This is a genomic window from Yoonia rosea (assembly GCF_900156505.1).
GTDB classification, from domain to species: domain Bacteria; phylum Pseudomonadota; class Alphaproteobacteria; order Rhodobacterales; family Rhodobacteraceae; genus Yoonia; species Yoonia rosea.
Genome location: NZ_FTPR01000001.1, coordinates 1024826 through 1137350 on the forward strand (window position 1 = coordinate 1024826; position 112525 = coordinate 1137350).

Sequence of the window (112525 nt, forward strand, 5' to 3'; positions counted from 1 at the left end):
AACCACGGGAACGCCATATCAATGGCACCGATTGGCAGCAGCGTCTCAAGATGCGAGCCCCAGTCGTTCACGAACACAATATCATATTCCTGATCCGGATTGCCCAGTTGCATTGACCGGTCCACCATTCGCGTGATCATCCCGCCGCCCGGCATGTCCTCATCGCTAAAGGGCGCGTAATCGGAGCCTGTCGCGATGCGCAGGGGCCGTGCGGGCGCAGAAGTGACCGGTGCAGGCGCCGTGGACGCCGCGACAACGGCTGCAGCACCTGTCGGCAAAGACCCGTCAGCACAGGGGATCGCCAGCACTTGCCCGACCTCAAGCTGGTTCGGGCTTTCCAGAACGGTGGTGTTCGCGTCAAACAGAACGCGGAACCCGCCGGGGACCTCTGCTGCGGTTGCAATCCGGCTTAACACGTCGCCACGCACAACTGTGTAGAAGGAACACTGCTCTTGTGCCTGCGCCTGTCCGGCGGCCAGTGTTGTGAACCCTGCCGCAGCCGCAACAGCCACCGCCAAATTTGTGGAGGTTTTATACATTCTATTTCCTTTCCCTGTAGCCGCGCCGCAGCGCAAAAATGCAAAACTGAGCAAACCGTTTCAATGCAGTTCGGTGTTCTTGAGACCCACTATCCCGCCAATCAAGGCAAAATCTTGACAGAAACGGGACCAATACAAAGTTTCTTTCTATTCACTTTCGTATAGACATTCCGGCGACTTTGGCCAGCATTTGTAATTCAACGGTTGCAAAATTGCTTTATTGTAGCACAGAAAGAAACGCTGGCGCGCCCTGCCCTTTTTCCGATGCGGCGGAAATATGGCTTATCTTCAAGCATTCAGCGTATTGATGACTGGCGGCTTGATCTGGGCGCGCATGAACGCCAGTTTCGCATCCGCAGCATGCAAAACCTTGCAGCGGCAGCAATAGGCCCCACATTGCAAAGAACTGCACATACTATGAACGGAGAAGACATGTCAGAGACCACCGCCTACACCCCGCCAAAAGTCTGGACTTGGGACGCCGAAAGCGGCGGTCAGTTTGCCAATATTAACCGCCCCATAGCCGGGCCCACGCATGACAAAGACCTGCCCGTCGGCAAGCACCCGCTACAGCTGCACTCGCTTGCCACGCCCAACGGCGTCAAGGTGACCGTTATGCTCGAAGAACTGCTGGCCGCGGGCCATGCCGCCGAATACGACGCATGGCTGATCAACATTCAGGAAGGTGACCAGTTCAGCAGCGGCTTTGTGGATGTGAACCCCAACTCCAAGATCCCTGCCCTGTTTGATAAGGAAACCGGCGTGCGTGTTTTCGAAAGTGGCGCGATCCTGCTCTATCTGGCCGAAAAATACGGGGCTTTCTTGCCCAAAGACGTGGCGGAACGCACAGAAACGCTCAACTGGCTGTTCTGGCTGCAAGGGTCAGCACCCTATCTTGGCGGCGGCTTTGGCCATTTCTACGCCTATGCACCGGAAAAATTCGAATACCCCATCAACCGCTTCGCAATGGAGGCCAAGCGTCAGCTGGATGTGCTGAACAGACGGCTTGAAGACTGCGAATATCTCGGGGGTGACGCGTACTCGATCGCCGACATGGCAACTGCGCCCTGGTATGGCGCGCTGGTCAAGGGCCTCGTCTATGATGCCGCCGAATTCCTAGACGTGGCCTCTTATGAACACGTCAACCGCTGGGCAGATGCAGTGATGAACCGTCCCGCCTATCTGCGCGGCAAGATGGTGAACCGCGCATGGGGTGATCCCGCCGAGCAGTTGCGCGAACGCCATGATGCAGGCGATTTCGACACCCAGACATGGGACAAGATCGGCACCGAAGAAAGCTGATTGCCAATCTGCTTTCACACTTACCCGAAGCGAGACCCGCGCAGGGCCTTTGTTTCGGGTAAGTGACCGCCTGACGGCGGCGAAGGCTGCGTGAAGATTATTTTTAGCCTCCACTTGTAAACGCCCGCGCGGCGACTTCTCTACACACATGCAGGGGGCGCATGATGCTGACATATCTTATTCTGGTTTTCGGGCTGACAGCCCTCTTTCTTGGTGGCGATATGCTGGTCAAAGGGGCCAGTGGGCTTGCGCTGCGGTTCGGGCTTTCGCCCATGGTGATCGGGCTGACGGTGGTGGGGTTCGGCACCTCTGCGCCGGAGCTGCTTGTGTCGCTGGAGGCAGCCCTTGGCGGGCAATCCGGTATCGCGATCGGAAACGTCCTGGGCTCGAATATCGCCAACACCCTGCTGATCCTCGGGCTGGCTGCCGTATTGGCCCCGATCGTTGTCAACTTCAGAACCGTCCGGCGCGATCTGGGCTGGATGGTCGCGGCAACACTTGTCCTGCCGCTTGTCCTTTGGTCGGGCGACATGGGGCGGATCGAAGGGCTGGTGCTCGTGGCGGGCCTGGTGGTGTTTTTGGTCGCGAGCCTGCAAAACGGCGGGCATATCCCTGATGACATCACCCCTACGGGTTCTTTGTGGCGCAGTCTGGTGCTGACACTGGGCGGGCTTGTCGCACTTATGGTCGGCGCGCATTACCTTGTGCAAAGTGCGACCATCATCGCGCGCGATTTCGGCGTGTCCGAGGCGATGATCGGGCTGAGCATCGTGGCCATCGGGACCTCTTTGCCCGAACTGGCAACCACCATCACAGCCGTGATCCGTGGACAACGCGATATCGCGATAGGAAACGTGATCGGGTCTAATATTTTCAATATCTTGGGCATCCTCGGCCTCACGGCATTGGTCACGCCGATCCCTGTTGCTGCACGCTTTATGGCGATTGATATCCCGTTCCTGTTTGGCCTGACAGCCGTCACCGTCGGGCTCTTGTGGCTGACGGGTCGGCTCGGGCGGATCACCGGTATCATCATGCTTCTCGCTTACGCCGCCTACCTGTTCCTGACAGCAAATCTTTGAAACGCAAAAAACGGCCTTTGAAAGAAAGTTGCAAAAAACCGCTCTCAAACGACACTTTCTCCATTCCGGCGGTTGACCCCCCTTTCCCTGCGCACTAATGTCCGGCCAAGCAAAGGAACCCCGATGACACACGTCGTACTAATTGTGAGAAACACGCGCATGGGCCGGTAACGGTAAATCCATAACGATCCCATGCGCCCCCGACACACTCGGGGGTTTTTTTGTGACTAAAGAAACCAGATACGCGAAGGACGCGAGACAGATGACAAAGACCATGACGGGCGCAAAAATGGTTGTTCAAGCACTGATTGATCAGGGCGTGGACACAGTCTTTGGATACCCCGGTGGTGCGGTCCTACCGATCTATGACGAGATTTTTCAGCAAAACAGCATCAAACACGTGCTGGTGCGCCATGAACAAGGTGCGGTTCACGCCGCCGAAGGCTATGCCCGTTCAACCGGTAAACCCGGTGTGGCGCTGGTGACCTCCGGCCCGGGTGCGACCAATGCTGTGACAGGTCTGACCGATGCATTGATGGATAGCATTCCGATTATCGTGCTGACCGGACAGGTACCGACCTTCATGATCGGCTCTGACGCGTTTCAGGAATGTGATACCGTGGGCATCACGCGGCCTTGTACGAAACATAACTGGCTGGTGAAAGAGACCGACAAACTGTCGTCGGTCCTGCATGAGGCGTTCCATATTGCCACGTCCGGCCGCCCCGGACCTGTCGTGATCGACATTCCCAAGGACGTGCAGTTCGCCACCGGCAAATACACCGAGGCGCGGCAGGTCGAGACCCATTACAACCCGCAGGTCAAGGGTGACATGGAGATGATCACCGAACTGGCCGAGGCGATGGAAAAGGCCAAACGCCCTGTGTTCTATACTGGCGGTGGTGTCATCAACTCGGGTCCTGCGGCCAGCCAACTGCTCCGCGAACTGGTGGCCGAAACCGGTTTCCCGATCACATCCACGCTGATGGGTCTGGGCTGTTATCCCGCATCCGGTGACAACTGGCTGGGCATGCTGGGCATGCACGGGCTTTATGAGGCCAATATGGCGATGCACGACTGCGATCTGATGATCAACATCGGCGCGCGTTTTGACGACCGCATCACAGGGCGGCTTGATGCCTTCAGCCCCGGTTCGACCAAGGCGCATATCGATATCGACGCATCCTCCATCAACAAGGTGATCAAGGTCGATATCCCGATTTTGGGTGACGTGGCCCATGTGCTGGAAGACCTGCTGAACGTCTGGAAGGCGCGCGGTCGCAAGACCAACAAAGAGGCGGTCCAGAAATGGTGGGGCCAGATCAATGAGTGGCGCAAGGTCGATTGTCTGAAGTTCAAGCAAGAGGGCAAGGTGATTAAACCGCAATACGCCCTGTCGCGCCTGCAAGAGCTGACCAAGAACCACGACCGTTACATTTGCACCGAGGTGGGCCAGCACCAGATGTGGGCCGCGCAATACCTTGATTTCGAGGATCCGAACCGCTGGATGACGTCCGGTGGTCTGGGCACCATGGGATATGGGTTCCCTGCCTCGATCGGTGTGCAGATGGGCCATCCCGATGCGCTCGTCATCAACGTGGCGGGCGAAGCGTCATGGCTGATGAACATGCAGGAACTGGGTACGGCGATGCAGTACAAATTGCCCGTCAAACAGTTCATCCTGAACAATGAACGTCTGGGCATGGTGCGCCAGTGGCAAGAGTTGCTGCATGGTGAGCGTTATTCCTCCAGTTGGTCGGAATCGCTGCCGGATTTCGTGAAACTGGCCGAGGCGTTTGGGGCCAAAGGTATCATCTGTTCTGATCCCGATGATCTGGATGATGCGATCATGGAGATGCTGAACCACGATGGCCCTGTCTTGTTCGACTGTCTGGTGGAAAAGCACGAGAACTGCTTCCCGATGATCCCATCGGGCAAGCCGCATAACGAGATGCTGCTGGGCGAAGGCGCGGATACGGCGAATGCAATCAAGTCTGATGGCGCGGTGATGGTGTAACGACCGCACTACGACCATTTCAAAGAACAACGAAAAAAGGGACATCGCATGTCACCGCTCAAAATCAAAAAAGGCTCGACCAGCCATTCCGCCTATGACCTACGGCCCACCTTTTCCGACAAGGAAGAGCGGCACACGCTGGCGGTTCTTGTCGAAAACGAACCGGGGGTTCTGTCCCGTGTCATCGGGCTTTTCGCAGGCCGGGGCTATAACATCGACAGCCTGACCGTGGCGGAGGTGGACCATTTGGGCCACCGGTCGCGCATCACGATTGTCACCACCGGAACGCCGCAGACCATCGTTCAGATCAAGGCACAGCTGGGGCGGTTTGTGGATGTGCACAAGGTCAATGACCTGACCGTTGAAGGCCCGTCTGTTGAGCGTGAACTGGCGCTTTTCAAGGTTCAGGGGACCGGCGAACACCGGATCGAGGCCATTCGTCTGGCCGATATTTTCCGCGCAAATGTGGTCGATAGCACCTTGGAATCATTCGTTTTCGAGATCACAGGCACATCTGAAAAAATCGACGCTTTCGCCGAATTGATGCAGCCTTTGGGGCTGACTGAAATCGCGCGGACCGGTGTTGCGGCCCTGTCGCGCGGATCGGTCGCCTAAGCGCAATCCCTCGCGCCCGATTGGGGCCTGACGCGAGGGACGCGTCATTGCGCCGTATCAGAGGCTGACACGGCGCAACGTGACCTTATGCTGGCAGCAGGCCAGCGTCTGTCGCCGCGGCAATCTCGTCCGCGTCCAGCAGGCCGTCACCCGATGTATCGAGCGCCGAGAAATCATCTTCGGACATTTCAGGCATCACAGCCTGAACTTCCGGATAGCTGTACATACCGTCGCCGTTGATATCGATATCGGCGCTTTGGGCAAAGCCGGGAACAGCCAGCGCGGTGAGGACAGCAATTGGTGCAATCAGCTTAAGTGTACGTGTCATTTTTTCGTTCTCCTATAAGGACATGAAGAAGGCTTTGCTGCCTTCACCGTCACATTTGGTCGTCTTTGCCCCACCATTCCATAGGCACCTTGCAAAAGACAGGTTTGCAGCGCCGTTGCGCCAAATTCTGTGTCAGTGATGCGCAAAAGCACGCTGACAATCCGGCCCCGCAAAGCCACCGGCAATACATCACCTAAGCACGCTGCGCGAAATGGCAATCTTTGGCGCAAGGCGGGCCCGCAATGTCGCTGCGAGAAAATCCGCCGTCGCGGTCAGGCAGAATCTTTTCCGCGTCCCCGTGCTAGGCTTTGGGCAGCATGAGGATGTGACAGATGGCCCAAGACCTTTCCCTGCAGACACTGGACGCGGTGCAACGCCCGATCGAAACCGCGCATGGGCTGCCAAATGCGCATTACATCGACCCTGCAGTGTTCGAGATCGAAAAGCAGGCTGTGCTTTGTGCCAATTGGGCCGGCCTTGCCGTTGCTGCAGAGGTGCCCGAAGCGGGCGATGCGAAACCGATGGAATTTCTGGGCATGCCGCTTTTGCTGGTGCGCGACCGCGCGGGTCAGGTCCGCGTCTTCCAGAATATCTGCCGCCATCGTGGCATGATCCTTGTCGCAGAGCCCCGCAAGATCGAAGGCGCGATCCGCTGCCCCTATCATTCGTGGTGCTATTCGACCGAAGGCAAACTTGTTTCGACCCCGCATGTAGGCGGCCCGGGTCACAACACCCATGAGGCGATCGACAAATCCCTGCTCGGGCTGATCGAGGTCCGCAGCCATATCTGGTTTGACACCGTCTTTATCAACATCAGCGGCGATGCCGCCCCCTTTGAAGAGGTTCACGCCGATCTGATCGCCCGCTGGTCTGCCTTTCACCAACCGATGTATCACGGTGGGGCGGACAGCACCTTTACCCTTGATGTCAAAACCAACTGGAAACTGGCGGTCGAGAATTACTGCGAGAGCTATCACCTGCCGTGGGTCCATCCGGGCCTGAACAGCTATTCGCGGTTGGAGGATCACTACAACATCAACGAAAAAGGCAAATTCTCCGGGCAAGGCACGCTGGTTTACCGGCAACTGACGGGTGACGATGGCACAGTGTTTCCCGATTTTGCGGGGCTTGACGCGCAATGGACCGAAGGCGGCGAATATCTGACGGTCTTTCCCAACGTCCTGCTGGGTGTGCAGCGTGACCATACCTTCGTGATCGTGCTGGAGCCCATCAGCCACGCGCAGACGCGCGAGCATATCCACCTTTACTATGCCGCACCGCAGACCGATGACGCCTTGCGCGCAAAGAACGCAGCGCAATGGAAGGTGGTCTTCGAGGAAGATATTTTCGTGGTCGAAGGCATGCAAAAGGGGCGATACGCGCCCGGTTTTGACGGTGGCCGGTTTAGCCCTGCGATGGATGGCCCCACCCATTGCTTCCACGATTGGGTGGCGGGCAGGATCGCGGCACATCTTTCCGCGCCATGACGCCACTCCAAGATCGCCTGCTTGCCGCACACGCCCGCGACGACCGCGCGGCGCTGGTTGGACTTTATACCGAAGCGGCGGATGCGGCCCCTGATCTGAATGCGGCCTGTTTCTACCTGACACACGCCTACATCTACGCGCTTGAAAAAGGTGATCCCGCCGCAGAGCAACTTTATCACCGCCTGAAGGCGCAAGGGCGCGTCTAGCCCCTTGCCCCTGCCCGCCCTTCACCCCAGTTTAGGGGCAGGCAAGACAGGACAAACACATGGCACCCCGCAAGATCATCATCGACACCGACCCCGGACAGGACGACGCCGTCGCCATCCTGCTCGCCCTCGCATCGCCCGAGGATATCGAGGTGCTGGGGATCACGGCAGTGGCGGGCAACGTGCCCCTGCCCCTGACCGAAAAGAACGCGCGGATTGTCTGTGAACTGGCAGGCAAGCCCGAGACCAAGGTCTTTGCGGGCTGCGATGCACCCATGAAACGCAAGCTGGTCACGGCCGAGCATGTCCACGGCAAGACCGGACTTGATGGCCCGCAGATGGACGACCCCACGATGCCCTTGCGAGAGCAGCACGCGGTGGATTTCATTATTGAGACTTTGCGCAACGAACCCAGCGGCACTGTCACCCTCTGCCCCATCGGCCCGCTGACCAATATTGCAACCGCCTTTGAACGTGCCCCCGATATTATTAAACGCGTGCAGGAAATTGTCCTGATGGGCGGTGCCTATTTCGAGGTGGGCAACATCACCCCCACCGCCGAATTCAACATCTATGTCGATCCCGAGGCCGCCAAAATCGTCTTTGGCGCGGGCGCGCCGCTGGTCGTGATGCCGCTGGATGTGACGCATAAGGCGCTGACCACGCACAACCGCATTGATGCCTTCCGTTCCATGCACACCAAAGTCGGCGATATGGTCGCCGCATGGACCGATTTCTTCGAACGCTTCGATATGGAGAAATACGGGTCCGAAGGCGCCCCGCTGCACGACCCCTGCACCATCGCCTATCTGATCGAACCGCAGTTGTTTGCAGGGCGTCACATCAACGTCGAGATTGAGACCGAAAGCCCGCTTACCCTTGGTATGACCGTGGCCGACTGGTGGCGCGTGACAGACCGCCCCGCCAATGCACTGTTCATGAAGGATGTCGACACCTCTGGGTTTTTTGCGCTGCTGGCGGCGCGTCTGGCGCGGCTGTAATGCGTATTCCTTTTGACAATTCCTATGCGCAATTGCCGCCACAGATGTACACGGCGCAACTGCCGACACCGGTGAAAGCCCCACAGGTGATTGCAACAAATGCGGCGCTCGCCACGATCCTCGGGATTGATCCTGCTGATCTGGCCGCACCGGATGCCGCACAGGTCTTTGCAGGCAACCATATCCCCGACGGGGCCGCCCCGCTTGCGCAGGTCTATGCCGGTCACCAATTCGGCAACTGGAACCCGCAGCTGGGCGACGGGCGCGCGGTGCTTTTGGGTGAAGTTGTGGGCACAGACGGTATCCGCCGCGATATCCAGCTCAAGGGCGCTGGCCCCACACCCTATTCACGCAGCGGCGACGGGCGCGCGTGGCTGGGGCCTGTGATGCGTGAATACCTTGTCTCCGAGGCCATGCATGCAATGGGCGTGCCCACAACCCGCGCGCTGGCCGCTGTGACCACCGGCGAAGACGTCTACCGCGAAGAACGCCTGCCCGGTGCTGTGATCGCCCGCGTTGCCCAAAGCCATATCCGTGTCGGCACATTTCAGTTCTTCGCCAGCCGTGGCGATATGCAGGCGCTGCAAGCGCTGACCGACCACGTCATTGCGCGGCATTATCCCGACGCCAGCGGCCCTGCTGAACTCCTCGATCTGGTGATCGCGCGCTATGCGAAGCTGATCGCGCAATGGATGGGGTTGGGGTTCATCCACGGGGTGATGAACACTGATAACGTTTCGATCGCGGGCGAGACCATTGATTACGGGCCTTGCGCCTTCATGGACGGGTTCCACCCCGACAGCGTGTTCAGCGCAATCGACCAATACGGGCGCTACGCCTATTCCAACCAGCCCGGAATTGGCGCGTGGAACATGGCGCAGTTTGCAACAGCGCTGATCCCCCTGATGCCGGACCGTGATGCGGCGATTGAGGATTTCACGTCCGCCGTGCACCGGATGCCCGCGCTCTATGAAGAGGCATGGCTGTCGGTCTTTGGTGCCAAACTGGGGATTGCTGATCCTCAGGGAGATGACCGCGCGCTGATCACTGACCTGCTGGATCTGATGGCCAAAGATGGCGCGGATTTTACCAATACATTCGCCAATCTGGACGCAGCCCATGCGCGCGATCAATTCATCGACCGTGATGCCTTTGATGCGTGGGCCGCGCGGTGGCAAACCCGCAAATCAGCCGGTGCCGCGCAAATCATGGCGCAGGCCAACCCGCAGATCATCCCGCGCAACCACCGCGTGGAAGAGGTCATTCAGGCAGGCCGCACAGGCGACTATGCGCCGTTCCACGCGCTACTGGCGGCAGTGACAGCACCCTACGCGCCGCTGACCGACACCACCGCAAAATTCGCGCGCGCGCCCAGCAAGGACGAAATGGTTACACGGACGTTCTGCGGGACCTAGGCCGGTTCACCATCAAGATCCCGATGGCGACAAGGATCAGGGCCATGATCAGATTGGGCCCCACCTCTTCGCCCAGCAACAACCAGCCAAGCGCCACCGTCAGCACCGGTGACAGAAAGCTGAACGAGGCGACACCGGAGGCCGGGTAGATCGACAAGAGCCAGAGCCAGAAAATAAAGCCCGCACTCACCACCACAACGATCTGGAAGGCAAGCCCTGCGATGTGGATGGGTGCAATGTCACGGATCAAAGGGCCGAAAAACAGTGCGGCAAAAAGCAACAGCGGCGCTGACACGCCAACCTGCCACATCAACTGGATTTCGGGGCGCACCCGCGATAGCGACGAGGCTTTGGCGATCATCGCTGTGACGGCCCAACCGATTGCAGCCCCCAAAGCCGCCAGATCGCCCCAGAAACTGCCCACGCCATCATCGCGCGTCAGGATCGCCACCGCCACCCCCGCAAGAGCGAGCCCGAGGCCAACCGCTTTGAGTGGCGTGATCTTGTCATCGGGCATGATGAAATGCGCCATGATCGCAAGCCAGACTGGCATCGAATAAAAGATCACAGACGCGCGGCTGACGGCCGTCAGATCAAGGGCCACAAAGAGACACAGAAACTCAAAGGCAAAGACGCAACCAACAGCAAAACCCGCCATCCGCGTGCCTTTTTCAAAGCGCAAGGGAATGCCGCGCCAGCGCAGCCAGAGCCAGATACAGACAACTGCCCCTGCCGAACGAAGCCCTGCAAAGAACACAGGCTGCAACCCGCCGTTGGTGACTTTGATGACCACCTGATTAAAGGCCAGCAACAACGCAAAACTTGTGAGTGCCACCGCACCGAACAGATCAATCTGGGATTTCTTTTCCATCCGCGCAGATCATGCGCGCATCGCCCCCATGTCAAGCGAAACCCGTGGACTTTCCATGTCCCTTCAAACTTCCGCCGGAGGCAGCAATCGCAAAGACCGGTGCAAGGCTAGTTGCCGATCATCCACATCCCCTCGGGCCAGAAGGCGTGGAACGCAAAAGCAAACAGCACATCATGCGGCAGATCATTGCCCGCGTCGTCGCGCACCCGCACATTACCCACATCCCGACCTGCGCTGATGTCGGCACTGTCCAGCGCCGAGGCCTGCCCTGTGGTCCATGACAGGGTCACCCCCGCTTCGCTCAGGGTACCGGCCTCTGCCAGTCGGGTCAGTGGCCACGCCTGATCACCGACGCGCACGACACGCGCCAAGGCGGGGATGTCATGGGGGGGCATTTCACCGGAATAGAGGAACGGGCGATACGCGCTGTCGTAGCGCACATAGGGGTTGGCCCCGTAGTTGCGGTTGAACGCAGGCTCTTCCATCACCAAGCCTGCGGGATTGCGGCTTGCAAAGCTCTCCCAGCTTTCCATCCAGCTGGGCAGACTGATCAGGTCTGCCCCTGTCAGTTCACCTACAATCGCCTCGCCTGTGGCCTGTTGCCACCAGCTTTCTGTTTCGCGGTCATACATGATCATATCGGAATTGCGCAGCTTGCCCGACACCCCGAAACTGAGCGTTCGGTCTGCGGCGCGCCGGTCAAAGGTGATGCCGGAATTACACAAGGGACAAAAGGTGACAGCGACAGGCATGTCGCCGACCACGTCGTTGACGATCTCGTGCCATGTCAGATAGCGGATCGGATAGGCGCGCGGCGTCTCGCCTTCAATCTCAAGGGTGATGACCGGTTCGCGTGGTGTCAAACCCGCTTTGCCGGCGACAGTGACGAACGAAGGATTGTCGAGTGCCGGAATACCGTCTTTCGGCGGACCGCCTGAAATAACCTCGACCCAGCTTTCAACGCTTGTCGTTTCAAAATCGGTGTTCGGCCATTCAAAGGCCCAGAATTCCGGGCTTGCCGCAGACATGGTCGCGGCGGTGCAGAATGCTAGGAACGTGGGGAAAATGCGCATCGGTCTCTCCTGGCAGTTGCCCGCAGGGTGTCCGATTGTGTTGTGTGCGCCTAGCCCCCTCGCGGAGTTGTGAGGGGGCTAGGCCTATTTCGTTACTCGGTCACGCGCACGGCGGCCATCATATCGGGCTGGCCGATCACGGCACCATTGGCACCGGTGCCGCGCTTGATCTGGTCAACAAGCTCCATGCCTTCGGTGACTTCGCCCACAACGGTATATTGCCCGTTCAGGAAATAGCCCGGCTCGAACATGATGAAGAACTGGCTGTTGGCCGAGTTGGGGCTTTGCGCGCGGGCCATGCCCACGACCCCGCGTTCAAAGGGAATGTCCGAGAATTCGGCAGGAATATCCGCAAACTCAGAACCGCCAGTCCCCGCACGCGACAGGTCCATGCCCATCACGCCGTTTTCCACGTCACCCGTTTGCGCCATGAACCCGTCGATCACGCGGTGAAAGACCACGCCATCATAGCTGCCCGCTTCGGCAATGGCGGTGATTTGGGCGACATGCAGCGGCGCTGTGTCCTCGAAAAGGTCGATGACAATCGTGCCGTTGGCTTCGCCCGCAATGTCGATTTCCAAGCCTGCGCTGAGCGCAGGGGTGGCCAGCACAGCAAATGCAGCAGCGTATTTAAACATCGGCAGCGACCTTGACGCTGATCATGCGGTCGGGGTTCATCGGCGGCTCGCCGCGCACGATGGCATCGACGTGCTCCATGCCGGAAATGACCTGTCCGTAAACGGTATACTGGCCGTTCAGGAAGTCGTTGTCCTTGAAGTTGATGAAGAACTGGCTGTTGGCCGAGTTCGGGTTCGCCGAACGCGCCGCACCCAGCGATCCGCGCGCATGCGGGATCTTGGAAAATTCGGCAGGCAGATCAGGCAGGTCGGAGCCGCCGGTGCCTGCGCGACCGATGTTGAAGTTGTCTTCCATGTTGCCGTTGGCCACGTCGCCCGTCTGCGCCATGAAACCGTCGATGACCCGGTGAAAACAAACGTTGTCATATTTGCCAGCCCGCGCCAGCTCTTTCATGCGGGCGGTGTGGGCGGGGGCCACATCCGGCAGCAGCTGGATAATCACATCGCCGCCTTTGAGTGTCATAATGATCGTGTTTTCGGGGTCTTTGATCTCGGCCATGGGGCGCTCCTTAAACTTTTGTTCGGACCTGACATATGATCCCTTGAGACGATTGCCAAGCGGGTCTGGTTGACGCGGGCGCGAGATTGCCGCAACACCACTGCGAAACCTCTGACGCACAGGAGCATGAAGATGGCTTGGAAGACACTTGACGACATGGATTTTGCGGGCAAACGCGCCTTGGTGCGTGTGGATATCAACGTGCCGGTCGAGAATGGCGTCGTGACCGACACGACCCGCATTGAGCGGATCATTCCCACGGTCGATGATATTCAGGAAAAAGGCGGCAAGGTGATCCTGATGGCGCATTTCGGCCGCCCGAAAGGTCAGGTCGTGCCCGAGATGTCATTGGAACACATCGCCCCTGCGGTCGCTGATGTTCTGGGCCTGCCGGTGACATGGGTCAATTCGGACTATGCAGATGCCGTGGCCGAGATGGAGGATGATGAGGTTCTGCTTTTGGAAAACCTGCGCTTTAACCCCGGTGAGGAAAAGAACGACGCAGGCTTTGCCAAACGTCTGGCAAGCCTTGGTGATATCTACGTCAACGATGCCTTCTCTGCCGCCCACCGCGCCCATGCCAGCACCGAGGCAATTGCGCGGCTTTTGCCGTCTTGCGCGGGCCGTTTGATGGCCGAGGAGCTGGGCGCTTTGGAAAAGGCGCTTGGCACACCTGAACGCCCTGTGGTGGCTGTGGTTGGCGGCGCGAAAGTATCGACGAAACTTGACCTGCTGGGCAATCTGGTGGGCAAGGTCGATCATCTGGTGATCGGCGGCGGGATGGCGAATACGTTTTTGGCCGCGCAAGGGATCAATGTGGGCAAGTCGCTTTGCGAACATGATCTGGCCGACACCGCGCGCGATATTCTGGCCAAGGCAGATGCGGCGGGCTGCGAGATTATCCTGCCGCGTGACATTGTGGTGGCACGCGAATTCAAAGCGGGTGCGGCCAATGAAACGCTGGCCCCTGATGCCTGTCCGGCAGACGCGATGATCCTTGATGCGGGGCCTGCGACCGTCGCATATATTTCCGAGGTGCTGGAAAAGGCGAAAACACTCGTCTGGAACGGCCCATTGGGCGCGTTTGAAATTGCGCCCTTCGATGCGGCAACCAATGCAGCGGCGGCGAAGGCGGCGGAACTCTCCAAGGCGGGCAAGCTGATTTCGGTGGCCGGTGGCGGTGATACCGTGGCGGCGCTGAATCAGGCGGGGGCTGCGGATGATTTTACCTATATTTCCACTGCCGGTGGTGCCTTTCTGGAATGGATGGAAGGCAAGGAATTGCCCGGCGTGGCCGCACTTGGCTAACTGTTTGCGATAACATCGTGCCCGGTTGCGCTAACACATTTGCAACCGGGCACGCAGCCCCCTATCGGTCAGGTAACGCTGTTCAGCCACAAGGGGCCCATCATGAAAACCACCCGCACCGTTCAGAAAATCCTTGCCAACTACGAGGGCGAAACGCCCGGTGTGAAGGCCAATCTGGCGCGCATTCTGATGAACGGCAAACTGGGTGGGACGGGCAAGATGATTATCCTGCCCGTCGATCAGGGGTTCGAACACGGCCCTGCCCGCTCATTCGCGCCGAACCCTGCCGCCTATGATCCGCATTACCACTATCAACTCGCGATTGACGCGGGCCTGAACGCCTATGCAGCACCTCTGGGCATGATCGAGGCCGGTGCCGATACCTTTGCGGGCCAGATCCCGACGATCCTGAAGGTCAACTCGGCCAATTCGTTGATCCCTGACGCCGCGCCAAAAACCCAAGCCATTACGGCGTCGGTCGATGATGCGCTGCGGCTTGGCTGTTCTGCCATCGGCTTTACGGTCTACCCCGGCTCATCTGCCGCGCTGGATATGTTCGGCGACATCGCAGAAATGCGCCGTGAAGCGGCGGCCAAGGGCATTGCCACCGTCATCTGGTCGTACCCACGCGGTGAGGCGCTGGACAAGGACGGCGAAACCGCCATTGATATCGGCGCCTATGCGGCACAGATCGCGGCCCTTCTTGGCGCGCATATCATCAAGATCAAACTCTCGACCGATCATCTGAGCCTTGGCGAGGCCAAGAAGGTCTATGAGGCACAGGGCATTGATGTTGCAACCCAAGCGGCCCGCGTGCGCCATTGTGTGCAAAGTGCCTTTGACGGGCGTCGCTTGATGGTCTTTTCGGGCGGTGCGGCCAAAGGTGCCGATGCGGTTTATGATGATGCGCGTGCGATCCGTGATGGCGGTGGCAACGGGTCAATCATCGGACGCAATTCGTTCCAGCGTGACCGCGCCGATGCGCTGGCGATGCTGAACAAACTGGTCGAGATTTATCGCGGCAAGGACTGATCCCCTATCCGCCGCAACGCGCCCGTTTCACTATAGGATTGAATCTCGTATGACATGCGCAGGGTAAACCTGCGGCTAACATAAGGACGGGCTGATATCATGCATTCTATTGCACTGGCGCTGGGGGCGGGCGGCGCGCGCGGACTGGCGCATATTCACGCGGTCCGTGCGTTTGATGAATTGGGCGTCAAGCCAAAGGCAATCGCGGGTACCTCGATGGGGTCGATCATCGGGGCCGCAGCCTGTGCGGGAATGCGTGCTGACGCGATCACGGACCATGTCTTGAGCAAGATCAGCAATCCTCTTTCGCTGATCAATGATGCCTTCAGAACCCGCGCAACCAGCATCAAGCGGTTTTTCGAGGAAGGCGGGCCGCGTATCGGCGAGCTGAACCTTGAACGCATTCTTGACGTTGTGTTGCCGGATGCGATTCCCGAAAGCTTTGAAGAGCTCGCAATCCCTTTGAAGATTGCGGCGACGGATTTCTATGGCGCGCGGACAGCGGTGTTCGCTGACGGGCCACTGCGCTCTGCGATGGCTGCCTCGGCTGCTATGCCTGCGGTGTTCCTGCCTGTCACGCGCAACGGCCGGTACCACATTGATGGCAGCGCAACAAACCCCTGCCCGCTGGATCTTGTGCAGGATGACGCGGATCATGTGATCGCCATTGACGTATCCGGCGGCACAAGCGGCGATCCCAAAGAGCGCCCGAGCAAGATCGACGCGGTCTATGGGTCCAACCAGATGATGCAAATGTCGATCGTTCAGAACGCAGCGAAGCAGTATCCTGAGACGGTCTTGCTGCGCCCACCCGTCGATAGCTATCGCGCGCTGGATTTGTTGAAGGCCAAAGAAATCCTCAACCAGACGGCCGCGCTCTGTGAGCAGGTCAAGCACGAGATTGACCGCCTGAGCGCATAACGGCCACCAACGCCCCGAAAACGCAATAAAATAACACGTTTATTGCATTTAGGGGATTCCCTTTGCGAATCAGATATGCGATTCTGCTTTTAGTCACCCGCCAGAGGCGACGTTTGAGGCAGACCTATGATCCGACGCGGCCGCACACAACTTGGTGCTTTGTTTTACTTCCTTGGCATGATCATGCTGGGGCTGTATTTTACGTTTGCCGCCGTGCAGGGCGACTACGGTCTTTTCAAGCGCATCGAAGTGCGTGCCGAGGGTGATGCCTTGGCGGTTGAGCTGGCGGCACTTGAAGACGAGGTTGCACGGATGGAAAACCTGACCATGCGCCTGTCTGACAATTTCCTTGATCTGGACCTTCTCGATCAACAGGCGCGCGATGTCTTGGGCATGATCCGCGCCGATGAAATCGTCATTCGCTAGACTTTCCTGACATTCGGCTGGCGCAACACAGCTATTCTACGCACGCTTGACGATGGGTCACTTTGACTCTCGCATTTGTTCAGGGCATGCTTTAGTAGATAGTTTAATACTAAACTAAATACGAAACCGCTGGAGGATAGCACATGCCGCCCAAGAAGGCCGCCGCGAAACCCAACGTCTCAGCCGAGGAACTGCTGGGACATTACCGTGAAATGCTGTTGATCCGGCGATTTGAGGAAAAGGCGGGCCAGTTGTACGGCATGGGCCTGATTGGCGGTTTCTGCCACCTCTACATTGGACAGGAAGCGGTTGTTGTGGGCCTTGAGGCTGCAGCCGAAGAAGGCGACAAGCGCGTCACATCCTATCGCGACCACGGCCATATGCTGGCCTGTGGCATGGACCCCAAGGGGATTATGGCCGAACTGACGGGCCGCGAGGGTGGTTTCTCCAAAGGCAAAGGCGGCTCCATGCATATGTTCTCGAAAGAGAAGCATTTCTATGGCGGCCACGGGATTGTCGCGGCACAGGTGCCACTGGGCGCGGGTCTGGCCTTTGCGGATAAATACAAGGGCAACGGACGCGTCACATTCACCTATTTCGGTGATGGAGCGGCCAACCAGGGCCAGGTTTATGAAACATACAACATGGCCGAGCTTTGGGACCTGCCGGTCGTTTTCGTGATCGAGAACAACCAGTATGCCATGGGGACATCAGTCCAGCGTTCGACCAAGTCTCCGTCGCTTTGGGAACGCGGTGCAGCTTACGGCATCCCCGGCGAGGAAGTGGACGGCATGAACGTTCTGGCCGTGAAAGAAGCTGGCGAACGCGCTGTCGCCCACTGTCGTGCAGGCAAAGGCCCCTATATTCTGGAAGTCAAAACATACCGTTATCGCGGCCACTCCATGTCGGACCCTGCAAAGTACCGAACCCGCGAGGAAGTGCAGAAGATGCGCGACGAGCGTGACCCGATCGAGCAGATCCGCGATATGCTGCTGACCGGCAAACACGCCACTGATGATGACCTCAAGGCCATCGACAAAGAGATCAAAGCCATCGTGAACGAGGCCGCAGAGTTTTCGAAAGAGAGCCCCGAGCCTGCGCTGGACGAGCTTTGGACAGATATCTACGCAACCGAAATTCCGCAGGAGGCTTAAGGAATGGCAACCGAAATTCTTATGCCCGCCCTCTCGCCCACGATGGAAGAAGGCACATTGGCCAAATGGCTTGTCAAAGAGGGCGACACTGTTTCCTCGGGTGACATCATGGCCGAGATCGAAACCGACAAAGCCACGATGGAATTCGAGGCCGTTGACGAAGGTGTCGTTGGCAAGATCCTGATCGCCGAAGGCACCGAAGGTGTGAAAGTGAACACACCCATCGCGATCCTTGTGGAAGAAGGCGAGGACGTGCCCGCCGCTGGTGCGGCCCCTGCTGCCGAGGCCAAAGAAGAAGCGGCACCTGTGCCGACGAAAGCCCCTGCTGTTGCTGCACCTGCCGCACCTGTTGCGGATGCGACGCCTGACTGGGATGCAGATGTCGAGGTCAAGCAAACCACAGTGCGTGAAGCGCTGCGCGATGCGATGGCCGAAGAAATGCGCCGTGATCCCGACGTGTTCCTGATGGGTGAGGAAGTCGCCGAGTATCAGGGTGCCTATAAGATCTCACAAGGTCTGCTGGATGAATTCGGCGCCAAGCGCGTCATCGACACCCCCATCACCGAGCACGGTTTTGCCGGGATCGGTGTGGGTGCGGCCTTTGGTGCTTTGAAGCCGATTGTGGAATTCATGACGTTCAACTTCGCCATGCAAGCCATTGACCATATTATCAACTCTGCCGCTAAGACGCTTTACATGTCGGGTGGTCAGATGGGTGCCCCCATGGTGTTCCGTGGTCCGAACGGTGCTGCCGCCCGCGTGGGTGCGCAACACTCTCAGGACTATGCCGCATGGTATATGCAGATCCCCGGTCTGAAGGTTGTGATGCCCTACTCGGCGTCCGATGCCAAAGGCCTGATGAAGACCGCGATCCGCGACCCCAACCCTGTGATCTTTCTTGAGAATGAAATCCTTTACGGCAAATCATTCGATGTGCCTGTCATGGATGACTTCACCATTCCGTTCGGCAAGGCCAAGATTGAGCGCAGCGGTGACGATGTGACCATCGTCAGCTTTGGCATCGGCATGACCTATGCGCTGGCGGCGGCCGAAAAGCTGGCAGAGGATGGGATCAATGCCGAGGTCATCAACCTGCGGACCCTGCGTCCGATGGACACGGCCACAATCCTGAATTCCGTGCGCAAGACCAACCGCTGCGTCACCGTCGAGGAAGGCTGGCCGCAAGGCAGTGTCGGCGGCTATATCAGCAGTGTGATCATGCAAGAGGCGTTCGATTACCTCGATGCGCCCGTCATCACCTGCACCGGTAAAGACGTCCCGATGCCCTATGCTGCCAACCTCGAAAAACACGCTTTGGTGACCGCTGATGAGGTCGTGGAAGCCTGTAAAAAAGTAACCTACCGTTAAGGAGACCGCGCAATGCCAACAGAAATCCTGATGCCTGCCCTGTCCCCCACGATGGAGGAAGGCACGCTGGCCAAATGGCACGTCAAAGAGGGGGACAAAGTGTCCTCTGGTGACATCATGGCCGAAATCGAGACCGACAAAGCCACGATGGAATTCGAGGCGGTGGATGAAGGTGTGATGGGCAAGATCCTGATCGCCGAAGGCACCGAAGGCGTGAAGGTCAACGATGTGATCGCCATTCTGCTGGAAGATGGTGAAAGCGCGGATGATATCGGTGACGTCTCGTCCGGTTCATCCGCCGCTGAAGCGCCGTCTTCACCTGAACCCGCGCCGAGTGCCGCACCAGCGGCCGAGAAGCCTGCGGCAGCGCCTGCCGCGCCTAAAAAGGACGGCGAGCGGATCTTTGCAACACCGCTGGCGCGTCGGATTGCGGCCGATAAGGGCCTTGATCTGACACAGATCAGCGGCTCTGGCCCGCATGGCCGGATCGTGAAGGCCGATGTGGAGAACGCGACTGCGACACCAAAAGCTGCCGCACCTGCGGCGAAGTCCGATGCGCCCGCGGCTGCGGCCGGTGCAGCAATGGCGGCTGGTCCTTCCACCGATGCTGTGCTGAAAACCTATGCGGATCGTCCGTTCGAAGAGGTCAAGCTGGACGGGATGCGCAAGACGATTGCCGCCCGCCTGACCGAGGCCAAGCAGTCTGTGCCGCATTTCTATCTGCGCCGCGATATCCAGCTTGATGTGCTGATGAAATTCCGCGCCCAATTGAACAAACAGCTTGAGCCGCGTGGCGTGAAGCTGTCGGTCAACGATTTCATCATCAAGGCCTGCGCACTGGCCTTGCAGCAGGTGCCCGATGCGAATGCGGTTTGGGCCGGTGACCGGACGCTGAAGTTCGAAAAGTCGGACGTGGCGGTGGCTGTGGCCATCGAAGGCGGGTTGTTCACGCCGGTACTGAAAGACGCCGAAATGAAGTCGCTCTCTGCCCTTTCAGCCGAGATGAAAGACCTTGCAGCACGCGCCCGTGACCGCAAACTGGCCCCACATGAATACGCGGGCGGCAGTTTCGCGATTTCCAACCTTGGCATGTTTGGCATCGACAACTTTGACGCCATCATCAACCCGCCCCATTCCGCAATCCTCGCGGTGGGTGCCGGTGTCAAAAAGCCGATTGTCAGTGACGATGGCGAATTGACGGTCGGTACGGTCATGTCAACGACACTGTCGGTTGATCACCGTGTGATTGACGGAGCCTTGGGTGCAAACCTGCTCAATGCGATCAAGGACAACCTTGAGAACCCGATGACGATGCTGGCGTAAGCTGCTGATATAAAGATAAAAAAGGGCGGCCCATTCATCGGGCCGCCCTTTTTATTTTACCGTTTTCAAAATCTGATCCATGCTGAGGGCCGGCTGGGAACACCCTGCCTCGCCCACGATCCTGGCGGGTACGCCGGCGACGGTTTTCATCGGTGGCACCTCTTCGAGCACCACAGACCCTGCGGCGATCCGGCTGCAATGGCCGACCTTGATGTTGCCAAGCACTTTCGCCCCGGCCCCGATCAGCACGCCGTCGCCGATCTTGGGGTGGCGGTCGTCGTCCTCTTTACCGGTGCCGCCCAAAGTGACGGAATGCAGCATCGACACGTTATCGCCCACAACAGCGGTTTCGCCGACAACGATGGAATGCGCGTGGTCAATCATGATCCCCTGCCCGATCCGCGCGGCGGGGTGGATATCGACGCCGAACATCTCGCTTGTGCGCATCTGGATGAAATAGGCCAGATCCTTGCGGTTATGCTGATAGAGCCAATGGGCCAGACGATAGCACTGCACCGCTTGATACCCTTTGAAAAACAGCAAAGGTTTCATAAAGCGGTGGCAGGCCGGATCACGATCATAGGTCGCCACAAGATCGGCGCGCGCCGCGGCGACCAGTTCAGGCGTGGCAACATAAGCCTGGTCTGCGATCTCACGCAGAATCTGCTCGGACATTTCGCGTGACGCGAGCTTCATCGAAATGCGATAGGCCAGTGCGCCTTCAAAAGATTTATGGTGCAGGATGCCCGCATAGATCAGCCCGCCCATCAGCGGCTCTGCGTCAATGGCCGCCTCTGCCTCTTCGCAGATGCGTTGCCAGACCGGATCAAACTCGGTGACACTGGGGTTTGGACGCGCCATGGCACTTTCCTCGCTGCTTGTTGGTCTTCTGTCTAAAGCAGATAGGGCCTTCAAGCCAAGAACAAAGCTGTGATGCTGTCTGTCACTGAAATTGATGCATGTAAAAACCGCGCAGTTCCTGCGCCGCGATAGCGAGCGCGTGCAAGGCATCCGGCCCCAGTGCCGCAGGGCGCGAGGCAACCGCCCCACGCAGGGCACAGGACATCAACGTGCCGGTCCCGAAAAGCGGATGCGGGCGGCCATGCGCAAGACGGTAGCGGTCGGCAAGCGTGGCCTTGGCGATCATGTCCCGCATCGCCGCCGCGCGTTTGTCGGGCGCAATCAGCGCCAAGGCGCGCGCGGCGGTTTCAATGTCGGCCAGATGAAGCGGCCTCACAGGTAGCGCTCGATCTGTGCCGTCAGCCCAGCGCCAAAGCGCTCTGATATCTGTGCAACCTCGATGGTGTAAAAGCCCGCGCCGATATCGTTGCTCAGCGCAGCTGCGGTATAGGTCCACTGCGGTGTTGCAACGATCTGCTCGCGGCGCAACTGGCCCGACTTGTAGATGCGCAGGCGGTAGGCCTCGCTATCCTCGCCCAGCGGGATATCGCCATCGGCCCAAATATCCCCGTCAATGCGGCTGCATCTGATCCATGAGATCACCACATCCGCACCGTTCTTGGCCGCGCGCAGATGTGCCACCGGATAGGGCCGCAGGCCATTGCCCGCAAAGGCGTGGGTCTCATAGCGATAGCTGGGGTCGGACATGGGTTGCACTGCGGGACCAAAGCGATAGTGCCGCGCGGTGCCGCGTGCCGCCGTCGGCAGTGCAATCTGCCCCGGCACCCCGTTCATCAGTACGACCCGTGAACCCGGATGCCATGTTTGCGGCATCAGACCGCGACTGCCCGCCTGCCCGCGCAACAGACCCGACAGGCGGTAAACGCCGGCAGCGAGCGGTGTCGCCTCTTGGAACTGCAAAATCTCCCAATTGTCTTTTGTTCCGTCACCGATGGCGATGGTATTCGCCCCTGCCAGTACCGCCTCTAGAAGGGCCGAACTGAGCGTTCCGTTGATCAGCGAGACTTCGACTCCTGCCTGACGGTCCCAGATGCCCACAGGTCCGCGTGACAGGGCGGTTTGTGTGAGACCGACAGTCGCAGCTTCGTTCAGGGTGCTTTGCAAGGCATAGTCGCTGTCCTGCGGTGCCCCGTAAAGTGCGATGCTTCCCGGCCATGGATTGCCAGCCGCCGCAACATAGGGCGCATGGGGTATCTCGTCTCCGGTCAGCATGCCGATATCGAGAAACAACAGTTCCGCAGGGATCGGGCCGATATAGGGCTGCAACTGCACGCTGTCCTCGGGGCGTGCGCCCCGCGCGTAGACAGAGGGTTCGATCCGCGTGGCCTCGATCAGGCGCGCGCCCGCCTCTTCGATCCGGTCGATCCGGTACGTTCCTGCATGGCCACCCGCGCGCAGATCAATTGTATCACCCGCGCCAACGTTTTGCTGCGAGGGCGGAAGCGCAAAGCGCACGGTCTCGCGCCCGATACGTGCCTCTTGCAGCCAGCGGGCGACGATATCCTGCCCCTCGCCACGGGTCAGGACCAAAGGCGCTTCGCTGCGTGTTGTGGTCAAGGTGTCATCATCCGGCAGGGTCACCTCTGCAGCGACAGCCTCATAATTGCCGTCAGCGGTGATATGGGCGAATTGCACGCGCCCTGCGATATCTGCCTCGGCCGTGCGCGTATGCGACAGACCGCTATCACTGTCAGGATCCAGTGCGATATGGGCATCGGTCAGGTGATAATCGACCTGCCCATGGCGGCTCCGGAAGACCAGTACGCCATCCCGTTCGACCTCATCAAACCCGTAGGCCAGCATCAGCGGCTGGAGTGCTGCACGCCCTGTACTGACATCCGACACGTTATAGCCGCGCACGACACCGAAAACCCCGCGCACATCATAGTCGTGCACGCCCGATCGCGCGCAGATCTCTGCCACCACCGAGGCCAGCGACCGATCCGAGGCGCGCCCGTTCAGCCAGGTGCCGGTGGCATAGCGGTCACCGTCGGACCAGACCGCACGGTTGCCCGGCCAATAGGGATATGGGCGCGGGTCCCAGCCTGTGACATGCAGATGCGCCAGATCCACCATGCGCCCGCCATAGATGTCAGACAGCGGGTTCATTGCAGGGTCAGAGAAATGGCGCGTCACCGCCTGCAGGTATTGCATCTGCATCAGGTCGTCACGGTTCCCGTTCGAGGCCAGCGGCAGCGCTGCCTGCGCAAGGAAATGGCCCGGCGCATTGGCGCCCTTATCGACCGCAGGACATCCGACAGCAGTGAACCAGAAAGGTTTACTCTGCGGCTCCCAATCGGTTGCACCGCTCTGTCTGATACCGCCGATCCGGTCGTGGTGCTGGTGCGACCACCAGCCGACAAAGTCTTTCGCCCGCCACACCCACGGCTCTGCGTCCGCATCGCGAATGGGTACCCGGCGTTGTGCTGCGCGGGCCTCTGGCGTGGGGTAGGACCAATCATAGTGTTCACCGCCTGCAACATTGCCTTGCAGATAATCCAGATCATAGATGGTCCCGACATCTGCATCGCGGTGATCGCTGCCTTCACGCCAGTCTGCCAGGGGTAGCGCCGCCGACACACCGATGAAATCGATATTGGGATCGGCCCAGAGAGGATCGAGGTGGAAAATCTTGTCATCGGTCCCCGCAGGCTGCATCCCGTGATATTCGGACCAGTCGGCGGCGTAGCTGATCTTGCATGCCCCCCCAAGGATCTGGCGGACATCGGCGGCAAGGGCGCGCAAGGCCACGACCATGGGAAAGCCGCTGGCCCCCCGCACCGTGGTCAGGCCCGCAAGCTCGTTGCCGATACAAAAGGCAGACACACCACCGGCAGCCGCACAAAGATGCGCATAGTGCAGCACGAAGCGCCGGTAGCTGTTCTCGGCGGCACCCGTATACGTCACTTGTGTGCCCGAGATGTTGAAATCGAAAGGCGCCGCCTGCCCCATAAAGCCTGCGACCTGCGCGTCGGCGGCAGCGGTGCCATCAGGTGAGCCCGCACGCCCAGGTGCCACCGTCAGGGTCATCTCGCCGACCCATGGCAACGCAGCCTGCTCGGCCGCGCCATAAGGGTCAGGCAGGCCATTCCCCGCGATCACATCCATCATCACAACAGGGCTGAAGACCACGTCAAGCCCGCGCGCCTTGAGGTCTGTGATCGCTTCAACCACAGCCGCATCCGCAGGCGTGCCCCCTGCAACCGGGATGCCATCGCCCTCGGCGACTGTCGCCGCCGCACTGCGGGTCTTGCCAGAAACACGCCACGGCATCGCGCCTGCGTCTGTCTGCCCCTGCACGACTTTCGGCTGGATGGCACAGGACCCGCAGCGCAGATCATCGCCAAACCACGTGACCGGCAAGAGGACCGCACGGCATTGCGGCAAGGCAGCCTGCATCGCGTTCATCGAGACGGTGAAATCGCTGCCCCCCATGGGCGAGTTGGTATTGACTGCCTGTTGCGCCCCGTAGCTTGCAGAGGCCGTGAGTTGCGACGTGGCCAGCGCGTATTCCCCTGCTCCGGGCATCAGTGTGACGGCCTGCGCGGTTTGCAACGCGTCATCCCGCACCCCCTGGCCCGCCCGCATCACCTCAAACGTCAGTTGCGGGATCCGGTTCCCGAATTGGCCCAGCGCGAGGTCTTCGAGCACAACGTAGGCGGTACCGCGATAGGCAGGCGTGTTCTGCGCCCCCTCGATGGCGGAAATCTTGGGATCGGGCAGTTGGTCCTCCGTGCCCACATAGACCCGCATGTTCAGGGTATCCGGCGAAAGCTCGGCCCCGTCGGCCCAGATACGGCCCAGGCTACTGATCTGCCCTTCGCACAAGGCGACGGCGAGGCTGACAGAATAGGAATAGGTTGTCGTCTTGGGCGCGGATGGCGCCCCTTTGCCCCCGCCGGATGTCGAAGAGCTTTCCTGAAACTGCGAGGCCCAGATGACCTGCCCCGCAACACGCATCCGGCCATAGATTTGCTGGATATCCGCGCCTTCGGCCGCACCTGTGACACGGAAACGGTCAATGCGGCCGGTCTCGACACTGCCACTGCCAGAGCCCAAAATCTGCTGGTCGATACGCTGGCCAATCACAGCACCGGCCGCCCGCCCGATCGTCGCCATCGACAGACCCATAACGGACCCGCCAATTGAGCCGCCCAGCGCCATGCCCACAGCAGAAAGTGCAATCGTTGCCATCAGGTGTCCCTCTCGATGAATTCAAAGCGTGCGGCGATCCGTTTTTGCCACGGCGCAGATAGTGGGCTCTCGACGACGCCGTGGCCCTGATAGGCGTGAATGAACTGCGGCAAGGCCCCAGTCTGTGACACCAGCCCAAGGTGTTTGGCCACGGCACCCTGACGCATGCGGAACAGCACCACCTGGCCGGCGGCCAAAGGGGTGTCGCTGACATCATGGAAATGGCGCTTGGCGGCACAGAGCAAGCGTTCTACCCCCTGCGGCTCGGACCAGTCGCGCGTATAGGCGGGAATCGCTTCGGGCTCTTGGCCGTAGACCTCGCGCCAGATACCGCGCAACAGGCCCAGACAATCGCAGCTGACCCCCTGCACCGAGGCCTGATGACCATAGGGCGTGCCCAACCATGTGCGGGCAATCGTGACCACGCGATCGTTCATCGAATCAGGCTCCCGCCCTTGTTGGGACGATCCGCACGCGGCACGCTGACAAGCCAGTCATCGCCGGGAATATCGGGGAACCCCTGAAAGTTCAGAAAATTGTTGAATTTCTCACGGCATGTCACAGGGCGTTTGTCACAGCCTGCAGTGATGCGGATCAGATCCCCCGAGCGGATCACCGCCTGCAACGGGGACCAGAGCGTGAGCACGCGTGTCTCGGTTCCGCTGTCACGCTTGATCACGCCTTGTAGTCCTGCGCCCGCGCCGCTCAGCACCCGCAAAGTGCCATTCTCGAACCAGCCCGCATTGAAGGACCCGCCGCCAGCCACATCAAACACTTGGCCGTCACTGGGCACAGACAACCTAGATTCAAGCCGGTATGAACTGTGATCTGTCACGAACTTACAGTGCCCGTCCCCCAGTACAGCACTACAGGTTTTGAGATAGGATCGCCCCTGCATCTGGTTCAATGCCGCAGTCAGCCCGTGCAATTCCGCCGCAAACCCGCCCGCACCGCGTGTGATCTCACCCAATGTGCCGCGAAAGAGCATCTTGCGCAGCGCCACATCATCCCAGCACACCAGCCAGACTTGCACTGCCGCGCCGTCAAACCGGCCCGCCAGAATATCGGCCTCGGCGATGGCGTCATCACTGAGCATACCGATGGCTTCGGTATTATTGACCGACAGGCCCGTCGTGCTGGCAATCGCCCGCGCACTCAGACCGTTTTGCGGCGCATAGGACACCCCGTCGAACTGCAAGGTCCGGTCATGGTCGGTAAAGCCGAACATCCGGCCATCCCGCCGCACAATCAGCCAGCAATGGCAGGTATGGGTGGTGCCCGATTGCAGATGGGTGGTGAGTGCATCATTGCTCATAGGCGCACCTCGATCACGGGAACATTGGGCACTTGGCCCGCCTGAAAGCTGGACATCGAGGTCATGATCGCATCGGTGTCAAACCGCACCGGAACATCAAATTCAAAGCCTGCACGAATTTCGGCCGTGTGGTCAGGCGCATCCGTAAAGGTGAGCATGCCGGTGTTATGGTCGAGCACATAATCCACACCCTCGGTGACCGGATCGCCGCCGACCTGCACGCGCACGGACCCCGCCACAGGTTTGGTAATGGGCCGGCGGTAAACGGTGTCGCCGGACCGGTAGGCCTTTTGCAGCTGAAAGACGCGCGTGACCTCATCACCGACGCCAATGAGTTGATCCGATGACGTGACCGCTGCGGACGGACGGCACGACAGATAATCGCTCCAGTCCTTCCAGCGAAAGCCGATCAACTGCCCCTGTCGCGCCTCGAAAAACGCAATCAGCGTTTCGACATCGTCCAGAGACCGCAGGCCCAGACCTGCGTCATACCGCCTGCGCGCATGCGCCCAGGGCGTATTGCGTTCCTCATAGCCATTGGCCAGCGTCACGATCTCGGTGCGCCGCTCGGGCCCGCCCAAAGCGCCAAAGCTTAACGAGGCGGGAAATCTCACATCATGGAAAGTCATATCGGCTCCTAACGGTGACGGTCACTGCGGCCCAAAGCGCGGCTCATCTGCGCTGCGATCTGGCCTCGGCTGCGCTGAAACCCCTGCACATCAGGGGTTGTGATGTTCATATTGACCGTGACCGCGCTGCCCCCGCCGCCACGCACCCCCAAGGTGCCGTCAGGGCCACGGGCCAGCGGCATGATCGCCTCGGGCCCCGCCTCACCCATCAGGCCCATGCCACCGCGCATCGGGAAACTCGTCGCCTGCGCGACAACCCCGCCTTTGGCAAAGGGCATCACGCGGCCTTGCGAAAACGAACCACCTTGAGCAAACGGCATCAGGCCTGACACCACAGCATTCACCCCATCGGCCATCAATCCGCCAAAGTGGTCGGTGACAGGGTTCACCGCCGCCGCGTAGACTGTCTTGGACATCTTGTCGGCCAATCCACTCAGCACATCCGACAGGGTTCGCCCATCCAGCACCAGCCCGTCAAAGGCCTGCCGCAGGCCGGTGGAAAAGCCGCGCTCCAGATTGCCCAGATCACGGCTGGTCTGTACCAACGCGCCTTGCATCTGGCGCAGCTGGTCGTCAAAAGCCGCTGTCATCACCGCTGCATCACCCAGACTTTCTTGCAGGGTCCCGACGCCGCCCTCTAGCGCGTCAATCTTGTCGAACTCATCCATGTCTTTCGTCCTTCACGTCGTCAGGGAAATCACGCAGCAGCGCATCAAGCTGCAATCGGCCCAAAGGGGCCTTCGCCGCATCCGCCCCCAGCATGATTTGCAATTCCGCAGGGGTAAGCGCCCAGAATTGGGCAGGATGCAGGCGCAAATGATGCAATCCCGCCCGCATCAGACCCGGCCAGTCCATGCCCTACTCCGGCACAGCAAAAGCGCGCGCCAAGAGCGTGGCGGCCAGTTTGGCAGCACCGACAGGCCCCCCTGCAATATCGGCGGTCAGCAGATCGGCCATCGTGCCGGTCCATCCGCCGCCACGCAGCCCTGCAACAACCACCGCCATCACATCGGCACCGGAAAAGGCCGCCCCCTCGAACCGGCGGATCAGATCGACCAAAGTGCCTGTTCCCAGCGTCGCCTCCAGCTCGGCCAAGGCGCCCAGCGTCAGCTTGCAGGTGTGCGGCACACCGTCGATCATAATGGTTACTTCGCCGGCCCAGGGGTTTGCCATCAGATCAGCGCCACAAAATTCAGCGCACCCGCAGAGGCCAGGGACAGCTCATAGGTGGCCTCACCGTTGTAAGACCCCGCATATTCGATCGCGGTGATCTGGAACGGGCCTTCCAATGTGCCGAAACCCGGCACGATGACCTGAAAATCAGGCGTTTCGCCATCAAAGAAGATCTGGCGCGCACGTTCGTCTGTGGCATCGTCCTTGAACACGCCCGAGCCTGAAATCGCGGCGGTTTTCACGCCTGCCCCGCCCAGCAGTTCACGCCAGCCGCCTTCGCTTTCAAGACTGGTGACATCAACTGTTTCGGCATTCAGGCTGATGCGGGTTGCCCGCAGCCCTGCGGCCGTTTCGAACATCCCCCCACCGGTCATATCAATCTTGACCAGCAGGTCCTTACCATTTTGTGCAGCCATCAGGCGTACTCCTTTCGAAATTCGGTTGGGTTACGTGTCATCCGCCACGCGGGCACGAAAATTCAGGTTGATCTGGCGCACTGCACCGGTGCCGACACGGGCCGCTTTGGCTTTGTGGAAATTCAGCGCAACAAGGCTGCCGCGTTCCAGAGTGAGCGGGGCATCAACCAAGGCATCGCAGACAGCCGCAGCTGCCGCCTTGGCACTGGCAAAGCCCGCACTTTGCGTCACGACCGAAATCACCAGATCATGCCACGCCCCGTTGCCTGTCTTGTCGGAGGCATCGCGCACGTCCTCGGCCCCCAACACCACATAAAGCGGCGGCAACGGGCCCGCAGGCAGCGCGTCATAGATATCCGCACCCACCAGAACCGCCAGCGCGGTATCCGTGCTCAACCGCTGAAATATCGCCGTCTGAAGGGCACCCGAAACGCTATAGGTCATGGCGATACCTCTTCTTCGGCGTGGCAGGTCAGATAGGCCCCGCCTGTGTCACGCTCGGCGACCGCGTGAATATTGAATATCCGCGCGCCATCACGCAGACGCTGGCCCGCCACGGGCCGCGAGGGCGCGCCAAATGGCGCCGCGCGGACAGTAATCCGGTAGGGCACGCGCGACAGGGTTGCGGCTGTCTCGGCCTTTTCACGCCCGGCACCTGCCTTCAGTTCGGCCCAAAGCACCCCCAACGGCTCCCACTGGCGCGCATACCCCCCCGCGCCATCCGCAATCTTCATGGGCGCCTCAAGGACCAGCGCACGGTTCAATTGCGGCGCGTTCATTGGCTGCCCCCCATGAACAGACGCACGGTCCGGTAGCGTTCGATCAGCGCCTGCACGCCCATCGGCATGGTCGGGGCATTGCGTGACACATCATGGCGATATTCGTAAAAATGCGCGGCCAGCAGCATCACAGCCTGCGCAAGATCGGCGGGCAGATCGCGCCATTCGGGGCCAAAGCCCGCCAGCATCCCGATCCGCACAGACCCGCCATGCGGAAGGTTTGGCAAGAACGTACCCACAGGCCGCAAACCGGGGCGCTGCATGTCGGGATCCAGAGACCAAAGGGCACTGTCAACGTCGGTTTCGTCTCCGCGCGCATTCACCAGCGTCACCGCACTGATCGCGCTGACAGGCGCAACAGGGAGCGGCTGGCGGCGCGCATCGCGCCAGGCGGTCAGGCGCCAGCTGAATTCGCGCTCAATCAGGATCTTACCGGTGCGCGCCTCAATCGCGGCCAGCGCCGCACGCAGATAGCTTTCCAGCACCGCGTCTTGAACTCCATCATCGGAAAACCCCGATCCCAGGCGCAAATGGTCTTTGAATTCAGCGACCGGAAGCGCCGAAAGCGGCACGGTGGTCTCTTCGACTAACATCATGGAATTACTCCGCAAATTCTGGCCACGTTTCGGCCCTTAGGGCCCCGGACGCACCCGCCCCCCGCATTGCTCGGACGGAAGGGAACTGCTAGACAATGCGAGGATTGTCTTGATGTGCGCCCGGGGGTTGGGTGCCGCGTACAAAGGCGGCACCCGTTTCACAGCTCAGCCCTAGCTGACTGCGAACTTCAGCAGCTTGATCGCCGCAAAATCGCTGACTGCACCGCCCACGCGCTTGGTGGCATAGAAAAGCACATGCGGCTTGGCCGAGAACGGATCGCGCAACACGCGCAGATCAGGGCGTTCAGCCACGGTATAGCCGGCACGGAAGTCACCAAAGGCCACGGCCATTGCGTTATCGGCAATATCGGGCATGTCCTCGGCGATCAGCACGCGGTAGCCCAACAGACGCGCAGGCTCGCCCATCGCCAGACCATCGACCCATACGAAACGGCCGTCGTTATCCTTGAGCTTGCGGATATGACCTGCGGTCTTGGAGTTCATCACAAAGGTCGCATTTGCGCGGTATTCGGCCCCCAGCGCATAGACCAGATCAATGATCGGATCCGCACGTGTAATGCCGCCCGCCGTCTCGGAGGGCACATAGCCAAGATTACCCCAAGTCCAACTGTCGTTCTCCACCGTGCCATACGTCAGCATGCCGGTTGGCTTGTCCACGCCATCACCGTCAATAAAGGCGCTTGCTTCGGCACGGGCGAATTTGTCTGCGATCCGGCCTGCCAACCAGCCCTCGATGTCGAACGCACTGTCATCCAGCAAACGCTGCGATGCCTTGGGAAGCGCGGACAGTTCATGCAGCGGAATGGAAATCCGCTCAATCCGCGGTGTGTCGGTTTCCGTGACCGCACTGCTCTCTGTGGCCCAACCCGCACCCATTTCCGAGTGATCAACCAGCACGTCATAAGACGTCGCATCAACATTCACGACACTGGCAATCGACCGGATCGACGCGGTCGAAGACAGCGTGTTCTGGATCGTTTCGGCAGTTTGCGGATCGACCAGGTAGCCCCCGTCAGCGGCAATCGTCGTTCCCAGCGCCTTGCCTTCCAGCTCAAGGCCACGCAAGCCATCATCATCGCCAGAGCGCAGATAAGCGGCAAAGGCCTTCTGGTGCGGCGCATCCTGTGATGCCGCATGGGCCAGTGCCGTGCGGGTCGTCATCATTGTCTTTCGGTCCAGCTTGTTCATCCGGTCATCCTGTTTTTGAAGTTTGGCATTCACGCCGTGGGAAAAGTCTTTGAAGTCGCTCATAAATCCGGCAATCGCCGTGTTCAGAGCCTGGGCAGGAGACACATCTTCCCCGCCCCGAGAATTGCTCTCAGTTGCTGTCATAATCAGTCCTTTGATCTGTCCTTCGGGCGGGGTTAGTCCCGCGCCATCATGCGGCGCGCACCCTCGAATGCCGCAGCCATCTCACGCAGTGCGGTCTCCGCGGGGTCCTCCCCCTTGGCACCCACACGCGCATCAGGAAGCATCGGAAAGGTGACCAAAGACACCTCCCAAAGTTCCAACTCAGACAACAGGCGTCCGCCTTTGTCGTCTTTGCGGGCCTTCACGGTGCGATACCCGATGGACAAGCCATCAATCGCGCCCGCCGCAATCAGCGACGCAGCCTCGCGGCCCTTGGCCACATCTGTCAGCAAACGCCCCTTGACCCAAAGCCCCTTGGCATCCTCACGCACCTCGTCCCACACCCCAATCGGCTGGGCGGGGTCGTGTTGCCACAACATCTTGACGCCACGCCCTTTCGCGAGCGAGGCCCCGTAAGCGCCCTTTTCAACGGTGTCGCCACCTTGATCCGACAGCCCAAAGACCGAGGCATAGCCACTGATCGTGGTCCCGTCGGTGACGGTCACTTCCGTTCCCAAGGCGCTAAACTTATGTTCCAAATTCATGTCCGAACCCCGCTCAGTGCTTTGACAATTTCAAAAATCAATAATCCCGCGCAGCCGCAAACAATCAGCCAGATTTGCCATTCCAGCCGTGCAACGATGAATTCAATCTGGCTCAGGCGCACATCAACCTGCGCAAACCAGTAATCTGTCACGGGCGGCGGTGCGTCGCGGCGCGGCGTGCCGTCCAGTTCAACAACCTTACGATCCATCACCCACCTCCAAGGCCGGCAAGCCCAACAGATTGCGCTTTTCTGCCGCTGTCAGGAAATCCGCCTCACTGACGCGCCGCCACTGGGCATCGCGCTCGGCAGAAAGCGCCGAAATCTGGTCCAGATCAGGGCGCAACGCCACCTCTTCGCCGCCATGATCCGACAGCCAGACCGCAATCGCGCTCAGCACGCGGGTGGCCAGTGGCAGCACTGTCAGGCGGTAAAAGGCGCGGTTGGCCTCTTGGTAATTGGCATAGGTCGCATCACCCGGAATCCCCAAGAGCATCGGCGGCACGCCATAGGCAATCGCGATCTCGCGCGCAGCGGCCTCTTTGGTTTTCTGGAATTCCATATCCGAGGGTGAGAACCCCATCGGTTTCCAATCCAGGCCCCCTTCCAGCAACATCGGCCTGCCCGCATTGCGCGCGCCCTGATGCTGGGTCTCCATTTCGCCCAGCAGCCGGTCATATTGATCCGCCGTCAGCGATGATTGCCCATCCGCCCCGCGATAGACCAGCGCACCCGATGGGCGCGCGGCATTGTCCAGCAAGGCCTTTGACCACCGCGACGCTGCATTATGTACATCAATCGCCGAGGCCGCCGCCTGTAGCGGTGAAAACCCGTAATGATCATCCTGCGGATGGAAACTCTTGATATGACAGATCGGGCTTAGCCCCTCGGCCACGGCAAAACGGTGTTTGCGCCCATTGACCAGATATTCATAGCCCACAGGCCAGCCATCCACACCCGGTACCACAGACATACGGTCGGAGCGCAGCACATGCATCTCGACAGGCAGCCCCTCATCGGCCACAGCCTCCAGATAGCCATTGCCTGTCAGCAAAACCTGCCCGAAGAGCGCTTCCAGCAACTCCGCCCGCCCCTGCCCTGCATTGGGCCGCGCCAAAAGCGACTGGACAGGGTGGGTATCATAGCGCCGCGCCGCGTCCTGCACGACCACAGGCAGCGCGGCTGCAGCCTCTGCAATCATCTTCACTGCCCGAAAGCCGATGGGATTGCCGGTGAAACCCGCCCGCGTCAGCGACACCACATCACGCGGCGACCAAGCAACGCGACCGGCACCGGACATCGCCATCACACGCCCTGTGGCCGAGGCTTTCACCTCGACAGGGGCCGCTTCTGGCTTGGTACGGTTTAAAAAATCAAACATTCAAAACTCCTGATGCCGGTCGGTGGTGACCATCTGCAGTTCACGAAAAACAATTTGCCTCAGCGGGATTAGTAAATTGAGACAGCAGCGCACGGACCGGCGCGCAACGCCCTTAAAGCGTACGAATGCTGGGGTTGCGCCACTTTGCGGCGGGTTCGATCATCAGATCATAAAGCGCCCAGACAAGCGCATCGACACGGTCCGGTGATCCTTTGCCCTCATAGCCTGCGCTGGTCATCTGCCCCATCTGGTCTTCCAGCGCAGAGAGGCCCAGCACATGCGCCACACGGCCCTGCTCATAAAGGGCGGCAACAGGTTCCGCGCGCGCAACTTTGCCTTTGCTGGCATGCACCGAGCGGTAGGGCACCATGCCGTCCACACCGCGCAAGACGGCCTCAACCATATCACCGCCCTGATTGACCTCTGCCACCAGACGGTCGGCCCCGTGCCTGCGCATCGCCGCAATTGCGGCTTCGGCCCAGACGGTCGGACGTGCCGCTTTCACGCTGGCATCCTCTAACACCACGGCGGTCCATTGATGCGGCGGCCCTTTCATATAGACCCCCGCCACAACAATCCCGCAGGCGTCCGATCCCGCATGCGATGTGCCCGGCGGGTCGATTGCCACGACAATGCGGTCAGGCCTTTGCACCTCGGCCACCTGACAACGCGCCAGATCACCCGACGACCACAACGCCCCCTCGACCTCCGTCAGCATCACGCCTTCCATCTCCTGCCGGCCCAGCGACGTACCACCATAGCGGCCTTCGATCTCGCGCAGGAAACTTGCCGCCAGATTTGCGCGGTTCGCCTGCGTCGGCGCATGGGTCACCACGGTCGTGTCCATCTCCAACAAATCACGCAGCATCTGCGATTTGCGCGGTGTTGTGGTCACACAAGCCCGCGGGCTGTCCCCCAACCGCAGCGCAAACTGCAACATATCCCACGCCGCGTCCCCCTTGCGCCATTTCGCCAATTCATCCGCCCAGACCGCATCAAACTGCGGCCCGCGCAGACTGTCGGGATCATGCGCGGAAAAGAGCTGGGCCTCTGCCCCATTGGGCCAGACCAACAGCCGCCGTCCCGCAATCCACGCAGGACGACGGTCATCGGGACAGACGGACAGGATACCGCTGTCACCAAACACCATCACCTCGCGTGCCTGATCCATCGTTTCGCCCACCAAAGCCACACGCCGCGCAGCGCCTGGCGCATGCGGCGTCGGCCCTTCGACCATTTTGCGCACCCACTCGGCACCGGCGCGGGTTTTGCCAGCACCACGCCCGCCCAAAATCACCCAGGTCCGCCACTCGCCCGGCGGGGCGATCTGATGTGGCATGGCCCAAAAATCAAACAGGTAGGGCAATGCCCGCAACTGCTCATCCGTCAGCATCGCCAAGAACGCCCTTTGCGATGAGGGCGTTGCGGAGGCGATCAAGCTGGCGCCCGATTTCATCCCTGATGGCGTCATAGTCGATGGCGTCTGCATCAGAGTCGGTTCCGAGTTTGTCATGGAATTTATCCTCAGCAATCAGCACCCGCAGATGCGCCGCATGTAAAAGATCAAGCTGTTTGTTGATGTCGTTCAGATTGCCGTAAGTGACCGTTTTCAGGTCATCAGCCATCTCGCGTAGCCGGTCGCGAATGTACTGCGACACGGCATCTACTTCGGCGAGCCTTTCAGCCGCCGTAACAAGGCCATCCGGCCCCGTCTTATCTGGTGTATTCATGTTTAAACTGACCTTGGAAGGAAACTTCCGTTACGGTCGAGCGGCAGGGATCACGTTCATTGATCCCCGTCTTCTAGCCTGTGTAAACTACGCCTGACACCGTGATAAGTCAACAAAAATGGCGCCACCAGAGGACGCGCCATTAATGATTTCTTAATAATTATAAGACGTTACCCGTCGTTCGCGCGCTGCGCCTCGATCTCGCGCCAGCGGGCGACATTGCGGTTATGGTCATCCAGATTGGTCGCAAAAGCATGGCCACCGGTGCCATCGGCCACAAAGAAAATATACTCGGTCGTATCAGGATCAAGCGCGGCTTCAATCGCCGCCTGTCCGGGGTTCGCAATGGGCGTTGGTGGCAGACCGGTAATCACATAGGTGTTCCACGGCGTCTCGCCCCGCAACTCGCTCTGGCGCAAACCACGGCCCAAGACACCCTCACCGCGGGTGATGCCGTAAATGACTGTGGGGTCTGTTTGCAGGCGCATGCCAAGATTCAAACGGTTGACAAAGACGCTGGATACCTGACGGCGCTCATCGGGCACACTGGTCTCTTTCTCGATGATACTGGCAAGGATCAGCGCCTCTTCCGGGGTCTCCAATGGCAACCCGTCCACACGGTTCTCCCACGCCTCGGCCAAAATCGCCGCCTGCGTGTCCTGCATGCGGTTCAGGATCGACGAAACCGTATCGCCAGGCGTGAATTCGTAGTCACGCGGCGCAAGGCTGCCTTCGGCCGGTGCCTCAGTCACATCCGCGACCAGACTGTCAATCTGCCCAAGCGCGTTCGCGATCTGCCAGCTTGTCGCGCCCTCGGCAATAACGAGCCGGAACGTGGCACTGCCATCGGCCTTGATGGCCTCATAGCTTGCTGGCGGTTCGGTCTCGCCCACCACAAAATCCGCCACCTCGATGAATTCATTGGTTGCAGGATCAAGTTCGCGCACATCGACAAGCGTCTGGTTGATCCCTACGCGATAGATCACCTCGGCACCGCACGTATTGCGGCCACCACGGGTGACGATATCGACAATCTCTTCCATCGACGCCGCCGCAGGCACACGGAAGCGGCCAAATTTCAGATCACCGGATTTTTCGGTGTAATCCGCGCCCACTTCAAAGATAAAGGCGGACGAAATCGCGCCCTGATCCACCAGATCAGAACTTAGCGCCTTCATGCTGCCCCCGCGCGGCACCTCAAGACAAATTGCGGCGTCCAGCGGCCCTGCCGTGCGGTACTCACGGCTACCCCAGGCAATCACGCCCGCGAGCAGGAACAGCCCGACAATCAGGAAAGTCAGTGCATTCGACGCGATATGACGCCACATTAATCCACTTTCCCGAAGACAACGCTGGCATTCGTGCCACCAAAGCCAAAGGAGTTTGACAGAGCGATATCAATCTTGGCGGGCTTCTTTTCGTTGGCGCAGAGATCGACCACGGTCTCGCAATCCACATTATCAAGGTTGATGGTCGGCGGCGCGACCTGATCACGGATCGCCAAGATCGAGAAAATCGCCTCAATCGCGCCCGCAGCCCCCAAAAGGTGACCCGTGGCCGATTTCGTCGAGGACATCTTCAAGGATGATGCCGCATCGCCCAGCAACCGTTCAACTGCGCCCAACTCGATCGTATCTGCCATCGTCGACGTCCCATGCGCATTTACATAGTTGATCTGGCTTGGATCAATCCCCGCGTTCCGGCAGGCCGCGCGCATGGCACGTTCCGCCCCTTCATGGTCAGGTGGCGGCGCGGTGATGTGGTATGCGTCACCACTCAAACCATAGCCAAGCACTTCTGCATAAATCTTGGCACCGCGCGCTTTGGCGTGTTCATATTCTTCCAGCACCACAATCCCGGCACCTTCGCCCATGACAAATCCGTCGCGGTCGGCATCCCACGGGCGGCTGGCTTTGGTCGGATCATCATTATGCTTCGTGCTCAACGCCTTACAGGCGTTAAATCCGGCAATCCCCAGTTCGCAGATCGCAGCCTCGGCGCCACCGGCAATCATGACATCCGCATCACCATGCTGGATCAGGCGCGACGCATCGCCAATCGCATGGGCCCCTGTCGAACAGGCGGTCACCACCGCATGGTTCGGGCCACGGAACCCGTATTTAATCGACACCTGACCGGAAATCAGGTTGATCAGCGCACCCGGCACAAAGAAGGGCGACACACGACGCGGGCCTTTCTCGGCCATCATCACAGCGGTATTCGCAATCGAATTCAGACCACCAATGCCCGAGCCGATCATGACGCCCGTGCGCTCCAGATCCTCACGATCCTCAGGAGCCCAGCCAGAATCTTCAATCGCCTGCTGTGCGGCCGCCATGCCGAAGATGATAAAGGTATCAACTTTGCGCTGCTCTTTGGGATCAAGGTATTTGTCGGCGTTAAACGTGCCGTCGGTCCCGTCGCCCAAAGGCACTTCACAGGCATACTGTGTGGTCAGACGGCTGGGATCAAAGCCGGTAATCTTGCCGGCGCCGGACTGGCCGTCAAGAATGCGCTCCCAAGACTTTTCCACACCATCTGCAAGGGGCGTGACCAACCCCAAACCTGTCACAACAACACGACGCATATTATGCCCTCACCTCTTGGCGTATTTGCCGACACTGATAGCCCAGCCAAGGGCCAAGGGGCAAGTCCGGCAAACCCGGATCGGCAAGGAATGCACAGATTGCAACCGGCTCCCGCCACGCGCCGTGATGAAATCAGCGCCAGAGACTGATTCCTCTGCCGCACAGACTGCCCCACAAAAGCAAAACGGCGCCCCAAGGGACGCCGTTTCACAAAATCGGACGTAGCGCTTAGCTTGCGCCGTCGATGAACTTAACCGCATCACCGAATGTCTGGATGGTTTCTGCAGCATCGTCAGGAATCTCGATCCCGAACTCTTCTTCGAAAGCCATGACCAGCTCGACGGTGTCGAGGCTGTCTGCACCCAGATCATCAATAAAGGACGCAGCTTCCGTCACTTTGTCTTCTTCAACACCAAGATGCTCTACAACAATCTTGCGTACGCGGTCTGCAACGTCGCTCATATCAAATCCTTACGTTTCTGTGGGCTCTCGCCCGTTGTTCCCTAGGCTTGTGCCTAAATTTATGCGCCCGTGACGGGTCGCAGCCTTATCTGCCCTGCACAACAATTGACGTGGCGTCACATGCACCGTTCAGCAAATCTGCGTGGCCTATAGCAGAGAATACCCGCTTGGCAAACGCTTTCAATCACCGAAAGTGATGATCTTCTAGATCATGGCCATCCCGCCATTCACATGCAAGGTGGTCCCGGTCGTATAGGCAGCCTCTGGGCTGGCAAGGTAAAGCACCGCTGCCGCGATTTCGTCGGCCTCGCCCATCCGCCCTGCAGGAACCTGCGTCAGGATGCCGGATTTCTGGTCATCGGTAAGCTTGTCCGTCATCGCCGTCGTGATGAAACCGGGGGCAACGCAGTTCACCGTAATGCCACGGCTTGCCACTTCGTAAGCGATGGATTTCGACATCCCCACCATGCCGGCCTTCGAAGCCGCATAGTTGGCCTGCCCCGGATTGCCTGTTGCACCGACAACAGAAGAGATATTCACAATCCGCCCCCAACGCGCTTTCATCATCCCACGGATCACGCCCTTACACAGACGCATCGTCGAGGTCAGATTAACCTCCAGCACCGAAGACCATTCCTCATCCGACATGCGCATAAAGATATTGTCGCGTGTGATGCCCGCATTGTTGACCAGAATATCGACCGATCCCATCAAATCAGCAGCCTGTTTTGGCAGCGCTGTCACTGCTTCGGCATCGCTCAGGTTACACGGCAAAACATGCGCGCGCGCGCCCAAAGACGCGGCCAGCTCTTCCAGCGGCGCCACACGGGTGCCCGACAAGGCAACGGTCGCACCCGCATCATAGAGCGCCTTGGCAATCGCGCCACCAATCCCACCGGATGCACCTGTGACAAGCGCATTCTTTCCATTCAGGTCAAACATTTATACGTCCTTCTTCAACTTATGCTTTGATTGCAGCAACCGCTGCAACCACATCTTCTGGTGTGCTCACTGCCACCGCGTTGATCCCCCGATCAATCCGCTTGACCATGCCTGACAGAGCTTTGCCTGCACCGATCTCATAGACCTCGGTTACGCCTTGGGCGCCCATATACATCACGCTTTCACGCCAGCGCACCGAGCCGGTGACCTGCTCCACCAGCAAACGGCGGATCATTGCCGGGTCACTGACCGCTTCGGCCAGCACATTGGATACCACAGGCACCTTGGGCTGCGCGATCTCGACCGCATCCAGCGCAAGCGCCATCGCATCGGCGGCGGGCTGCATCAGACTACAATGGAAAGGCGCGCTGACTGGCAAAAGCAACGCGCGCTTGGCCCCTTTTGCCTTGGCAATCTCGACGGCACGTTCAACAGCCGCCTTATGACCCGACACAACCACCTGCGCGGGATCATTGTCATTCGCGGCCTGACATACCTCGCCCTGCGCGGCCTCTTCGGCCACGTCTTTCACAGCCGCAAAATCCAGCCCCAAAATCGCGGCCATCGCGCCGATGCCTACTGGCACCGCCTCTTGCATCGCAATGCCGCGCGCGCGCAGCAAACGGGCCGCATCTGCGACAGTGAACGCACCGGCCGCCGCAAGTGCTGAATACTCCCCAAGCGAATGTCCCGCGACATATGATGCGGCATCCACTGTGACACCCTCTGCCTCAAGAGCGCGCATCACGGCCATCGATGTTGCCATCAACGCAGGCTGGGCGTTCGCTGTGAGCGTCAGCGCGTCCAGTTCACCGCCCCAGATCAGACCCGAGAGGTCCTCCCCGAGCGCCTCGTCCACCTCGTCAAAGACGGCCTTGGCCGCCGGATAAGCATCAGCAAGGGCCTTACCCATCCCGATTGCCTGTGCACCCTGCCCCGGAAAAACAAATGCGCGCATAATGCGTCCCCTATTCGTTGCCTTTTATTGCCAAGACGCTTACCGCGCCGCGCCCGTCTGCACAAGCAACCACGAAACTGCACAGGTCCAAGAGCACAGGCGCACAGAATGTGCCCTTTGCATCATGACCAGACATGTTACCTATCCTAAAACTTTTTGGAGATTGTTATGTCAGCCACGCAAACCTACGGCACAGTGACGAAAACATTTCATTGGCTCACGGCACTTTTGATCCTCACCATCGTACCGTTGGGGGTGGTTGCCTATGATCTGCCCTATGAAACAAACGAGCAGCTGGCCCTGAAAGCGCAGCTGTTTTCATATCACAAGACGCTGGGGGTGATCGTCTTTGCCGTGGCCTTGGCGCGCATTGCATGGGCCTTGACCCAGACCAAACCGGCCCCGCTGCACCCGGAACGCAAATCCGAAACCTGGCTTGCTGAAACAGTCCACTGGCTTCTTTATATCTCGCTTGTGGCTGTGCCGCTGACCGGTTGGATCCACCACGCCGCGACCGAAGGCTTTGCCCCGATCCTGCTGCCCATCGGCCAGGACCTGCCCTTTGTGCCCAATGACGAAGCCGTTGCAAAACTCTTTGGTGGTCTGCACTGGCTGTGGAGCAAGATTATGGTCGGTTCGATCCTGCTGCATATCGCAGGCGCGCTCAAACATGTCTTTATCGACAAAGATGCCACCCTGCGCCGCATGTGGTTCGGCAAAAGCGACGCTGCCGGCCTTGGGCGCCATGCCGGCACATGGACTGCACCCGTTGCAGCCGTCGCACTCTATGTTGCCCTGACTGGCGCAGGCGCGGCAGCCGGCCTCTACGCTGCACCCTCAACAGTCGAACGGATTGAACTTGCCGAGGTGTCCTCGGACTGGACCGTGACCGAAGGGTCCATCAACCTTACGATCACGCAATTCGGCAGCGCTGTCAGCGGCGGTTTTGCGGATTGGACCTCGGCCATCAGCTTTGACGAAAACGCAAGTGACGTGATGGGATCAGTTGAAACAACCATTTCCATTGGGTCTTTGTCGCTGGGCTCTGTGACCGGCCAGGCGCTGGACGCGGATTTCTTCAATGCAGCCACCTTCCCCACCGCCGTCTTCACCGCCGACATTCTGGCCGATGGTGACGCCTATGTCGCTGATGGGACGCTGACGATCAAAGACATCACAGCCCCGCTTGCCCTACCCTTCACACTGACACTCGATGGCGACACCGCCACGATGAATGGGTCAATTACCATTGACCGGCGGACCTTTGAAATCGGCCAGAGCATGAGCGACGAAAGCAACCTCGCCTTCCCCGTGCAGGTTGACATCGCACTGACCGCAACCCGCTAAACGAAAAAGGCCGCGCTCCGATCTGGAGCGCGGCCTGATTGTTCCGTCAGACGGTGATCTTATTCAGTTGCTTGCATCGCCTCGATGGAAATCATGACTTCCACTTCATCGCTGACGAATGGTGCGAATGCGCCGACTTCGAAATCGGACCGCAGCAGTGTTGTTGTCGCGTCAAAACCTGCCCACGGCATTTCGGCCATCGGGTGCATGCCAACCTGGTTCAGCTTGGCATCCAGGACAACAGCTTTCGTGATGCCGTTCAGTGTCAGATCACCCGTGATCAACGCTGTGTCTTCGCCTGTCACCTCAATCCCTGTGGATGTGAATGTCACCATTTCGTCTTCGGCAGCGTCGAAGAAATCACCGCTCATGAAGTGCTGAAAACGCTCTTCCCAACCTGTCAGCATGGTGCGCACAGGGAAAGAAACGTTGACAGAGGATGCCGCAGGATCTTCCTGGTTGAATGCGATCTCGCCTTCAAATCCGGAGAACATGCCGTAGGTTGTCGAATATCCAAGGTGGTCGTAGCTGAAGACAATCTGGCTGTGGCTCGCGTCCAGCACGTAGTTTTGTGTTGTTGCAAATGCGGGTGTTGTCAGGGTCGCAGCAGCAAGTGCCGCGGAGGTCAAAAGGGTTTTCATGAGGCTTCTCCAAGCTAAAAAAGTATTGCGTGGAGGACAGATAGCTAATTTGATTGCGTTTCCTAGCTTCAAAAACGAACAGAAGCTGTTCACGGATACGTAGCCTTCTCACAAAAGAGAAAGGCCGCCCCGTTTGGGCGGCCTCAGCCTGCGCAAGATCGACGTCTTACAATAGATCTGCCGCCAATCGGTCGCGCAACGGCAGCAGTTGCGCCTCGGTTCCCTTGGCAACGCGAATTGCATTGGCAGAATCGTTATATCCCAGCAGCAACTGCGATTGACCGCCGGTTTCGTCCATTTCGAGATAAATCCCGCTGATTTCATCAAAGGCATAAAGCCCCACCGTTGTCGGGCTGCCGAAGCGGTTGGCCACGACCTCACGGATTTCGCGTGCTTTGGTGTCGATATGCACATCCGCCATCGACCCACGACTGGCAAACCACAACAGATAGCACCCGATTGCCCCCATCAGCACAGCAGCACCGATCCGCATGAAGCCAAAGTTTCCGTCAAAGAACAGGGTCGGCAGTACCAGAACTCCGAAAGTCGCCGTCACCAGACAAATGCCAAAAAAGAAACTGATCGCCTGTCCGACCATCACCGACACAGGCGCGCTTTCGCGCGAGAGAACCTTATAGCCCCAATACTGATCTTCGGTTGCAAACGGCGTTGTCCGCGCGACGTGATTGACAATGCCACCGGCGTTTATGTCGATATCTGTCATTCTGCCTACTCCACACTTTTTAATGACACGATGCCGTGCAATCCGGGCAATAAAGCGGCGAGCACAAGGCGAGGTTAAGAAATCTAGGATTCTGGCCAAAAGGCTGCTTTTTAGGGCCATTCATGGCTTGCGCCACAGCGATTGCCCTGTATAAGGCCCCATCCTTGCTGCAATATGTATGAACTGCGCAGGCTCTCGTGGATGGGACGCATGCAAGGGGAACCGCCCATCCTTTGAAATGCGCTGATAAATGAACTGGAGTTCACATGCCGCTATACGAGCATGTCATGATTGCGCGTCAGGACTTGTCCAATACGCAAGCTGAAGGCCTCATCGAACATTTCGGAACCGTACTTGCCGACAACGGCGGCAAGCTGCTGGAAAACGAATACTGGGGCGTCAAGACGATGGCCTACAAGATCAACAAGAACCGCAAGGGCCACTATGCCCTGCTGCGCACAGATGCGCCTGCTCCTGCTATTCAGGAAATGGAACGCCTGATGCGTCTGCACGAAGACGTCATGCGCGTACTGACCATCAAGGTCGACGCACACGAAGAAGGCCCTTCCGTGCAAATGCAAAAGCGCGAAGAGCGCGGTGACCGTGGCGACCGCCGCGAGCGTCGCTAATCGTTGATCTGAGAAAGGACATCAATCATGGCTACTAAACCATTTTTCCGTCGTCGTAAGTCCGATCCGTTTGAAGGCGAAAACGCCCCGAAGATCGACTACAAAGACACCCGCCTTTTGCAGCGCTACATCTCTGAGCGCGGCAAAATCGTTCCCGCCCGTATCACTGCTGTTGGTGCAAAAAACCAGCGCGCTCTCGCCCGTGCGATCAAGCGTGCCCGTTTCCTTGCCCTGCTGCCATACGCTGTAAAATAAGGAAAGCATCCCATGGATATCATCCTACTTGAGCGCGTTGCAAAGCTGGGTCAGATGGGCGAAGTCGTCTCTGTCAAAGAAGGCTATGCACGTAACTTTCTGCTCCCACAGGGCAAAGCACTGCGCGTAAACGCGGCAAACCTTGCCCGCTTCGAGGCTGAAAAAGCCCAGATGGAAGCACGCAACCTCGAAACCAAGAAAGAAGCCGAAGCACTGGCTGCGAAGCTTGACGGTGAGAAATTCATCGTGATCCGCTCTGCATCCGACGCAGGCTCGCTTTATGGTTCTGTCACAACACGTGACGCCGCAGAAGCCGCCACTGCATCTGGCTACTCGGTCGACAAAAAGCAGGTTGTTCTGCTTGGCGCGATCAAAGAACTGGGTCTGCACGACGTTTCGATCAACCTGCACCCCGAAGTTACAGCAACCATCACGCTGAACGTCGCACGTTCGGTTGAAGAAGCTGAACTGCAAGAAGCCGGCAAATCCATCGCCGAGCTTGCAGCAGAAGAAGAAGCCGCAGCTGAATTCGAGATCCAGGAGTTGTTTGACGATATCGGCTCTGCCGCATCTGACGACGATGATCTGGCTGAAACAGCTGGCGTAGAGACAGAAGAAGACAAAGCGTAAGCTTCTCAACCTTCGACAACAACACATCTGGCCGCTCCTTTTCGGGGGCGGCCTTTTTCGTGCCTGAAGAGCTTTCCACGATGGTCCAGCGCGGATTCACAGTATTTTAGCGCGTATCCGCCATGAATACTCCCGCAGACACACTAGGAGCCATCATGAAAAAAATCTCACTTGGCCTCGCCATTGCAATTGCCGGCATTCAGCCACTCCATGCTGATGACACAAAGGCGGCGATGGAGGCGTTCCTTACAGAAAATATCGTGACATGGGCAACCGACCCTATTCTCGTGGCCGCAATCGAAGCACAGAACGTTGAAACGGCGGGCTATGATCAGGCCAAGATCGATGAATTGGATCAGCTCTGGCGCGGTTTCTATGGCATTGATGACGCTGAGATTATCGTCAATGTGATCAACACACCCGCCGGAGATTTCCTGCGTAGGCAAGTCGCAGCGTCAGGTGGTGCCATCACCGAAGCCTTCATCATGGATGCCCGCGGTTTGAATGTTGCAGCTTCGATGCCAACGTCAGACTACTGGCAAGGGGACGAAGCCAAGTTCCAGCAAACCTATATGGTTGGCAGCACGGCTGTGCATTTCGGCGATGTGGAAGTCGACAAATCAACGAAGCAGGCGCAGGCACAGGTTTCAATGACGATCGTCAATGAAGCCACCGGCAACGCAGTTGGCGCAATAACCGTGGGTATCAACCTTGATGCATTGATGTAGGCGCTTTCAATCGACTTGGCAGACTGACCTGACAGCTCAGATTAATCGGTCCTACCGCTCGCATGATTCCAACTCCTTACGGGCGTGACAGGGCTCTGCGGCAGAGATGCCGATCCAGATATCAGCGCACCCCTTCGCTGGCCGCGTCAATGTGATCTTGGGGTCAAGATTGCCAGTGTCGTCATCGTCGGAATATCAATTGGCAGTGGCAGTAGCGGTTAACAGCGCTGCATCGCATGCCCGCGGGACCAGTCGCCTGATAAGAGGCTAGTATGCTGCATGATCATCCGGGCCTACAATCGCACCGCCCGCTCTCCCTCGAACCGGACTGACCGTTCGCGCCAAAGGCTGAAGTATAATCTGGCTCCTGCACGTGATGCCTCACGCACAGAGCTGCACAGATGAAACGAGTTATCGTCGAAAAATCATAATTCCGAGCCCGCTTTGGACAGGAACGCGTGTGCGTCAAGCACAAAAAAGGGCGCCGCAACGGACGCCCTTTTGCATAACTACGATATTGAAGGTTTACTCTTCTTCGAGCTTCTCGACAGCCTTCTGGAGGTCTTCTTTGCTGACCTCTTTGTCGGTCACGGCCGCCTGCGCGAGGATGTGGTCAACAACCTTGTCTTCAAACATCGGCGCCTGCAGTTGCTGGCGGAACTGTGCGTTCTGCTGAACGAACTCAAAGAACTGACGCTCTTGACCCGGGTACTGGCGCGCCTGGTTCATGATCGCTTGAGTCATCTCCTGATCGGTCACCTTCACTTCGGCCTTCTGGCCGATGTCAGCCAGCAGCAGCCCCAGTTTCACGCGGCGCTCGGCCAGCTTGATGTGCTCGTCGGTCGGCTTAATCTCGGGATGATCATGGCCTTCAACCTCGGGGTTTTCTTCATGCCACAACTGATGCGCAATCTGGTTGGCCTCCGCATCGACCAGCAACGCTGGCAGGTCAAATTTGACCTTTTTGTCGAGCGCATCGAGCAAACCACGCTTTGCAATCGCACGGGACGCGCCGGAGTATTCCGCTTCCAGACGCTCTGTGATCTGCCCCTTCAGCGCCTCAAGATCCTCGGCACCGAACTTCTTGGCCAGTTCGTCATCCAGCTTTGGCTTCTTGGGGCCGCGGACTTCTTTGATTGTGCACAAGAAAACAGCTTTCTTGCCCGCAAGGTTTTCCGCCTGATAATCCTCAGGGAAGAAAACCTCGACGTCTTTCTCGTCGCCCGCTTTCACTTTCAACAGGCCGTCTTCAAAGCCGGGAATGAACGAGTTTGACCCCAGCACAAGCGGGTAATCTTCGGCTGCACCACCATCAAAGGGCTCGCCGTCGATCTTGCCGACGAAATCCAGAACAACCTGATCGCCGTCCTTGGCTTGGGTCTTTTTGGCCTCATAGGTCACAGCCTGCGGGCTCTCGGCAAGGTTATCCAGCGCTTCCTTGACGGACGCGTCATCAGCCTTCACAACCAGACGCTCAAGCTTCACATCGCTGAAATCAATGTCCGCGATTTCTGGCAGCTTCTCGTAAGACACGGAAATCTCGACGTCGTCGCCTTCTTTCCAGTCTTCGTTGGTCATTTTCATCTCGGGCTGTGCCGCAGGACGATCACCGGTTTCTTCCAGATGCGCGGACAGCGCGCCGTCGATCGCCTCTTGCATGCTCTCGCCCATCAGGCGCTGGCCGAATTGCTTGCGCAGCAATGCCATCGGCACTTTGCCTTTGCGGAAACCTTTCATTTCGACCGAAGGCTGTGCTTCTTTCAGCTTCTCTTCAACCTTCGCGTCCAGTTCGGCCGCCGTGACGGTGATCGCATATTCGCGCTTGAGGCCTTCGTTCAGGGTCTCGGTGACCTTCATGTGCTGTCCTTCTTTTTCAAACTTGGTGCGGGTGAAGGGACTCGAACCCCCACGCCTTGCGGCGCCAGAACCTAAATCTGGTGCGTCTACCAATTCCGCCACACCCGCATGATCAAAAGGGGCTGGATTGCGCCAGCCCCGGTTTGCGCGCTGTCTAGCAAAGGAATCCAGGGGATGCGAGAGGAAAAATCGCGTTAAAGGCCCAATGCACGAAAGACTTTGGGCAGTTCTTCGGGAAGGTCCTCGGCAATCAGGCCCGGACCGAACGACAGCGCGCATTCGGTTTGCAGCCAGGCACCGGATTCGGCGGCCTGCATCGGGCCGAAACCGCGTGCCAACAGGCCGGTGATAAAGCCCGCCAAAACATCGCCTGATCCAGCGGTCGCCAGCCAAGGGGCGCTGCGTTCATAGACGGATGCGTTGATACTGCAGCGCCCGGACAGATCGGCAATGACGGTATCGGGCCCTTTGAACAGCACGACACACCCTGCCCGTTTGGCAGCCTCACACGTGGCATCGACCTTGGAATAGGCCGGGCCCTTGGTCGCGGGTGCCGCCAGCTTGTCCGCGATATCCGGAAACAACCGCGCAAATTCGCCCGCATGGGGCGTCAAAACACATCTGTCATGCAACATCGCGAAGAGAGGCGCATCGCGCCCGATGAGCGTCAGGGCATCCGCATCCAGCACAATCGCCCGCCCGCTCTTCAAGCCTGCCTCTACGAGGCCACGGCTTTCATCGCTGACCCCCATCCCTGGCCCCAGACAAAGCGCGTTGATACGGTCGTCCGCCAGAATATCGGTAAGTGCCGCCACATCCTTCACATTCCACAACATGATCGCATTCAGTTGCGCCGCATTTTCAATCAAGGCAGCAGGTGGACAACCAACGGTCACAGCCCCCGCACCAACACGCAATGCTCCACGCGCCGCAAGCCGCGCAGCACCGCCTTTTCCAACACCGCCGGACAGGATGAGGGCGTGGCCGTGGGAATACTTATGACCTTGCTTCTTAGGTAGCGATGGATATTGCGGCCATCTTTCATGCGTCAAAATGAGGGCGGGCTTCTGTTGTCCCACATCCACGCGCTGATCAAAATCATCGAGACCGATGTCAACGAAGCGTAAACGACCACAACATATTGGCCCGTCCGAGAGATAGTGCCCCCGCTTCGCTTTATGAAACGTTACCGTTAAATGAGCATGTGTAACTGGGAACGCCGCGATTTCTGGTAAGCCGACAAAGGACTCTGATACAATAGGCCGCCCGCTGTCAGCGCAAACCGCACTTGGCAAATCGACCGATACAATTTTCGTATAGGGGAAACGACTCGCACGCTCTTCTGCAAAACTAAGAAAGAGGGAACCAAAGCCTTCGAGTGGTCGCACCAAACCTGTCCCAAAAAATGCATCTACGACGAGCGTTAGATCGTCTGGCCCCATAACATCGTCGCCGAATTCAAAGGATTGCACACCTCCGATCTCCACCCAACGCACATAATTCACCCGTGCGTCCGGCGGTAATTTCTCGGCATCCCCATAGAGAAACACCTCAACATCCCAGCCCGTCTCTTTCAGCAGCCGCGCCACAACAAACCCGTCGCCGCCGTTGTTCCCCGGGCCGCACAGCACGACAGCGCGATGCAGTCCCTGCTCATCATTTTGCAGGAAATACTCCGGGGGTTTGGGGGCTGGCCCCCAAGATGGTGCCAACTCCGGCCATTCCTCAAAAATAGCCGCGACGACGCCCCGCCCCGCGCGCTCCATCAGCTCAAGTCCTGTCACCTCGCCCGAGGCGATCGCGGCGGCTTCGATGGCGCGCATTTGGGCAGCGGTCAGCAATTCGGTCATGGTTTTAGCACCTAAAGTTTTCAAACAGACCATAAAGCAGACATATCGCACAAAATTTAGGCAACATGCATGCTTTCACTCAGCCAGCCTGCCTTTAGGTTCCGCTACGAATTGTCCCTATGCAAGAGAAATGGTCTCACCACTGACGAAACACACAAGGGGGAGTCGCGAGCGATGAAAAAAATCGAAGCGATCATTAAGCCATTCAAGCTCGATGAAGTGAAGGAAGCCTTGCAAGAGGTGGGTGTCCAAGGCCTGTCTGTCGTCGAAGTCAAAGGGTTCGGCCGCCAGAAAGGGCACACCGAACTTTACCGCGGTGCGGAATACGTGGTCGACTTTCTACCCAAAGTGAAAATCGAGGTCGTCTTGGCGGACGACCAGGTCGATGCGGCCATTGAAGCCATTATTGGCGCCGCGAAAACCGACAAGATTGGCGACGGCAAGATCTTTGTATCGTCAGTCGAGCAAGCCATCCGCATCCGCACCGGCGAAGCCGGCGACGATGCACTCTAACCAGTAACGACGCTACAAAAAAGGACATCATAGATGGACAACAAGGCTGTTCTAAAACTGATCAAAGACGAGGAAGCCGACTACGTCGACATCCGCTTCACTGATCCACGCGGCAAACTGCAACACGTCACTGTTGTGGCCGATCTCGTTGACGAAGACTTCCTCGAAGAAGGCTTTATGTTCGACGGTTCTTCCATTGCCGGTTGGAAATCCATCGATCAGTCCGACATGAAATTGATGCCACAGGCCGAAAGCGCCTATGTCGATCCGTTCTACGCGGAAAAGACAGTCTGCATTAACTGTAACATCGTCGAACCCGACACGATGGAACCCTATGACCGCGACCCACGCGGCACAGCCGTAAAAGCCGAAGAGTACCTGAAATCCTCCGGTATCGGCGATACAGCCTACTTTGGCCCGGAAGCTGAATTTTTCGTCTTTGACGATGTGCGCTTTCAGGTATCCATGAACAAGGTTTCCTACCAGGTCGACGCAATCGACGGCGCATGGAACACCGACACCGAGTACGAGATGGGCAACACTGGCCACCGTCCCGGCGTCAAGGGCGGCTACTTCCCTGTGAACCCCATCGACGATGCGCAGGAAATGCGTTCCGAGATGCTGTCCACCATGAAGCGCATGGGCATGAAAGTTGACAAGCACCACCACGAAGTGGCGTCTTGCCAGCACGAACTGGGCCTGATCTTCGGCACGCTCACCCATCAGGCGGACGAACTGCAGAAGTACAAGTATGTGATCCACAACGTGGCACAGGCTTACGGCAAATCGGCAACCTTCATGCCAAAGCCGATCGCTGGCGATAACGGCACCGGCATGCACGTGAACATGTCGATCTGGAAAGACGGCAAGCCACTCTTTGCTGGCGACAAATATGCTGACCTGTCGCAGGAAGCACTGTACTTCATCGGTGGTATCCTCAAGCACGCCAAAGCGCTGAACGCGATCACAAACCCATCCACAAACAGCTACAAGCGCCTGATCCCGGGCTTTGAAGCCCCCGTTCTGCGCGCCTACTCTGCACGCAACCGTTCGGGCTGTGTCCGTATCCCATGGGCCGAAAGCCCCAAGGCAAAGCGCGTCGAGGCCCGTTTCCCCGATCCCGCAGCCAACCCATACCTGTGCTTTGCAGCACTGCTGATGGCTGGCCTTGACGGTATCAAGAACAAGATCGACCCAGGCCCCTCTTCCGACAAAGACCTCTACGATCTGCCACCTGAAGAACTGGCAGCTATCCCAACGGTATGTGGTTCCTTGCGCGAAGCGCTGGAAGCGCTGGAAGCGGATCACGAATTCCTGCTGGCCGGTGACGTCTTCACCAAATCCCAGCTGGAAGGCTACATGGAGCTGAAGTGGGAAGAGGTTTACGCCTACGAGCACACACCGCACCCAGTTGAGTACAAGATGTACTACAGCTGCTAATCTCCCAAGTGTAAGAAAGCCCCGTCAGAGAAATCTGACGGGGCTTTTTTGTTGTCTGCGCACAGACTTTGCCCACTTTATGCTGTCAGACATGACGCATAGCTGGCTTTTGCCCGCTGCGTGGCGCCCAAAAAACGATCAGCATGGGGCGATCCGCATCAGACGGCTGCAGCGTTCGGCAAAGCAGAGCATACAACCATAGACCGACGTGCCCCCGTTCGTTACGCTTTCCTTGGGCCGACAGGCATATTCGCCTCTGATGGTGAATTGCATCAAGAAGCCTCGTCAAAAGATAAATAAAACAGGGACAAAATGATGAAACTCGTAATTGGATTGGACGGGCGAAGCTCGGGGGAGAAAGCCCTCGCCTTTGCCAAAAGTCTGGCGGAGAAGGCCGACGATTGTGAATTGATCGTCGTCTATGTGATCGAATGGTCACCGTTTTCCTTTCAAACTGCTGCGGAAAATGCCGAACGTCACAGGCGGCGCGAAGAGGAAATCTCGATCGCGCGCGAGCGGGTCGTCGATCCGGCTGTGGCCGATCTCAAAGCTGCGGGGCTGAATGCCCGCGCGATTGTGCGCCACGGCGATGTGGCCGATACGATCGACAGTATCGCGCATTCCGAAGGTGCTTCACAGATTGTCGTCGCCCGTTCGAGCGATGGCGGCCTGACATCGCGCATCTTTGGCAGTTCAACCGCAAGCCTCGTGATGAACGCCCGCGTTCCTGTCACCGTCGTCGCATAAGGAACAATCCAGATGAAAAATTTCAAAGCTTTTATAGTGGCACTGATTGCCGCATTGGCTGTTGCGGTTCCCGCACAGGCACAAGACGCAGCCGTTTCTCTTGATGCGCGCGTGAACGAGGCGTTTGCGAACGCCACGGGTTGGTTCGTTAACTTCATCTTCATGTCGATCCCCGGAACAAACTTTCCCTGGATCGTCATGTGGTTGGTGATTGGTGCCACGGTTTTCACAATCTACTTTGCCGCCGTGCAATTCCGGTTCTTCGGCCACGCCATCGCGCTGGTAAAGGGCGACTACTCCGACCCCAACGATGCGGGTGAAGTCAGCCACTTTCAGGCACTCGCAACCGCGCTGTCCGGGACTGTCGGACTTGGGAACATCGCCGGTGTTGCCGTGGCCGTCGGCATCGGTGGTCCGGGGGCGACATTCTGGATGATCCTTGCGGGTCTGCTGGGCATGGCGTCCAAGTTCACCGAATGTACGCTGGGCGTGAAATACCGCAACGAATACCCTGATGGCACCGTGTCAGGTGGTCCGATGTATTACATCTCCAAGGGTTTTGACGAACTGGGCCTGCCAGGTGGTAAAATCCTCGCTGTGCTTTTCTCGGTCTTCTGTATCCTTGGCGCTTTGGGTGGCGGCAACATGTTCCAGGCCAATCAGGCCCATGCGCAGATCACGCAGATCACAGGTGACTTCCCCGGTTGGATTACCGGTCTGGTCTTTGCGGCTGTGGTTTTTGCAGTCATCGTTGGCGGGATCAGGTCCATCGCAAAGGTGACAGAAAAGATCGTTCCCTTCATGGGTATCCTTTACGTCGGCGCGGCAATTGTTGTGCTGATCGTCAATTATGACATGATCGGATGGGCCTTTGGACAGATCTTTGCGGGTGCCTTTACCGGCCTTGGTGTTGCTGGCGGTTTCGTTGGCGCGCTGATCCAAGGTTTCAAGCGCGCGGCGTTTTCGAACGAAGCAGGCGTGGGTTCTGCGGCGATTGCCCACTCTGCGGTGAAAACCAAAGAGCCAATCACCGAAGGGTTCGTCTCCTTGCTTGAGCCACTGATCGATACGGTCGTGATTTGTACAATGACCGCCTTGGTCATCATCATTTCGCAGCAGCTGATCATTGATCAGGCGACAGGCAACTACATGCTGAACGAAGCTGGCACAGCGATTGCGACGATTGATGGCAACAGCGGTGTTGCACTGACATCCGCCGCCTTCGGCTCTGCCATCAGCTGGTTCCCCTATGTTCTGGCTCTGGCCGTGATCCTGTTCGCCTTCTCGACCATGATCTCGTGGTCCTACTATGGTTTGAAAGCCTGGACCTACCTCTTCGGCGAAGGCAAAACCACAGAGCTGGTCTTCAAGATCATCTTCTGCATCTTCATCGTGATCGGCGCAGCCGCAAGCCTTGGCCCCGTGATCGACTTCTCGGATGCCGCGATCTTTGCCATGGCGGTGGTCAACATCTTCTGCCTCTACTTCCTGATGAAAGTGGTCCGCAAAGAGCTGAACTCTTACAGCGCCCGCCTAAAATCAGGCGAGATCAAGAAGTTCACGCACTAACAAGTGTGACATGAATGAAAGGGGCCGCGGTGTTTGCCGCGGCCTTTTTTGTGGCGCAGGGCTGGCTTGCCCACAGGACTGTGACAATCCACCCGCCTTCAATGCCTTGACACAACACCGCATCAGGTCACTCTGTGATCGGTTCACACCGGAGGCATATGATGAAGAATTTCCCCGCCACGCTCACGCTGATCGCGCTCACGACACCCGCATTCGCCGATGTCACCATCAGCCACGGCTTTTCGACCTTCGGTGATCTGAAATACGGCCCCGAATTCACCCATTTCGACTATGCCAATCCAGACGCCCCCCAAGGCGGCACCATGAGCCAGCGGCAGCTTTTCGGCACCCCGACGTTTGACAGCCTGAATACCTTCATCATCAAGGGCGACAGCGCCCCCGAGGTCGGCGTCCATATCTATGACAGCCTGATGGTACGCGCGAACGACGAACCCGATGCGCTTTACGGGCTGATTGCGGAAACCATCGAATACCCCGATGATTTTTCCTATGTCGCCTTTAACATGCGCCCCGAGGCCCGTTTTCATGACGGCACCCCCGTCACCGCCGCCGATGTCGTGTTCACCATCAACGCGCTGCAAACCGAAGGGCACCCCTACTATCGCAACCTCTTGTCCGATGTGACCGCCGTGACCGCCGAAAGCGCGACCCGTGTCCGCTTTGATCTGGCCCCCGGTGCGGGAAGCGGCCTTTTGGGCAGTGTCGCGGAACTGCCCGTGCTGCCTGCACATTTCTATGACACAGTAGATTTTGCCGAAAGCTGGATGGATATCCCGCTCGGATCGGGCCCTTACGAGGTCACAACCGTGGATGCCCCGCGCACCATTACCTTTTGCAAAGACCCCGATTACTGGGGGGCGGACCTTCCCGTCAACGTGGGCCGCAACAACTTCGACTGCTTCACTTACGAATACTTCGTCGATGATACCGTCGGGCTCGAGGCCTTCGCCGCCGGTGAATACCATATGCGTGTCGAATACCGCTCGGCCTCTTGGGCGACAGGTTATGATTTTCCTGCAGCACAACGCGGCTGGGTCCAGCAACTCTTGATCCCCGATGGCCGCCCCGCCAATGCCCAAGGCATCTGGTTCAACATGCGCAATCCTGTTCTGCAAGACATCCGCGTACGCCAAGCCCTTGAATATGCGTTCAATTTCGAATGGACGAATGAGACGATTTTCTACGGCACCTATACCCGCAACGACAGTTTCTTTGAAAACACCGATATGCAGGCAATAGGCATTCCCGAAGGCGCGGAACTGGCCCTGCTAGAGGAATTCCGCGACCAGCTCCCCCCTGAAATCTTTACCGAACCTGCCCATGTGCCCAATCCCGGCGGTGATCGCCCGCGCGACCGTGGTGATCTGCGCAGGGCGGGCGCGCTTCTTGAGGCCGCGGGCTGGACCGTTGGCGATGACGGCATGCGCCGCAACGCGGCCGGAGAGGTTCTGCACCTTGAATTCCCCGACAGCAGCCGCAGTCTCGAACGGGTGATGATCCCCTATACCGAGAACCTCAAGGCGCTTGGTATTGATGTCGATTTTGAGGTCATCGATCCAAGCTCTTGGACACAGCGCAGGCAGGCGTTTGATTTCGACCTGTCCTCGACTGCGTGGTCCGTTGCCACGACACCCGGCGCAGAGTTGCGCGCCTTTTACGGGTCCGCCGCAGCTGACGCAGAAGGCAGCAACAACCTGACAGGCCTTGCCGATCCTGTGGTGGACGCGCTGATCGAAAAGGTCGTTGTCGCCAGCACCCGCGAAGAGCTCACCACCGCTGTGCGTGCACTTGACCGTGTCCTGCGGTCCAAACACATCTGGGTCGGCGGCTGGAACCTTGGATCGCACCGTGTGGCGGTCTGGGACATTTTCGGCATTCCAGAGACCCCAGCCCCTTATGATTTTTTCCGCAACGTCGATTTCTGGTGGTTTGATCGCGACAAATACGATGCATTGGTGGCTGAAGGGGCGCTCGACAGCGGCTTGTGATCAAGCCCAAGATTTTGCGCGCAACGCCAAATGATTGCAGTATAGACTGGCCTCAGATTGCGACTCATTTCAAAGCATCAATTCACATGACCAAATATCACCCCATTGACGTGCGCTACAAAGGCCCCTCAACCGCCTATCGCGGGTCAGCACGCCGGAAAGCAGAGCAACAGGCCAGCATTTTCGCACAGACCAAGCCACGGGCCGCCAAGACTGTGCCAACAGCTATCCCCAAAGTCCGGCGCAACCATCAACGCCCGATTACCAAACGCGCCACGCCAGCCCACCGGCTGACGCAGATGATCAGCCGCATGGGCATGGGGAAGTTTACCTTCGGTATGATCATTCTGGTGCTGCTCCTCATCAACAACCCAGAGCTTTTGTCGGACATGTTTTCGCCGGGCGGCACGCAGATGCGCACGATGCCTTAGGCACTGTCCCCCTCCCAAAGGTCCGTCGCGGTAACATCTCTCACCTTGCTGCGATACACAGGTCTGCCGATTGCCATCCGCGCGCCACCTTGCCATCACGGATACAGACAGAGGAGGACCCGCAATATGCCAACCGAAAAGCTCACCTTCACCGGGCATGGTGGCGACACGCTTGCCGCACGCCTTGATCTGCCAAACGGGCCGCATCTTGCCACAGCCCTTTTTGCGCATTGCTTTACCTGCTCCAAGGACATCACCGCCGCCCGCCGGATCGCGGCACGTCTGTCGTCCATGGGAATCGCCGTCTTGCGGTTTGATTTTACCGGTCTTGGGCATTCCGAGGGTGAGTTTGAAAATACCAGTTTCACCTCGAACGTCGATGACCTTATCGCCGCCGACAAGGCGCTCACCGCGCGGGACATGCCGCCCTCCTTGCTGATCGGCCATTCGCTGGGTGGTGCTGCCGCCCTGAAAGCCGCCCCGATGCTGACCGGTATCAAGGCCGTCGTCACAATCGGCGCCCCCTTTGATCCCGGCCATGTCACCCATCATTTCGTCCATGCGATCCCCAAAATCGAAGATCAGGGCGTGGCCGAGGTTGACCTTGGCGGCCGTCCTTTCCGCATCAGCAAAGGCTTTGTCGAAGATATCAGCAAGGCAAATCTGAAGGCCGCGATTGGCAATCTGGGTGCTGCCCTTCTGGTGCTGCACGCCCCCCGCGATGCCACCGTCGGAATCGCAAACGCATCCGATATCTTCATGGCAGCCAAACATCCCAAGAGCTTTGTCACGCTCGACAGTGCCGACCACCTGATCACACAGGCCGCCGACGCCGAATACGCCGCCGATGTGATTGCCGTGTGGGCCAAACACTATCTGCACCTGCCAGAACCCGCACCGCAGGACGCCGCACCGGAAGGCATTTTGCGGGTGTCCGAGGCGGACGCAAACGGCTTCTTGCAGGATATCCAGTCCGGTCCACACCATCTGCTGGCAGATGAGCCTGCAAAACACGGTGGCAGCAACAAAGGGCTTTCGCCCTATGGCCTTGTCTCTGCTGGTCTGGGCGCCTGCACGTCGATGACGATCCGCATGTATGCGCGGCGCAAAGGTTGGCCCTTGACGGGTGTCAGCGTCGATATCAGCCATGCCAAGGAACACGCCGCCGATGCGGCTGATCCAGCGGATCGCAAGGTCGATCACTTTGAGCGCACCATCCGGCTCGAAGGCGATCTGAGTGAAGAACAACGCATCAAGCTGCTTGAGATCGCGGACAAGTGCCCTGTGCATCGCACGCTTGAGCGGTCATCGACCATCACCACCCATCTTGCATGAAAAAGGCGCAAGCGTGATGCTTGCGCCTTTTTCAAGAATTGAAAGCGAAGCTTATGAGCGCGCGTCGCCGATCAGCTTCCACAGGCCGGGAACAAGCAGCGCTGCAAGGCCCAGCTTGAGCGCATCACCGATCAGGAAGGGTGTCATCCCCACTTCGACCGACCACGCAAGGCCGTTTCCATAGAGAACGCTCAGCCACGCCACACCGGGCAGGTAGATCAGCGCATTGGCGATCAGCAATGCAACGCCCATCATCAGAACCGAGCGGTCCCAACCGGCACGCGCTGCAAAGCCGAGTGCCAGCGTCGCCACGACATAGCCCACCAGATAGCCGCCTGTGCCGCCCATCATATAGGTCAGGCCAGCATTTTCAGCAGTCGAGCCTGCAAAGACGTCAAATCCAAGCGCACCAATGATCATGTAGCCCATGATTGTCGCCAGACCCAAACGCGGGCCGTAGGTGGCACCGATGGTCAGCACCGCAAATGTGCCCATGGTGATCGGGACCGGCCACATTGGCACTTTCACTTTCGCCATGATCGCCAGAAACGCGATCCCCAGAACCACCATTGTGGCCTGTTTGATGCGCAGCGCGGTGCCTGTCGACGGGCCGAACGCCTCGGTCAGAACTTTATCGTTGAGTGCGAGGGCCATGTGCCGCTCTCCCCTATTGTTTATTTCGTTACAGTTTTATCGCCGATGCCGCGTCGCAGCGCAAGAGAGATGGCCTATGTGTCAGAAATTCTTATGTATGTGGTGTAAGATGTGTAGTCCTTGCGCGGCCCTGTCACGGACCAAACGGCTTGCCATTCGGGCCAATTGGTAAAGTCATAACGCACTGTATAATAATCCTCTCCACAAGGATGATCAGAGCCCGCGACATGGCCCTCTGGCACAAACCGATGAAACGGGCGGCCATCGGCAAAAGACACATCAACATGTCCTTTGGCAAACTCCCAGATATAGTTGCGTTCTGCGCGCATCGCAGGTCCCTGATCTAACCGTAGCTGTCCTGCCTCATGGTAATGCAACACCGTCTCCCCATGGCGTTTCAGGATCGCCTGACCAACGAAAACGCCCCGCTGCTTGGCAAACCTGTCATCAATATGCCGCGTCATGCGCCAAGCACCTGCAAAATCGGATTGCGCGAACATGTATTCTCTCCCTTGAGGGTTCAGGCCCGGCCCCTTATGACGCAGGGGAAATCCCCTGCCCACCCCCTTGATAAAGGTGCATGCCCATGATCCCTCGCTATTCCCGCCCCGAAATGACTGCCATTTGGGAGCCAGCAACCAAATTCCGCATCTGGTACGAGATCGAAGCGCATGCCTGCGACGCGCAAGCGGCCCTTGGCGTGATCCCCAAGGAAAACGCCGAAGCGGTATGGAAAGCCAAAGACGTGGAATTCGATGTCGCACGCATTGATGAGATCGAAGCGGTCACAAAGCACGATGTCATCGCGTTCCTCACGCATCTGGCCGAACATATCGGATCGGATGACGCGCGCTTCGTCCATCAGGGCATGACATCGTCCGACGTGCTCGACACGACGCTGAACGTGCAACTGGTGCGCGCAGCCGATCTGTTGATCGCCGATATGGACCGCGTCCTCGCCGCCCTGAAAACCCGCGCCTATGAGCATAAAGACACCGTCCGCATCGGTCGCAGCCACGGCATTCATGCCGAACCCACGACGATGGGTCTGACCTTCGCACGTTTCTACGCCGAAATGGACCGTGGCCGCGCCCGCCTTGTGAACGCCCGCGAAGAAATCGCAACCGGTGCGATTTCCGGCGCTGTCGGTACCTTCGCCAATATCGACCCCGCCGTCGAAGAACACGTTTGCGAAAAACTGGGCCTGAAACCCGAACCGATCAGCACCCAGGTGATCCCGCGTGACCGCCACGCGATGTTCTTTGCGACCCTTGGCGTGATTGCATCCAGCATCGAAAACATTGCGATTGAGGTCCGTCACATGCAGCGGACTGAGGTGTTGGAAGCCGAAGAATTCTTCTCGGCAGGGCAGAAAGGCTCGTCCGCGATGCCGCACAAGCGCAACCCTGTGCTGACCGAGAACCTGACCGGTCTGGCGCGTCTGGTGCGCATGTCGGTGGTACCCGCAATGGAAAACGTGGCCCTCTGGCACGAGCGCGACATCAGCCACTCATCCGTGGAACGTGCGATTGCTCCGGATACGACAATCACCTTGGATTTCGCCCTGAACCGTCTGGCGGGTGTGATCGAAAAGCTGGTGATCTATCCAGATAACATGCTGGCCAACATGAATAAATTCCGTGGCTTGGTCATGTCGCAACGTGTGCTTCTCGCCCTGACACAGGCCGGTGTCAGCCGTGAAGACGCTTATAAACTGGTCCAGCGCAACGCCATGCGCGTGTGGGAACAGGGTGCAGATTTCAAGACGGAACTCTTGGGTGACGCCGATGTGCTGGCGGCACTCTCTGCCGAAGAGATCGAAGAGAAATTCGATCTCGGGTACCACATGAAACACGTGGATACGATTTTTGCGCGCGTCTTCGGCGCTTAGCAACACACGTCAGATGACCTGATCGCAAACACGCAACGCGATCAGGTCACTCAGTCATTCAGCTACAGCTTTGAAGGCGCGTGAAGCGCTTGCGCCGGCAAACGATGTGTCGAGGACCGCGGAACTGGTGCTACTTGCGCTGACTTGGCCGTTTTGCGGCGCACCGCAGGCATCGCCATTGCCACATAGCGGCGATCGTCGTGCAGGTTCGTGTAAGGCTCACCAATAATCTTTGCAGGGTATCCCAACTGACGCAGCGTGCGCGCAAAAACGGGCGGACACAGCGCCACAATTTCGGTAGCACCTTGTGCCGTCGCTTGCTCGACCACACCATCAAGCACCAACGCAAGACACTCTGACCGCTCAGCATGGGTAGTGAGCGCGTCTGAGATCACAACGCGGGTTGCTTCCCATACATTCGGCGTGACTTCGGCATGCGGAATGATATCGGCGGGGATGCCAATCAGTTTCCCGTCCACCGCATCACGCAGCATATATGTATGCGCCCCCCACTGTGCCGTCGTCGCCATCGCCCGCATGCCCCCAACGACCTTTCCGTCTTTCAAAACAAGCGAGTAGTACGCCTTGGGGTTGTCGTACTGATCCATTTCCACATCATCGTCGTGCGGAATGTCCCACCCCAATTGATCCACGAAGAATTGCTTGCGAAGTGCAAGAAATTCGAAGAAAGCAGGTCCATGCTTGTGGAGCTCTGTCAGGTTGAATGTAATCTTCTCCATAGTATTCCCTCTGGTTGTAATGGTTGGATCGACGGCCCCCACCGTCGCCAAGTACGATGCTAACATAGCAACCTACAATTTAGCTCTAATTGTAAGGAATGGATAAAAGAAGTGGCTTAATCTATTTAGATTAGGCCGAACTGATTTGCCAAAGCCGCGGCTTGGGTGCCGGTTTTCGCGCCCAATTTCAGCTTGGCATTTTTCAGACGTTGCTTGACCGCACCCTCGCTCACACTCAACTCGAACGCGATTTCTTTCAAGCGCTTACCATCCTTGACCATCCCCAGCGCTTCAAGCTCTGCCTTGGTCAGGTTCGTCGGTGGTGCGGTCTCGGTGTGGCGGCGTGTCAGATAGGCAAGCAGAAGCTTGACTTCGAGATTGGTATAATCCCGGTCAGATCGCGTAAATGATGCAAAGGACCGTTGATCATCTGCATCGCTGTCGAACACCGAAACAGTGACGCCGTAACGCATGCCAAAGCTATGTGCCTGAGTGATGATTCGCTTTGGATCATCTTCCGCAAGTTCCGCCCACCTGATGGCGCCTGTATTTGCATAGGCCCACTTTACGACCGGATCAAAGAGCATATACCGCTGTTTTGTGTAGTGGTTGATCCATCCTTTGGGGAAAGCGTTCACCTCTTCCATGGGGAAGGCAAATCCAATGCGTAGCGCCACATAGTAGCCAGAGGGGGCTAGCTGCCCAATCTCATCTGGGTCTAACAGTGTCGACATTCAAATTCCCTAACGAGCTTTCGAAACAAAGCTCTTGTTGCAGCGGCGCTCTTCAACCTAATATGGTCATACCGCGGTTCGAACAGACTTTATGGTCATAACGTTAATTTTGGCAACCGGAAAGCGAGTACAATCGATGGCCTCTACGCAATTTGAGATTAGCGAAACGCTTGGCCAACTCAATGCCCTTTCACCGGCTGGCTATGCGCTTGGCATCCATATTGAGTACACCACCCCCAAGTTTATGTTCCAAACCTACCCCAAAGACTGGCTCGATTACTATTCCAGAAATGGTCTGGTGATGTCCGACCCGATGGTGGCCTGGGCGTTTGAACAGGACGGCGCGACGCGCTGGTCTGCCCTTGAAGATCCGGCAGGTGTGATGGTCAAAGCTGCTGAACATGGCCTGGCATATGGCGTCGTGGTATCCATCGCATCGGATGACAGCCGCACAATTTGCGGCTTTGCCAACGGTGAACGCGAATTCACGGATGAAGAAATCGCAACAATTCAGGCGCTTGTTACCAAAATCCATGACAATACCGCAGACACCGCCCGTCTGGATTCAAAGACCGTCGAGCAGCTGAAAAAAATGTCGATTATGGTGACGCATCCCCGGTCTTAGCCTTTTTGAACTAACGGAAATTTTACGGTCACCCGGTTATGTGACCCTATGGATTTCAGCGCGCCGCCCATCCCCGATATGACCCTCACACGTCGTCGCAAGGCGGCGATGGTCGTGCATATGCTGCTGGAAGACGGCAACACACTTTCGTTGGGGCGGTTACCTGAACCGCTGCAACTGTTGCTGACTGACGAATTGGGCGCCCTGCGGCGTGTCGACAAAGCCACCGTTTCCGCCGTCGCAGAAGAATTCACAGCCGAGCTTGAGGCGGTGGGCCTGACAGCCCCCGGCACCCGCGACGGGGCAATCGCGGCACTTGCCGATCACCTGAGTCCCGTTCTGGCCGGCAAGCTGCGCAAGCAGCTGGACAGCGTGCGCAATGGTGATCATTGGCACGTTGTCGTTGACCTCAGCGTTGAACGGCTCGTGAAGATCATGCAGTCCGAAAGCATCGAAATCTGTGCGGTCGCCCTGTCTAAACTGCCCGTAGTCAAGGCCGCCGAGGTGCTGACAAAAACCCCCGGTGAAAGGGCGCGCAGGATCACCTATGCGATGTCCCTGACCGAAGGGATCTCGCCTGACGCGGTGCGCCGTATCGGGGCCGCCTTGGCTGCGGACTATGGCCAGCCGGCCGATCAGGCCTTCGAAAAGGCACCGGTGCAGCGTTTGGGTGCCATCTTGAATTCGACCGTCACCGATACCCGCGAAGACGTGCTGGAGGGGCTGGAAGGCACGGACCCGGATTTCGCCAGCAATGTGCGCAAGGCGATCTTCACCTTCAAGGACATCGCGCCGCGCGTCAAACCGACCGACATTCCCAACGCGATCCGCAATGTCGATGGCGATACACTGACCACCGCCATCGCAGCCGCACTCGCCGGCGAAGAGGCCCTTATGAATTCAGCGGAATTCATCCTCAAAAGCCTCTCACAACGCATGGCGGCCCAGTTGCGCGAAGATGCCCAGGAACGCGGGCGCGTCAAAAAAGACGATGCCGAAAAAGCCATGGCCGCCATTACCACCGTCATCCGCGAAATGGCCGATGCAGGCGTCATCACCCTGATTGATCCAGACGCAACGGACGACGCGGAAGAGGACTGAACACAACAATTGTGATTAACGTCGCCCCGAAAATCGCCTAAGCTGGCGGCATGACTGAAAAACCTTCTTTCGCTGGCCAACGCTGGCACGACATGGGCGGCGGCGCGGCTGGCGACGTACCGAAAGATCAGCATGATTTTTCGCTGTGGGAAAAGCGTGTGGATGCGCTGATGATCATTGCCTCGAGCCAAGGACATTTTACCGTCGATGGTCTGCGGCGCGTGCTTGAAGACATGGGCGAAGAGGCGTTCGAGACGATGACCTATTACGAACGCTGGATTGCCGCGGTGAACCAGAACCTGATCGAGGCTGGCGTCTATACAACCGCCGAACTTGCCCAGCGCATGACAGCGGTCGCCGCCCGCGGCACCACCTACGGCGAGGCTGCAAGTGAGTGATAACCGCCAATACATGCGGGTGCGCGCAGACATGCCGCCCGGACATGTGCGCACACCATCCTATCTGCGGGGCAAAGTCGGCTGGGTCGAACGCACACTCGGCCCCTTTCCCAACCCCGAACAACTGGCGTATGGGCTGAACGCGCAAGCCCTGCCCTTGCTGAGGGTCCGCTTTTCCATGGCCGAGGTGTGGGGGGCCGCATCCGAACACCCTACCGATACGATCGACGCCGAAATCTACAGCCATTGGCTTGAACCCGCAGAGGCACCCCATGCCCCATGATCACCATGACCATCTGTCACCCTCGGGTCACCCCTACCAGCCTGATGATGACCACCCGCTGACCTATTGGCAGCAGATGGAAATCGCCGTGCGCGAACTGCTGATTGAAAAAGGTGTGACCACGGCTGCGGCCATCAACGCCCAGATTGAGGCCATGGACGCGCGCAGCCCTGCCCATGGCGCGGCGGTTGTCGCACGCGCCTGGACCGATCCCGATTTCCGCACAGCCTTGCTGGATGACGCCAGTGCGGCCACCCGCGACATGGGCTTTGACATCGGCCCGATGCGACTGATCGCACTCGAAAATACGGAGCAGATCCACAATATCGTCGTCTGCACCCTATGTTCATGCTATCCGCGCAATCTGTTGGGCCTGCCCCCCGATTGGTACAAATCCCGCGCCTATCGGTCCCGGACCGTCAAAGAACCACGCAAAGTACTGGCCGAGTTCGGCGTCACATTGCCCGACACCACCACCGTCCGTGTCCACGACAGCACGGCCGACATGCGCTATGTTATCATCCCGCAACGTCCGTCAGACACCGACGGATGGCAGGCAGATGACCTTGCGAAACTTGTCACCCGTGACAGCATGATCGGCACGGGGCTTGCCAAATCACCGGATGCCGCGTGACGACTGAACCATTCCCTACCGGAAACAAAGCCGATTGGCTGGCTGACCGCGCCCTGCGCGGCCTTATCGGCACGCTCATGCGCCTGCCATATGACACCCGCGTGCGTATGATGGGCAGCGCGCTGCGCCGCGCAATCGGACCGCTGGCCGGATATCGCAAACGGGCCGAACAAAACCTGGCGCTGGTCTATCCCGACATGGGCGTCATCAAGCGGCGGCAGATTGCGGAACAGTGCTGTGACAACTTCGGACGCACCGTCATCGAGAATTACTCGTGGCAGGAATTCGGCAAGAGACTTCACAATATCAAACCGCAAGGGGACGGATTGGATGTCCTTTCCGATGCTGTGAAAGCCAAACGCCCTGTCATCTTTGTCACTGGTCACTTCGGCAATCACGAAGCCCCACGTCAGGTACTGACCGCGATGGGCCATACCATTGGTGGCCTCTACCGCCCGATGCAGAACGCCTATTTCAACGATCATTACGCCAAGACGATGACCTCTTGGGGTGGCCCCGTCTTTGCCCAAGGCCGACGCGGCACCATGGGCTTCGTGCGGCATCTGCGCGGTGGCGGCTTGGGCACGCTGCTTTTTGATGTTGCGGCACCGGGGCCCGACTTGCCCTTTCTGGGCCACCCTGCACGTACCTCAGTCTCTGCGGCCGAGATTGCGTTGAAACTCGATGCCGTCATGATCCCCTATTTCGGGATCAGACAGGCCGACGGGCTTTCATTTGAGGTTGAGGTCGAGGCACCGATCGCGCCTGACACGCCTGAAAACATGCTCTTGGCCATGAATGCGCGTCTTGAGGCGCAGATAGCCCGCAATCCTGCGCAGTGGTTTTGGGTGCACAGGCGATGGAAGAACCGCAAGCGCAGTGTCTAGCGCAGTACAGCAGCGCCGACGATCGGACCATCTGTCGATTGCTGCAAAATCACAACAATGGGGTTATCCCCTTCCGCATCTGCCTCAAGCGCCAGTGGCGACCGCCCGTCCCATTCAGCGATGACATCCCAGGATGTGACGATATTGGCGTAGGTCAGGTTACGTCCGGCATTTTCCCCGCGTCTGATATCCACGGTTTTCTCTGGCAAATAGCGGACAAGCTGGACAGCATAGTTCCCGCCTTGCCCCGGTTCGGCGGTGATCAGCACGGCACCGTCACGGCGGGTCAGTGTCACATCAAAGAGGTTCCCCGCCTCTTTCTGCACCAAAAGCGCATCCATCACCTGCATCGGGCGCGAACCGACCACCTGTTCAACACCGTTGATAATCATCTGCGGGGTATAGACCGAGGTCGCATTTGCCGCGCGCGCATAGGCGTGCTGGCGCGCCGTGAAAGCAGGGCTTGCAAAGATATCCTTCCAGCCGATGTAATCCCAGTAATCAACATGAAGGGCCAAAGCGATCACATCATCCCGCTTGGCCAGATCGCGCAGCATCTCATCTGCTGGAGGACAAGAAGAGCACCCCTGCGAGGTATAAAGCTCAACCACCACCGGGCCGTCCTGGGCCGCAACCTGTGTTGCGTGCAAGAAGCCAAAGACTGACATAGCAGCAAGAAAATAACGCATAAGGGACCCCGGCTAATTGCTCTTCTGTGTCGGGTGTAATCAGATTAAACTGAAATGGCCAATCAATGAATTGCGATTGCAATGTTAACAATGTTTCAGCGTCAATCGGCGTTGATCTTTATTGTGTGCAACAGTATACAACGCGCAAATGCGCCGCATTGCATGACGAATCTGCATGGTGCATCACCGCGAGAAGCAGCCTTGCATAAGCATACGCCACGAAAGGGAACGCCATGACGATCACAGTCGGCAAAGATACCGCCAAGACACGCAAAACCCTCAAAGTCGGTGACCAGTCGGTCGCTTACTATTCGATCCCTGCCGCTGAAGCCGCAGGTCTGGGGGATTTTTCCAAACTGCCCGCAGCCCTGAAGGTCGTGCTGGAAAACCTGCTGCGCTTTGAAGACGGCGGTTTTTCTGTCTCTGTCGATGATATCAAGGCGTTCTCGGCTTGGGCAGATAACGGCGGCAAGAACCCCCGCGAAATCGCCTACCGCCCTGCCCGCGTGCTGATGCAGGATTTCACAGGCGTGCCTGCGGTGGTTGATCTTGCCGCGATGCGCGACGGGATTGTGGCGCTTGGGGGCGACGCCCAGCAAATCAACCCGCTGAACCCTGTTGATCTGGTCATCGACCACTCGGTCATGATTGACGAATTCGGCAATCCGCGCGCGTTCCAGATGAATGTGGACCGCGAATATGAACGCAACATGGAGCGTTACCAGTTCCTCAAGTGGGGCCAAGGGGCGTTCAACAACTTCCGCGTCGTGCCACCGGGCACCGGTATCTGTCACCAAGTGAACCTTGAATATCTGGCGCAAACCGTCTGGACCGACAAAGACCAGAACGGCGAAGAAGTGGCCTATCCCGACACGCTCGTCGGCACCGACAGCCACACAACGATGGTCAACGGTCTGGCCGTATTGGGCTGGGGTGTTGGCGGGATCGAGGCCGAGGCCGCTATGCTGGGCCAGCCTGTCTCCATGCTGATCCCCGAAGTTGTCGGTTTCGAGCTGACAGGTGAAATGGTCGAAGGCACCACAGGCACCGACCTTGTGCTGAAAGTCGTCGAAATGCTGCGTGAGTTGGGCGTTGTTGGCAAATTCGTGGAATTTTACGGCGCGGGTCTTGATGTGTTGCCGCTGGCCGACCGTGCCACCATTGCCAACATGGCACCGGAATATGGCGCGACCTGCGGCTTCTTCCCGATTGACGGTGAAACCCTGCGCTACCTGCGCAACACAGGCCGCTACGAAGACCGTATCGCGCTGGTCGAAGCCTACGCCAAGGAAAACGGCTTCTGGCGCGACGAAAACTATGCACCCGTCTACACCGACACGCTGCACCTTGATATGGGCACAATTGTGCCCGCAATCTCCGGCCCCAAGCGCCCGCAGGATTACACACCGCTGACCCAGGCCTCATCGGCCTTCATGGATGTGGTGAACGAATATCGCGGTATCGACAGCAGCAAGGCCGCTGACGAAATGGCATCCGAGGGCCCTGCCCCGACCGAACCGATGGATCCACGCAAATCACAAGCCGTCAAAGGTGCCGATTACAGCCTGCGTGACGGCTCTGTTGTGATCGCTTCGATCACGTCCTGCACCAACACATCGAACCCCTATGTGATGATTGGCGCAGGTCTGGTGGCGCGCAAAGCGCGTGCGTTGGGCCTGAACAGCAAACCATGGGTGAAAACGTCACTGGCCCCCGGATCGCAGGTTGTCTCCGAGTATCTTGAGGCCGCAGGCCTGCAAGAGGACCTCGACGCCATTGGCTTCAACCTTGTGGGTTACGGCTGCACCACCTGCATCGGCAACTCTGGCCCGATCCAGCAGGAACTGTCCGAAGCCATCGCCGAAGGCGACCTGATTGCCACGTCCGTTCTGTCGGGCAACCGCAATTTTGAAGGTCGGATTTCGCCTGATGTGCGTGCCAACTATCTCGCCTCACCGCCGCTTGTCGTGGCCTATGCGCTGGCCGGTGACATGAACGTCGATATGATCAACGACCCGCTGGGGCAGGACAAAGACGGCAATGACGTCTACCTGAAAGACATCTGGCCCACCTCTGCCGAGATCAACGAACTGGTCGAGCGCACCGTGACACGTGAGGCGTTCCAGAAGAAATACGCCGACGTCTTCAAAGGCGACGAAAAATGGCAAGCGGTCGAAACCACAGATAGCGAAACCTACGACTGGCCCGCGTCATCGACCTACGTCCAGAACCCGCCCTACTTCAAAGGCATGTCCAAGGACGCAGGAACGATCAAAAACGTGGAAAATGCCAAGGTTCTGGCCGTGCTGGGCGATATGGTCACGACCGACCACATCTCGCCTGCCGGTTCGTTCAAGGACACCACCCCCGCAGGCCAATACCTGCTGGACCGTCAGGTGCCCGTACGCGAATTCAACTCTTACGGATCGCGTCGCGGCAACCACGAAGTCATGATGCGCGGCACATTCGCCAACATCCGGATCAAGAACGAGATGCTGGACGGCGTCGAAGGTGGCTATACCAAAGGCCCCGATGGCGCACAGACATCCATCTTTGACGCGGCCATGGCCTATGAAGAGGCTGGCACGCCACTGGTGATCTTTGCAGGTGAGCAGTACGGCGCGGGCTCTTCGCGCGACTGGGCGGCCAAAGGTACAGCGCTTCTGGGCGTCAAGGCCGTGATTGCAGAAAGCTTTGAGCGTATCCACCGCTCCAACCTTGTTGGCATGGGCGTGGTTCCGTTTGAATTCACCGGCGGTGACACCCGCAAATCGCTGGGTCTGACCGGCGAAGAAACGGTGACAATCGAAGGTCTGGATGCCGTCAAACCGCTGCAAGAGATGACCGCCAAGATCACGATGGGCGATGGCAGCGTGAAAGAGATCACCGTGAAATGCCGCATCGATACAGCCGTTGAGATCGAATACATCGAAAACGGGGGCGTATTGCACTATGTGCTGCGGAACCTGGCGAAAGCAGCGGCCTAGCAGCAAAAAAGGAAAAGCCCGGTCAATGCGACCGGGCTTTTCGTTTATGCCAACCCGTTCGTGCAGGCGAACCAGAGATGGGTCCCCGCTACCATTTCGCAGCCCAACGCCGCAGCGGCGTCGGTAAGGCCTCTCTGAGACGTACTCGTCTCCACAACCGCGCCTTGCGGGCGGGATCGACGAGGCAGACATCTTCGACCCGTGCAGGCAGGATGTGGTCCGGGTCATATGACCCCGGATTGAGCGCGTCATAGTCGATGCCGGGAAAAGTGATGCAATGTGTATCACGCAGCCAAATCAGATCAGGCGCGCACCAGTTGTTAATGGATTGCGCCACGCCGTCCTGCCATGCAGGATGGGTCGGCGCAACCACACGGTTATCATCCCGACGCACCCGTTCATAGAAAGAAACCACGTCGAAACGCCGGTCCAACCGGCCCGCTTTGATGTCATGTAAAATCGCCATCGCCTCTGCCGACATGGAAGTGTTCAGGTCGCCATCCGGCAACGTAGGCAGATCAGCCTCCGGCAAATAGCGCCCAAAAAAGTCGGCCTTGATATCGCGATTGACCAAAGTCTGCTTGTCAAAGGCATGTATCTGCACCGCGCCGGGGAACGCCCCTGCCCACGCGGTAATGATGGTCTGCAGCGCATCTCGGTCACGACGCTGCACACGATTTAGCGGCGTTTTTACTGACTCTTGCAGATTTGAGAGCATGGCCGAAACAGGGGCACGGACGTAGATAACCACGACGACAGCCTGCGCGAGACTGTGCAAAATCTGGGACGCGCGGGCAAACGTCGCGGCATCAAAGGCCTGAAAGAAATGCTCTGAACTGATCACGATTTGCCGCGCGCGTATGGCTTCAACTTGTGCCTCTAAGTCACGCCACTGTTGTGCTGCCAAATCCAACGCATCTTGATCCGAGATATTCAGCCACCCTTGCCGATTGATCGCGAAAGGTGCCAGCCCAAAAAGGTGGTGCCCCAGCATGATCGCATTGCCAGTAGTCTGCACCGTCTCAGGCTGCGCTATTCCCTGCTGCGCAAGCTGCATCCGTCCCGCGACAAGGGCCGCCTGCAAGGTGGTTGTGCCAGTCTTCTGGTGTCCAATATGCAGGATCAGCCGGTCAGCCTTGTGGCCCGTGCTGGCGGTATCACCCGGCAAAACCGCCCTACTCAACCGCTTTCGCCAGCTCCGGCAAAAACCGTTGCTCGTAATCCGACCCCACCAGCGGCCCCACGAACCGATAAAGCACCGTCCCGTCCCCATCCACGATGAATGTCTCTGGCGGCGCTGTCACACCCCAGTCAATCGCGGAACGCCCCCGCAGATCAAACCCTGTGGCAAAAAACGGGTCGTCGTAATTTGTCAGATACTCCGAGGCCTGCGGCTGTTGATCGCGGAAATTCACGCCGGCGATGCGATAGCCTTCGGCCTCCAGATCAAGCAAATTCGGGTGTTCGGCACGGCACGGCGGGCACCAGCTTGCCCAGAAATTCACAATCGTGATCTCACCCGTGCGCAAATCAGCATCGGTCAGCTGCGTTGTTCCCTGCACCGCCTCAACCGGCATGGGCGGGGCCTGATTGCCCACGAAAGTCGACGGCAGCTCATCAGGGTTGTCCCGCATCATCCCCGCGATAGCCAGCCCGGCAAAGGCTGCGAAAATCACGGGTGGCAGCATGATCAGCGGTTTGATCTTAGCCATTCTTCTCGACCTCCTCCAAGGCCGCGCGCACCTTGGCGTAGCGCCGCCAGCTCAGCCACACGAGGGCCAGCAACAACAGGATGCTCACCCCATAGGCCGACAGTACCTCAATTGCATAGTCTCCAAGATCAGGCACGGCGCGCCCTCGCTTCTAGGGCGCGGATCCGGCGTGCGCGAATTTCGGTGCGGGTGCGCATCAGAACGAGCGCAATGAACAAAAGGACAAATCCCGCGATGCAGACAAGAAGCGGAAACCAGAACACATCGGAGATATTTTCCTCTTTATCCAGCGACAGCGTCGCCCCTTGGTGCAGCCCTTGGTTCCAGAACAGCACCGCATAGCGCGACAGGATCGCAAAGACCGACCCTACCATGCATAGGACCGATGTCAGATCGGCGGCAGTATCAGGGTCTTCGATCGCTTCCCAAAGGGCGATGTAACCCAGATAAAACAGGAACAAGATCAGGAATGACGTCAAACGCGGATCCCATGCCCAGTAGGTCCCCCACATCGGTTGCCCCCAGATGCCACCGGTAAACAGCGCGATCAGCGTGAAAACAACGCCCACAGGGGCCGCAGCACGCGCGGCAAGCGCCGAGACATGGTGGCGGCGGATCACCCAGATCAGCGAGGCCACCAGCATCATGATCCACGCGTTAATCGCCATCAGTGCCGCAGGCACATGCAGGTAGATGATCTTGACGGTCGATCCCTGGCGGAAATCATCGGGGGTAAAGAAGAACCCCCAAATCAAGCCCACCGTCAGGCACAGCCCTGCCAAAGCAAAGCTCCACGGCAGGACCGGACGGGTCCAGCCCATAAAGCGTCTCGGATTTGCATATTCCCACATCGACATGGCGTTTATTTATCCTTCATGGTCCTGCGCAACAATCCCCGATCACCGCAGATTGATGCGTAAGACAGCCGCAGTGGCAAATGGCAAAAGCGCGAAACAGCCCGCCGTGATCCCCGCCATCAGCATCAAGGCCCCCGTCGGATCAAGGCCATCCGCCCCGCGGCGCACCGCCTCGGCCCCGAAAATCAGGGTGGGCACGTAGAGCGGCAGTACAAGAAGCGACAAAAGCAGTCCGCCACGCCGGATGCCCACGGTTAGTGCCGCCCCGAATGTCCCGATCATCGACAACGCGGGCGTACCCAGCAGGAGCGAGATCAGCAGATAGGCGTAGGCCTCGGGCGCAAGGCTGAGCAGGAACCCCAAAGCCGGTGCCGCCAGTGTGAGCGGCAGCCCTGTGGTGATCCAATGTGCCAGCGCCTTCATCATCGCGGCACCCTCCATCGGCAAGGGCGAGGTTGCCAATAAGGCTAACGAGCCATCCTCGTAATCCAGCGCGAAAATACGGTCGAGCGACAAGAGCGCCGCCAAAAGCGAGGCAACCCATAAGATGCCCGGTGCGATACGCGACAAAAGCTCCGTCTCTGGTCCCACACCGAAGGGCACCAAAACCACAACGATCAGGAAAAACGCAAGGCCAAGGCCAAAACCGCCGCCTGCGCGGAACGCCAGCCGCAGATCACGCAACAGCAGCGCAATCACAAGAACGCCTCGTCTGATCCGCCATCTGCGTCCGCTGCGGCTTTGAACGGGGTCAGATCCAGTTCCGGAGCCGCCAGCCCCAGATCAATATGCGTAGCAATCACTGCCACTCCCCCCGCGGCAAGATGCGTGCTTTGCAGCCAATCGGCAAAGAGCTTTACGGAAAACCGGTCAAGTGAGACCGTCGGTTCATCCAGAAAGAGCACTTTCCGGCCGATCACACCCAAACGCGCCAACCCAAGACGGCGCTTTTGCCCCGCAGACAGCGTACCGCCCAAACGGTCACGCAGATCGGCCAGATCAAAGGTCTCCAAAATCGTATCCGGCAGCGCTGCACCATGCACATCCCCCCAGAATTTCAGGTTCTCCGTGACTGTCAGCGCGGTCTTGATGCCGTCCGCGTGACTTGCATAGGCCCCTTCCTCTTCAGGGAAATCCACTTCACCAGCGATGGGCGGCTGCAACCCTGCCAACGTGCGCAGCAGCGTGGTTTTTCCGACGCCATTGGGACCGCGCAGAATAATCGCTTGTCCCGCTGCCACCTCGAAACTGACGTCCGTCAGGACCGGCACACCACCGCGCGCGCAACTTAGATTGCGAACCCGCAGCATTCAGACAGGCAAGAGGGCCACAGCAACGCGCCGGCCCTCGGACAAAAGGACATTGTAGGTGCGACAGGCGGCGGGCGATGCCATGGTTTCCACGCCGATCCCGGCGTCTTCCAGCACGGTGCGGAAGGCCGCCGGCGGGTGCGCGATCTCGGCGCCGGTCCCAACGAACAGCACGTCGATATCGCCCACGTGATCCAGCACAGCGGCTGTATCTTCAAAGCCGCCCCAGCCACTGACCCCCGTCGGCATGACCAACACAGGCCCGTCATAGCGCTTGCCGCCAATGCGGAAAAAACCCGTGCCATAGCCATCTATCGGCACGGCATCATTATAGCTGATCTCGTTCAGACGCATTTCTCACCTCCGTTCAGGTGTCGATGTGGCCGTATTTCGTGCCCGCGCTTGGGTCTTTCTTCGACCAGTCGCGCTTGACGCCCAGTACCAGCAGGATCGCCGAGGCCACAAAGATCGACGAATATGTCCCGATCAACACGCCCCACATCATTGCAAAGACAAACCCGCGGATCACGTCGCCACCCAGAATAAACAACGCCAAAAGCGCAAGCATGGTGGTCATCGAGGTCATCAATGTCCGGCTGAGGGTTTCGTTGATTGACAGGTTCAGCACCTCTTTGAGGTCCTTTTTCTTATACTTGCGCAGGTTTTCCCGCACGCGGTCGAACACGATCACGGTGTCATTGATCGAATAGCCCACAATCGTCAGCAAAGCCGCGATAATCGCCAGATCGAACTTGATCTGAAGCTCCGAGAATATCCCGATCGTCAGGATCACATCGTGACAAAGCGCAAGCACAGCGCCGACCGCGAACTGCCATTCAAAGCGCAGCCAGATATAGAGAAGGATCGCGATCACCGCCAAACTGACCGCCAGAATTGCGGTCTGGATCAACTCACCCGACACCTTTGGCCCCACGGATTCCACCGACGGGAACGTCATGTTGGGGTCAAGCGTCCGCAACGCAGCCTGCACTTGATCAATGGTTTCTGTTGCGATCCGCTCATCGCCTTCCTGCGCCTGAATACGCACCATTGCGACGTGCTGGTTTTCGCCAAATGACGGATCAAACACCTCGGCAATCGACACGTCGCCCAGGTCCAGCACCTCAAGTGCGGCACGGTACTGGGCCACATCGACGGGCGCTTCGGATTGGGTCCGGATGCTTGTACCACCCTGAAAATCAATGCCGTAGTTCAAGCCCTGGATCAGAAACGACGCAAAGGCGATGACCATGGCGATCATGGAAAAGCCCAGCCAGATGCGGGCGCGGCTGAAGAAATCGATCGTTGTATTTTCGCGAACCAGTCTCAGGCGCATATCAAACCTCGATTGTTTTGGGGCGGGTGCGCGAGAACCAGATCACAATCAGGGATCGGGTCACAAAAATCGCGGTAAAGACGGATGTCATGATCCCGAAGCCCAAAGTCACGGCAAAGCCGCTGACCGGGCCGGAACCCATGGTGAACAGGATCACAGCCGTCATAAAGGTGGTGATATTGGCGTCGATGATCGACGACAGCGCCTTTTCATAGCCCAGCTCGATCGCGCGCGCAGGGCCTTTGGCCGTCTTCAACTCTTCGCGGATACGTTCAAAGATAATCACGTTCGCGTCCACCGCCATGCCGATGGTCAGGACGATACCCGCGATCCCCGGCAAGGTGAGTGTCGCACCAACAATGCTCAGCAAGCCAAAAATCAGACCGACGTTGATGACCAGTGCAATATTGGCAAAGACGCCAAACAAACCGTAGCTGAGCACCATATAAAGCAAAATGCCGATCCCCGCGACGATACAGGCGACCTGCCCCGCTGCAATACTATCGGCACCCAGTTCCGGGCCGATGGTCCGCTCTTCCAGGAACGTCAGTTCCGCTGGCAGCGCACCGGCACGCAGCAAAACAGCCAGATTTGTGGCTTCCTCAATCGTGAAATTACCGGTGATGATGCCTGACCCGCCCGGAATATGGCTTTGGATCGTGGGGGCCGAGATCACCTCGTTGTCGAGGACAATCGCAAAGGGGCTGCCGATGTTTTCCAGGGTGTAATCGCCAAATTCACGCGCCGCGGATGTGTTGAACCGGAATGCCACCGCAGGGCGGCCGTTCTGATCAAAATCCAGCTGCGCGTTTTGCAGGTCTTCGCCCGTCACCACAGGGCGACGTTCCAGAATATAGTATAGGCCCGCGGTCTCTTGCGCAGGCACAATCATATTGCCTGTACCCGCCGACGCATCGGGATCACCCGTCGTGCCTTCAACGGGGTTGAATGTCAGCTGAGCGGTGGTGCCCAGCAGTTCGATGATTTCGTTGGCCGAGCCGACACCGGGCACCTGTACCAGAATACGCTCTGCCCCTTGCCGCTGGATCGTTGGCTCACGGGTGCCGACCTCATCAATCCGGCGGCGAATGATCTCAAGCGTTTGCAGGATTGTCCGCTCGTTCATCGCGGACATTTCTGCATCGCTCAGCGTGATGGTCAGCAATGTACCATTCAGACGAACATCAATATTGGTAGCCGCAGCACCGGTAAAGGATGCTACCGGTGTGGCCAAACTCCGCGCAATCTCGAAAGCGCGGGTCGCACCTGCCGCCTCGGAAATACGCACGCGCAATTCGGTGGGCGGGCTATCCTCGCGGGTGACGAACCCGACTGTGTCACGCTCTGCGGCCAAGGCATCGCGCACGGATGGCCAAAACCCTTCCAGAAACGAGGCATGCACGTCCTCGACCTGCACTTCGACCAACAGGTGCGCACCACCGCGCAGATCAAGCCCGAGGTTAACGAGGCCCGAGGGCAGAAAACTGGGCCATTGCGCGGCATCAGCGGCAAGCGCGTCATTGGTGACGCCCGTGTCGATGATCGCCATCGCATCATTATGCGTCTCGACCCGACCATAAAAGCCGTTGGGCAAGGCAAACATCAGACCAACGACAACTGTGATCCAGATCATCAGCTGCTTGGGAAACGAAATATTGATCATAAAAGCGTGCCTCGCCGGCCAATTTTAGGTTTTTGCCGGTTCTGTTTTATTCATGACGGTCGCAATCGTCGATTTGACCACGCGGACGTTCACGCCCTTGGCAATCTCGACTTCGACTTCATTGGTGCCGTCTTCTTTGACTTTCACGATCTTACCGACCAGACCGCCTTGGGTGATGATCTGGTCACCCCGGCGCAGGCCCTCAATCATGGCAGCATGCTCTTTCAGCTTCTTTTGCTGCGGACGGATCAGCAGGAAATACATGATCGCGAAGATCAACAAGAGCATAATCAGGTCGGCAGGTCTCATATATCCATCCCTTTTGGTCGTGCGGCTTTAGCGCCTTGGAAACTCGCGGCACATTATGTCCGCCACCTGTGATTGGCAACCGCGATTGGCCCGATTAGAACCGGCTTGCGTGGCATATGGGTTGGCTGTCTGCGGAAAGCAATCACAATGGTGCGCTTTCCGTGGGAATTGCGTTGCCTGCGCAGTTGCCAGGGCTCTTTTGCAAACAAAAAGGCCCGCAGAAATCTGCGAGCCTTTGTCGTACTTGCCGCAGCAGTTTACAATGGGCCGAAGAAGAAGCTGCTTGTGAGCAAACCAAAACCGAGGCTTGGCTGCGCACCAAAGATGCCTGTTTCCAGATCCGTCTTCGCATCATCCATCATATTACGGTCAAGACGCTTGCTTGCGCCCATTTCGTAGCTCAGACCAATCGCAAATGCATCCGTTTCGCCGCCGAACTCGGCGTCAATGCTGGTGTAACGGGCTGTTGCTGCGATACCCGGAGCGAAGGCATATTCACCGCCAATCGAAAGCGCTGTGTATTCGCTTATAAAGTCGTCGCCGGAAAGGGCTTCGACACCACCGTTGATGCTGATTGCATCATCAAAGCGGTAGGCACCGCGCACACCGTAAACCGCAAAATCCACGTCAGTCAGGCTTGCGTAGTAAGCACGGCCAAAAATCTGACCCGCATCATATTCTGCGGACAGGAAATAAGTGGTTTCGTCGATTTCGGAGAAGCTTTCAAAAATACCGCCGACGGTCACGCCGGGTGCAACTTCACCTTCCGCATAGAGAGTGGTGATATCAAGCTCGTCAAACTCGTCGTCGGGACGGCTGTAGTTGATAGCGACACCAAATGCGCCTGTTTGATACTGACCAAAAAGGTCATATCCGCTGAAATCATCTTCGCCGAAGAAGAAGTCGATATTCGTATTTGCGAAACCGGCACCTACCAGAACTTCGGGTGTAATTTCGTATCCGGCATAAACGTCAAGACTGCGCACGGTGAATTCATCGCCATCGTCATAGTCGACCTTATCGTTAGAAATGCCTGCGCCGAAAACGAACTGGTCAAGAGTGAACTCACCCTCACCTTGCAGGTCAAAACGTGTCACGTCGCCGCCGCCGTCGTCCGAAGAGAATGTTGTATAGTCGAGGTCGAACGAACCATAGGTCAGTTCCTGCGCAAATGCGGGAATGGCCAGCACACTCAGCGCGGCCGCAGTCATGCTTGTCTTAATCATTTGTTTTCCTTGTACCAATCGGAATATTGCGCGCGGACATATGCAAGCGGGAAAAGCAAAGCGCAAGCGAGGAAGCGGTGCTTTTTAGCAACCATTTTAGGGAATTTTTGAGGCAGACCCGACCACCTGTCAGCCTCGATGAATTCTATCATGCGCTTCAGGCCCCGTGGCCAGCCACGGCGCGTCCGAACGGTGCAGATACTCTGCTTTCTATGCTTCACTTGCTTCGTGCAATCAGGCATATGACCGTCACGCAAACACCCGAGAAGGACCGATGCTATGCATGATATCCGCACCATCCGTGACAACCCCGCTGCTTTTGATGCGGCTCTGTCTCGTCGTGGGCTTGCACCTGTATCGTCCCGGATCCTTGCAATGGATGAGGCGCGGCGCGCCAAAATTCTGGCGGCTGAAACCGCCCAGGCCGAGGCCAATAAAGCTGCCAAAGACGTCGGCGCCGCCAAGGCCCGCGGTGACGAGGCCGAATTCGAACGCCTGCGCGCGCTTGTGGGTGAAAAGAAAGCTCAGATCGCCGCGTTGAACGATGAGGCCAAGGCCGAGGATGCTGCCCTCACCGATCTTTTGATGGGCATCCCGAACCTGCCTGACGAAAGCATCCCCGATGGTGCGGACGAAAACGACAACGTCGAAATCCATCGGCACGGCACCCCCCGCGCCCTCGATTTCACGCCGCTTGAACACTTCGACATCCCCGCCATCCGTCCGGGCATGGATTTTGAAACCGCCGCCAAATTGTCAGGTAGCCGTTTTGTCCTGCTGTCGGGTGCTGTGGCACGTCTGCACCGTGCGCTGGCGCAATTCATGCTGGACGTGCATGTGGAAGAACACGGTCTGACCGAAACCATCACCCCTGTGCTGGTGCGCGAGGACATGATGTATGGCACAGGCCAATTGCCGAAATTCGGTGACGACAGCTATCAAACCACCAATGGCTGGTGGTTGATCCCCACCGCTGAAGTGACCCTGACCAACATCGTCAACGGCCTGACAGTCGATGAAAGCTACCTGCCCCGCCGCTATGTGGCGCACACCCAGTGTTTCCGCTCGGAGGCAGGCAGCGCGGGCCGCGACACCTCGGGCATGCTCCGCCAGCACCAGTTCGAAAAGGTCGAGATGGTCAGCGTCACCAAGCCAGAGGACAGCGCCGCCGAGCACGACCGCATGACCAAACAGGCGCAGGCCATTCTTGAAAAGCTGGACCTGCCCTACCGCACCGTAGTGCTATGCACCGGCGATCTGGGTGCAGGCATGCGCAAGACACATGACATCGAGGTCTGGTTGCCCGGTCAAAACACATACCGCGAAATCAGCTCGGTCTCTGTTGCAGGTGATTATCAGGCCCGCCGCATGAACGCGCGGTACAAGCCCGAAGGCGGCGGCAAGCCGCAGTTCGTCCATACGCTGAACGGATCGGGCCTTGCCGTCGGGCGCACGCTGATTGCCGTGGTCGAAAATGGCCAGCAGGCTGATGGATCGGTCGATCTTCCCGCCGTATTGCACCCCTATCTGCGTGGCAAAACGCGGATCAACGCAGACGGCCAGATGGTCTAGCGCGGCGGCAAGAGATCGTCCTTTGTGATGGTCTCTTGCAGTTTTGGCAGAACTTTTGCGAGCGTCTTGGGCTGATAGGCCGGATCACAGGCGATCCGGTCAATTGCCGTCTGGCTGACATCCACCACACGCGTCGGCCCGTCGCGATCAAAAGGGCGCAACCGCATCACGCGGGCCAACACTCCCAAACGGGACTTATTGACCAATGCCTCGCGGATGTTGCGCCCCTCACGGACCTGCGCCAGTTTCGCGCTGTCCATGCACAGTTCCGCCTTTTGTGCCCCTTCTGCGACCCAATCAAACGCGAAGGCCGAAAGCCCCAACCGGTCGCCCCCGCCCCCGACTGATCCATGATCGCCCGGAAACCATTCCTGTCGGTAGGGCCAGTCCGCGCGGGTGGCTGGATCGAGACTTGTCTCCTCATCCAGCCCCAGTGCTGTGCGGTTCATGAGGTCCAGCTTGTCCGACCATAATGCCGGAAGAAAGGTCCTGCGCTGCTCGTCAATCGCGACGGCGTGGCGGGCCGATAGCACCGTGCGCGACAGATCCGCATCGTGGAACTGATGCTTTTTGTTAAACAGCGGTGCCGCCGCCCAATACCCCGGCACCCCCAGCGCGCCGACTGTATCCCAGACGCCAAGATATTTGATCGTCAGGTTCACACAAAGGCCCGGGTTTGTCTTTTGCCGCCAGTTCCATTCCAACTGGCTTGTTGCCGTATAGGGCGCAAAATCGCGGCGCCAGGCAAAGCTTGCCGGATCATCCGGTTTGGTGTCCTTGGAGCGCGACCGATAGCGCCGGATCGCCTCTCCGATACGGCCCACATTTTCGCGCGGCGGGATCCCGCAAGAACGCAACAAACCGGCCAGTGACCGCGCCGTATAGGCCCCGCGCGAAAACCCGAAGATGAAAATCTCGTCCCCCGGCTCATAGCAAAAGACCAAAGCGCGATAGGCATCCTCGATATTCTCGATCAGACCCCAGCCCAATGCGCCACCCGCAAACCTGTCCAATGTCCGCGCGACAGCGTTCGATCCACGTCCGGCCCCGACGCCCAGCACATAAAACACCTGCTGTTTGCGCCCGTCATCCGCCGTATTTTTGACCGCTTGCGCCATGCGCACAACATTCGTCGGGTTCACAGCGTCGTGGCGGTTCCACGTTCCGTCACAAAAAATCGCAATGCGTTTCATGGCAATCTCCTGAATTGAATAAGTGAATGCTGGCGCAAGGAACGGTTGTAGGCAAGTCCGAGATGTAGCCGCTTTTTTTGGTAGCACTCGATAGGCAGACAGAGGATAACAGAGACATGAAAAACATATATGCGATCCTCACCCTACTCTTTACGGTCACTTTCGTGGTGTCCCCTGCGCTGACCAGCCCGTTCAGCGGGTTTCGCGAAGACCAACTGCCCTTTCCGCAGATTGACCCGCCTGTGCAGCCCGAAGGCTATGCCTTTGCGATCTGGGGGCTGATCTATGGCTGGCTCGTGGTGTCAGCCGTCTACGGCATCATCAAACGGGCCGACAGTGCTGAGTGGAATTACGCCCGCCCGCCGCTGATCATCAGCCTGGCCGCTGGCACGCCGTGGCTTGCTGTGGCCAACGTCAGTGCAATCTGGGCGACAGTCCTGATCTACGTCATGGCCGCCGCCGCGATTGCGGCGCTCTTGCGCGCACCGCGCAAGCACCGCTGGTTCTTTCGGATACCAGTTGGGATCTATGCGGGCTGGCTGACAGCGGCGTCTTTCGTGTCACTGGGCAGCACCGCCGCAGGGTATGGCATCGGCCCCACAGCGCAAGGCTGGGCCTATATCGGCATCGTCGGTGCCTTGATCGTTACAGTCGCCGTCCTAACCCGCGTCAAATCACCCGCTTACGCGCTGACCGTGATCTGGGCGTTGGCTGGGATCATAGTGGCCAATGGCGCAGCGAACTGGACCGTATCGGCGCTGGCGGCCATCGGCGTGGTCATCCTGCTGGGGCTGGTCGCCAGAATGCGGGTCAGCTTGGCCCCTTCTTGAGGTGCTTTGACAGGCGCGACGGCTGCGAGGACTTCTTGTCCTTATACGGGTTCTTGTCGCCCTGATCGCGCAAATAGAGGCGGATCGGCGTGCCCGGCATATCAAAGTCAACGCGTAAGCCATTGACAAGATAGCGCTTATAGCTTTCCGGCATCAGATCAGGATGTGATGTCATCACAACAAACGCAGGCGGACGCGTTTTCACTTGGGTCATATAACGCATCTTGATCCGCTTACCGCCGGGTGCGGGTGGCGGGTGCTGTTCCAGCATCCCCGTCAGCCAACGGTTCAGTTGTGCGGTTGAAATGCGCCGGTTCCAGACCTCATGGGCGCGCATGATCGCCTGTTGCAAACGGTCAAGCCCTTTGCCGGTCTTAGCGGAAACCGTGACCAAGGGCGCACCGCGCAATTGCGGCAAAAGACGTTCAAAGCTTTCGCGCAACTCTTTCAGCTTGGTCTGCTTTTCGTCCTCGACGTCCCACTTGTTGATGGCCACAACAACGGCCCGGCCTTCACGTTCGGCCAGATCGGCGATGCGCAAATCCTGCTGCTCGAAGGGGATTTCGACATCCAGCAAAACCACAACGACTTCGGCAAATTTCACCGCGCGCAAACCATCAGAGACCGACAGCTTTTCCAGCTTTTCCTGCACCTTGGCCTTTTTGCGCATCCCTGCGGTGTCAAAGATCCGCATCGGCACCCCGCCCCAGTCCTGCTGGACAGAGATCGCATCGCGCGTGATCCCTGCTTCGGGACCTGTCAAAAGGCGTTCTTCACCGATAATCTTGTTGATCAGCGTGGATTTACCCGCATTCGGGCGGCCCACCACAGCAATCTGCAAAGGCTTGGCGCGGGTCGGAACACGCGGCGCATCTTCATCATCCTCGCCCACATCAACATCGACTTCGGGCGCGTCAGCGGCGGCTTTTTCCTCATGTGCTTCGGCAATCGGGCGCAGAACGTCCATCAATTCACCCATGCCCTCGCCGTGTTCGGCGGACATGCGGATCGGTTCGCCCAGACCCAGCGCATAGGCCTCAAGGATGGTCGCATCGGCGGCTTTGCCTTCGCCTTTGTTGGCGGCGAGAATCACATTGGCGTTTTTCTTGCGCAGGATATCGGCAAAGACCTCATCCGCAGGCAGCACACCAGCGCGGGCGTCGATCATGAAAAGGCAGACATCGGCCATTTCCACGGCACGTTCAGTCAGCCGGCGCATCCGGCCTTGCAGGCTATCGTCTGTCGCCTCTTCCAGACCTGCGCTGTCAATCACGGTAAAACGCAAATCGGCAATCCGCCCCTCGCCTTCACGCAAATCACGCGTGACCCCCGGCTGGTCATCGACCAAGGCCAGTTTCTTGCCCACCAGACGGTTGAACAAGGTGGATTTGCCCACATTCGGACGGCCCACAATTGCGAGGGTAAAGGTCATTTTGTCAGCTCCTGACGGTCTACGCTTGCGCGCTTACACCAACGCGCGCCTAACGGAAAGCGTGCAATTGGCCGTCTTTGCTTAGCACATAGAGCGTCTGGCCTGCCACAACAGGCCCAGAGGCCGCACCGCCCGGCAGGGCAAGCTGTCCCAAGGACGCACCAGACGCGGGATCGAACTGCCGGATCTGGCCATCCGAAGACGTAACGATAAGACGCCCGCCTGCAATAACAGGACCATAATGCGTAAAGAAACGTCGTTCGCTGCGTGGGTTGGCACCTTCCTCAAGCACCGGCAGCGCAACCCGCCAGACAGGTGCGCCGGTATTTGCGTCAAGACGCACCAGAGCGTTGTTATCACTGATCAGGAACACCGCGTCACCGACAACCCAAACCGGGCTAAGCGATCCTTCGGTTGCGGTCCACAGGCGCGCGCCACCGCGCAAATCAAATGCGGCGGTCCGGCCACCAAAGTTGCCGATATAGACACGATTGCCCACGATCACCGGATCGCCCGAGATATCATTGATGACGCCCGAGGCGTTGCCCAACCGGTCACCGGTAACCACCGAAGACCAGCGTGTCAGCCCGCCACGGGGATAGGTGGCAAGCACCTCACCCGATGGAAACGGAAATACAACATATTCACCACTCACCGCAGGCGATGCACCGCCCGCAAAATTCGCGGTGGACGGCGCACCCGAGCGCTGCCAGCGGATCCGGCCATTGGTCACATCAAGCGCCCAGGCGGTACTGTCACGGGCGACGACATAAACCAGATCGCCCTGCAATGTCGGTGCGGCATGTGCGGGTGCATCAAGGTCCTGCACCCAGATTTCAGCGCCGGTGGCCGCATCAAGGGCCGTGATTTCACCAAATCCGGTTGTGACAAAAACACGCCCGCCGCCGACAGAAATGCCCCCGCCAGAGGCATCCGTCGCATTATCGCGCGTGGGGGTGAGATCACGGGTCCAGACATTGCGGCCATCAACGTTTGTGGCCGTCACGAGGGCACGTGAATCAATCGTATAGATGATCCCGTTTGCCACGACGGGGTGCGATGTTATCCGCGCACGCCGGCTATCGCCTTCTCCGATATCCACCGAAAACAGCGGGCTGAGGTCCGCGCCGAGTGCCGGATGCGTGATCGTATGGCCGGGGCTACCGTTGCGGTGCGTCCAGTCTGCATTCATCTGTGCTGCCGGCAGTGCCACAGGGCGGCTTTCATTGGCCAGAACGGCCTGCCCCCGAATATCAAAACGGTCGCCGGGCAGGATGACATCATCGTCACCACATGCCGCCAAAAGAACGAGGCTGATCGCTGCAGTGATGGTTACTCTTAAAGTCACGGGTCAGATCCAATCTGCGCTTTACTGGCTCACAGGGTCGGGCATGGGTTCGCCCAGTGCCACCATGAGGCTCTGAACACGCTCGCGCAAGCCACGTGTGACACCGGCGTCTTCTTCAATCTGGCGCAAAAACCCAAGACCTGCGTCAATGTCACCTTCTGTCAGCGACAGATATGCCAGCTGTTCAAGCGCCAACAGGCGGAAGGGCTCACCCGGCTGGGCCAATGCATCAAGTTGGATACGGCGGGTGTTGATGTCATCAACCGGCAGCATTGCCATCTTCAAAGCCGCCAGTTCACGGTACATTTCAGGCACATCGGGATTGACGGCGACACGGTTCAATGTCGCCAATGCGCCCGCATTGTCGCCTGCTTCTTCCTGTGTGGAGGCCTGCAAAAGCAAAGTGACGGCAACGGCCGCACCATCGGCCTCGATCTGAGCCATTGCCGCTGCGCGTGCCGCAGGGTCGGCCTCATCCAGCGCTGCCATGATTGCATCACCGGTCGCCTGTGCGGTCGCACGCTCTTGGGCATTGCGATACTCGTTCCATGCCGCACCACCCACGAGCAACAGCACAGCTGCGACACCGATCCAGCCATAGCGGCGCAAATAGCCAAACAGCTTTTCGCGGCGGACTTCTTCGGTGACTTCATTGATAAAACTGTCAGTGTCGCTCACCCTGGACCCCAATGTTGTATAATTTTGTAACGTCTTTGCGGGTACATATCGTGAAGCCTGCGCGATGAACAAGAGGGCAGCGTGATTTGCGCGAATGAAAGCCGCTATTGGGGCGCAAAACTCTACTTGCCGGAACCGTGTTGGCCGCATAAAAATATAACAAAGAGTTTACATTGTGCAGTGATCCTATGACTGCAACCTGACGTAAACATAACTGATTGATCGTTGCACCGCAGCGCGTATTGATCGCAAGAGAGCTAAAAACATGAAACTCATACCGATCATTACAGCACTCTTGGTGCTTGCTGGCCTTTATATGGTCGTCTTTGAACGGGATGTGCTTCTCGGCGTCGCCCAGACCACCACGCAGGACGAAACCGTCATGGACGCTGCTGATGCCACGGCTCCGGAAAGCGTGGTTACAGATACTGCCGCGGTCAGTGTTGTCGCGATGCATTCCGTAGCGCAAACCATTGACAGCGCAGTGATCTTGCGCGGCCGCACCGAGGCCGCACGCAAAGTCACGGTCGCTGCTGAAACTTCGGGCCTTGTGATCTCGGAGCCGTTGCGCGCCGGCGCATCGGTGAATGCGGGCGACGTTTTGTGCCGGCTGGACCCGGGCACACGAGAAGCGTCATTGGCCGAGGCGCGCGCGCGACTGGCCGAGGCCGAAGGCCGCGTCCCCGAAGCACAGGCCGGTGTGCTGGAAGCGAATGCGCGGGTGCGCGAGGCGGAAATCAACCTCAACGCGGCAAGCCAGTTATCCGAAGGCGGTTTTGCCTCTGAAACCCGCCTTGTCAGCGCGCAGGCCGCGATGGAAGCCGCAGCAGCCGGCGTGCAACGCGCCAATTCCGGTGTGGCGTCAGCGCAGGCCGGTATCCAGTCGGCGCAGGCTGCCGTTGCCTCCGCTTTACGCGAAATTGACAAATTGACGATCACCGCCCCCTTCTCTGGCTTGCTTGAAACGGACACCGCCGAGTTGGGCGCGCTCTTGCAACCAGGCGCACCCTGTGCCGCGATCATCCAGCTTGATCAGGTGAAACTGGTGGGTTTTGTACCCGAAACCGATGTTTCCAAGATCACCGTCGGGGCCATGGCTGGTGCACGGCTGACCAGCGGCGCACAGGTTCAAGGCCGCGTGACATTCCTGTCGCGCAGTGCTGATGAGTTGACGCGCACATTCCGCGTGGAAGTCACGGTCGAGAACAGCGATCTGGCGATCAGCGACGGACAGACGGCGGAAATCCTTGTCGCCTCTGACGGGCGCACGGCGCATCTGATCGCGCAGTCCTCGCTGACGCTGGATGATGACGGTGTTCTGGGCGTGCGCACAGTGGCCGAGGATGACATCGCGAAATTCATGCCTGTTACCCTGTTACGCGACACTGCCGAAGGGGTCTGGGTCACCGACCTGCCCGAAACAGTTGATATCATCACGCTGGGTCAGGAATTTGTTGTCGACGGGGTGCGCGTGGCACCCACGTACACGGATGCCAAAGGATGACCGGTCTCGTTGATTGGGCCGCAGCCCGCGCGCGGATGGTGCTGGCCTTTATTGCGCTCTCGCTGCTGGCGGGGGGCATGGCCTATGTCGGACTGCCCAAAGAGGGCGAGCCGGACATCGAAATCCCCGCGATCTTTGTGTCGGTCCCCTTCCCCGGCATATCCGCCCAAGACAGCGAAACCCTGTTGGTCAAACCGATGGAGACCGAACTGTCCGATCTTGACGGGCTGAAATCCATGAGCGCCACTGCCGCCGAAGGCTATGCGGGCATGGCGCTTGAGTTCGAATTCGGCTGGGACAAAACCGAGATCCTTGCCGACATCCGTTCGGCCATGAACAACGCCGAGGCGCAGTTCCCTGCCGGCGCGGATCAATACTCGATCAATGAAATCAACTTTTCAGAATTCCCGATTGTGATCGTGAACCTCACCGGCCAAGTGCCCGAGCGCACTTTGTTGCGGGTGGCCAAGAACCTGCAGGACCGCATTGAAGGGATTGATGCGGTCTTGGAGGCAGGGCTTGCCGGTCAGCGCGATGAAATGCTGGAGGTCGTGATCGACCCGCTCCGTCTTGAGGCCTACAACGTCACCGCAGGCGAATTGATCGGCGTTGTAACCAACAACAACCTGCTGATCGCCGCAGGCGAGGTGGACACCGCGCAAGGGACGTTCTCGGTCAAGATCCCCTCATCGTTCGATGAACCGCAGGACGTCTATAACCTGCCCGTCAAAACCAACGGTGACCGCGTGATCACGCTGGGTGATCTGGCCACGATCCGGCTGACATTCGAAGATCGGCTTGGTACCGCGCGCTTTAACGGCGTGAACACAGTGGCCTTGCAGGTGGTCAAACGCAAAGGTTTCAACCTGATCGATACCGCCGCATTGGTCGAAGAGGCGGTCGAAGCCGAACGCGCAAGCTGGTCGCCCGAGCTTCAGGAGGCGATCCAGGTCGGTACCTCGAACGACCAGTCCCGCAATGTGGCCTCAATGGTCAGCCAGCTGGAAGGTTCGGTTCTGACCGCAATCGCGCTGGTGATGATCGTGGTTCTCGCGGCCTTGGGAACGCGTCCTGCGCTACTGGTGGGCTTTGCAATTCCGACATCATTCCTGTTGTGTTTCGCCCTGCTTGCCGTGATGGGCATCACGATTTCCAACATCGTCATGTTCGGCCTGATCCTTGCCGTCGGTATGCTGGTGGATGGCGCCATTGTCGTGGTCGAATACGCCGACAAGCGCATTAAAGAGGGCACAGGCCCCATGCACGCCTATGTCGAGGCCGCCAAGCGCATGTTCTGGCCGATTATTTCTTCCACTGCCACCACACTCTGCGCCTTTCTGCCGATGCTGTTCTGGCCCGGTGTGCCGGGGCAATTCATGGGGATGCTGCCTGTCACCCTGATCTTCGTACTCTCGGCATCGCTGGTTGTCGCGCTCATCTATCTGCCCGTCATGGGTGGCGTGACAGGCCGGATGAGCCGGATGTTCGGCAATGCATCTGACACGCTGCGCGCCCGTTTGCCGTGGGTGGTGCGTGCGGCCCTCGTCGTTCCGTCTATTATGATCGTTTTTACGGGTGCCATGCTCACACTGAACCCCGGCTATCTGACCGGTGAGGCCGTGCAAACGCGTGGTCTGGGCGATTCCCTTCCCGGTATGCTCGTGTTCCTCCTCGGGGCCTTCGCATTGTCGATCACCATCGGGGCCGCCAAGATCGAACGCGAAGCCAAAACAATCAAAGCGGGCTACCGCCGCTCGCCCTTTGGCCACTTCATGCACTTCGTCGCAGGCAACCCCATCATGCCGCTTGTCACCGTGGCGGCTGTCGTTTTCACCGTCATTTCCATCTTTGGCTACTACGGCTCAAACAACAACGGGGTCGAATTCTTCGTCGAATCCGAGCCGGAACAGGCCATCGTCTATGTCCGCGCCCGTGGAAACCTGTCGCTTGAGGAAAAAGACGCGCTGGTGCGGCAGGCCGAAGATATCGTGCTGGCCCATCCGGGCGTGATTACCGCCTTTGCCTTTGCCGGTGACGGCGGGTTGAACACGGATGCGAGTGGGGCCAGCACCCCCAGCGACACCATCGGGCAGGTGCAGCTTGAAACCATTCCATGGGAAGACCGCGCCGGTATCGCCGAACTGGACGGTGATGTGGTGCTTGCCGAATTGCAGGAGCAGCTCAATACAATACCCGGGATCGAAACCGAGATCCTGGCCCAATCCCGTGGTCCTGCCTCGGGCAAGCCGGTGCATCTGCGCCTGAAAAGCGACAACTGGGACGACCTGATTGCCGCCACCAACACAGCGCGCGCGCAGTTCGAACAAACACCGGGTTTGATCACGATCGAGGATTCCCTGCCCCTGCCCGGTATCGACTGGCAGATCGACGTGGATGTCGAAAAAGCGGGCCGCTTTGGTGCCGATGTCGCGACCGTAGGTGCGATGGTGCAGATGGTCACGCGGGGTATTCTGCTTGATACGATGCGCGTTGACAGCTCGGACGAGGAAATCGAAATCCGTGTCCGCCTGCCCGAGCATGACCGCGTTCTCTCAACCCTTGATAGTCTGAAAGTCCGGACCAATCAGGGCCTGATCCCGCTGTCAAACTTCATCACCCGCACCCCTGTCGCGAGCCTCGCGCAGATCGACCGCATTGACCAGAAGCGCTATTTCGATGTGAAGGCGGGTGTCACCGCCGGGCTGACCAACCTTGTCGTCGACGGTGAAAATGTCGCCGTTGTGCGGATCGTGAGCGAGGAGGCATCCGGCATGGACCGCTATGCGGTGCAGACGCTGCTGGGTGATATGACGTCTGCGCGTCTGACGGCCCTTGTGGACGCGGGCGACATCTCAGAGGTGCCGCTGAATGCCAATGAACGGATTGCCGCGTTGACGGACTGGCTCGACACCAACCCCCTGCCCGCATTCATTGAATGGGAATGGACCGGCGATCAGGAAGAACAGGCCGAATCCGGCGCGTTCCTGCAAACCGCCTTTGCGGGTGCGCTGGGTCTGATGTTCATCATCCTGCTGGCGCAGTTCAACAGCATTTATAACTCTGTTCTCGTACTGATGGCGGTGGTGATGTCCACTGCGGGGTCTCTGGTCGGGATGCTGGTGATGGATCAACCGTTCTCGATCATCATGACAGGCACAGGCATTGTCGCACTGGCGGGGATCGTGGTGAACAACAACATCATTCTGATCGACACCTATCAGGAATACAGCCGCTATATGCCCAAGACCGAGGCGATCACGCGCACCGCCGAAGACCGCATCCGCCCTGTGCTTTTGACGACGATCACCACAATGGCGGGGCTTGCGCCGATGATGTTTGGCCTCAGCCTTGATTTCATGAACGGCGGCTATTCCATCGACAGCCCGACAGCGCTTTGGTGGAAACAATTGGCCACAGCAGTGGTCTTTGGCCTTGGTATCGCAACAATGCTGACGCTGGTTTTCACCCCCTCCATGCTGGCCCTGCGGGTCTGGTTTGTGACCTATGTGCAATGGTTCGCACAACTCTTGGCGAAACTTTCAATGGGTCGCAGCAGCCGCGCCGCCCGCGACTGGGCCCTGTCGCGACAGGCCCGCCGGATGAAAGCGCCGGAGATTATCTGGGATGATCCAAGTGCGGCGATCTTGGCACCCATCGCGCCCAAACAACCAGTACAAGCGGCAGAATAAAGACAAGGCCCGCGCGAACGGCGGGCCTTTTGATCCGGTCGACGCGAACTAGACCGTCGCCTCTTCTTCCTCGGACTGCCTGTTCCACAAATGCGCATAGCGCCCTTCGGCGGCCAGCAGGTCGTCGTGGCGGCCTTCTTCGACAATGACGCCGTTTTCCAACACCACAATCAGGTCGGCATCGGCGATCGTCGACAGGCGGTGCGCGATCGTGATGACAGAACGCCCCTCGCCCATCGCCTTCAACTCGGCCTGAATTTCCCGCTCGGTTTCGGTATCAAGCGCGCTTGTCGCCTCATCCAACAACAGGATCGGCGGGTTCTTCAGCAAGGTGCGCGCGATCCCCACCCGCTGCTTTTCACCACCCGAAAGCTTCAACCCACGTTCACCCACAGTCGTTTGATAGCCGTCTGGCAGGCTGATGATAAAATCGTGGATTTTGGCGGCTTTGGCCGCGGCGATAATCTCGTCTTCAGTGGCGGTGGGCCGCCCGTAGGCAATGTTGTAATGCACCGTGTCGTTGAACAGCACGGTATCCTGCGGAACAACACCGATCTGTGCGTGAAGGCTCTCCTGCGTCACATCCCGCACATCCTGCCCGTCAATCAAAAGCGCGCCGCCGCTGACGTCATAAAACCGGAACAGCAACCGCCCAATCGTCGATTTGCCGGACCCAGAAGAGCCCACAATCGCCACGGTCTGACCCGGTGCCACCTCAAGGCTGACGCCTTTCAGGATTGGCCGCGCGGCATCATAGCCAAAACTGACGTCCTGCAAGACAACACGCCCGCCTTTCACCTCAAGCGGTTTCGCGTCCGGTTTATCTGTCACCTCGGCGGGCTGTTCGAGCAGGTCAAACATATCGCCCATATCAATCAGGGCCTGCCGGATTTCGCGGTAAACGGTACCAAGAAAGTTCAGCGGCATCGTGATCTGGATCATATAGGCATTGACCATGACGAAATCGCCCACGGTCAAATCGCCCCGTTGCACACCCAAGGCAGCCATGACCATCACGGCGACCAGACCACCGGTAATCAATACCGACTGGCCGAAATTCAGAAAGGCGAGCGAGTAATTGGTGCGAATGGCGGCGTTCTCATAATTCGCCATCGCCACGTCGTAGCGGTCAGCCTCCCAGCGTTCTGCACCGAAATACTTGACCGTTTCGAAATTCAGCAGGCTATCGACCGCCTTCTGGTTCGCATCGGTGTCCTGATCGTTCATTTCCTTGCGGATTTTGACCCGCCATTCCGTCACCTTGAACGTGAACCAGACATAAAGCGCGATCGTCAGCACAACGACCGCCAAGTACCAGACATCAAACAGGAAAAACAAAATGACCGAGATCATCAGCAGCTCAAGAATCAGCGGCCCCATTGAGAACAGCAAGAAGCGCAGCAGGAAATCGACACCCTTTACACCGCGTTCGATGATCCGCGACAAACCACCTGTCTTGCGGGTGATGTGATAGCGCATCGACAGGCGGTGGATATGGGTAAAGGTTTCAAGCGCCAGCTGCCGCAAAGCCCGTTGCCCGACGCGCGTAAAGACCACATCGCGCAATTGCTGAAAGCCCACCGACATCAGCCGCGCCAAACCATAAGCCAGCGTCAGCCCAACGGCCCCCAACCCCAAGACAGTCGCCGCCGTCGCCTCCTCGGGCGCCAATGCATCAACAGCCTGTTTATAAAGAACAGGTGTGCCGACCGCGATCACCTTGGAAAGCAAGAGCACGGCCAGCGCAATCACGACACGGCGCTTGACCCATGTCTGCCCCTCTGGCCACAGATAGGGCACGACGCGCCGGATGACGTTCCACCCCTGGATTTGGGCATCGCTCAGGTTGGCATCGGTTTTCGCTAGACCACGCATAGAAACTCCACGACTTGAGGCGTCATTCCTAAGCCTGTGATCCAAAGATGACCAGAGGCCTGCGCGCTATTGCGTGATCTCGGGGATACGAAAGATTTGACCAGGGTAGATCAGGTCAGGGTCGCGGATCAGATCGCGGTTTGCTTCAAAGACCTCGACATAGAAAATACCCGCACCAAGGTTCTCTTCGGCAATGGCCCAGAGCGTCGCACCGGGTTGCACGGTACGCACCGCCACTTCAAAGCCCTCGACGGCTGTTTCCTCGGCCAGCACTGCTGCCACGTCAGCGGCCTCCTCGCGTCGGAACGGCGTTTCAAGGCGTGAAACCACACCACCCTCTGTATCGACCTCGTCAATGCGCAGCGTGTACACACCTGTTGCGATATCGGGCAGATCAATCCGCCAGTCGCCGCCTTCGGTCACGGGCGAGGCTGTCACCGGTTCGTTGTCGATATAGACCTGCACAGCCCCGTCGCCTGTGGCCCGGCCGGAAAGCTGCACTTCACCCTCTGGGTCATAAGTAATCGCATCCAGCGCCACGTTTGGCCGGGCCTCGGGTGTTGCGAGGGTGGGGCTCGCCTGCACGACACGCACACCATCCGCATCCGCTTGCAACACCGTGGGCGCAACGGGTGCCGCAGGCGCAAGGTCAGCATCCGGGACCGTCGGGGCTTGCGGTGAGGCAACAGATGGCGTGTCGACCGTGGCAACCTGTGCTGGATCGACTGGTGCTTGTGGTGCGGCCTCGGTGACAGCCGGTGCGGGGTCCTCAGCCGCGGCGATGACGACCGGGGCCGCAATGGGCGCCACCATGTAACTTGTGGTCGAGGCGACCGCTTCGCCCTCTGGATCTGCCAGCAAAGACAACCTGCGTGGTTGTGCGGCAGGGCCTGCGACGGGAAGTGAAACGAAATTACCCACTGAGTCGGCAATGACGCGGTCAATCGCTTCACCTGCCAGAATAACATCAACGGTTTGCCCCGGCTGGGCGCGCCCCGCGATCACCATGCTGCCGTCATGCTCTACGCGGAACGTATCGAATTCTGGCACCTGCTGCGCTTGCTCTGGCTCGGGAGCTTCGGCCACGACCTCGGGTGCAGGTTCCGGTGCAGCGGCTGCGGGCGTCACAACAGGCGTCTCGGCAACGATATCAGCGGGCGGTTCGCCTACATCCGCCTGCGGCATCATCAGGAAAATCAAAACACCAATGGCCATAGCAGCAAGACTGCCCAGCACCACAGGCTTTGCGCCTGATTTCACGTTTTCTTCCACGTTTCACCCCTTTTACACTGCCCGCTGTAGGCAAACCCAAAGTCAAGGTTGAGACACCTTAACAACGCCGCTATGACCGGTCAAAGCGAAGCTAGCGCGAAGGAACCACAATGTCTGCATATCCAAAATCAGTTTGCGTCTATTGTGGCTCTCGGGACGGTGCCGCACCGGCCTATGCCGAAGCCGCCCAAGCCACAGGCGAGATGCTGGCCGCCAATGGCTGGCGTCTGGTCTACGGTGCCGGTGATGTGGGGCTGATGGGCCGTGTGGCCAATGCGGTTCAAGCGGCCGATGGCAAGACCTTTGGCGTGATCCCCACCCATTTGATGGATTGGGAAGTCGGCAAGCGCGACCTTGATACGTTTGTGGTGACCGAAACAATGCACGAGCGTAAGAAGGTGATGTTTATGAACGCCGACGCCATTGTCGTGCTTCCCGGCGGCGCGGGATCATTGGATGAATTCTTTGAGGCCCTCACCTGGCGGCAGCTCAAACTTCATATCAAACCGCTGATATTGCTCAATACCGAAGGCTTTTGGGACCCCTTGCGCGATCTGCTGGTGCATGTCGTCGACGAAGGTTTCGCGGGTGACGACATCCTGTCATTCGTACACGTCGCCGAGGATGTTGCCGATCTGGAAGCAAAACTGAAAGCGCTGCTATAGCGCCTGCATCAATGCGCCATATCGCTCCATCGAAATATTCGACCCACAGGCGATAATCCCGATCCGACGCCCTGCGAGCTCTGCCTTGAGCGGCCCGACGATGGCCGCAAGAGACGCCGCACAGGCCGGCTCTGCCGTGATGCGCAGTGTGTTTTGATAGATATCCATCGCCGCCAGCATCTCGTGGTCTTCAATCTTGACGATCTGGTCAACATAGGCGCGGCTTACGCCGTAGGTCAGCGGCAGCGCCAGCGGTGCGCCAAGACTGTCTGCGATGGTGGCAACTCTATCGAGTTGCACCGGCTGACCCGCTGCAAAGCTTTGCGACATACTATCCGCACCGAAAGGTTCAACACCGATCACCGTGGCAGCGGGGTTCATTTGTTTGATCGCACAGGCCATGCCGCTGATCATGCCCCCGCCCCCGATAGGGATGACGTATGTGTCAATCTGCGGTGCCTGAGTGGCGTATTCATAGCCACAGGTGGCCGCGCCCAGCACCATGTGCGCTCCCTCGAACGGATGCATCAGCGTGCGGCCCGCACCGGCGGCCACGTTCATCGCGGCAAAAGCCGCAGCCATATCATCGTGCAAAGTGACGGTCGCACCCAGCGCCTGACAACCTGCAATGCGGACGGGATCAGTGGCCTGTGGCATCGCGATCAGGGCGTCAACGCCCGCGGCCTTGGCCGCCCAAGACACCGCCAAGGCGTGATTGCCACCGCTGGCAGCGACGACACCTGCCGCACGCTGCGCCGCGTCCAGATTGCGCATCCCCAGCAAGGCACCGCGCGCTTTGAATGATCCGGCTTGTTGAAACAGTTCCAGCTTGACCGTAACGTCCGCGCCCTCTGGCAACAGCCCGTGCCAACGGGCAGAGCTCAACGGCAGGATCGGTGTTTCAATCAGGTCTGCTTGCACTTGGGCATTCGCGGCAACGATTTCGTTTAACCTTGGTCCGATCATCACTTCCTCCAAGCAAAAGGCCCGTATGAGCGATGTCACACGGGCCTTCCAGATTGTCCAGATCAGACAGGATTACATGCGCGAAGCGACGTTTTCCCAGTTGACTAGATTATCAAGGAAGTTGGTCAGATAGGCCGGACGCTTGTTGCGGTAATCGATGTAGTAGGAGTGTTCCCATACATCACAACCCAACAGGGCGGTCTGGCCAAAGCACAGCGGGTTCACGCCGTTCTCGGTCTTGGTCACGGCCAAAGATCCGTCCGCGTTCTTGACAAGCCAGCACCAGCCCGAACCGAACTGGCCCGCACCTGCCGCGCTGAACTGCGACTTGAATTCGTCAACCGAACCAAAGCTCTCGACCAGTGCTTTTTCAAGCTCGCCCGGCATCGCGCTGGCATGCGGGCCCATCATTTCCCAGAACTGGTTGTGGTTCCAAAGCTGGCTGATGTTGTTGAAAATCCCGTTCTGCGCAACCGCAGATTTGTCGTAGGTGCCGACAATGATCTCTTCGAGGGATTTACCCTCCCACTCGGTGCCTTCAATCGCCTTGTTTCCGTTGGTGACATAGGCGTTGTGGTGCAGGTCGTGGTGGAATTCGAGCGTTTCGGCGGACATGCCTTTGGACGCCAGCGCATCATGTGCATAAGGAAGGTCGGGAAGGGAAAAAGCCATTTCTCATATCTTTCTGAGTTAAGGACAGGGATATAACGTACATGTCACATGGACAGCGAAGGTCAAGGGTGCGCGGCAGGACACGGTCGTCTGATTGCTGAAATCTGTGTGTGACAGTCAGGGTCCCGCAGGTTGCCAAAGCTCGATCGGGTTGCCTTCTGGGTCGTGGATGCGTGCAAATTGCCCGACACCGTCCATCTGTATGCGATCAGTCGCCGTGATCCCTGCCCCTGCCAGTTCGGCAAGCGCAGACTCCAGATCAGCCACGCGAAAGTTCAGCATGAAGGCACGGTCTTTGGGAAAATAGTCTGTGTCCGCATCGAAGGGCGACAGGATGGTTATACCTTCCTGCGTGATCCAAGGCCTGTCGTCCGGCCCGGTTGGAACCGGATTGATGCCCAGATGGGTGTGATACCACTGCGCCAAAGCGGCAGGATCCTTGGCGCGGAAGAACACGCCACCAATTCCCAAGACCTGAACCATCTTAGTCTATCTCCTGATTGCGCAGTCCGATCATTTCGGAAAACCCACAAAAAAGCAATGAACGGACCACTATGGACACGCCGCAGCGCGTGAGCACAAACCGCTGAACTATCATTCCGACGCGCGGCTGTTTAGGTTCCGCAACGCCCTAAAATTACGCCCGCCATACCTATGCGAACTGGATAATGACCGCTTCGAAATCGACGTCGCTGATGACAACCGTATGATGGCCCTTCCCATACGTGTCTTGCATATGCCACACATCGCCTGGCCCGATGTCGCGTGCCTCTCCGTCACTGGCGGTCACGCGGACCATCCCTGCGAGACAGATCAGTTTTTGCGCAACAGGCGTCGGGTGAATGGGTTCATCCCATCCTGCCTTGAGCCGCAGAAACATGGTTCTTTTGGCTGCCTCGGGCGGGGAAACCGCGATCGCTTTGGCTGGGGGTGCAAAAACCCGCTCTTCAAGGATGACCGTCACATCCTCCCAATGGCTTTCACCGCTCTCATCGACAGAGAGCTTGTGAAAGGTCATCATGATGGAAAATACCCGACTTGCCCTGCCTTGGCAGAGGCCGCCAAAAGGTTGAACGTATATTCCGCGACAGAGCGGAAGCAGATCACCTGAAACGTATCCTCATCGCGCATCCAGAAGGCCGCAGCCACCTGCCCCAGACGCGTGCGGCGGAAATCGCCCGGTTTGAAGGTGTCAGGATGCAGATCAACAGGCGCGAGTTTCGCGATCACCTCGCGGCAGAACGTGCCTTCGACAATCAGCACCGCCCGCGCGTCTGATACGTTCTCGGCCAGATAATGCGTACCTGTCAGCGCCTTGTCGATCGCGGCGATGGCCTCGGTCACTTCTGCATATGGCACGAGGATGAGCATCTCATCGGGCGACATCCAGCAGAGGCCCTTCTTACCCTCGCTCTTTGCTTGACCCTGCGCAGGCAAACCGACGCCAGACAGCCCTGTGCAAACAGCGCGCAGCTTTTTGTCCGCCAGATCACCGCGCAGGATAATCATGCCCTGCAAGCCAGCTTCGCGGATCGTCACTTCACCGGGGGCAACCTTGCCTTGTAATGCGCTGACAGCATTAGACATTCTGCTTCTCCCCTTCTTTATCATAGACGACAGGATCAACGATCTTTGCCTGCACGGTTGTGCCATCGACTTTGTTGAATTCAATGACTTCGCCAATCCGATCAGGCCCGCAATGGACCAGCCCCATCGCGATACCGCGCTCAAGATTGGCAGAATAATAGGTCGAGGTCACACGGCCTTGGGTATTGCGCTGTCCGTTGGCATTCGTCCCTTTGGCAATCGCATAGGCCCCGTCCGGCAGAACCGAGCCATCCTCGGTCTCAAGCCCGACCAGTTTCCAGCGGTTCGGATCGGCCATATGGCTGCGTTCATGTGCGCGTTTGCCAAGGTAGTCTTCTTTCTTCTTCGACAGCGCCCATTGCAGATTGAGATCCTGCGGGATCACCGTACCGTCGGTTTCATCCCCGATCATGATAAAGCCTTTCTCGGCGCGCAGGATGTGCAGGGTTTCGGTGCCATAAGGCATGATTCCGAATTCCTCGCCTGCTTCCATCAGCGCGGCCCAGAACGCCGCCCCCTGCCCGGCAGGGACCGCAATTTCATAGGACAACTCGCCCGAGAAAGAGATGCGGAAGACGCGCGCATCAAAATCGCCGATGTTGCCTGCCGCATAGGTCATGAACGGCAGCGCCTCGGCGCTGACATCCATGCCCCCCATCTTGCGCAACAGTTTGCGCGCGTTCGGGCCGACCACGGCGATCTGGGCGTATTGCTCGGTGACATTGGCCACATAGACTTTCCAGTCCCACCATTCGCATTGCAGCCAGTCTTCCATGTGGGCGTGGATACGTTCGGCCCCGCCGGTGGTGGTGTGACACAGCCACGTATCCTCGGCCATGCGCACGACAACGCCGTCATCCATCAGGAACCCGTTTTCAGAACACATGAGGCCGTAGCGGCATTTGCCCACAGGCAGCGTCGACATCATGTTGGTATACATCATGTCCAGAAACTTGCCCGCATCCGGCCCTTTGACAATCAGCTTGCCAAGGGTTGAAGCATCAAGCAGGCCAAGGTTCTCGCGGGTGTTCTTCACTTCACGGTTCACCGCATCATGGACCGTCTCACCGGGGCGGACATAGGCAAAGGGCCTGCGCCATTGGCCGACAGGTTCATTGTCGGCGCCATGCGCGTTGGACCACTCCGAGATCGGCGTCACGCGCAGCGGCTGGAACAGTTCATCACGTGCGGCACCCGCAATCGACGCCATCGAGATCGGCGTATAGGGCGGGCGGAAGGTAGTCGTGCCCACGTTGGAAATATCCGCATTCAGTGATTGCGAAAGGATCGCCAGACCGTTGATATTGCTCAACTTACCCTGATCTGTTGCCATCCCCAGCGTGGTATAGCGTTTGGTATGCTCGACGCTCTCAAAGCCTTCTTGCGCGGCCAGTTGCACATCACTGACCTTCACATCGTTCTGGAAATCCAGCCACGCCTTGGACCGCAGCGCATGGTTCGCGCCCTGCGGCATCAGCCAGACAGGGGAAATCGGGCCTTCGGCCGCATCCTCGCCCATGGGTCCCTGCGGGCCGCGTTTGGTATGCCCTGCCGCTTTCGCCGCTGCGCGCCCTGCGGCCCAGCCATCGCTGACCACTTCGGCGGTGAACAGATGCCCGTTGGCAATGCCTGCGGTCATCACGAATGCCTGCCCATCAGCGCCAGTTGGCGCGCGGTCAGGATCAGGGCGGAACATCACCTGATCCGCATCCCAGTTCAGTTTGCCCCCGCAGTGCGACCACAGGTGCACCACCGGTGACCACCCGCCCGACATCGCCACGCAATCGCAGTCGATTTCCTCAAGGACCCCGCCTTCACCGGCCTGCGCACTAAGTGCGACGCCAGTGACGCGCTTGCCGCCCTTGACCTTGGCAATCCCTTTGCCCAGCTCGATGCGGATCCCGAGCGCACGGGCACGGTCGATCAGGTCGCCCTCGGCTTCCGCGCGCGCATCAACGATCACGGGCACATCAAGACCCGCCTCTTTCAGCACAATCGCCGTGCGGTATGCATCGTCGTTATTGGTCACAACGACGGTCCGGTCGCCAATGGAGACGCCGAAATTCACCGCATAGTCGCGCACAGCCGAGGCCAGCATCACACCGGGCAAATCATTGGCTGCAAAGGACAAAGGCCGCTCAATCGCGCCTGTCGCGGTGACAATTTGCTTGGCACGGATCCGCCACAGGCGCTGGCGCGGGCCTTCCGTATCAGGGGCGTGATCGGTGAGGCGCTCATAGGCCAGCACATAGCCATGGTCATAGACCCCTGCCCCCATGCAACGCAGACGCAGGTCAACGTTTGGCATGGCTTCAAGTGCTTTGACCGTGGCATCAATCCAGTCCTGTGCAGGCATGGCATCAATGGTCGGCGTATCAACCACCGCACGCCCGCCCCAATCGGCGCTCTGTTCGACCAGCAACACCCGCGCACCGCGCGCACCTGCGGCATGTGCGGCCGCAAGACCGGCAATCCCGCCACCCACGACCAGCACGTCGACATGACAGTTGAAGTGCTCGTAGGTATCCTGATCGCGGTCTTTGGGCGCGCGGCCCAGACCCGCCGATTTGCGGATAATCGGCTCATAAACATGCTTCCAGAACGACCGCGGGTACATAAACATCTTGTAGTAGAAACCGGCAGGCAGGAACCGCGACAGATGGGTGTTGATCGCACCCACATCGAATTCGAGGCTGGGCCAGTGGTTTTGCGACTGCGCGGTCAGCCCCTCGAAGAGTTCGGTCGTCGTCACCCGCGCATTGGGTTCGAACTGCGCGCCTTTGCCAAGGTTCACGAGGCCATTGGGCTCTTCCGCGCCCGAGGCCACAACGCCGCGCGGACGGTGGTATTTGAACGACCGGCCCACCAGCATCTGGTCATTGGCCAGCAACGCCGAGGCCAGCGTATCGCCTGCGAACCCGCGCAAGTGCTTACCATTAAACGTGAATGACACAGCCTTGTTTTTGTTGATCAAACGGCCCTGTCCGGCCAGACGGGTGCTCATGTCAAATTCCCCCAAGACCAGCCGGGACGTGCGGCTGAAATCTTGTCTTTAATCTCTTGTGGCGGCTCAGGCATCTGGGCCGGATAGGTCCCGAAAACCTGCAATGTATTGGTGCAGCGTGCGGCCAGAAACCATTTGCCGCAGCCATAGGCATGGCGCCAGCGTTCGAAATGCACGCCTTTGGGGTTCTCGCGCATAAAGAGGTAATCCTCGAAATCCACATCCGATGCGCCGGGCCCTTCGCGCTTCAGATGGGCCTCGCCACCCGCGTGCAGATCGGTCTCATCGGCATCGACGCCGCAATAGGGGCAATGCAGGGTCAGCATGGTTGAACCTCAGTTTTTTGGAAACACAATGCGTTCAGAACGGAAGGGATATGAGCGAAAATCCCCCACGCATAAGGGCGAACAGGCACTAATTCCGCCGATATCGCACAGCCACAGCCCGCAGGGGTCGCAGCGCGGTGGCCTGATGCTAGGCTCATCTCATGGAACTTTTGCTGATTGTCATAGGGGGAATTCTCTCGACGGCCATAATCTTTATGGTCATCGACGGGCTGCGTGGTGGACTGCCCGAGGATGACGAGGACGGTTTTGAATAGATAATCAGCCATGAAAATATTCCCAAAGCAAACCGCCAAATCCCCATTGCAGGGTCCCAATGATGAGTGCAAAGCCCTGCCAGTTTAGAGCTCGCTTAACCGTATTGGTTTTAAAAGGTTCCGGAGGCTCACCATCATCGTCCATAATGTAGCTACCTTGAGCGCGGCTCTGGAGGAGATTAGTTACTGTCCCAAAAACTACAATCGCGAACGCGACAGTAAATGAGCCGAAACGCTCGAACAGATTGTTACCAAAATATATCTGGGCAACCGCACCTAAGCACGCACCGACTGCCACAACAAAAAGCGCTGAGGTAAGGGGGTACTTAAGCACAAGTTCAGAAATTTGGCGAGGTTGGGAATGTATCAATGCGCCACCCCTGCTGCCACGCTCTCATCAATGAACTTGCCCTCGCGGAAGCGGAACATGCTGAATTCGTCGGTCAGGGGCGATTGTCCCTTGGCCATCAGCTCGGCCATGGCCCAGCCTGAGCCGGGGATCGCCTTGAACCCGCCGGTGCCCCAGCCGCAGTTGACAAACACGCCCTCGACAGGGGTTTTCGACAGGATGGGCGATCGGTCGCCCGTCACATCCACGATCCCGCCCCATTGGCGCAGCATTTTTAGCCGCGCAATCATCGGGAAGGTCTCGACCAAGGCGCGCACGGTTTCCTCGATATGGTGGAACGATCCGCGCTGGGTGTAGTTGTTGTAGCCATCCGTGCCGCCGCCGATGACCATTTCACCCTTGTCAGACTGGCTCATGTAACCGTGGACGGTGTTGGCCATCACGACCACATCCATGCAGGGTTTGATCGGTTCTGATACCAAAGCCTGCAACGCCACACTTTCAATCGGCAAACGGAACCCTGCCATCTGGGCCAGTACGCCGGAATGCCCCGCCACAACCATGCCCAGTTTATCGCAATCAATCGCGCCTTGGGTGGTATCGACGCCCACGACCTTGCCGTTTTGCTGACGCACCGCTTGCACTTCGCATTGCTGGATCACATCCATGCCCATATCGGAACAGGCCCGCGCATAGCCCCAGGCCACCGCATCATGCCGTGCGGTACCACCGCGCGCCTGCCACAACCCGCCCAGCACCGGATAGCGCGGGCCGTCAATGTTCATGATCGGGCACAGTTCCTTGACGCGAGCGGCATCAATCCATTCGGTCGTCACCCCTTGCAGCGCGTTGGCGTGGGCGGTGCGTTTATAGCCGCGCACCTCATGCTGGGTTTGGGCCAGCATGATCACGCCACGGGGGCTGAACATGACGTTATAGTTGAGATCCTGCGACATCGTTTCATAAAGCGAACGCGACTTTTCATAGATCGCGGCAGACGGATCTTGCAGATAGTTCGAGCGGATAATCGTCGTATTCCGCCCCGTATTCCCGCCACCCAGCCAGCCTTTTTCAAGAATGGCTACATTGGTAATCCCAAAGTTCTTGCCCAGATAATAGGCCGTGGCCAAGCCATGCCCGCCCGCACCCACGATAATCACGTCGTATTTCTTTTTCGGCGCGCGCTTGGCCCAGGCGCGGTCCCAACCTGTGTGCTGGCGCATGGCTTCTTTGGCAATGGCAAAGGCGGAATAGCGTTTCATCGGGGTCCAGAATCCTCTGTCTCGGGCGGCACTGCTGTTGCATACTATCTGGACCCTGTGCCTGTCCAAGAGGATACTATCAGCGGCGCATAGATTGCCATTTACGACATGCGGGCCGACACCCCGAAACGGCATAGGGTCACAGCCCCTTTTCATGCCCGCCTCGGGTGGTTATGTCAGCCGCAACGAAAAGGACGAGAAACATATGATTTTCTGGATTGTTTGCGCTGTTCTGACGCTGGCTGTGACAGCGCTGATGGTCACGCCTCTGGTGCGGCCCAAAGAGATCGGCGACGACAACCCAGATATCGCCATTTACCGCGCCCAATTGGAAGAGATCGACCGCGATCTGGAACGCCAGTTGCTGGAACCCGAAGAGGCCGAGCGCGCCCGCACCGAAGTGGCCCGCCGCCTGTTGGCTGCCAGCAATGCCGCTGTGAAACCGACAGCGGCCAGCAAACCCAACCGCTGGCTGCCTGCGGCGATTGCTGTGCTGATGCTGGGCTTGGGTTTTGGCACCTACTGGATGATTGGCGCACCGGGTTATCCCGATATGCCGCTGCAGGCCCGGCTCGCCGCCAGCGAGGACATCCGTGCAAACCGTCCCTCGCAGGCCGCATTGGAGGCCGCAGCCCCTGTACCGCCGCCCGCCCCCGATGTCCCTGACGAGTACCGCGCGGCAGTCGAACAGCTGCGTGTGATTGCCCCAACCCGCCCCGATGATCTTGAGGCCTGGTCGCGGCTGGCCATGGCCGAGGTGGAATTGCGCAATTATGCGGGCGCCGCCGCCGCGCAGGAACAAGTGGTCGCCATCAAGGGCGATGCGGCCGAAACCCTTGACCTGCAACGCTTACTTGATCTCAAGGTCGTTGCTGCCGGCGGCTTTGTCTCGCCCGAGGCAGAAGAGCTGATCGGCGATATCCTTGATAGCAACGCAGGCAATATCGCGGCACGATATTATCTGGGGTCGCTCTATAACCAGACGGACCGCCCCGATCTGGCCCTGCGGCTGTGGCGCGAGATTATCGAGAACGGTGATCCTGCGAATTTCCACGTCGCCAGCGCCCGCGCGCAGGTGGGCGATGCGGCCTTCCGCGCGGGGGTGGAATACGCCCTCCCCGAGGCACGCGGCCCGTCATTCGCACAAATGGATGCGGCACAGGATATGTCCGAAGAAGACCGTCAGGCCATGATCGGCGGGATGGTCGCGGGTCTTGCCGACCGGCTTGCCACCGACGGTGGCCCCGCCGAGGACTGGGCGCGCCTGATCCGCGCCTATGGTGTACTGGGTAATCTTGATGCTGCGCGCACTGTCTGGACCGAAGCACAGCAGGTCTTTGTCAGCAGCATGCGCGGGATGGAGATCCTCACTAATGCGGCCCGTGATGCGGGCGTGCTTGACGAATGATCCTGGAAACCCCCGAAGAATTCCTGGGCGTGATCCCGGCCCATGGCGCGCTTGCGGGGCTTGATCTGGGGACGGTGACCATCGGTGTGGCGGTATCGGACGTGTTGCAATCGGTGGCGACCCCGGTGACCACGATCAAACGCAAGAAATTCGGCGTTGATGCGGCGAAACTTCTGGAACTGACGACACACCGCATGTTGCAGGGGATCGTGCTTGGCCTGCCGCGCAACATGGACGGCAGCGAAGGCCCCCGCGCCCAAGCCACCCGCGCCTTTGCCCGCAACCTGTCGCGACTGACCCCCCTCCCAATCACATTCTGGGATGAACGGCTGTCCACCGTCGCCGCCGAACGCGCGCTGATCGAGGCGGATACGTCACGCAAACGTCGCGCCGAGGTGATCGACCATGTTGCCGCAAGCTATATCCTGCAAGGCATGTTAGACCGCATGCGCAACCTGAGGGACGATTCGTGAGCAAACCTGAAAACACCGATCACATCTGGTCCCGTGCCGAGATCGAAAGCCCCTGCATCAAGATCTGCGTGATCGAGCCGAAAAGCCGCCTTTGCACAGGCTGTCTGCGGTCCATCGACGAAATCGGCGCATGGTCACGGATGACGCCCGAGGTCCGCGCCGAAATCATGGCCGAACTGCCCGCAAGGGCCAGCCAGATTACGCAACGCCGTGGCGGACGCGCAGCGCGGCTGAAGTCCTAGGTCGTCTTTCCGCGCGGTGGTCGCAGGTCACACATTTTGCAAAGTCGGCTGTGCGGGACAAACCGCTCTTTCGCTGCGTCTGCGCCAACGGCAGCTTCCAAGGATTGACAAAAAACCCATATAAGAGAATTATCCCGAATATGGGAATCAACACTCTCTCCGAAACGTCAAAACTGGCACAGCATTTGCGGAGTCTTCGCGAGCGGTACGGTATGACCCTCGTCGCTCTCGCGGAACGCAGCGGAACCAGCCGCGCAACGCTGTCGCGTATCGAAAATGCTGAAGTGAGTCCGACCGCCGAAACACTTGGGCGTCTTGCAACCGTTTACGCGCTGCCCATCTCGCAATTGCTGGCACCTCTGGATGAGGTGTTTCAGCCAGTCGTTTCGCGGAAAGATCAAGCGGTTTGGAATGACCCAGAGCATGACTTTTCTAGAAGAAGCGTCTCACCTTCGAACGGCCTGCTCACAATTGAGCTAATCGAAGGCCAACTCGGCAAGGATCAGTTGATCACTTACGCCGCGCCCGCGATCCCGGGTCAGGAACATCATGTCTATGTTTTGTCTGGCAGAATGGAAATCACTGTCGAAGGCGTCGTGCACGACCTCAAGGCGGGGGACTGCCTTCGCTACATCCTTTTTGGGGAGACAGCTTTCAAAACAACCTCCAGCTCCTGTCAGTATGTGATTGCTCTCTCATGACCAAACCAACCATTTCGATCACTGCCCTTGCACCGTCCGATATCGAAACGCATCTCGGTGATCTGACCAAGGTGCTTAGGGACAGTGTCCTTGATGGTGCCGCCATCAGCTTCATGGAGACTTTGACGGACGCAGAGGCGCAAAGTTTTTGGCAAAGCGATGTCCGTTCCGGTGTAGAGTCTGGAAGTCGTCTTCTATTCGGGGCTTTCGTTGATGGCCGACTTGTTGGCACCGTCCAGCTAGTTGTGAGTATGCCGCCCAACCAGCCTCATCGGGCAGAAATCTCGAAAATGGTCGTCCATCCTGAGAGCCGCCGTCTTGGTCTGGGCAAAGCGCTCATGACCGCTGCGCTTGCTGCGGCAGAACGCGCGAACAAGACACTCGTGACGCTCGATACGCGCACTGGTGACGTATCCGAAGCCCTCTATCGCAGCGTGGGTTTCGAGCAGGCTGGCGTGATCCCCGATTTTGCCTATGACCCTGATGGACAAACGCGCCACGCAACAACCTATATGTATAGGTACCTTTGACGAATGACACATTCGTCCCTGATCTTTGCCGTCTTGGCCTTTGTAGGTGGTATGCTCGTGGCAGCACAGGGACCCATCTATGCGCGGCTCTCAGCTGGCCTGAATAGGGACTTTCTGCTTTCCGTTTTTCTGGCCTTTTCAACAGCAGCGGCGCTAACCGGCGCGCTCGCTTTTCTGTCTGGCAGTTTTCGAAACCTAACGTTGACAACACTCACCCATTTGCCACTCTGGGTCTGGCTCGGAGGGGTTTTCGGCGCGATCCACGTGGTCATTTCGATGCAGAGCATTCCCGCGCTCGGCGTCACGCTCTTTCTCGTGATCGTCGTCACCGGCAATTTGGTGGGCGCAGCTATCTACGATCATTTTGGAGCAATGGGTCTTGAGGTTCGTTCGTTCTCCCTGATGAAAGCGGTTGGATTACTCTTGGTAGTTGTGGGGGTTGGGATCGTCGTCCGAGCCTGATCATTGCGCTCAGGTTTTCACGCTCGCTCCGGGAAAGCCGACTTTCGCCATGGTGCAGGAAATCGGAACTCTGGGCTCAAACCGGACCTTCGCTGCGATCAGCTAGATCGCTCAAAACATCAGGTCTTTTTTGCGTGCAATATCCGCCCGATGACGTTCATCAGCAATTGCGCCGCCAAGGTCGATGTGGACCCACTGTGATCAAAATCAGGGGCCACTTCTACGAGATCGAGCCCAACGATATTGCCCCGTTTTGCCAGCCCTGCCAGCAGCTCCAGCACTTCGTAATAGATGAACCCACCGTGGCTTGGCGTGCCTGTGCCGGGGGCGATTGACGGATCAAAGGCGTCAATATCCACGGTCACGTAATACTGCACACCCGCGGGAATGCGTGCGAGCATCGCATCCACCCCCATCGCGCGGAACTGGCGCACCGACTGGATATCCGACCCCATCTTGCGCGCATCGACATAGCCGTCCTTGGCGGTGGACGACACGTTGCGAATGCCGATCTGGCTCAGCCCCGTGACGTAGGCCTTCTCGGCTGCACGGCGCATCGGGTTGCCATGGCCAAAGCGCACGCCGTGGCGTTCATCAACGAAATCAAGATGCGCATCAATCTGGACCACATGGATCGGGCCTTGGTCGTCAAAGGCGTTGATGCAGGGGATGTTCACCGAATGATCGCCGCCCAGCACAACGGGGATTGCCCCCGCCGCCAGGATTTTGCGCACACCGAATTCGATATTTGCATGGCTCTGCACCGTGTCGGTATGCACGATATCGGCGTCACCGATATCGACAATCGTAACCTTCGCAGGATCGAGGTAGGTCACATCATCCTCATGGTCATAAGCACCCGCATGACCGAAGGAAAACAGGGTTGAGGCCTCTCGGATCGCGCGCGGCCCCATGCGCGCGCCCGATCGCCACTGGGTTCCTGCATCAAAGGGTGCGCCCATCACCGCGACATCGGCCTTGATCGCGTCCCAATCGGACACATAGGGGTATTTCCCAAAGGTACAGATACCCACAAATGGCAGGTTCAAGCGCCCGCCCTCATAGCCATGATTTGCCATATCCCGTCCCCTCTTTGCGTGATGCTCAAGGGAACTATGGCCGATCTACAGGCGTGCTGTAAGGGCATTTTTGACGCGTCAGCTGCCTGTGCGCGGAAACACAAAACACCGGTCGCGGCGGATCATCAGCCAAAGCGGCATGCCGGGTTTGGGCAGGAACACAGACGGCACCACGGCCTTCAGGATCGAGCCATCGAAATCCATGCGGAACTCGACAAGGCTGGATGCACCCATGAACCGCGCACGTTCGACAACGCCGCGCGCGGCGGTGCCGTCTTCGGGCGTCGGGTTCGGGCCACGCCCGCCGCGATCAAAATCAATCTTCAGGTGCTGGGGGCGGATCACGATATCCACTTCGGTCCCGTCCGGCACACCGGGGGCAAGAAACTGACCAAAGGGCGTGTCCGTCAGCGCACCCTGAACCTTGCCTTTCAGCACATTGATATCACTGAAAAACGCAGCAGCAGCTTTGTCTTTTGGGGTGTTGTAGATGTTATAGGGTGCACCGCGCTGGACGATCTTGCCGTTGCGCATCAGGGCAATTTCATCGGCCATGCGCATCGCCTCGCCCGGTTCGTGGGTGACCAGCAAAACGGCGGTGCCTTCGCTTTTCAGCACCTCAAGCGTTTCGTCACGGATATCGTCGCGCAGGCGGTCATCAAGCCCCGAGAACGGCTCGTCCATCAGCATAATGCGCGGGCGCGGCGCAAGGGCACGGGCCAGCGCGATGCGCTGTTGTTCGCCGCCTGAAAGCTGATGGGGATAATCATTAATGTGCGCAGACATGCCAACTTTGGCCAACAACGCATGCACGCGGTCGGTTGCTTTGCGGCTTTGCAGCCCGAAGGCCACATTTTGCCCGACAGTCAGATGTGGGAACAGCGCAAAATCCTGAAACATCAGCCCGATATGGCGCTCCTCGGGCGGCAGCGAGACATCGCCGTCACAAACCATCTTGCCATCCACAAGGATCGTCCCGCTGCTTTGCTTTTCCACCCCCGCGATAATCCGCAAAGTCGTGGATTTACCGCAGCCCGACGGGCCCAGCAAACAAGTCACCTGCCCCGGCATCACGGTCAGGCTCACGTCATCGACAACGCGGCGCCCGCCGAAGTCTTTCACGATATGGCTGATCTCGAGGCGGGGGGCTGGCATAAGGGGGCGTTATCCCTGACGAAAACTATTGGGTATAGCGCACCTAACAACAGTTTTGCTGCGGGGCAAGGTCCACACCCTGCCCCTTTGTTTTTTCGAACAGCTTAGATCGTGGCGTTGATCGCGCCGCCGTCCAGCACAATGTTCTGACCCACGATAAAGCCCGCGTGGTTGGAACACAGAAACGCGCACATCGCGCCGAATTCTTCTGCCGTGCCATAGCGCCGGGCGGGAATCGTCGCCTCGCGCTGGGCTTTGGCGGCCGCAAGGTCTATGCCTTGCGCCGTTGCAACACCGGTATCAAGGCTGACGGCGCGATCCGTGGCGTGAATACCGGGCAGCATGTTGTTGATGTTCACGCCGAACTGGGCCACCTGACGTGCAGTGCCCGCGGCATAGCCAGTCAAACCGGCACGGGCAGAGTTTGACAGACCCAACTGCGGGATCGGCGCCTTCACAGATCCGGAGGTGATGTTCACAACGCGGCCCCAGCCCTTGTCGATCATCCCCGGCATCAGCGCTTTCATCAACGCGATCGGGGCCAGCATGTTGGCATCAAGCGCTGCAATGAAATCATCACGATCCCAATCAGACCACAGGCCAGGAGGCGGGCCACCGGCGTTATTGACCAGAATATCAACGCCCTCAGCCTCTTTGAGCAATGCATCACGCCCGGCCTGCGTGGACACGTCCGCCGCCACAGTGACAACATCAACGCCATATTTGCTGCGGATATCTGCCGCGGCCGCTTCGAGTGCGTCTGCGCCGCGTGCGTTCATGACAAGGTTAACGCCTGCCTCGGCCAATGCCTCGGCGCAACCACGTCCCAAGCCCTTTGATGATGCACAAACCAGCGCGCGTTTCCCTTTGATCCCAAGATCCATCGTGTCTTCCCTTTTATGTATTTATAGCCGACGACCTAGCACTGCTGCCCCCCTTCGGCAAACGAAACGCGCACGTGTGCGATCATGCTTGGCCTAAAGCCAAAGCCAGTGTAACTCCAAGCGACATGAGCCAGCGTCCGATTACCGTCGATATATTCCCCGCAACCAAGGTGATCGCCAGTGATGGCGTGACCAAAGGCGAGACGCTGTCATTCGCCGACGAACTGGTGATGGATGATGTCTACCGGATTGATGCCGATGCAGAACTGACCCCGCTTGAGCTGATTGCAGAGGGCAAAGCGCTGCGGCGGACCGAACCACGCGGCAATATCGTGCATCTTGATAGCTGCCTGACGCTTATGGCGCCTGACGGGGACACGCATGAGGCGCTTGTTCTGGTCGAAGTCGAAGATGACAACGTGGCAGATATCTTCCTGCTGCCATTGGGTGAACTACAGCCTGCGGTCGATTATCGCCTTGTCGGTCTGGAACGTCACACAGCCACCCGCCGCTTTGCCGAAGCCGCCAGCGGGTCCTTTGCCCGTGGCACCCGCATTACCATGAGCGACGGACAGATGCGCACGATCGAAACGCTAAGCATCGGAGATATGGTCCTGACCCGCGACGCAGGTAAACAGCCGATCCGCCATATCGGGCAGGCCACACTGCGTGCCTCGGGCAGTTTTGCACCGGTCGTGATTACCAAAGGCGCGTTGCACAACGAGGCCGATCTGGTCGTGCGCCCCGACCACCGTCTGTTCATTTACCAGCGCGAAGACGAGCTTGGCGCCGGACGCGCCGAAGTACTGATCAAGGCGCGCCATCTGGTGGATCACACAACCGTGTTGCGGCGGCGTGGCGGGTTCGTGGATTACTTCCAGCTCATCTTTGATGATCATCACATCATTTACGCCGAAGGAATTGCCGCAGAATCGCATCTGATCAGCGCGCAAACACGCCATGGTCTGCCAGCCGGCGTCTCCTCACCCGATCACGCGCATCGGCCGCACCTGGATTATGAGGTCCAGAAAAGCCTTATTCCGGCACAAAAGGCGGTGTCTTTGCTGCGCAAAGCATCAACGCGGTAGGCCCAAGCCCTCATCACAACCCGTTCTCTTCAAGGACAATCACAATCGTTCCTTCTCTTGCGGTTCCGTTATGATCGACCTGCGCCTCCAGATCACCGCCCGCAAAGGCAGACGTCGGATTGCCCAGCAAAACCCCTGTCATTTCCCCCGCAAATCCCAGTGTTTGCCCGCTGCCGCTTAGTGTGCCCGCGTAACCCAACGGCATATTCTGGCCCACGGCGTTGCTTTGCAGGTCAATCGTTCCGGCATAATCCGCGAGATCGCTATCTGAACTGCCCCCGAAAACACGTGTCACCGCCCCTTGGGCCGCACTGGTGTCAAAATCAATCTGCAAATCCGCATCGCCGAAGAGAATGATCGGCTGGCTGCCCGTCTCGACCCGCATTGTTGCAAAACCAGCCAAGGACATGGTGCCGGTCGTGGGGATGCTTTCCTCCGCCGTCATCGCCATGCCCACAACGCCCGCCGCAGGGTCGCCCAGAACCCGCAGTTTTTGCCCCTCGTAGATATCGAGCCGCGCGAGACGGGGATCAATCCCGCTGCCGCCCCCACCGCCGCCCCCGCCGCACCCCATTAGGCAAAGCAACAGACCGGCAGCACATGCATAGTGTTTCATTGCAGCCCCCTTGCCGGACGCAATATCAGTGAAAACCAAATCTTTGGTTAAGCACACTGTCCCGATTGCCCTTTCCAGCCCGAACGCATAAAGCGTGAGCCATGACAAATCGCCCTGACCTTCCCGCTGAAATCGCCCGCCGCCGGACCTTTGCGATCATCTCGCACCCCGACGCGGGTAAGACGACGCTGACCGAAAAATTCCTTCTTTATGGTGGCGCCATCCAGATGGCCGGACAGGTGCGCGCCAAAGGCGAAGCACGGCGCACGCGGTCGGACTTTATGCAGATGGAAAAGGACCGCGGCATCTCTGTGTCCGCTTCTGCGATGTCGTTTGACTTTGAAAAATACCGGTTCAACCTTGTTGACACGCCCGGCCACTCGGATTTTTCCGAGGATACCTATCGGACACTGACCGCGGTCGATGCCGCCGTGATGGTGATCGACGGTGCCAAGGGTGTGGAAAGCCAGACCCAGAAACTCTTTGAAGTCTGCCGTTTGCGCGACCTACCCATCTTGACCTTTTGCAACAAAATGGACCGCGAAAGCCGCGATACATTCGACATTATTGATGAAATCCAAGAAAACCTTGCAATTGACGTCACACCCGCTTCCTGGCCCATCGGCGTGGGGCGCGAATTCATCGGATGCTATGATATCCTGCGCGACAAGCTGGAACTGATGGATCGTGCAGACCGGAACAAGGTCGCCGAAAGCATCCAGATCAGCGGTTTGGATGATCCCAAACTGGCCGAACATGTGCCCGCACATCTGCTGGAGAAATTCCTTGAAGAGATCGAGATGGCCAAGGAATTGCTGCCGAAGCTCGATCCCGAGGCGCTCTTGAACGGCTCGATGACGCCCATTTGGTTCGGCTCTGCCATGAATTCATTTGGCGTCAAGGAACTGATGGACGGTCTGGCGACCTACGGGCCAGAGCCGCAAATCCAATCGGCCCAGCCCCGCAATATCGCGCCCGAGGAAACAAAGGTCGCGGGTTTCGTATTCAAGGTGCAGGCCAACATGGACCCCAAGCACCGCGACCGCGTGGCCTTTGTGCGCCTTGCGTCCGGGCATTTCGAACGCGGCATGAAACTGACCCATGTGCGCAGCAAAAAGCAGATGGCAATCACGAATCCCGTGCTGTTCCTTGCCGCTGACCGCGAACTGGCAGAAGAGGCATGGGCCGGTGATATCATCGGCATTCCCAACCATGGCCAGCTGCGCATCGGCGATACGCTGACCGAGGGCGAAGCGATCCGTGTCTCGGGTATCCCGTCTTTTGCGCCGGAACTTCTGCAAACCTGCCGCGCGGGCGACCCGATGAAGGCCAAACACCTTGAAAAGGCCCTGATGCAATTCGCCGAAGAAGGAGCCGCCAAGGTGTTCAAACCGACCTTCGGGTCAGGCTTTATCGTGGGCGTCGTGGGCGCGCTGCAATTCGAGGTGCTGGCCAGCCGGATCGAGCTGGAATACGGCCTGCCCGTCCGGTTCGAGCCCTCACAATTCACTTCGGCCCGCTGGGTTGCGGGAGAACAGACAGCCGTGGATAAATTCGTGGCCGCCAACAAACAGCACATCGCGACCGACAATGACGGCGACACAGTCTATCTGACGCGCCTGCAATGGGACATTGACCGCGTCGGGCGGGATTACCCCGACATCAACCTGACCGCGACAAAAGAGATGATGGTATAAGTTATAGGTTGTTTCTCGATTCTCCGTTCATTAACTAGATGTTAATGAATAGAGAGAGGACAATTTATGTTTTTAAACATCAAGTTATGCACATCAGCCGCACTGGTTGCCTTGATCGCTGGATGCGGCGGATCGGGCAGCGTGTCGCAAGCGAGTTACAGCGGCTTACAAAGCGAGCTGGACGGTCTCTTCGCCGAAGCCGGAGGTGCACCCCTATTCTTAACCGACGACTTACCGGTCGAAGGCACCTCAACCTATAACGGTGTCATTAGCCTTCTGGTCTATGAGGACGACCTGCAAGTGCTTGGCGATCTCGAAGTCGTTGCGGATTTCGAATTGGGAAATG

General features: G+C 58.5%; 118 protein-coding genes and 1 tRNA gene (2 of these 119 cut by a window edge). 49 read left to right on the forward strand and 70 right to left on the reverse strand.

All coding sequences use genetic code 11. From position 1 onward, the window contains the following. Positions 1–539, reverse strand: the 5' portion of a protein-coding gene (locus B0B09_RS04975; RefSeq protein WP_076658607.1) for a LysM peptidoglycan-binding domain-containing protein. Its footprint begins 535 nt before the window's first position; 539 of the gene's 1074 nt are visible here — the first part of the coding sequence; it begins with the start codon at positions 537–539; its stop codon lies beyond the left edge, outside the window. 432 nt (positions 540–971) lie between these two features. Between B0B09_RS04975 and yghU the strand changes: the two genes are divergently transcribed. From yghU to ilvN, 4 genes are all read left to right on the forward strand, one after another. Continuing rightward, entirely contained in the window at positions 972–1841 is an 870-nt protein-coding gene (gene yghU, locus B0B09_RS04980) for a glutathione-dependent disulfide-bond oxidoreductase (RefSeq protein WP_076659800.1), read from the forward strand. Between the two features lie 167 nt (positions 1842–2008). After that, the gene (locus tag B0B09_RS04985; RefSeq protein WP_076659801.1) at positions 2009–2923 is read left to right on the forward strand and encodes a calcium/sodium antiporter; all 915 of its coding nucleotides are present in this window, start codon (positions 2009–2011) and stop codon (positions 2921–2923) included. Between the two features lie 262 nt (positions 2924–3185). Then, positions 3186–4940 carry an acetolactate synthase 3 large subunit gene (locus B0B09_RS04990; protein ID WP_076658608.1) on the forward strand — a complete coding sequence of 585 codons (1755 nt, stop codon included), beginning with the start codon at positions 3186–3188 and terminating at the stop codon, positions 4938–4940. 48 nt (positions 4941–4988) lie between these two features. Then, a complete protein-coding gene (gene ilvN, locus B0B09_RS04995; protein ID WP_055293008.1) occupies positions 4989–5555 on the forward strand; it encodes an acetolactate synthase small subunit in 567 nt (188 codons plus the stop codon). Positions 5556–5640: 85 nt separating this feature from the next. On the opposite strand, the gene B0B09_RS05000 is transcribed toward ilvN, so the two are convergent. Continuing rightward, positions 5641–5883, reverse strand: coding sequence for an EF-hand domain-containing protein (locus tag B0B09_RS05000; RefSeq protein ID WP_055293009.1), 243 nt, complete (start codon positions 5881–5883; stop codon positions 5641–5643). Positions 5884–6215: 332 nt separating this feature from the next. Here B0B09_RS05000 and B0B09_RS05005 point away from each other — a divergent pair, with 332 nt between their 5' ends. Genes B0B09_RS05005 through B0B09_RS05020 form a run of 4 tightly spaced genes read left to right on the forward strand, consistent with a single transcriptional unit; the run spans position 6216 to position 9992 of the window. Next, entirely contained in the window at positions 6216–7370 is a 1155-nt protein-coding gene (locus B0B09_RS05005) for an aromatic ring-hydroxylating oxygenase subunit alpha (protein WP_076658609.1), read from the forward strand. Next, positions 7367–7576 (forward strand): hypothetical protein, encoded by a 210-nt coding sequence (locus B0B09_RS05010; protein WP_076658610.1) that lies wholly within the window; start codon positions 7367–7369, stop codon positions 7574–7576. Before B0B09_RS05005 ends, B0B09_RS05010 begins: the two co-directional genes overlap by 4 nt. Before the next feature lie 59 nt (positions 7577–7635). Further along, entirely contained in the window at positions 7636–8577 is a 942-nt protein-coding gene (locus B0B09_RS05015; protein WP_076658611.1) for a nucleoside hydrolase, read from the forward strand. Beyond that, entirely contained in the window at positions 8577–9992 is a 1416-nt protein-coding gene (locus tag B0B09_RS05020) for a protein adenylyltransferase SelO (RefSeq protein ID WP_076658612.1), read from the forward strand. Before B0B09_RS05015 ends, B0B09_RS05020 begins: the two co-directional genes overlap by 1 nt. Here the strand turns inward: B0B09_RS05020 and B0B09_RS05025 are convergent. The 4 genes from B0B09_RS05025 to B0B09_RS05040 all read right to left on the reverse strand — a co-directional run bounded on the left by B0B09_RS05025 (position 9967) and on the right by B0B09_RS05040 (position 13073). Continuing rightward, positions 9967–10863, reverse strand: a complete 897-nt coding sequence (locus B0B09_RS05025) for a DMT family transporter (protein WP_076658613.1) — start codon at positions 10861–10863, stop codon at positions 9967–9969. The genes B0B09_RS05020 and B0B09_RS05025 overlap by 26 nt on opposite strands. Positions 10864–10970: 107 nt before the next feature. After that, positions 10971–11936, reverse strand: a complete 966-nt coding sequence (locus tag B0B09_RS05030; RefSeq protein WP_076658614.1) for a DUF3179 domain-containing protein — start codon at positions 11934–11936, stop codon at positions 10971–10973. Positions 11937–12028: 92 nt separating this feature from the next. Continuing rightward, positions 12029–12574 (reverse strand): peptidylprolyl isomerase, encoded by a 546-nt coding sequence (locus B0B09_RS05035; protein WP_076658615.1) that lies wholly within the window; start codon positions 12572–12574, stop codon positions 12029–12031. Beyond that, entirely contained in the window at positions 12567–13073 is a 507-nt protein-coding gene (locus tag B0B09_RS05040; RefSeq protein WP_076658616.1) for a peptidylprolyl isomerase, read from the reverse strand. The genes B0B09_RS05035 and B0B09_RS05040 overlap by 8 nt, the downstream gene beginning before the upstream one ends. Positions 13074–13205: 132 nt before the next feature. On the opposite strand from B0B09_RS05040, the gene B0B09_RS05045 reads away from it, so the two are divergent. From B0B09_RS05045 to B0B09_RS05075, 7 genes are all read left to right on the forward strand, one after another. After that, on the forward strand, positions 13206–14381 hold the full coding sequence (locus tag B0B09_RS05045) for a phosphoglycerate kinase (RefSeq protein WP_076658617.1): 1176 nt from the start codon (positions 13206–13208) through the stop codon (positions 14379–14381). A gap of 102 nt (positions 14382–14483) precedes the next feature. Continuing rightward, complete coding sequence (locus B0B09_RS05050; protein WP_055293019.1) at positions 14484–15413, forward strand: class I fructose-bisphosphate aldolase; 930 nt, start codon at positions 14484–14486, stop codon at positions 15411–15413. A 99-nt stretch (positions 15414–15512) separates the two neighbouring features. Beyond that, complete coding sequence (locus B0B09_RS05055; protein ID WP_076658618.1) at positions 15513–16334, forward strand: patatin-like phospholipase family protein; 822 nt, start codon at positions 15513–15515, stop codon at positions 16332–16334. A 126-nt stretch (positions 16335–16460) separates the two neighbouring features. Further along, on the forward strand, positions 16461–16760 hold the full coding sequence (locus tag B0B09_RS05060; protein ID WP_242654343.1) for an FtsB family cell division protein: 300 nt from the start codon (positions 16461–16463) through the stop codon (positions 16758–16760). A 143-nt stretch (positions 16761–16903) separates the two neighbouring features. Then, complete coding sequence (gene pdhA, locus B0B09_RS05065; protein WP_055293021.1) at positions 16904–17914, forward strand: pyruvate dehydrogenase (acetyl-transferring) E1 component subunit alpha; 1011 nt, start codon at positions 16904–16906, stop codon at positions 17912–17914. A 3-nt stretch (positions 17915–17917) separates the two neighbouring features. After that, positions 17918–19282, forward strand: coding sequence for a pyruvate dehydrogenase complex E1 component subunit beta (locus B0B09_RS05070; RefSeq protein ID WP_076658619.1), 1365 nt, complete (start codon positions 17918–17920; stop codon positions 19280–19282). A gap of 12 nt (positions 19283–19294) precedes the next feature. Next, positions 19295–20605 (forward strand): pyruvate dehydrogenase complex dihydrolipoamide acetyltransferase, encoded by a 1311-nt coding sequence (locus B0B09_RS05075; RefSeq protein ID WP_076658620.1) that lies wholly within the window; start codon positions 19295–19297, stop codon positions 20603–20605. Positions 20606–20656: 51 nt separating this feature from the next. On the opposite strand, the gene cysE is transcribed toward B0B09_RS05075, so the two are convergent. The 24 genes from cysE to fabD form a co-directional block, all read right to left on the reverse strand. Beyond that, a complete protein-coding gene (gene cysE / locus B0B09_RS05080; protein ID WP_055293024.1) occupies positions 20657–21466 on the reverse strand; it encodes a serine O-acetyltransferase in 810 nt (269 codons plus the stop codon). A gap of 82 nt (positions 21467–21548) precedes the next feature. Continuing rightward, the gene (locus tag B0B09_RS05085) at positions 21549–21842 is read right to left on the reverse strand and encodes a DUF7742 family protein (RefSeq protein ID WP_076658621.1); all 294 of its coding nucleotides are present in this window, start codon (positions 21840–21842) and stop codon (positions 21549–21551) included. Next, positions 21839–25720, reverse strand: coding sequence for a baseplate multidomain protein megatron (locus B0B09_RS05090; protein WP_076658622.1), 3882 nt, complete (start codon positions 25718–25720; stop codon positions 21839–21841). Before B0B09_RS05090 ends, B0B09_RS05085 begins: the two co-directional genes overlap by 4 nt. Beyond that, positions 25720–26157, reverse strand: coding sequence for an NlpC/P60 family protein (locus B0B09_RS05095; protein ID WP_055293027.1), 438 nt, complete (start codon positions 26155–26157; stop codon positions 25720–25722). The genes B0B09_RS05090 and B0B09_RS05095 overlap by 1 nt, the downstream gene beginning before the upstream one ends. Next, a complete protein-coding gene (locus B0B09_RS05100) occupies positions 26154–27035 on the reverse strand; it encodes a phage/gene transfer agent baseplate hub protein (protein WP_076658623.1) in 882 nt (293 codons plus the stop codon). The genes B0B09_RS05095 and B0B09_RS05100 overlap by 4 nt, the downstream gene beginning before the upstream one ends. Then, on the reverse strand, positions 27032–27664 hold the full coding sequence (locus tag B0B09_RS05105) for a DUF2460 domain-containing protein (protein WP_076658624.1): 633 nt from the start codon (positions 27662–27664) through the stop codon (positions 27032–27034). Before B0B09_RS05105 ends, B0B09_RS05100 begins: the two co-directional genes overlap by 4 nt. A gap of 8 nt (positions 27665–27672) precedes the next feature. Continuing rightward, complete coding sequence (locus B0B09_RS05110; protein ID WP_076658625.1) at positions 27673–28332, reverse strand: RcGTA-type gene transfer agent tail tape measure protein; 660 nt, start codon at positions 28330–28332, stop codon at positions 27673–27675. Then, the gene (locus B0B09_RS17875) at positions 28325–28519 is read right to left on the reverse strand and encodes a rcc01693 family protein (protein ID WP_076658626.1); all 195 of its coding nucleotides are present in this window, start codon (positions 28517–28519) and stop codon (positions 28325–28327) included. The genes B0B09_RS05110 and B0B09_RS17875 overlap by 8 nt, the downstream gene beginning before the upstream one ends. A 3-nt stretch (positions 28520–28522) precedes the next feature. Next, positions 28523–28837 carry a gene transfer agent family protein gene (locus tag B0B09_RS17880; protein WP_055293032.1) on the reverse strand — a complete coding sequence of 105 codons (315 nt, stop codon included), beginning with the start codon at positions 28835–28837 and terminating at the stop codon, positions 28523–28525. Further along, entirely contained in the window at positions 28837–29253 is a 417-nt protein-coding gene (locus tag B0B09_RS05125; RefSeq protein ID WP_055293033.1) for a phage major tail protein, TP901-1 family, read from the reverse strand. Before B0B09_RS05125 ends, B0B09_RS17880 begins: the two co-directional genes overlap by 1 nt. Before the next feature lie 30 nt (positions 29254–29283). Continuing rightward, on the reverse strand, positions 29284–29697 hold the full coding sequence (locus B0B09_RS05130; RefSeq protein WP_055293034.1) for a DUF3168 domain-containing protein: 414 nt from the start codon (positions 29695–29697) through the stop codon (positions 29284–29286). After that, positions 29694–30032: a head-tail adaptor protein gene (locus B0B09_RS05135; protein ID WP_076658627.1), complete on the reverse strand. Its 339-nt coding sequence runs from the start codon at positions 30030–30032 to the stop codon at positions 29694–29696. The genes B0B09_RS05130 and B0B09_RS05135 overlap by 4 nt, the downstream gene beginning before the upstream one ends. After that, positions 30029–30628: a head-tail connector protein gene (locus tag B0B09_RS05140; RefSeq protein WP_076658628.1), complete on the reverse strand. Its 600-nt coding sequence runs from the start codon at positions 30626–30628 to the stop codon at positions 30029–30031. The genes B0B09_RS05135 and B0B09_RS05140 overlap by 4 nt, the downstream gene beginning before the upstream one ends. 171 nt (positions 30629–30799) lie before the next feature. Beyond that, complete coding sequence (locus tag B0B09_RS05145) at positions 30800–31981, reverse strand: phage major capsid protein (RefSeq protein ID WP_076658629.1); 1182 nt, start codon at positions 31979–31981, stop codon at positions 30800–30802. Positions 31982–32013: 32 nt separating this feature from the next. Then, entirely contained in the window at positions 32014–32544 is a 531-nt protein-coding gene (locus B0B09_RS05150; RefSeq protein ID WP_055293038.1) for an HK97 family phage prohead protease, read from the reverse strand. Next, positions 32541–32753, reverse strand: a complete 213-nt coding sequence (locus tag B0B09_RS05155) for a hypothetical protein (RefSeq protein WP_055293433.1) — start codon at positions 32751–32753, stop codon at positions 32541–32543. Before B0B09_RS05155 ends, B0B09_RS05150 begins: the two co-directional genes overlap by 4 nt. Then, positions 32743–33924 (reverse strand): phage portal protein, encoded by a 1182-nt coding sequence (locus tag B0B09_RS05160; RefSeq protein ID WP_076658630.1) that lies wholly within the window; start codon positions 33922–33924, stop codon positions 32743–32745. The genes B0B09_RS05155 and B0B09_RS05160 overlap by 11 nt, the downstream gene beginning before the upstream one ends. 112 nt (positions 33925–34036) lie before the next feature. Next, positions 34037–35380 carry a DNA-packaging protein gene (locus B0B09_RS05165; RefSeq protein WP_076658631.1) on the reverse strand — a complete coding sequence of 448 codons (1344 nt, stop codon included), beginning with the start codon at positions 35378–35380 and terminating at the stop codon, positions 34037–34039. After that, the gene (locus tag B0B09_RS05170; RefSeq protein ID WP_055293041.1) at positions 35304–35654 is read right to left on the reverse strand and encodes a hypothetical protein; all 351 of its coding nucleotides are present in this window, start codon (positions 35652–35654) and stop codon (positions 35304–35306) included. The genes B0B09_RS05165 and B0B09_RS05170 overlap by 77 nt, the downstream gene beginning before the upstream one ends. Before the next feature lie 170 nt (positions 35655–35824). Further along, positions 35825–36982: an endolytic transglycosylase MltG gene (gene mltG, locus B0B09_RS05175; RefSeq protein WP_055293042.1), complete on the reverse strand. Its 1158-nt coding sequence runs from the start codon at positions 36980–36982 to the stop codon at positions 35825–35827. Beyond that, complete coding sequence (fabF, locus tag B0B09_RS05180; protein WP_076658632.1) at positions 36982–38241, reverse strand: beta-ketoacyl-ACP synthase II; 1260 nt, start codon at positions 38239–38241, stop codon at positions 36982–36984. Before fabF ends, mltG begins: the two co-directional genes overlap by 1 nt. Before the next feature lie 229 nt (positions 38242–38470). Further along, the gene (locus B0B09_RS05185; RefSeq protein WP_055293044.1) at positions 38471–38704 is read right to left on the reverse strand and encodes an acyl carrier protein; all 234 of its coding nucleotides are present in this window, start codon (positions 38702–38704) and stop codon (positions 38471–38473) included. A 204-nt stretch (positions 38705–38908) separates the two neighbouring features. Then, positions 38909–39646, reverse strand: a complete 738-nt coding sequence (gene fabG / locus B0B09_RS05190; protein ID WP_055293045.1) for a 3-oxoacyl-[acyl-carrier-protein] reductase — start codon at positions 39644–39646, stop codon at positions 38909–38911. Positions 39647–39665: 19 nt separating this feature from the next. Then, the gene (fabD, locus tag B0B09_RS05195; RefSeq protein ID WP_076658633.1) at positions 39666–40604 is read right to left on the reverse strand and encodes an ACP S-malonyltransferase; all 939 of its coding nucleotides are present in this window, start codon (positions 40602–40604) and stop codon (positions 39666–39668) included. A gap of 168 nt (positions 40605–40772) precedes the next feature. Here fabD and B0B09_RS05200 point away from each other — a divergent pair, with 168 nt between their 5' ends. Further along, positions 40773–41951 (forward strand): cytochrome b/b6 domain-containing protein, encoded by a 1179-nt coding sequence (locus tag B0B09_RS05200; protein WP_076659803.1) that lies wholly within the window; start codon positions 40773–40775, stop codon positions 41949–41951. A 59-nt stretch (positions 41952–42010) separates the two neighbouring features. Here B0B09_RS05200 and B0B09_RS05205 read toward each other — a convergent pair whose 3' ends face one another. Then, positions 42011–42592: a YceI family protein gene (locus B0B09_RS05205; protein ID WP_076658634.1), complete on the reverse strand. Its 582-nt coding sequence runs from the start codon at positions 42590–42592 to the stop codon at positions 42011–42013. A gap of 166 nt (positions 42593–42758) precedes the next feature. Then, positions 42759–43316 (reverse strand): hypothetical protein, encoded by a 558-nt coding sequence (locus tag B0B09_RS05210; RefSeq protein ID WP_076658635.1) that lies wholly within the window; start codon positions 43314–43316, stop codon positions 42759–42761. Positions 43317–43582: 266 nt separating this feature from the next. On the opposite strand from B0B09_RS05210, the gene rpsF reads away from it, so the two are divergent. The 4 genes from rpsF to B0B09_RS05230 all read left to right on the forward strand — a co-directional run bounded on the left by rpsF (position 43583) and on the right by B0B09_RS05230 (position 45558). Next, the gene (rpsF, locus tag B0B09_RS05215; RefSeq protein ID WP_076658636.1) at positions 43583–43945 is read left to right on the forward strand and encodes a 30S ribosomal protein S6; all 363 of its coding nucleotides are present in this window, start codon (positions 43583–43585) and stop codon (positions 43943–43945) included. A gap of 27 nt (positions 43946–43972) precedes the next feature. Then, positions 43973–44200, forward strand: a complete 228-nt coding sequence (rpsR, locus tag B0B09_RS05220) for a 30S ribosomal protein S18 (protein WP_055293050.1) — start codon at positions 43973–43975, stop codon at positions 44198–44200. Positions 44201–44212: 12 nt separating this feature from the next. Beyond that, entirely contained in the window at positions 44213–44830 is a 618-nt protein-coding gene (rplI, locus tag B0B09_RS05225; RefSeq protein ID WP_076658637.1) for a 50S ribosomal protein L9, read from the forward strand. A 155-nt stretch (positions 44831–44985) separates the two neighbouring features. Further along, positions 44986–45558 carry a hypothetical protein gene (locus B0B09_RS05230; protein ID WP_076658638.1) on the forward strand — a complete coding sequence of 191 codons (573 nt, stop codon included), beginning with the start codon at positions 44986–44988 and terminating at the stop codon, positions 45556–45558. 525 nt (positions 45559–46083) lie between these two features. Here B0B09_RS05230 and tig read toward each other — a convergent pair. The 3 genes from tig to B0B09_RS05245 form a co-directional block, all read right to left on the reverse strand. Next, positions 46084–47415 carry a trigger factor gene (gene tig, locus B0B09_RS05235; RefSeq protein WP_076658639.1) on the reverse strand — a complete coding sequence of 444 codons (1332 nt, stop codon included), beginning with the start codon at positions 47413–47415 and terminating at the stop codon, positions 46084–46086. Between the two features lie 23 nt (positions 47416–47438). Next, positions 47439–47523 (reverse strand) — tRNA-Leu (locus tag B0B09_RS05240). Between the two features lie 86 nt (positions 47524–47609). Further along, on the reverse strand, positions 47610–49265 hold the full coding sequence (locus tag B0B09_RS05245; RefSeq protein ID WP_076658640.1) for a bifunctional ADP-dependent NAD(P)H-hydrate dehydratase/NAD(P)H-hydrate epimerase: 1656 nt from the start codon (positions 49263–49265) through the stop codon (positions 47610–47612). Positions 49266–49439: 174 nt separating this feature from the next. On the opposite strand from B0B09_RS05245, the gene B0B09_RS05250 reads away from it, so the two are divergent. The 7 genes from B0B09_RS05250 (at position 49440) to B0B09_RS05280 (ending at position 57309) form a co-directional block, all read left to right on the forward strand. Then, on the forward strand, positions 49440–49778 hold the full coding sequence (locus B0B09_RS05250; protein WP_055293055.1) for a P-II family nitrogen regulator: 339 nt from the start codon (positions 49440–49442) through the stop codon (positions 49776–49778). A 33-nt stretch (positions 49779–49811) separates the two neighbouring features. Next, complete coding sequence (gene glnA, locus B0B09_RS05255) at positions 49812–51218, forward strand: type I glutamate--ammonia ligase (protein WP_055293056.1); 1407 nt, start codon at positions 49812–49814, stop codon at positions 51216–51218. A gap of 315 nt (positions 51219–51533) precedes the next feature. Next, positions 51534–51965: a universal stress protein gene (locus B0B09_RS05260; protein ID WP_076659804.1), complete on the forward strand. Its 432-nt coding sequence runs from the start codon at positions 51534–51536 to the stop codon at positions 51963–51965. A 12-nt stretch (positions 51966–51977) separates the two neighbouring features. Further along, the gene (locus tag B0B09_RS05265) at positions 51978–53534 is read left to right on the forward strand and encodes an alanine/glycine:cation symporter family protein (RefSeq protein WP_076658641.1); all 1557 of its coding nucleotides are present in this window, start codon (positions 51978–51980) and stop codon (positions 53532–53534) included. 161 nt (positions 53535–53695) lie between these two features. Next, complete coding sequence (locus B0B09_RS05270) at positions 53696–55543, forward strand: extracellular solute-binding protein (protein WP_207552132.1); 1848 nt, start codon at positions 53696–53698, stop codon at positions 55541–55543. A gap of 86 nt (positions 55544–55629) precedes the next feature. Beyond that, positions 55630–55974, forward strand: coding sequence for a hypothetical protein (locus B0B09_RS05275; RefSeq protein WP_076658643.1), 345 nt, complete (start codon positions 55630–55632; stop codon positions 55972–55974). A gap of 126 nt (positions 55975–56100) precedes the next feature. Then, positions 56101–57309, forward strand: coding sequence for a bifunctional alpha/beta hydrolase/OsmC family protein (locus B0B09_RS05280; protein WP_076658644.1), 1209 nt, complete (start codon positions 56101–56103; stop codon positions 57307–57309). 51 nt (positions 57310–57360) lie between these two features. Here the strand turns inward: B0B09_RS05280 and B0B09_RS05285 are convergent, their stop codons facing one another. Together B0B09_RS05285 and B0B09_RS05290 are read right to left on the reverse strand one after the other, a co-directional pair. Continuing rightward, complete coding sequence (locus B0B09_RS05285) at positions 57361–57963, reverse strand: biotin transporter BioY (RefSeq protein ID WP_076658645.1); 603 nt, start codon at positions 57961–57963, stop codon at positions 57361–57363. A 74-nt stretch (positions 57964–58037) separates the two neighbouring features. Continuing rightward, on the reverse strand, positions 58038–58463 hold the full coding sequence (locus tag B0B09_RS05290) for a DUF6314 family protein (RefSeq protein WP_076658646.1): 426 nt from the start codon (positions 58461–58463) through the stop codon (positions 58038–58040). A gap of 86 nt (positions 58464–58549) precedes the next feature. On the opposite strand from B0B09_RS05290, the gene purB reads away from it, so the two are divergent. Then, the gene (gene purB / locus B0B09_RS05295) at positions 58550–59854 is read left to right on the forward strand and encodes an adenylosuccinate lyase (protein ID WP_076658647.1); all 1305 of its coding nucleotides are present in this window, start codon (positions 58550–58552) and stop codon (positions 59852–59854) included. 62 nt (positions 59855–59916) lie between these two features. On the opposite strand, the gene B0B09_RS05300 is transcribed toward purB, so the two are convergent. Both B0B09_RS05300 and B0B09_RS05305 read right to left on the reverse strand, forming a co-directional pair. Then, on the reverse strand, positions 59917–60594 hold the full coding sequence (locus B0B09_RS05300; protein WP_076658648.1) for an acyl-homoserine-lactone synthase: 678 nt from the start codon (positions 60592–60594) through the stop codon (positions 59917–59919). A 125-nt stretch (positions 60595–60719) separates the two neighbouring features. After that, positions 60720–61328, reverse strand: a complete 609-nt coding sequence (locus B0B09_RS05305; RefSeq protein WP_055293065.1) for an autoinducer binding domain-containing protein — start codon at positions 61326–61328, stop codon at positions 60720–60722. Positions 61329–61464: 136 nt separating this feature from the next. Between B0B09_RS05305 and B0B09_RS05310 the strand changes: the two genes are divergently transcribed. From B0B09_RS05310 to B0B09_RS05335, 6 genes are all read left to right on the forward strand, one after another. Then, positions 61465–61953: an autoinducer binding domain-containing protein gene (locus B0B09_RS05310; RefSeq protein ID WP_084190729.1), complete on the forward strand. Its 489-nt coding sequence runs from the start codon at positions 61465–61467 to the stop codon at positions 61951–61953. A gap of 78 nt (positions 61954–62031) precedes the next feature. Continuing rightward, positions 62032–63054 (forward strand): FliG C-terminal domain-containing protein, encoded by a 1023-nt coding sequence (locus tag B0B09_RS05315; protein WP_242654344.1) that lies wholly within the window; start codon positions 62032–62034, stop codon positions 63052–63054. Positions 63055–63104: 50 nt separating this feature from the next. Beyond that, positions 63105–63452 (forward strand): SH3-like domain-containing protein, encoded by a 348-nt coding sequence (locus B0B09_RS18155; RefSeq protein WP_076658650.1) that lies wholly within the window; start codon positions 63105–63107, stop codon positions 63450–63452. A 13-nt stretch (positions 63453–63465) separates the two neighbouring features. After that, complete coding sequence (locus B0B09_RS18160) at positions 63466–63735, forward strand: SH3-like domain-containing protein (RefSeq protein WP_076658651.1); 270 nt, start codon at positions 63466–63468, stop codon at positions 63733–63735. Then, positions 63725–64369 (forward strand): nitrile hydratase subunit alpha, encoded by a 645-nt coding sequence (gene nthA, locus B0B09_RS05330; RefSeq protein WP_076658652.1) that lies wholly within the window; start codon positions 63725–63727, stop codon positions 64367–64369. The genes B0B09_RS18160 and nthA overlap by 11 nt, the downstream gene beginning before the upstream one ends. Further along, positions 64366–65256 (forward strand): lysophospholipid acyltransferase family protein, encoded by an 891-nt coding sequence (locus B0B09_RS05335; protein WP_076658653.1) that lies wholly within the window; start codon positions 64366–64368, stop codon positions 65254–65256. The genes nthA and B0B09_RS05335 overlap by 4 nt, the downstream gene beginning before the upstream one ends. On the opposite strand, the gene B0B09_RS05340 is transcribed toward B0B09_RS05335, so the two are convergent. Further along, positions 65253–65945 carry a DUF1223 domain-containing protein gene (locus tag B0B09_RS05340; protein WP_076658654.1) on the reverse strand — a complete coding sequence of 231 codons (693 nt, stop codon included), beginning with the start codon at positions 65943–65945 and terminating at the stop codon, positions 65253–65255. The two genes, B0B09_RS05335 and B0B09_RS05340, sit on opposite strands and share 4 nt — an antisense overlap. Before the next feature lie 233 nt (positions 65946–66178). Here B0B09_RS05340 and acnA point away from each other — a divergent pair, with 233 nt between their 5' ends. Beyond that, positions 66179–68932, forward strand: a complete 2754-nt coding sequence (gene acnA / locus B0B09_RS05345) for an aconitate hydratase AcnA (RefSeq protein WP_076658655.1) — start codon at positions 66179–66181, stop codon at positions 68930–68932. A gap of 88 nt (positions 68933–69020) precedes the next feature. On the opposite strand, the gene B0B09_RS05350 is transcribed toward acnA, so the two are convergent. From B0B09_RS05350 to B0B09_RS05400, 11 genes are all read right to left on the reverse strand, one after another. Beyond that, positions 69021–70100 (reverse strand): hypothetical protein, encoded by a 1080-nt coding sequence (locus tag B0B09_RS05350; RefSeq protein ID WP_076658656.1) that lies wholly within the window; start codon positions 70098–70100, stop codon positions 69021–69023. Positions 70101–70107: 7 nt separating this feature from the next. Continuing rightward, positions 70108–70644, reverse strand: coding sequence for a DsbE family thiol:disulfide interchange protein (locus tag B0B09_RS05355; RefSeq protein ID WP_076658657.1), 537 nt, complete (start codon positions 70642–70644; stop codon positions 70108–70110). Continuing rightward, positions 70637–70780: a heme exporter protein CcmD gene (gene ccmD / locus B0B09_RS05360; protein WP_076658658.1), complete on the reverse strand. Its 144-nt coding sequence runs from the start codon at positions 70778–70780 to the stop codon at positions 70637–70639. The genes B0B09_RS05355 and ccmD overlap by 8 nt, the downstream gene beginning before the upstream one ends. Further along, the gene (locus B0B09_RS05365; RefSeq protein WP_076658659.1) at positions 70773–71501 is read right to left on the reverse strand and encodes a heme ABC transporter permease; all 729 of its coding nucleotides are present in this window, start codon (positions 71499–71501) and stop codon (positions 70773–70775) included. Before B0B09_RS05365 ends, ccmD begins: the two co-directional genes overlap by 8 nt. Before the next feature lie 42 nt (positions 71502–71543). Continuing rightward, positions 71544–72200 (reverse strand): heme exporter protein CcmB, encoded by a 657-nt coding sequence (ccmB, locus tag B0B09_RS05370; protein ID WP_076658660.1) that lies wholly within the window; start codon positions 72198–72200, stop codon positions 71544–71546. Next, entirely contained in the window at positions 72197–72811 is a 615-nt protein-coding gene (gene ccmA / locus B0B09_RS05375; RefSeq protein WP_076658661.1) for a heme ABC exporter ATP-binding protein CcmA, read from the reverse strand. The genes ccmB and ccmA overlap by 4 nt, the downstream gene beginning before the upstream one ends. After that, on the reverse strand, positions 72812–73165 hold the full coding sequence (locus B0B09_RS05380) for an Mth938-like domain-containing protein (protein WP_076658662.1): 354 nt from the start codon (positions 73163–73165) through the stop codon (positions 72812–72814). It lies immediately after the preceding gene. A gap of 13 nt (positions 73166–73178) precedes the next feature. Then, complete coding sequence (secF, locus tag B0B09_RS05385) at positions 73179–74147, reverse strand: protein translocase subunit SecF (RefSeq protein WP_076658663.1); 969 nt, start codon at positions 74145–74147, stop codon at positions 73179–73181. A gap of 1 nt (position 74148) precedes the next feature. Further along, positions 74149–75810 carry a protein translocase subunit SecD gene (gene secD, locus B0B09_RS05390; RefSeq protein WP_055293081.1) on the reverse strand — a complete coding sequence of 554 codons (1662 nt, stop codon included), beginning with the start codon at positions 75808–75810 and terminating at the stop codon, positions 74149–74151. A 24-nt stretch (positions 75811–75834) separates the two neighbouring features. Further along, complete coding sequence (gene yajC, locus B0B09_RS05395) at positions 75835–76119, reverse strand: preprotein translocase subunit YajC (RefSeq protein ID WP_055293082.1); 285 nt, start codon at positions 76117–76119, stop codon at positions 75835–75837. Positions 76120–76376: 257 nt separating this feature from the next. Then, the gene (locus B0B09_RS05400) at positions 76377–77345 is read right to left on the reverse strand and encodes a hypothetical protein (RefSeq protein WP_076658664.1); all 969 of its coding nucleotides are present in this window, start codon (positions 77343–77345) and stop codon (positions 76377–76379) included. Positions 77346–77624: 279 nt separating this feature from the next. Between B0B09_RS05400 and serS the strand changes: the two genes are divergently transcribed. Continuing rightward, entirely contained in the window at positions 77625–78917 is a 1293-nt protein-coding gene (gene serS / locus B0B09_RS05405; RefSeq protein ID WP_076658665.1) for a serine--tRNA ligase, read from the forward strand. On the opposite strand, the gene B0B09_RS05410 is transcribed toward serS, so the two are convergent. Continuing rightward, positions 78914–80110 carry a T6SS phospholipase effector Tle1-like catalytic domain-containing protein gene (locus B0B09_RS05410; protein WP_076658666.1) on the reverse strand — a complete coding sequence of 399 codons (1197 nt, stop codon included), beginning with the start codon at positions 80108–80110 and terminating at the stop codon, positions 78914–78916. The two genes, serS and B0B09_RS05410, sit on opposite strands and share 4 nt — an antisense overlap. A gap of 116 nt (positions 80111–80226) precedes the next feature. Between B0B09_RS05410 and B0B09_RS05415 the strand changes: the two genes are divergently transcribed. Then, positions 80227–80940 (forward strand): TspO-related membrane protein, encoded by a 714-nt coding sequence (locus tag B0B09_RS05415; RefSeq protein WP_076658667.1) that lies wholly within the window; start codon positions 80227–80229, stop codon positions 80938–80940. Here B0B09_RS05415 and der read toward each other — a convergent pair. From der to B0B09_RS05430, 3 genes are read right to left on the reverse strand one after another with little or no spacing between them, the layout of a single operon-like run. Beyond that, a complete protein-coding gene (gene der, locus B0B09_RS05420; RefSeq protein ID WP_076658668.1) occupies positions 80921–82372 on the reverse strand; it encodes a ribosome biogenesis GTPase Der in 1452 nt (483 codons plus the stop codon). The two genes, B0B09_RS05415 and der, sit on opposite strands and share 20 nt — an antisense overlap. A 49-nt stretch (positions 82373–82421) precedes the next feature. After that, positions 82422–83720, reverse strand: a complete 1299-nt coding sequence (locus tag B0B09_RS05425) for a PQQ-like beta-propeller repeat protein (protein ID WP_076658669.1) — start codon at positions 83718–83720, stop codon at positions 82422–82424. Between the two features lie 21 nt (positions 83721–83741). Beyond that, positions 83742–84398, reverse strand: a complete 657-nt coding sequence (locus tag B0B09_RS05430) for a tetratricopeptide repeat protein (RefSeq protein WP_055293440.1) — start codon at positions 84396–84398, stop codon at positions 83742–83744. A 265-nt stretch (positions 84399–84663) separates the two neighbouring features. Between B0B09_RS05430 and B0B09_RS05435 the strand changes: the two genes are divergently transcribed. Then, positions 84664–85902, forward strand: a complete 1239-nt coding sequence (locus tag B0B09_RS05435) for an efflux RND transporter periplasmic adaptor subunit (protein WP_076658670.1) — start codon at positions 84664–84666, stop codon at positions 85900–85902. Continuing rightward, positions 85899–89591, forward strand: a complete 3693-nt coding sequence (locus tag B0B09_RS05440; RefSeq protein ID WP_076658671.1) for an efflux RND transporter permease subunit — start codon at positions 85899–85901, stop codon at positions 89589–89591. Before B0B09_RS05435 ends, B0B09_RS05440 begins: the two co-directional genes overlap by 4 nt. Positions 89592–89639: 48 nt before the next feature. Here the strand turns inward: B0B09_RS05440 and B0B09_RS05445 are convergent, their stop codons facing one another. Together B0B09_RS05445 and B0B09_RS05450 are read right to left on the reverse strand one after the other, a co-directional pair. Then, positions 89640–91466 carry an ABCB family ABC transporter ATP-binding protein/permease gene (locus tag B0B09_RS05445; protein ID WP_076658672.1) on the reverse strand — a complete coding sequence of 609 codons (1827 nt, stop codon included), beginning with the start codon at positions 91464–91466 and terminating at the stop codon, positions 89640–89642. 66 nt (positions 91467–91532) lie between these two features. After that, positions 91533–92738: a LysM peptidoglycan-binding domain-containing protein gene (locus B0B09_RS05450; protein WP_084190730.1), complete on the reverse strand. Its 1206-nt coding sequence runs from the start codon at positions 92736–92738 to the stop codon at positions 91533–91535. 110 nt (positions 92739–92848) lie between these two features. On the opposite strand from B0B09_RS05450, the gene B0B09_RS05455 reads away from it, so the two are divergent. Further along, the gene (locus B0B09_RS05455) at positions 92849–93403 is read left to right on the forward strand and encodes an LOG family protein (protein ID WP_076658673.1); all 555 of its coding nucleotides are present in this window, start codon (positions 92849–92851) and stop codon (positions 93401–93403) included. Here B0B09_RS05455 and B0B09_RS05460 read toward each other — a convergent pair. The 9 genes from B0B09_RS05460 to B0B09_RS05500 form a co-directional block, all read right to left on the reverse strand. Then, positions 93398–94408 carry a pyridoxal-phosphate dependent enzyme gene (locus B0B09_RS05460; RefSeq protein WP_242654345.1) on the reverse strand — a complete coding sequence of 337 codons (1011 nt, stop codon included), beginning with the start codon at positions 94406–94408 and terminating at the stop codon, positions 93398–93400. The two genes, B0B09_RS05455 and B0B09_RS05460, sit on opposite strands and share 6 nt — an antisense overlap. Before the next feature lie 33 nt (positions 94409–94441). Next, positions 94442–95041: a superoxide dismutase gene (locus tag B0B09_RS05465; RefSeq protein ID WP_076658675.1), complete on the reverse strand. Its 600-nt coding sequence runs from the start codon at positions 95039–95041 to the stop codon at positions 94442–94444. Positions 95042–95158: 117 nt separating this feature from the next. Continuing rightward, positions 95159–95524, reverse strand: a complete 366-nt coding sequence (locus B0B09_RS05470; RefSeq protein ID WP_076658676.1) for a VOC family protein — start codon at positions 95522–95524, stop codon at positions 95159–95161. A gap of 169 nt (positions 95525–95693) precedes the next feature. Then, the gene (locus B0B09_RS05475; RefSeq protein WP_165689293.1) at positions 95694–96062 is read right to left on the reverse strand and encodes a cupin domain-containing protein; all 369 of its coding nucleotides are present in this window, start codon (positions 96060–96062) and stop codon (positions 95694–95696) included. Further along, the gene (locus B0B09_RS05480) at positions 96059–96628 is read right to left on the reverse strand and encodes a sarcosine oxidase subunit gamma (RefSeq protein WP_076658677.1); all 570 of its coding nucleotides are present in this window, start codon (positions 96626–96628) and stop codon (positions 96059–96061) included. Before B0B09_RS05480 ends, B0B09_RS05475 begins: the two co-directional genes overlap by 4 nt. Further along, positions 96621–99632: a sarcosine oxidase subunit alpha family protein gene (locus tag B0B09_RS05485; protein ID WP_076659808.1), complete on the reverse strand. Its 3012-nt coding sequence runs from the start codon at positions 99630–99632 to the stop codon at positions 96621–96623. Before B0B09_RS05485 ends, B0B09_RS05480 begins: the two co-directional genes overlap by 8 nt. Next, positions 99629–99958, reverse strand: coding sequence for a sarcosine oxidase subunit delta (locus tag B0B09_RS05490; protein WP_076658678.1), 330 nt, complete (start codon positions 99956–99958; stop codon positions 99629–99631). Before B0B09_RS05490 ends, B0B09_RS05485 begins: the two co-directional genes overlap by 4 nt. A gap of 279 nt (positions 99959–100237) precedes the next feature. Beyond that, positions 100238–100567, reverse strand: coding sequence for a hypothetical protein (locus B0B09_RS05495; protein WP_131824996.1), 330 nt, complete (start codon positions 100565–100567; stop codon positions 100238–100240). Positions 100568–100599: 32 nt separating this feature from the next. Next, on the reverse strand, positions 100600–101844 hold the full coding sequence (locus B0B09_RS05500; protein ID WP_076658680.1) for a sarcosine oxidase subunit beta family protein: 1245 nt from the start codon (positions 101842–101844) through the stop codon (positions 100600–100602). A gap of 205 nt (positions 101845–102049) precedes the next feature. Here B0B09_RS05500 and ccmI point away from each other — a divergent pair, with 205 nt between their 5' ends. The 6 genes from ccmI to B0B09_RS05530 all read left to right on the forward strand — a co-directional run bounded on the left by ccmI (position 102050) and on the right by B0B09_RS05530 (position 105660). Next, positions 102050–103252 carry a c-type cytochrome biogenesis protein CcmI gene (gene ccmI, locus B0B09_RS05505; RefSeq protein ID WP_076659809.1) on the forward strand — a complete coding sequence of 401 codons (1203 nt, stop codon included), beginning with the start codon at positions 102050–102052 and terminating at the stop codon, positions 103250–103252. Next, positions 103249–103725, forward strand: coding sequence for a Holliday junction resolvase RuvX (gene ruvX / locus B0B09_RS05510; RefSeq protein WP_076658681.1), 477 nt, complete (start codon positions 103249–103251; stop codon positions 103723–103725). Before ccmI ends, ruvX begins: the two co-directional genes overlap by 4 nt. Beyond that, positions 103722–103967 carry a DUF1289 domain-containing protein gene (locus B0B09_RS05515; protein ID WP_076658682.1) on the forward strand — a complete coding sequence of 82 codons (246 nt, stop codon included), beginning with the start codon at positions 103722–103724 and terminating at the stop codon, positions 103965–103967. The genes ruvX and B0B09_RS05515 overlap by 4 nt, the downstream gene beginning before the upstream one ends. A 140-nt stretch (positions 103968–104107) precedes the next feature. Further along, positions 104108–104668 carry a helix-turn-helix domain-containing protein gene (locus tag B0B09_RS05520; RefSeq protein WP_076658683.1) on the forward strand — a complete coding sequence of 187 codons (561 nt, stop codon included), beginning with the start codon at positions 104108–104110 and terminating at the stop codon, positions 104666–104668. After that, positions 104665–105198 carry a GNAT family N-acetyltransferase gene (locus B0B09_RS05525; RefSeq protein ID WP_076658684.1) on the forward strand — a complete coding sequence of 178 codons (534 nt, stop codon included), beginning with the start codon at positions 104665–104667 and terminating at the stop codon, positions 105196–105198. The genes B0B09_RS05520 and B0B09_RS05525 overlap by 4 nt, the downstream gene beginning before the upstream one ends. Before the next feature lie 3 nt (positions 105199–105201). After that, the gene (locus B0B09_RS05530) at positions 105202–105660 is read left to right on the forward strand and encodes a DMT family transporter (protein WP_076658685.1); all 459 of its coding nucleotides are present in this window, start codon (positions 105202–105204) and stop codon (positions 105658–105660) included. A 119-nt stretch (positions 105661–105779) separates the two neighbouring features. Here B0B09_RS05530 and speB read toward each other — a convergent pair whose 3' ends face one another. The 3 genes from speB to B0B09_RS05545 all read right to left on the reverse strand — a co-directional run bounded on the left by speB (position 105780) and on the right by B0B09_RS05545 (position 108778). After that, positions 105780–106739: an agmatinase gene (speB, locus tag B0B09_RS05535; RefSeq protein ID WP_076658686.1), complete on the reverse strand. Its 960-nt coding sequence runs from the start codon at positions 106737–106739 to the stop codon at positions 105780–105782. Between the two features lie 78 nt (positions 106740–106817). Further along, positions 106818–107894, reverse strand: a complete 1077-nt coding sequence (locus B0B09_RS05540; protein ID WP_076658687.1) for an ABC transporter ATP-binding protein — start codon at positions 107892–107894, stop codon at positions 106818–106820. Positions 107895–107998: 104 nt separating this feature from the next. After that, on the reverse strand, positions 107999–108778 hold the full coding sequence (locus B0B09_RS05545) for an SDR family oxidoreductase (protein WP_076658688.1): 780 nt from the start codon (positions 108776–108778) through the stop codon (positions 107999–108001). Positions 108779–108903: 125 nt separating this feature from the next. On the opposite strand from B0B09_RS05545, the gene B0B09_RS05550 reads away from it, so the two are divergent. Beyond that, entirely contained in the window at positions 108904–109866 is a 963-nt protein-coding gene (locus tag B0B09_RS05550) for a Hint domain-containing protein (RefSeq protein ID WP_076658689.1), read from the forward strand. A gap of 13 nt (positions 109867–109879) precedes the next feature. Here B0B09_RS05550 and B0B09_RS05555 read toward each other — a convergent pair whose 3' ends face one another. After that, entirely contained in the window at positions 109880–110482 is a 603-nt protein-coding gene (locus tag B0B09_RS05555) for a hypothetical protein (RefSeq protein ID WP_131824997.1), read from the reverse strand. 101 nt (positions 110483–110583) lie between these two features. On the opposite strand from B0B09_RS05555, the gene B0B09_RS05560 reads away from it, so the two are divergent. Continuing rightward, a complete protein-coding gene (locus B0B09_RS05560; RefSeq protein ID WP_076658691.1) occupies positions 110584–112179 on the forward strand; it encodes a peptide chain release factor 3 in 1596 nt (531 codons plus the stop codon). A gap of 66 nt (positions 112180–112245) precedes the next feature. After that, a protein-coding gene (locus B0B09_RS05565; RefSeq protein ID WP_076658692.1) for a hypothetical protein crosses the window boundary here: on the forward strand, positions 112246–112525 show its 5' end (the start). 350 nt of this gene lie beyond the right edge of the window; only the first 280 of its 630 coding nucleotides appear in the window; its start codon is at positions 112246–112248; the stop codon falls past the right edge of the window.

What these genes read in the sequence shown, in the direction of transcription:
- yghU (WP_076659800.1), top strand. Translation starts at nt 972, where the DNA reads ATGTCAGAGACCACCGCCTACACCCCGCCAAAAGTCTGGACTTGGGAC.
- B0B09_RS04990 (WP_076658608.1), top strand. Translation starts at nt 3,186, where the DNA reads ATGACAAAGACCATGACGGGCGCAAAAATGGTTGTTCAAGCACTGATT.
- ilvN (WP_055293008.1), top strand. Translation starts at nt 4,989, where the DNA reads ATGTCACCGCTCAAAATCAAAAAAGGCTCGACCAGCCATTCCGCCTAT.
- B0B09_RS05000 (WP_055293009.1), bottom strand. Translation starts at nt 5,883, where the DNA reads ATGACACGTACACTTAAGCTGATTGCACCAATTGCTGTCCTCACCGCG.
- B0B09_RS05005 (WP_076658609.1), top strand. Translation starts at nt 6,216, where the DNA reads ATGGCCCAAGACCTTTCCCTGCAGACACTGGACGCGGTGCAACGCCCG.
- B0B09_RS05010 (WP_076658610.1), top strand. Translation starts at nt 7,367, where the DNA reads ATGACGCCACTCCAAGATCGCCTGCTTGCCGCACACGCCCGCGACGAC.
- B0B09_RS05015 (WP_076658611.1), top strand. Translation starts at nt 7,636, where the DNA reads ATGGCACCCCGCAAGATCATCATCGACACCGACCCCGGACAGGACGAC.
- B0B09_RS05020 (WP_076658612.1), top strand. Translation starts at nt 8,577, where the DNA reads ATGCGTATTCCTTTTGACAATTCCTATGCGCAATTGCCGCCACAGATG.
- B0B09_RS05025 (WP_076658613.1), bottom strand. Translation starts at nt 10,863, where the DNA reads ATGGAAAAGAAATCCCAGATTGATCTGTTCGGTGCGGTGGCACTCACA.
- B0B09_RS05030 (WP_076658614.1), bottom strand. Translation starts at nt 11,936, where the DNA reads ATGCGCATTTTCCCCACGTTCCTAGCATTCTGCACCGCCGCGACCATG.
- B0B09_RS05035 (WP_076658615.1), bottom strand. Translation starts at nt 12,574, where the DNA reads ATGTTTAAATACGCTGCTGCATTTGCTGTGCTGGCCACCCCTGCGCTC.
- B0B09_RS05040 (WP_076658616.1), bottom strand. Translation starts at nt 13,073, where the DNA reads ATGGCCGAGATCAAAGACCCCGAAAACACGATCATTATGACACTCAAA.
- B0B09_RS05045 (WP_076658617.1), top strand. Translation starts at nt 13,206, where the DNA reads ATGGCTTGGAAGACACTTGACGACATGGATTTTGCGGGCAAACGCGCC.
- B0B09_RS05050 (WP_055293019.1), top strand. Translation starts at nt 14,484, where the DNA reads ATGAAAACCACCCGCACCGTTCAGAAAATCCTTGCCAACTACGAGGGC.
- B0B09_RS05055 (WP_076658618.1), top strand. Translation starts at nt 15,513, where the DNA reads ATGCATTCTATTGCACTGGCGCTGGGGGCGGGCGGCGCGCGCGGACTG.
- B0B09_RS05060 (WP_242654343.1), top strand. Translation starts at nt 16,461, where the DNA reads ATGATCCGACGCGGCCGCACACAACTTGGTGCTTTGTTTTACTTCCTT.
- pdhA (WP_055293021.1), top strand. Translation starts at nt 16,904, where the DNA reads ATGCCGCCCAAGAAGGCCGCCGCGAAACCCAACGTCTCAGCCGAGGAA.
- B0B09_RS05070 (WP_076658619.1), top strand. Translation starts at nt 17,918, where the DNA reads ATGGCAACCGAAATTCTTATGCCCGCCCTCTCGCCCACGATGGAAGAA.
- B0B09_RS05075 (WP_076658620.1), top strand. Translation starts at nt 19,295, where the DNA reads ATGCCAACAGAAATCCTGATGCCTGCCCTGTCCCCCACGATGGAGGAA.
- cysE (WP_055293024.1), bottom strand. Translation starts at nt 21,466, where the DNA reads ATGGCGCGTCCAAACCCCAGTGTCACCGAGTTTGATCCGGTCTGGCAA.
- B0B09_RS05090 (WP_076658622.1), bottom strand. Translation starts at nt 25,720, where the DNA reads ATGGCAACGATTGCACTTTCTGCTGTGGGCATGGCGCTGGGCGGCTCA.
- B0B09_RS05095 (WP_055293027.1), bottom strand. Translation starts at nt 26,157, where the DNA reads ATGAACGATCGCGTGGTCACGATTGCCCGCACATGGTTGGGCACGCCC.
- B0B09_RS05100 (WP_076658623.1), bottom strand. Translation starts at nt 27,035, where the DNA reads ATGAGCAATGATGCACTCACCACCCATCTGCAATCGGGCACCACCCAT.
- B0B09_RS05105 (WP_076658624.1), bottom strand. Translation starts at nt 27,664, where the DNA reads ATGACTTTCCATGATGTGAGATTTCCCGCCTCGTTAAGCTTTGGCGCT.
- B0B09_RS05110 (WP_076658625.1), bottom strand. Translation starts at nt 28,332, where the DNA reads ATGGATGAGTTCGACAAGATTGACGCGCTAGAGGGCGGCGTCGGGACC.
- B0B09_RS17875 (WP_076658626.1), bottom strand. Translation starts at nt 28,519, where the DNA reads ATGGACTGGCCGGGTCTGATGCGGGCGGGATTGCATCATTTGCGCCTG.
- B0B09_RS17880 (WP_055293032.1), bottom strand. Translation starts at nt 28,837, where the DNA reads ATGGCAAACCCCTGGGCCGGCGAAGTAACCATTATGATCGACGGTGTG.
- B0B09_RS05125 (WP_055293033.1), bottom strand. Translation starts at nt 29,253, where the DNA reads ATGGCTGCACAAAATGGTAAGGACCTGCTGGTCAAGATTGATATGACC.
- B0B09_RS05130 (WP_055293034.1), bottom strand. Translation starts at nt 29,697, where the DNA reads ATGACCTATAGCGTTTCGGGTGCCCTTCAGACGGCGATATTTCAGCGG.
- B0B09_RS05135 (WP_076658627.1), bottom strand. Translation starts at nt 30,032, where the DNA reads ATGAACGCGCCGCAATTGAACCGTGCGCTGGTCCTTGAGGCGCCCATG.
- B0B09_RS05140 (WP_076658628.1), bottom strand. Translation starts at nt 30,628, where the DNA reads ATGATGTTAGTCGAAGAGACCACCGTGCCGCTTTCGGCGCTTCCGGTC.
- B0B09_RS05145 (WP_076658629.1), bottom strand. Translation starts at nt 31,981, where the DNA reads ATGACAGCAACTGAGAGCAATTCTCGGGGCGGGGAAGATGTGTCTCCT.
- B0B09_RS05150 (WP_055293038.1), bottom strand. Translation starts at nt 32,544, where the DNA reads ATGAATTTGGAACATAAGTTTAGCGCCTTGGGAACGGAAGTGACCGTC.
- B0B09_RS05155 (WP_055293433.1), bottom strand. Translation starts at nt 32,753, where the DNA reads ATGGATCGTAAGGTTGTTGAACTGGACGGCACGCCGCGCCGCGACGCA.
- B0B09_RS05160 (WP_076658630.1), bottom strand. Translation starts at nt 33,924, where the DNA reads ATGTTTGATTTTTTAAACCGTACCAAGCCAGAAGCGGCCCCTGTCGAG.
- B0B09_RS05165 (WP_076658631.1), bottom strand. Translation starts at nt 35,380, where the DNA reads ATGAAATCGGGCGCCAGCTTGATCGCCTCCGCAACGCCCTCATCGCAA.
- B0B09_RS05170 (WP_055293041.1), bottom strand. Translation starts at nt 35,654, where the DNA reads ATGAATACACCAGATAAGACGGGGCCGGATGGCCTTGTTACGGCGGCT.
- mltG (WP_055293042.1), bottom strand. Translation starts at nt 36,982, where the DNA reads ATGTGGCGTCATATCGCGTCGAATGCACTGACTTTCCTGATTGTCGGG.
- fabF (WP_076658632.1), bottom strand. Translation starts at nt 38,241, where the DNA reads ATGCGTCGTGTTGTTGTGACAGGTTTGGGGTTGGTCACGCCCCTTGCA.
- B0B09_RS05185 (WP_055293044.1), bottom strand. Translation starts at nt 38,704, where the DNA reads ATGAGCGACGTTGCAGACCGCGTACGCAAGATTGTTGTAGAGCATCTT.
- fabG (WP_055293045.1), bottom strand. Translation starts at nt 39,646, where the DNA reads ATGTTTGACCTGAATGGAAAGAATGCGCTTGTCACAGGTGCATCCGGT.
- fabD (WP_076658633.1), bottom strand. Translation starts at nt 40,604, where the DNA reads ATGCGCGCATTTGTTTTTCCGGGGCAGGGTGCACAGGCAATCGGGATG.
- B0B09_RS05200 (WP_076659803.1), top strand. Translation starts at nt 40,773, where the DNA reads ATGTCAGCCACGCAAACCTACGGCACAGTGACGAAAACATTTCATTGG.
- B0B09_RS05205 (WP_076658634.1), bottom strand. Translation starts at nt 42,592, where the DNA reads ATGAAAACCCTTTTGACCTCCGCGGCACTTGCTGCTGCGACCCTGACA.
- B0B09_RS05210 (WP_076658635.1), bottom strand. Translation starts at nt 43,316, where the DNA reads ATGACAGATATCGACATAAACGCCGGTGGCATTGTCAATCACGTCGCG.
- rpsF (WP_076658636.1), top strand. Translation starts at nt 43,583, where the DNA reads ATGCCGCTATACGAGCATGTCATGATTGCGCGTCAGGACTTGTCCAAT.
- rpsR (WP_055293050.1), top strand. Translation starts at nt 43,973, where the DNA reads ATGGCTACTAAACCATTTTTCCGTCGTCGTAAGTCCGATCCGTTTGAA.
- rplI (WP_076658637.1), top strand. Translation starts at nt 44,213, where the DNA reads ATGGATATCATCCTACTTGAGCGCGTTGCAAAGCTGGGTCAGATGGGC.
- B0B09_RS05230 (WP_076658638.1), top strand. Translation starts at nt 44,986, where the DNA reads ATGAAAAAAATCTCACTTGGCCTCGCCATTGCAATTGCCGGCATTCAG.
- tig (WP_076658639.1), bottom strand. Translation starts at nt 47,415, where the DNA reads ATGAAGGTCACCGAGACCCTGAACGAAGGCCTCAAGCGCGAATATGCG.
- B0B09_RS05245 (WP_076658640.1), bottom strand. Translation starts at nt 49,265, where the DNA reads ATGACCGAATTGCTGACCGCTGCCCAAATGCGCGCCATCGAAGCCGCC.
- B0B09_RS05250 (WP_055293055.1), top strand. Translation starts at nt 49,440, where the DNA reads ATGAAAAAAATCGAAGCGATCATTAAGCCATTCAAGCTCGATGAAGTG.
- glnA (WP_055293056.1), top strand. Translation starts at nt 49,812, where the DNA reads ATGGACAACAAGGCTGTTCTAAAACTGATCAAAGACGAGGAAGCCGAC.
- B0B09_RS05260 (WP_076659804.1), top strand. Translation starts at nt 51,534, where the DNA reads ATGAAACTCGTAATTGGATTGGACGGGCGAAGCTCGGGGGAGAAAGCC.
- B0B09_RS05265 (WP_076658641.1), top strand. Translation starts at nt 51,978, where the DNA reads ATGAAAAATTTCAAAGCTTTTATAGTGGCACTGATTGCCGCATTGGCT.
- B0B09_RS05270 (WP_207552132.1), top strand. Translation starts at nt 53,696, where the DNA reads ATGAAGAATTTCCCCGCCACGCTCACGCTGATCGCGCTCACGACACCC.
- B0B09_RS05275 (WP_076658643.1), top strand. Translation starts at nt 55,630, where the DNA reads ATGACCAAATATCACCCCATTGACGTGCGCTACAAAGGCCCCTCAACC.
- B0B09_RS05280 (WP_076658644.1), top strand. Translation starts at nt 56,101, where the DNA reads ATGCCAACCGAAAAGCTCACCTTCACCGGGCATGGTGGCGACACGCTT.
- B0B09_RS05285 (WP_076658645.1), bottom strand. Translation starts at nt 57,963, where the DNA reads ATGGCCCTCGCACTCAACGATAAAGTTCTGACCGAGGCGTTCGGCCCG.
- B0B09_RS05290 (WP_076658646.1), bottom strand. Translation starts at nt 58,463, where the DNA reads ATGTTCGCGCAATCCGATTTTGCAGGTGCTTGGCGCATGACGCGGCAT.
- purB (WP_076658647.1), top strand. Translation starts at nt 58,550, where the DNA reads ATGATCCCTCGCTATTCCCGCCCCGAAATGACTGCCATTTGGGAGCCA.
- B0B09_RS05300 (WP_076658648.1), bottom strand. Translation starts at nt 60,594, where the DNA reads ATGGAGAAGATTACATTCAACCTGACAGAGCTCCACAAGCATGGACCT.
- B0B09_RS05305 (WP_055293065.1), bottom strand. Translation starts at nt 61,328, where the DNA reads ATGTCGACACTGTTAGACCCAGATGAGATTGGGCAGCTAGCCCCCTCT.
- B0B09_RS05310 (WP_084190729.1), top strand. Translation starts at nt 61,465, where the DNA reads ATGGCCTCTACGCAATTTGAGATTAGCGAAACGCTTGGCCAACTCAAT.
- B0B09_RS05315 (WP_242654344.1), top strand. Translation starts at nt 62,032, where the DNA reads ATGACCCTCACACGTCGTCGCAAGGCGGCGATGGTCGTGCATATGCTG.
- B0B09_RS18155 (WP_076658650.1), top strand. Translation starts at nt 63,105, where the DNA reads ATGACTGAAAAACCTTCTTTCGCTGGCCAACGCTGGCACGACATGGGC.
- B0B09_RS18160 (WP_076658651.1), top strand. Translation starts at nt 63,466, where the DNA reads ATGCGGGTGCGCGCAGACATGCCGCCCGGACATGTGCGCACACCATCC.
- nthA (WP_076658652.1), top strand. Translation starts at nt 63,725, where the DNA reads ATGCCCCATGATCACCATGACCATCTGTCACCCTCGGGTCACCCCTAC.
- B0B09_RS05340 (WP_076658654.1), bottom strand. Translation starts at nt 65,945, where the DNA reads ATGCGTTATTTTCTTGCTGCTATGTCAGTCTTTGGCTTCTTGCACGCA.
- acnA (WP_076658655.1), top strand. Translation starts at nt 66,179, where the DNA reads ATGACGATCACAGTCGGCAAAGATACCGCCAAGACACGCAAAACCCTC.
- B0B09_RS05355 (WP_076658657.1), bottom strand. Translation starts at nt 70,644, where the DNA reads ATGGCTAAGATCAAACCGCTGATCATGCTGCCACCCGTGATTTTCGCA.
- B0B09_RS05365 (WP_076658659.1), bottom strand. Translation starts at nt 71,501, where the DNA reads ATGTCGATGTGGGAATATGCAAATCCGAGACGCTTTATGGGCTGGACC.
- ccmA (WP_076658661.1), bottom strand. Translation starts at nt 72,811, where the DNA reads ATGCTGCGGGTTCGCAATCTAAGTTGCGCGCGCGGTGGTGTGCCGGTC.
- B0B09_RS05380 (WP_076658662.1), bottom strand. Translation starts at nt 73,165, where the DNA reads ATGCGTCTGAACGAGATCAGCTATAATGATGCCGTGCCGATAGATGGC.
- secF (WP_076658663.1), bottom strand. Translation starts at nt 74,147, where the DNA reads ATGCGCCTGAGACTGGTTCGCGAAAATACAACGATCGATTTCTTCAGC.
- secD (WP_055293081.1), bottom strand. Translation starts at nt 75,810, where the DNA reads ATGATCAATATTTCGTTTCCCAAGCAGCTGATGATCTGGATCACAGTT.
- yajC (WP_055293082.1), bottom strand. Translation starts at nt 76,119, where the DNA reads ATGAGACCTGCCGACCTGATTATGCTCTTGTTGATCTTCGCGATCATG.
- B0B09_RS05400 (WP_076658664.1), bottom strand. Translation starts at nt 77,345, where the DNA reads ATGATTAAGACAAGCATGACTGCGGCCGCGCTGAGTGTGCTGGCCATT.
- serS (WP_076658665.1), top strand. Translation starts at nt 77,625, where the DNA reads ATGCATGATATCCGCACCATCCGTGACAACCCCGCTGCTTTTGATGCG.
- B0B09_RS05410 (WP_076658666.1), bottom strand. Translation starts at nt 80,110, where the DNA reads ATGAAACGCATTGCGATTTTTTGTGACGGAACGTGGAACCGCCACGAC.
- B0B09_RS05415 (WP_076658667.1), top strand. Translation starts at nt 80,227, where the DNA reads ATGAAAAACATATATGCGATCCTCACCCTACTCTTTACGGTCACTTTC.
- der (WP_076658668.1), bottom strand. Translation starts at nt 82,372, where the DNA reads ATGACCTTTACCCTCGCAATTGTGGGCCGTCCGAATGTGGGCAAATCC.
- B0B09_RS05435 (WP_076658670.1), top strand. Translation starts at nt 84,664, where the DNA reads ATGAAACTCATACCGATCATTACAGCACTCTTGGTGCTTGCTGGCCTT.
- B0B09_RS05440 (WP_076658671.1), top strand. Translation starts at nt 85,899, where the DNA reads ATGACCGGTCTCGTTGATTGGGCCGCAGCCCGCGCGCGGATGGTGCTG.
- B0B09_RS05445 (WP_076658672.1), bottom strand. Translation starts at nt 91,466, where the DNA reads ATGCGTGGTCTAGCGAAAACCGATGCCAACCTGAGCGATGCCCAAATC.
- B0B09_RS05455 (WP_076658673.1), top strand. Translation starts at nt 92,849, where the DNA reads ATGTCTGCATATCCAAAATCAGTTTGCGTCTATTGTGGCTCTCGGGAC.
- B0B09_RS05465 (WP_076658675.1), bottom strand. Translation starts at nt 95,041, where the DNA reads ATGGCTTTTTCCCTTCCCGACCTTCCTTATGCACATGATGCGCTGGCG.
- B0B09_RS05470 (WP_076658676.1), bottom strand. Translation starts at nt 95,524, where the DNA reads ATGGTTCAGGTCTTGGGAATTGGTGGCGTGTTCTTCCGCGCCAAGGAT.
- B0B09_RS05475 (WP_165689293.1), bottom strand. Translation starts at nt 96,062, where the DNA reads ATGATGACCTTTCACAAGCTCTCTGTCGATGAGAGCGGTGAAAGCCAT.
- B0B09_RS05480 (WP_076658677.1), bottom strand. Translation starts at nt 96,628, where the DNA reads ATGTCTAATGCTGTCAGCGCATTACAAGGCAAGGTTGCCCCCGGTGAA.
- B0B09_RS05485 (WP_076659808.1), bottom strand. Translation starts at nt 99,632, where the DNA reads ATGAGCACCCGTCTGGCCGGACAGGGCCGTTTGATCAACAAAAACAAG.
- B0B09_RS05490 (WP_076658678.1), bottom strand. Translation starts at nt 99,958, where the DNA reads ATGCTGACCCTGCATTGCCCCTATTGCGGCGTCGATGCCGATGAGACC.
- B0B09_RS05500 (WP_076658680.1), bottom strand. Translation starts at nt 101,844, where the DNA reads ATGAAACGCTATTCCGCCTTTGCCATTGCCAAAGAAGCCATGCGCCAG.
- ccmI (WP_076659809.1), top strand. Translation starts at nt 102,050, where the DNA reads ATGATTTTCTGGATTGTTTGCGCTGTTCTGACGCTGGCTGTGACAGCG.
- ruvX (WP_076658681.1), top strand. Translation starts at nt 103,249, where the DNA reads ATGATCCTGGAAACCCCCGAAGAATTCCTGGGCGTGATCCCGGCCCAT.
- B0B09_RS05520 (WP_076658683.1), top strand. Translation starts at nt 104,108, where the DNA reads ATGGGAATCAACACTCTCTCCGAAACGTCAAAACTGGCACAGCATTTG.
- B0B09_RS05525 (WP_076658684.1), top strand. Translation starts at nt 104,665, where the DNA reads ATGACCAAACCAACCATTTCGATCACTGCCCTTGCACCGTCCGATATC.
- B0B09_RS05530 (WP_076658685.1), top strand. Translation starts at nt 105,202, where the DNA reads ATGACACATTCGTCCCTGATCTTTGCCGTCTTGGCCTTTGTAGGTGGT.
- speB (WP_076658686.1), bottom strand. Translation starts at nt 106,739, where the DNA reads ATGGCAAATCATGGCTATGAGGGCGGGCGCTTGAACCTGCCATTTGTG.
- B0B09_RS05540 (WP_076658687.1), bottom strand. Translation starts at nt 107,894, where the DNA reads ATGCCAGCCCCCCGCCTCGAGATCAGCCATATCGTGAAAGACTTCGGC.
- B0B09_RS05545 (WP_076658688.1), bottom strand. Translation starts at nt 108,778, where the DNA reads ATGGATCTTGGGATCAAAGGGAAACGCGCGCTGGTTTGTGCATCATCA.
- B0B09_RS05550 (WP_076658689.1), top strand. Translation starts at nt 108,904, where the DNA reads ATGAGCCAGCGTCCGATTACCGTCGATATATTCCCCGCAACCAAGGTG.
- B0B09_RS05555 (WP_131824997.1), bottom strand. Translation starts at nt 110,482, where the DNA reads ATGAAACACTATGCATGTGCTGCCGGTCTGTTGCTTTGCCTAATGGGG.
- B0B09_RS05560 (WP_076658691.1), top strand. Translation starts at nt 110,584, where the DNA reads ATGACAAATCGCCCTGACCTTCCCGCTGAAATCGCCCGCCGCCGGACC.